The sequence below is a fragment of the Porphyromonas sp. C0041D3 genome (genome assembly GCF_056590575.1).
Window position 1 is genome coordinate 1 of sequence record NZ_JBWPWJ010000003.1, and the last position, 115,343, is coordinate 115,343.

The 115,343-nt window shown below is 59.4% G+C and carries 95 protein-coding genes, 2 tRNA genes, 2 pseudogenes and 2 riboswitches (1 of these 101 running past the window's edge); of the genes and pseudogenes, 63 read left to right on the plus strand and 36 right to left on the minus strand.

Going from position 1 to position 115,343, the window contains the following annotated elements; all coding sequences use genetic code 11:
* The 3 genes and pseudogenes from AC1EKE_RS02515 to AC1EKE_RS02525 all read right to left on the minus strand — a co-directional run.
* Positions 1-436 (minus strand): annotated as a pseudogene (locus AC1EKE_RS02515) (heavy metal translocating P-type ATPase); the annotation flags it as partial.
* A gap of 302 nt (positions 437-738) precedes the next feature.
* Entirely contained in the window at positions 739-1,770 is a 1,032-nt protein-coding gene (locus tag AC1EKE_RS02520; protein WP_480308006.1) for an ISL3 family transposase, read from the minus strand.
* The gene (locus tag AC1EKE_RS02525) at positions 1,739-2,128 is read right to left on the minus strand and encodes an ISAon1 family transposase N-terminal region protein (RefSeq protein WP_480308008.1); all 390 of its coding nucleotides are present in this window, start codon (positions 2,126-2,128) and stop codon (positions 1,739-1,741) included. Before AC1EKE_RS02525 ends, AC1EKE_RS02520 begins: the two co-directional genes overlap by 32 nt.
* 424 nt (positions 2,129-2,552) lie before the next feature.
* Here AC1EKE_RS02525 and AC1EKE_RS02530 point away from each other — a divergent pair, with 424 nt between their 5' ends.
* Genes AC1EKE_RS02530 through AC1EKE_RS02560 form a run of 7 tightly spaced genes read left to right on the plus strand, consistent with a single transcriptional unit; the run spans position 2,553 to position 9,232 of the window.
* Positions 2,553-4,301, plus strand: a complete 1,749-nt coding sequence (locus AC1EKE_RS02530; RefSeq protein WP_480308009.1) for a tetratricopeptide repeat protein — start codon at positions 2,553-2,555, stop codon at positions 4,299-4,301.
* A gap of 39 nt (positions 4,302-4,340) precedes the next feature.
* Complete coding sequence (locus AC1EKE_RS02535; RefSeq protein ID WP_480308011.1) at positions 4,341-5,147, plus strand: hypothetical protein; 807 nt, start codon at positions 4,341-4,343, stop codon at positions 5,145-5,147.
* Positions 5,144-6,436, plus strand: coding sequence for a murein hydrolase activator EnvC family protein (locus tag AC1EKE_RS02540; RefSeq protein ID WP_480308012.1), 1,293 nt, complete (start codon positions 5,144-5,146; stop codon positions 6,434-6,436). The genes AC1EKE_RS02535 and AC1EKE_RS02540 overlap by 4 nt, the downstream gene beginning before the upstream one ends.
* Positions 6,421-7,386, plus strand: coding sequence for a riboflavin biosynthesis protein RibF (ribF, locus tag AC1EKE_RS02545; RefSeq protein WP_480308013.1), 966 nt, complete (start codon positions 6,421-6,423; stop codon positions 7,384-7,386). The genes AC1EKE_RS02540 and ribF overlap by 16 nt, the downstream gene beginning before the upstream one ends.
* 29 nt (positions 7,387-7,415) lie before the next feature.
* Positions 7,416-7,925 carry an SPOR domain-containing protein gene (locus AC1EKE_RS02550; RefSeq protein ID WP_480308014.1) on the plus strand — a complete coding sequence of 170 codons (510 nt, stop codon included), beginning with the start codon at positions 7,416-7,418 and terminating at the stop codon, positions 7,923-7,925.
* Positions 7,926-7,941: 16 nt separating this feature from the next.
* Positions 7,942-8,574 carry a GTP cyclohydrolase I FolE gene (gene folE / locus AC1EKE_RS02555; protein WP_296158779.1) on the plus strand — a complete coding sequence of 211 codons (633 nt, stop codon included), beginning with the start codon at positions 7,942-7,944 and terminating at the stop codon, positions 8,572-8,574.
* A gap of 25 nt (positions 8,575-8,599) precedes the next feature.
* Entirely contained in the window at positions 8,600-9,232 is a 633-nt protein-coding gene (locus AC1EKE_RS02560; RefSeq protein WP_480308017.1) for an outer membrane beta-barrel protein, read from the plus strand.
* A 65-nt stretch (positions 9,233-9,297) separates the two neighbouring features.
* Here AC1EKE_RS02560 and AC1EKE_RS02565 read toward each other — a convergent pair whose 3' ends face one another.
* Together AC1EKE_RS02565 and mfd are read right to left on the minus strand one after the other, a co-directional pair.
* Positions 9,298-9,663: a fluoride efflux transporter FluC gene (locus AC1EKE_RS02565; protein ID WP_480308019.1), complete on the minus strand. Its 366-nt coding sequence runs from the start codon at positions 9,661-9,663 to the stop codon at positions 9,298-9,300.
* A gap of 8 nt (positions 9,664-9,671) precedes the next feature.
* On the minus strand, positions 9,672-13,121 hold the full coding sequence (gene mfd / locus AC1EKE_RS02570) for a transcription-repair coupling factor (protein WP_480308021.1): 3,450 nt from the start codon (positions 13,119-13,121) through the stop codon (positions 9,672-9,674).
* Positions 13,122-13,905: 784 nt separating this feature from the next.
* On the opposite strand from mfd, the gene AC1EKE_RS02575 reads away from it, so the two are divergent.
* From AC1EKE_RS02575 to msrB, 13 genes are all read left to right on the plus strand, one after another.
* Entirely contained in the window at positions 13,906-14,163 is a 258-nt protein-coding gene (locus tag AC1EKE_RS02575; RefSeq protein ID WP_296158774.1) for a type II toxin-antitoxin system Phd/YefM family antitoxin, read from the plus strand.
* Positions 14,163-14,435: a Txe/YoeB family addiction module toxin gene (locus AC1EKE_RS02580; RefSeq protein ID WP_480308023.1), complete on the plus strand. Its 273-nt coding sequence runs from the start codon at positions 14,163-14,165 to the stop codon at positions 14,433-14,435. The genes AC1EKE_RS02575 and AC1EKE_RS02580 overlap by 1 nt, the downstream gene beginning before the upstream one ends.
* 84 nt (positions 14,436-14,519) lie before the next feature.
* Entirely contained in the window at positions 14,520-15,437 is a 918-nt protein-coding gene (locus AC1EKE_RS02585; protein WP_480308025.1) for a YitT family protein, read from the plus strand.
* A gap of 6 nt (positions 15,438-15,443) precedes the next feature.
* Positions 15,444-15,887 (plus strand): DUF695 domain-containing protein, encoded by a 444-nt coding sequence (locus tag AC1EKE_RS02590; RefSeq protein ID WP_480308027.1) that lies wholly within the window; start codon positions 15,444-15,446, stop codon positions 15,885-15,887.
* 185 nt (positions 15,888-16,072) lie between these two features.
* Positions 16,073-16,771, plus strand: a complete 699-nt coding sequence (locus tag AC1EKE_RS02595) for an ABC transporter ATP-binding protein (RefSeq protein WP_018107015.1) — start codon at positions 16,073-16,075, stop codon at positions 16,769-16,771.
* Positions 16,768-18,054, plus strand: coding sequence for an ABC transporter permease (locus AC1EKE_RS02600; RefSeq protein WP_480308030.1), 1,287 nt, complete (start codon positions 16,768-16,770; stop codon positions 18,052-18,054). The genes AC1EKE_RS02595 and AC1EKE_RS02600 overlap by 4 nt, the downstream gene beginning before the upstream one ends.
* Before the next feature lie 4 nt (positions 18,055-18,058).
* The gene (locus AC1EKE_RS02605; RefSeq protein WP_480308031.1) at positions 18,059-19,336 is read left to right on the plus strand and encodes an ABC transporter permease; all 1,278 of its coding nucleotides are present in this window, start codon (positions 18,059-18,061) and stop codon (positions 19,334-19,336) included.
* Positions 19,337-19,387: 51 nt separating this feature from the next.
* Positions 19,388-20,539, plus strand: coding sequence for an efflux RND transporter periplasmic adaptor subunit (locus tag AC1EKE_RS02610; RefSeq protein WP_480308033.1), 1,152 nt, complete (start codon positions 19,388-19,390; stop codon positions 20,537-20,539).
* Between the two features lie 6 nt (positions 20,540-20,545).
* Positions 20,546-21,904: a TolC family protein gene (locus AC1EKE_RS02615; RefSeq protein WP_480308035.1), complete on the plus strand. Its 1,359-nt coding sequence runs from the start codon at positions 20,546-20,548 to the stop codon at positions 21,902-21,904.
* Positions 21,905-21,928: 24 nt separating this feature from the next.
* Entirely contained in the window at positions 21,929-22,726 is a 798-nt protein-coding gene (locus tag AC1EKE_RS02620; protein ID WP_480308037.1) for a GIN domain-containing protein, read from the plus strand.
* Positions 22,727-22,823: 97 nt separating this feature from the next.
* A riboswitch (cobalamin riboswitch) is annotated at positions 22,824-23,020 on the plus strand.
* 101 nt (positions 23,021-23,121) lie between these two features.
* Positions 23,122-24,801 (plus strand): putative transporter, encoded by a 1,680-nt coding sequence (locus AC1EKE_RS02625; protein ID WP_480308038.1) that lies wholly within the window; start codon positions 23,122-23,124, stop codon positions 24,799-24,801.
* Positions 24,802-24,888: 87 nt separating this feature from the next.
* The gene (locus AC1EKE_RS02630; RefSeq protein WP_480308040.1) at positions 24,889-25,503 is read left to right on the plus strand and encodes a lipocalin family protein; all 615 of its coding nucleotides are present in this window, start codon (positions 24,889-24,891) and stop codon (positions 25,501-25,503) included.
* Positions 25,484-26,596, plus strand: a complete 1,113-nt coding sequence (gene msrB / locus AC1EKE_RS02635; RefSeq protein WP_480308041.1) for a peptide-methionine (R)-S-oxide reductase MsrB — start codon at positions 25,484-25,486, stop codon at positions 26,594-26,596. Before AC1EKE_RS02630 ends, msrB begins: the two co-directional genes overlap by 20 nt.
* 105 nt (positions 26,597-26,701) lie before the next feature.
* Here msrB and AC1EKE_RS02640 read toward each other — a convergent pair whose 3' ends face one another.
* Positions 26,702-26,953 (minus strand): hypothetical protein, encoded by a 252-nt coding sequence (locus tag AC1EKE_RS02640; RefSeq protein WP_296164695.1) that lies wholly within the window; start codon positions 26,951-26,953, stop codon positions 26,702-26,704.
* A 283-nt stretch (positions 26,954-27,236) separates the two neighbouring features.
* On the opposite strand from AC1EKE_RS02640, the gene AC1EKE_RS02645 reads away from it, so the two are divergent.
* Positions 27,237-27,692 (plus strand): hypothetical protein, encoded by a 456-nt coding sequence (locus AC1EKE_RS02645; protein ID WP_480308043.1) that lies wholly within the window; start codon positions 27,237-27,239, stop codon positions 27,690-27,692.
* Positions 27,693-27,763: 71 nt separating this feature from the next.
* A complete protein-coding gene (locus AC1EKE_RS02650) occupies positions 27,764-28,468 on the plus strand; it encodes a murein L,D-transpeptidase catalytic domain family protein (RefSeq protein WP_480308044.1) in 705 nt (234 codons plus the stop codon).
* Between the two features lie 214 nt (positions 28,469-28,682).
* Here the strand turns inward: AC1EKE_RS02650 and AC1EKE_RS02655 are convergent, their stop codons facing one another.
* Positions 28,683-29,714 carry a L,D-transpeptidase gene (locus AC1EKE_RS02655; RefSeq protein ID WP_480308045.1) on the minus strand — a complete coding sequence of 344 codons (1,032 nt, stop codon included), beginning with the start codon at positions 29,712-29,714 and terminating at the stop codon, positions 28,683-28,685.
* Positions 29,715-29,770: 56 nt separating this feature from the next.
* On the opposite strand from AC1EKE_RS02655, the gene AC1EKE_RS02660 reads away from it, so the two are divergent.
* The 10 genes from AC1EKE_RS02660 to AC1EKE_RS02705 all read left to right on the plus strand — a co-directional run bounded on the left by AC1EKE_RS02660 (position 29,771) and on the right by AC1EKE_RS02705 (position 43,259).
* Positions 29,771-30,328 carry an RNA methyltransferase gene (locus tag AC1EKE_RS02660; protein WP_480308047.1) on the plus strand — a complete coding sequence of 186 codons (558 nt, stop codon included), beginning with the start codon at positions 29,771-29,773 and terminating at the stop codon, positions 30,326-30,328.
* Positions 30,325-31,011, plus strand: coding sequence for a 2-C-methyl-D-erythritol 4-phosphate cytidylyltransferase (ispD, locus tag AC1EKE_RS02665; RefSeq protein ID WP_480308048.1), 687 nt, complete (start codon positions 30,325-30,327; stop codon positions 31,009-31,011). The genes AC1EKE_RS02660 and ispD overlap by 4 nt, the downstream gene beginning before the upstream one ends.
* A 63-nt stretch (positions 31,012-31,074) precedes the next feature.
* Positions 31,075-31,302 carry a hypothetical protein gene (locus AC1EKE_RS02670; RefSeq protein ID WP_018107432.1) on the plus strand — a complete coding sequence of 76 codons (228 nt, stop codon included), beginning with the start codon at positions 31,075-31,077 and terminating at the stop codon, positions 31,300-31,302.
* A gap of 4 nt (positions 31,303-31,306) precedes the next feature.
* Positions 31,307-31,723, plus strand: coding sequence for a protein-export chaperone SecB (locus AC1EKE_RS02675; protein ID WP_480308049.1), 417 nt, complete (start codon positions 31,307-31,309; stop codon positions 31,721-31,723).
* A 143-nt stretch (positions 31,724-31,866) separates the two neighbouring features.
* Positions 31,867-32,337, plus strand: a complete 471-nt coding sequence (locus tag AC1EKE_RS02680) for a hypothetical protein (protein ID WP_297890712.1) — start codon at positions 31,867-31,869, stop codon at positions 32,335-32,337.
* An 11-nt stretch (positions 32,338-32,348) separates the two neighbouring features.
* Positions 32,349-34,463, plus strand: a complete 2,115-nt coding sequence (recG, locus tag AC1EKE_RS02685) for an ATP-dependent DNA helicase RecG (RefSeq protein ID WP_480308050.1) — start codon at positions 32,349-32,351, stop codon at positions 34,461-34,463.
* 224 nt (positions 34,464-34,687) lie between these two features.
* Entirely contained in the window at positions 34,688-38,242 is a 3,555-nt protein-coding gene (locus AC1EKE_RS02690) for a SusC/RagA family TonB-linked outer membrane protein (RefSeq protein WP_480308051.1), read from the plus strand.
* Between the two features lie 30 nt (positions 38,243-38,272).
* Entirely contained in the window at positions 38,273-39,757 is a 1,485-nt protein-coding gene (locus AC1EKE_RS02695) for a RagB/SusD family nutrient uptake outer membrane protein (RefSeq protein WP_296158770.1), read from the plus strand.
* Positions 39,758-39,784: 27 nt separating this feature from the next.
* Complete coding sequence (locus AC1EKE_RS02700; RefSeq protein ID WP_296158771.1) at positions 39,785-40,747, plus strand: hypothetical protein; 963 nt, start codon at positions 39,785-39,787, stop codon at positions 40,745-40,747.
* Positions 40,748-40,772: 25 nt separating this feature from the next.
* Positions 40,773-43,259 (plus strand): zinc-dependent metalloprotease, encoded by a 2,487-nt coding sequence (locus AC1EKE_RS02705; protein ID WP_480308052.1) that lies wholly within the window; start codon positions 40,773-40,775, stop codon positions 43,257-43,259.
* 104 nt (positions 43,260-43,363) lie between these two features.
* Here the strand turns inward: AC1EKE_RS02705 and AC1EKE_RS02710 are convergent, their stop codons facing one another.
* From AC1EKE_RS02710 to AC1EKE_RS02820, 23 genes and pseudogenes are all read right to left on the minus strand, one after another.
* The gene (locus tag AC1EKE_RS02710) at positions 43,364-43,888 is read right to left on the minus strand and encodes a PIN domain-containing protein (RefSeq protein WP_296162960.1); all 525 of its coding nucleotides are present in this window, start codon (positions 43,886-43,888) and stop codon (positions 43,364-43,366) included.
* A 5-nt stretch (positions 43,889-43,893) separates the two neighbouring features.
* Positions 43,894-44,685: an ImmA/IrrE family metallo-endopeptidase gene (locus AC1EKE_RS02715; RefSeq protein WP_480308262.1), complete on the minus strand. Its 792-nt coding sequence runs from the start codon at positions 44,683-44,685 to the stop codon at positions 43,894-43,896.
* Positions 44,686-44,784: 99 nt separating this feature from the next.
* Positions 44,785-44,958: pseudogene (locus AC1EKE_RS02720) on the minus strand (helix-turn-helix domain-containing protein); the annotation flags it as partial.
* 717 nt (positions 44,959-45,675) lie between these two features.
* Positions 45,676-45,864, minus strand: coding sequence for a hypothetical protein (locus AC1EKE_RS02725; RefSeq protein WP_480308053.1), 189 nt, complete (start codon positions 45,862-45,864; stop codon positions 45,676-45,678).
* A 29-nt stretch (positions 45,865-45,893) separates the two neighbouring features.
* On the minus strand, positions 45,894-47,801 hold the full coding sequence (yidC, locus tag AC1EKE_RS02730) for a membrane protein insertase YidC (RefSeq protein ID WP_296162996.1): 1,908 nt from the start codon (positions 47,799-47,801) through the stop codon (positions 45,894-45,896).
* 76 nt (positions 47,802-47,877) lie between these two features.
* Positions 47,878-49,521, minus strand: a complete 1,644-nt coding sequence (locus AC1EKE_RS02735; RefSeq protein WP_297127787.1) for a CTP synthase — start codon at positions 49,519-49,521, stop codon at positions 47,878-47,880.
* Positions 49,522-49,665: 144 nt separating this feature from the next.
* Entirely contained in the window at positions 49,666-50,697 is a 1,032-nt protein-coding gene (locus AC1EKE_RS02740) for a sirohydrochlorin cobaltochelatase (protein WP_480308054.1), read from the minus strand.
* 45 nt (positions 50,698-50,742) lie between these two features.
* On the minus strand, positions 50,743-52,875 hold the full coding sequence (locus AC1EKE_RS02745; RefSeq protein ID WP_480308055.1) for a TonB-dependent receptor plug domain-containing protein: 2,133 nt from the start codon (positions 52,873-52,875) through the stop codon (positions 50,743-50,745).
* 12 nt (positions 52,876-52,887) lie between these two features.
* Entirely contained in the window at positions 52,888-54,183 is a 1,296-nt protein-coding gene (locus AC1EKE_RS02750; RefSeq protein WP_480308057.1) for a cobyrinic acid a,c-diamide synthase CobB, read from the minus strand.
* An 8-nt stretch (positions 54,184-54,191) separates the two neighbouring features.
* Complete coding sequence (gene cbiD, locus AC1EKE_RS02755) at positions 54,192-56,024, minus strand: cobalt-precorrin-5B (C(1))-methyltransferase CbiD (protein ID WP_480308058.1); 1,833 nt, start codon at positions 56,022-56,024, stop codon at positions 54,192-54,194.
* Positions 56,017-57,030, minus strand: coding sequence for an ABC transporter ATP-binding protein (locus AC1EKE_RS02760; protein ID WP_480308059.1), 1,014 nt, complete (start codon positions 57,028-57,030; stop codon positions 56,017-56,019). Before AC1EKE_RS02760 ends, cbiD begins: the two co-directional genes overlap by 8 nt.
* Positions 57,027-58,067, minus strand: a complete 1,041-nt coding sequence (locus tag AC1EKE_RS02765) for an iron chelate uptake ABC transporter family permease subunit (RefSeq protein ID WP_480308060.1) — start codon at positions 58,065-58,067, stop codon at positions 57,027-57,029. Before AC1EKE_RS02765 ends, AC1EKE_RS02760 begins: the two co-directional genes overlap by 4 nt.
* Before the next feature lie 6 nt (positions 58,068-58,073).
* Positions 58,074-59,222, minus strand: a complete 1,149-nt coding sequence (locus AC1EKE_RS02770) for an ABC transporter substrate-binding protein (RefSeq protein WP_480308061.1) — start codon at positions 59,220-59,222, stop codon at positions 58,074-58,076.
* On the minus strand, positions 59,219-59,911 hold the full coding sequence (locus AC1EKE_RS02775; RefSeq protein ID WP_480308062.1) for a precorrin-2 C(20)-methyltransferase: 693 nt from the start codon (positions 59,909-59,911) through the stop codon (positions 59,219-59,221). Before AC1EKE_RS02775 ends, AC1EKE_RS02770 begins: the two co-directional genes overlap by 4 nt.
* On the minus strand, positions 59,908-61,731 hold the full coding sequence (gene cobM / locus AC1EKE_RS02780; protein ID WP_480308063.1) for a precorrin-4 C(11)-methyltransferase: 1,824 nt from the start codon (positions 61,729-61,731) through the stop codon (positions 59,908-59,910). Before cobM ends, AC1EKE_RS02775 begins: the two co-directional genes overlap by 4 nt.
* Positions 61,728-62,912 carry a precorrin-6y C5,15-methyltransferase (decarboxylating) subunit CbiE gene (cbiE, locus tag AC1EKE_RS02785; protein WP_480308064.1) on the minus strand — a complete coding sequence of 395 codons (1,185 nt, stop codon included), beginning with the start codon at positions 62,910-62,912 and terminating at the stop codon, positions 61,728-61,730. The genes cobM and cbiE overlap by 4 nt, the downstream gene beginning before the upstream one ends.
* A complete protein-coding gene (gene cobJ / locus AC1EKE_RS02790) occupies positions 62,909-64,315 on the minus strand; it encodes a precorrin-3B C(17)-methyltransferase (RefSeq protein WP_480308065.1) in 1,407 nt (468 codons plus the stop codon). The genes cbiE and cobJ overlap by 4 nt, the downstream gene beginning before the upstream one ends.
* A 281-nt stretch (positions 64,316-64,596) precedes the next feature.
* Entirely contained in the window at positions 64,597-66,039 is a 1,443-nt protein-coding gene (locus AC1EKE_RS02795; RefSeq protein WP_480308066.1) for a PepSY domain-containing protein, read from the minus strand.
* Between the two features lie 14 nt (positions 66,040-66,053).
* Positions 66,054-67,352 (minus strand): hypothetical protein, encoded by a 1,299-nt coding sequence (locus tag AC1EKE_RS02800; protein ID WP_480308067.1) that lies wholly within the window; start codon positions 67,350-67,352, stop codon positions 66,054-66,056.
* Between the two features lie 14 nt (positions 67,353-67,366).
* Entirely contained in the window at positions 67,367-68,290 is a 924-nt protein-coding gene (locus tag AC1EKE_RS02805; RefSeq protein WP_480308068.1) for a hypothetical protein, read from the minus strand.
* A gap of 213 nt (positions 68,291-68,503) precedes the next feature.
* The gene (locus AC1EKE_RS02810) at positions 68,504-68,662 is read right to left on the minus strand and encodes a hypothetical protein (RefSeq protein WP_480308070.1); all 159 of its coding nucleotides are present in this window, start codon (positions 68,660-68,662) and stop codon (positions 68,504-68,506) included.
* Positions 68,663-68,672: 10 nt separating this feature from the next.
* A complete protein-coding gene (locus AC1EKE_RS02815) occupies positions 68,673-71,045 on the minus strand; it encodes a carboxypeptidase regulatory-like domain-containing protein (RefSeq protein WP_480308071.1) in 2,373 nt (790 codons plus the stop codon).
* On the minus strand, positions 71,038-71,994 hold the full coding sequence (locus tag AC1EKE_RS02820; RefSeq protein ID WP_480308073.1) for a sirohydrochlorin cobaltochelatase: 957 nt from the start codon (positions 71,992-71,994) through the stop codon (positions 71,038-71,040). Before AC1EKE_RS02820 ends, AC1EKE_RS02815 begins: the two co-directional genes overlap by 8 nt.
* 49 nt (positions 71,995-72,043) lie before the next feature.
* Positions 72,044-72,261: riboswitch (cobalamin riboswitch) on the minus strand.
* 176 nt (positions 72,262-72,437) lie between these two features.
* Here AC1EKE_RS02820 and AC1EKE_RS02825 point away from each other — a divergent pair.
* The 8 genes from AC1EKE_RS02825 to dprA all read left to right on the plus strand — a co-directional run bounded on the left by AC1EKE_RS02825 (position 72,438) and on the right by dprA (position 80,883).
* A tRNA-Thr gene (locus AC1EKE_RS02825) sits at positions 72,438-72,510 on the plus strand.
* A 145-nt stretch (positions 72,511-72,655) separates the two neighbouring features.
* Entirely contained in the window at positions 72,656-73,711 is a 1,056-nt protein-coding gene (locus tag AC1EKE_RS02830) for a hypothetical protein (protein WP_480308074.1), read from the plus strand.
* On the plus strand, positions 73,708-75,939 hold the full coding sequence (locus tag AC1EKE_RS02835) for a GH92 family glycosyl hydrolase (RefSeq protein WP_480308076.1): 2,232 nt from the start codon (positions 73,708-73,710) through the stop codon (positions 75,937-75,939). The genes AC1EKE_RS02830 and AC1EKE_RS02835 overlap by 4 nt, the downstream gene beginning before the upstream one ends.
* A gap of 12 nt (positions 75,940-75,951) precedes the next feature.
* Positions 75,952-76,659 (plus strand): NAD-dependent deacylase, encoded by a 708-nt coding sequence (locus AC1EKE_RS02840; protein WP_480308077.1) that lies wholly within the window; start codon positions 75,952-75,954, stop codon positions 76,657-76,659.
* Positions 76,660-76,688: 29 nt separating this feature from the next.
* Positions 76,689-78,020: a dGTP triphosphohydrolase gene (gene dgt / locus AC1EKE_RS02845; RefSeq protein WP_480308263.1), complete on the plus strand. Its 1,332-nt coding sequence runs from the start codon at positions 76,689-76,691 to the stop codon at positions 78,018-78,020.
* A gap of 14 nt (positions 78,021-78,034) precedes the next feature.
* Positions 78,035-79,309, plus strand: a complete 1,275-nt coding sequence (locus AC1EKE_RS02850; RefSeq protein WP_480308078.1) for a peptidase U32 family protein — start codon at positions 78,035-78,037, stop codon at positions 79,307-79,309.
* Between the two features lie 3 nt (positions 79,310-79,312).
* On the plus strand, positions 79,313-79,762 hold the full coding sequence (locus AC1EKE_RS02855; protein ID WP_480308079.1) for an acyl-CoA thioesterase: 450 nt from the start codon (positions 79,313-79,315) through the stop codon (positions 79,760-79,762).
* A complete protein-coding gene (gene dprA / locus AC1EKE_RS02860; RefSeq protein ID WP_480308081.1) occupies positions 79,747-80,883 on the plus strand; it encodes a DNA-processing protein DprA in 1,137 nt (378 codons plus the stop codon). The genes AC1EKE_RS02855 and dprA overlap by 16 nt, the downstream gene beginning before the upstream one ends.
* A gap of 290 nt (positions 80,884-81,173) precedes the next feature.
* Here the strand turns inward: dprA and AC1EKE_RS02865 are convergent, their stop codons facing one another.
* From AC1EKE_RS02865 to AC1EKE_RS02875, 3 genes are all read right to left on the minus strand, one after another.
* On the minus strand, positions 81,174-82,277 hold the full coding sequence (locus tag AC1EKE_RS02865) for a BPL-N domain-containing protein (protein WP_480308083.1): 1,104 nt from the start codon (positions 82,275-82,277) through the stop codon (positions 81,174-81,176).
* Positions 82,278-82,394: 117 nt separating this feature from the next.
* Positions 82,395-84,416: a protein-disulfide reductase DsbD family protein gene (locus AC1EKE_RS02870; protein ID WP_480308084.1), complete on the minus strand. Its 2,022-nt coding sequence runs from the start codon at positions 84,414-84,416 to the stop codon at positions 82,395-82,397.
* A gap of 63 nt (positions 84,417-84,479) precedes the next feature.
* Complete coding sequence (locus AC1EKE_RS02875; protein ID WP_480308085.1) at positions 84,480-85,499, minus strand: pseudouridine synthase; 1,020 nt, start codon at positions 85,497-85,499, stop codon at positions 84,480-84,482.
* 207 nt (positions 85,500-85,706) lie between these two features.
* Between AC1EKE_RS02875 and AC1EKE_RS02880 the strand changes: the two genes are divergently transcribed.
* The 3 genes from AC1EKE_RS02880 (at position 85,707) to AC1EKE_RS02890 (ending at position 89,866) form a co-directional block, all read left to right on the plus strand.
* Positions 85,707-86,519, plus strand: a complete 813-nt coding sequence (locus AC1EKE_RS02880; RefSeq protein ID WP_480308086.1) for an enoyl-ACP reductase FabI — start codon at positions 85,707-85,709, stop codon at positions 86,517-86,519.
* A 78-nt stretch (positions 86,520-86,597) separates the two neighbouring features.
* Positions 86,598-87,965 carry a PhoH family protein gene (locus AC1EKE_RS02885; protein ID WP_296165142.1) on the plus strand — a complete coding sequence of 456 codons (1,368 nt, stop codon included), beginning with the start codon at positions 86,598-86,600 and terminating at the stop codon, positions 87,963-87,965.
* Positions 87,966-87,982: 17 nt separating this feature from the next.
* Positions 87,983-89,866 carry an oxaloacetate decarboxylase gene (locus AC1EKE_RS02890; RefSeq protein ID WP_480308087.1) on the plus strand — a complete coding sequence of 628 codons (1,884 nt, stop codon included), beginning with the start codon at positions 87,983-87,985 and terminating at the stop codon, positions 89,864-89,866.
* Between the two features lie 73 nt (positions 89,867-89,939).
* Here AC1EKE_RS02890 and AC1EKE_RS02895 read toward each other — a convergent pair.
* Positions 89,940-90,014, minus strand: a tRNA-Pro gene (locus AC1EKE_RS02895).
* 463 nt (positions 90,015-90,477) lie between these two features.
* Between AC1EKE_RS02895 and AC1EKE_RS02900 the strand changes: the two genes are divergently transcribed.
* From AC1EKE_RS02900 to AC1EKE_RS02930, 7 genes are all read left to right on the plus strand, one after another.
* Positions 90,478-92,214 carry an alkaline phosphatase gene (locus AC1EKE_RS02900; RefSeq protein WP_480308089.1) on the plus strand — a complete coding sequence of 579 codons (1,737 nt, stop codon included), beginning with the start codon at positions 90,478-90,480 and terminating at the stop codon, positions 92,212-92,214.
* A 167-nt stretch (positions 92,215-92,381) separates the two neighbouring features.
* The gene (locus AC1EKE_RS02905; protein ID WP_070463825.1) at positions 92,382-93,122 is read left to right on the plus strand and encodes a hypothetical protein; all 741 of its coding nucleotides are present in this window, start codon (positions 92,382-92,384) and stop codon (positions 93,120-93,122) included.
* Positions 93,115-93,795, plus strand: coding sequence for a hypothetical protein (locus tag AC1EKE_RS02910; RefSeq protein ID WP_480308090.1), 681 nt, complete (start codon positions 93,115-93,117; stop codon positions 93,793-93,795). Before AC1EKE_RS02905 ends, AC1EKE_RS02910 begins: the two co-directional genes overlap by 8 nt.
* Complete coding sequence (locus tag AC1EKE_RS02915) at positions 93,792-94,301, plus strand: FHA domain-containing protein (protein ID WP_296159691.1); 510 nt, start codon at positions 93,792-93,794, stop codon at positions 94,299-94,301. Before AC1EKE_RS02910 ends, AC1EKE_RS02915 begins: the two co-directional genes overlap by 4 nt.
* A 91-nt stretch (positions 94,302-94,392) precedes the next feature.
* Positions 94,393-95,511 (plus strand): mannose-1-phosphate guanylyltransferase, encoded by a 1,119-nt coding sequence (locus AC1EKE_RS02920; RefSeq protein WP_296159687.1) that lies wholly within the window; start codon positions 94,393-94,395, stop codon positions 95,509-95,511.
* Complete coding sequence (locus AC1EKE_RS02925) at positions 95,508-96,386, plus strand: JAB domain-containing protein (RefSeq protein ID WP_480308092.1); 879 nt, start codon at positions 95,508-95,510, stop codon at positions 96,384-96,386. The genes AC1EKE_RS02920 and AC1EKE_RS02925 overlap by 4 nt, the downstream gene beginning before the upstream one ends.
* A gap of 83 nt (positions 96,387-96,469) precedes the next feature.
* Positions 96,470-98,341: a heavy metal translocating P-type ATPase gene (locus AC1EKE_RS02930; protein ID WP_480308094.1), complete on the plus strand. Its 1,872-nt coding sequence runs from the start codon at positions 96,470-96,472 to the stop codon at positions 98,339-98,341.
* Positions 98,342-98,590: 249 nt separating this feature from the next.
* On the opposite strand, the gene AC1EKE_RS02935 is transcribed toward AC1EKE_RS02930, so the two are convergent.
* Complete coding sequence (locus AC1EKE_RS02935) at positions 98,591-98,827, minus strand: hypothetical protein (protein WP_296121895.1); 237 nt, start codon at positions 98,825-98,827, stop codon at positions 98,591-98,593.
* Positions 98,828-99,066: 239 nt separating this feature from the next.
* On the opposite strand from AC1EKE_RS02935, the gene AC1EKE_RS02940 reads away from it, so the two are divergent.
* The 11 genes from AC1EKE_RS02940 (at position 99,067) to AC1EKE_RS02990 (ending at position 111,121) form a co-directional block, all read left to right on the plus strand.
* Positions 99,067-99,390 (plus strand): hypothetical protein, encoded by a 324-nt coding sequence (locus AC1EKE_RS02940; protein ID WP_296121897.1) that lies wholly within the window; start codon positions 99,067-99,069, stop codon positions 99,388-99,390.
* A gap of 661 nt (positions 99,391-100,051) precedes the next feature.
* Entirely contained in the window at positions 100,052-101,527 is a 1,476-nt protein-coding gene (locus AC1EKE_RS02945; RefSeq protein ID WP_480308095.1) for a cell division protein FtsA, read from the plus strand.
* Positions 101,528-101,563: 36 nt separating this feature from the next.
* Positions 101,564-103,027: a cell division protein FtsZ gene (gene ftsZ, locus AC1EKE_RS02950; RefSeq protein WP_480308097.1), complete on the plus strand. Its 1,464-nt coding sequence runs from the start codon at positions 101,564-101,566 to the stop codon at positions 103,025-103,027.
* Between the two features lie 15 nt (positions 103,028-103,042).
* Positions 103,043-103,501 (plus strand): GatB/YqeY domain-containing protein, encoded by a 459-nt coding sequence (locus tag AC1EKE_RS02955; protein WP_480308098.1) that lies wholly within the window; start codon positions 103,043-103,045, stop codon positions 103,499-103,501.
* A 5-nt stretch (positions 103,502-103,506) separates the two neighbouring features.
* Complete coding sequence (locus tag AC1EKE_RS02960) at positions 103,507-104,718, plus strand: aminotransferase class V-fold PLP-dependent enzyme (RefSeq protein ID WP_480308099.1); 1,212 nt, start codon at positions 103,507-103,509, stop codon at positions 104,716-104,718.
* A gap of 145 nt (positions 104,719-104,863) precedes the next feature.
* Positions 104,864-106,001, plus strand: a protein-coding gene (gene prfB, locus AC1EKE_RS02965; protein ID WP_480308101.1) for a peptide chain release factor 2 whose coding sequence is annotated in 2 segments (ribosomal slippage) — positions 104,864-104,926 and positions 104,928-106,001 — 1,137 coding nt in all. Because the reading frame shifts where the segments join, the coding sequence is not laid out codon by codon here.
* Between the two features lie 27 nt (positions 106,002-106,028).
* The gene (gene efp / locus AC1EKE_RS02970) at positions 106,029-106,595 is read left to right on the plus strand and encodes an elongation factor P (RefSeq protein WP_480308103.1); all 567 of its coding nucleotides are present in this window, start codon (positions 106,029-106,031) and stop codon (positions 106,593-106,595) included.
* Positions 106,596-106,765: 170 nt separating this feature from the next.
* A complete protein-coding gene (locus tag AC1EKE_RS02975) occupies positions 106,766-108,466 on the plus strand; it encodes a tetratricopeptide repeat protein (protein ID WP_480308105.1) in 1,701 nt (566 codons plus the stop codon).
* 752 nt (positions 108,467-109,218) lie between these two features.
* The gene (gene pnuC / locus AC1EKE_RS02980; RefSeq protein WP_480308107.1) at positions 109,219-109,806 is read left to right on the plus strand and encodes a nicotinamide riboside transporter PnuC; all 588 of its coding nucleotides are present in this window, start codon (positions 109,219-109,221) and stop codon (positions 109,804-109,806) included.
* A complete protein-coding gene (locus tag AC1EKE_RS02985) occupies positions 109,803-110,468 on the plus strand; it encodes a thiamine diphosphokinase (protein WP_480308109.1) in 666 nt (221 codons plus the stop codon). Before pnuC ends, AC1EKE_RS02985 begins: the two co-directional genes overlap by 4 nt.
* Positions 110,465-111,121, plus strand: a complete 657-nt coding sequence (locus AC1EKE_RS02990) for a ribonuclease H1 domain-containing protein (RefSeq protein ID WP_480308110.1) — start codon at positions 110,465-110,467, stop codon at positions 111,119-111,121. The genes AC1EKE_RS02985 and AC1EKE_RS02990 overlap by 4 nt, the downstream gene beginning before the upstream one ends.
* Positions 111,122-111,189: 68 nt before the next feature.
* Here the strand turns inward: AC1EKE_RS02990 and AC1EKE_RS02995 are convergent, their stop codons facing one another.
* Positions 111,190-113,013: a Na/Pi cotransporter family protein gene (locus AC1EKE_RS02995; RefSeq protein ID WP_480308112.1), complete on the minus strand. Its 1,824-nt coding sequence runs from the start codon at positions 113,011-113,013 to the stop codon at positions 111,190-111,192.
* Positions 113,014-113,867: 854 nt separating this feature from the next.
* Here AC1EKE_RS02995 and serS point away from each other — a divergent pair.
* Both serS and AC1EKE_RS03005 read left to right on the plus strand, forming a co-directional pair.
* Positions 113,868-115,160, plus strand: coding sequence for a serine--tRNA ligase (serS, locus tag AC1EKE_RS03000; RefSeq protein ID WP_480308113.1), 1,293 nt, complete (start codon positions 113,868-113,870; stop codon positions 115,158-115,160).
* Positions 115,161-115,173: 13 nt separating this feature from the next.
* Positions 115,174-115,343: the 5' end (the start) of a DUF3108 domain-containing protein gene (locus AC1EKE_RS03005; protein WP_480308115.1), read on the plus strand. Its footprint extends 637 nt past the window's final position; 170 of the gene's 807 nt are visible here — the first part of the coding sequence; its start codon is at positions 115,174-115,176; the stop codon falls past the right edge of the window.

Sequence of the window (115,343 nt, forward strand, 5' to 3'; positions counted from 1 at the left end):
AAATACTATATAAATATGAAACACTTAAACCTAAAGAAACGAGAGCCATCATTCCAGGTTCTTTTTGTTTAAATTCGTCAACTGCCCCTTGATAGAATGGACGTCCACCATAAATAATTAATATAGTAGATAAAATAGCTACTACAATATCAGAATATGGAAAAGTAAACTGGAATGGTAGGTCAAACCCAGCCATAGGGGATAAGAGCATAATAATGATTCCTAGTGGTAATGACTTTAAGAAAAGTTCCTTAAAGTTACCGTGATGATGGTGGTCATGCCCTCCGTGCCCACTGTGGTCATGACCAGCATGATGGTCGTGATGTTGATTCTTATGGTCTCTATGTTCTTCCGAGCTTACGTACTCATGTTTTGAATGATCCATGTCGCCATGATTATGGTGACTGTGGGATGAATGTTTGTTGTTATTGTTCATTTTAAATTCCTCCTTATTCTTAATGATGATGTAAATGACATTTGCATTGTCTATGCGATTCCTGAAAAAAGTACACAGTTGATTGAATATTACTGGGACTGTATACCGGTCATTGGATTAAGACTGAGAGTGTACACACCCGAAACGGGTTAGGTGCCAACTCATATACAAATATACGCATTTATTACTAATGAGTACACACTTATTTTGCCAGTCCTCCACGGTCGTAGGACTGGCTAATTCGCATTTTGATGTGCTGGGAGCGGGAGGATGGTGAAAGGGGGTTTGTTGAGGAGAGGGATTCAGGAAAAGTGGAGGGCAACTCGGTAGAGAAAGAAGTCGGTGTTTCTAGCTCCGTAGTTGACGCTGATGAAGCGCTGGAGGTTTTGGTTGAGAGCCTCCGCCTTGGCATTGTACTCTCTGCGGTAGAAGTACCTCAGAATGGGGGTGGAGTTTGATCTGAGGAAGTTGGCGATATTGCGTATCTCCTCCACCTCACTCTCCATCCCTTCCTTGGTGACGAGCATAAGATCCGCCTCCTTTATCTTGTACTTCCGATCGCTGTACCGCGGTCGGATCGGCTCGTACCACTTCCGGATCCTATGGCAGTATTTGTAGGCTTCTTCGATCTCAGGGAATTGCTTGAAGAGTATCTTCGCACGCTCCTTTTGGTCGTCGGTCCACTCTGTTTTGCGCTTGAAAAGGAGACCCCTCGAGCGGTGTAGGAGTTGCTTGAGGGTCTCTTCGTTGGAGATTTTTTCCTGCAGGATCAGCTTCTCTTTTACCGTCTTATTCTTCTTCCGCTCAAGGGCAAGGATCGCTTGTCGGTGGCGGATTCGGACACTCTGGAGCTGCTCAAGTATTTCGCGGAGGACGTGAAACTTGTCCGCCACCTGATAGGCATTGGGAAAGGTCGTCCTCGCCAGCCAATCATAATTCGGAGCCATGTCCCGAGTCACACTCCGGACCTTCATCTTGGTCTTTACCGGAAACTTTGATAGGACCTGCCGAAGCTCTGAGGTCCTGAGCGTGTCGGCCATCAATGCGATCTTGCTCGTCTCCCGGTTGCTGATGATCGTGTAGCAGACACCATCGATCGTCTTCTCATCGATCGCCATATAGGAGCCTACGTTTGACTCCTTGAGGATCGGCACCCTGATCTTTTTTTGACCTCCCTCTCGCCGGACCTCTATGTCGTCTTGGCAGAGCCTGCCGTCCCGCTCTGCCTCGCGGAAGCCACTCAGATAATCCTTGTACCACCGGTCAAGACGCTTCGCATCCGTCCCGAGGACATAGGCGATATTACCAATGCTTATCGGCTTCCCCTCGACCAATTTCTTTTAAAAAAGCACCGAACTTCGGTGTGCATTTGATCCCTTCGATCGTGTATTTGTAGGTGTTGAAATAGGACTCTCGACCGCCCTTCTCCTTCCACCGACGCCGTCGTATATAGATGAAAGCCTCGCGACCGGCTATGGGAAAAGACTGGATCTCGCAGGGGTTCATGTAGCCACATCGAACCACCTCCTTCACCCCCGACAGCTCAGGGGGATAATGGCTCTCATCGTCCTTCTCGTCCATATAGAGTCGGTAGACCCCGCACTCCTTTTTCACTTCCTTCAGCTCAAAGTCGCGAAGGATCTCCTCCGGAACAAATGCCGATATCAACTCCCTTATCTCTGCTGTTTCCATACGCTAAAACTACTGTCTGGTCCCTTATCTATTGTCTCCTCAACAAAGGTAATCTCTTTTTCCCTCCCCTCCCAGCACATCAAAATGCGAATTAGCCGATCAGCGCACATTCTTTTACCGATATTAGAGTTCACTAATACCGATATTAGTCGCGCCTAATATCGGTATTAGTAAATCCTCTGATCCAGGACCTGATTTTTCCCCACTCTGGGTGCGAGTCACACACATTAATATATAGCTGGGAAAAAGGCATCAGCATCTGCGCAAGGTGCTTGACGAATACCCCGAGCCCCCGGCATAAAGTGTATGGATAGATCCCGATGGAGATCGTCCCGATCGGTCCGACCTCATCGGATCGTCCGACGCGGCATTTTTGGTACCTTTACCTGCCCAATCATATAGGCCAATCAATCCAGTTTTAGCTTTGCAGAAATCGACTTTCCTCACCCTACTCCTGTCAGCGCTGGCGCTCTGCTCTCCGCTCGGGGCTCAGACCCCGAGGGACGATAGTCCGGAGCTGCTATTCAGTGACTTCTACAGTCGGGCGCTCTGCCTTGAGCCGATCGACGTGGAGAGCGACCTCTCGCCCTACATTTCCCACCTCTGGCTGGCAAACCTTGCCGACTCGGTCCAGCCCTCAGCGCTCTCCGACATCGGCTTCCTCCTCACCCAGCTGGGTCAGCCGGAGCGCGCCCAGGCGTATCTTATGCGCGCCTACCGCGCGTCACATGGGGATCACCTGATCGGTGAGCCTCTCGCTCGACTGGCGCTCGCCAATCAGGACTACGGCACCGCAGAGGAGGTGATCACGGAGCTCCTGGCCAAGGTGCCGGATGACCACTTACTCCTCATCCTCCTGCAGCAGGCATACCGATCGGAGGAGAAGTGGGATAAGGCGATCGAGGTGGGGAAAAAGATCGTCGAGCTGAGCAACGATGACCCGCGTCAGGTGTCGGGACTCTCGGGCCTCTACATACAGGCGGGGCGTCAGGCTGAGGCGCTGAAGCTGCTGGAGCAGTATGGCAAGACCCACCCGGGCGAGCCGACGACACAGACGGTACTCTTCTACCTCTACCTCTCTGATGGCGACTACGACCGCGCCGGGCAGGCTCTGGAGCAGCTGCGAAAGCAGGGCACCGATAGCGACGCTCTACGGGTAGCCGAGGTGACCTACTTCGCTCGCCGTGAGCGGTATCGCGAGGGGGCGAAGTACATACTCCGTCAGTCGCGGAGCGAGGGGATCGACCCGGAGCAGGTAGAGTCGCTGATCCAGACCTTATATAAGGAGTCCCCCAGTGCCACCGAGGCGCGGCGTGAGATGGTGAGGGTGCGGCCCGACATTGCCAAGCTCTTTCCCCACACCCCGCAGCTCCTCCTTGGGCTCTCGCAGGATCATCTGCTGCTGGGCGACACGGTCGCCGCGGAGGCGATACTGGATAGGCTGGTGGATGACCGCGCCGAGCTGGTGTCGCCATACGTCTACTTCACCGACCGCTATGCTGCCGCTGAGGATACGACACACCTCAGGCACTATGCCGAGGCGGGTCACGAGGCTCTGCCGGAGGAGGGAGTCTTCCGCCTTTACTTAGCCCTCCTCGCGGTCAATGCGGGCGACACGACCGGCTATCGCAAGCAGCTGGACGATGCCCTGACTGTGGTCTCGACTGAGGATCGATTTTATCCTCAACTGGCGCTCCTGCGGGCAGATGACCTGAGTGGCGGGGGAGACTTTGAGGCGGCAAGGCCCTACTACGAGGCAGCCGTGAGCCAGCCACTGCCCCCGGCGTACAATAACTACGCCTACTTCCTCACGGAGAAGTCCGGCACCCCGGCCGACCTCGACAAGGCGGAGAAGCTGGCCCGGCAGGCGATCAAGCTAGAGCCGGACAATGGGACCTACCTCGACACCTATGCATGGGTGCTCTACCGCAAGGGTTCGTCGATGCTCGCCCTGATCTATATCAAGAAGGCGATCGAGGCGACAGAGACACCCGACCCGACGCTCTACGAGCACCTCGCCGAGATCCTCACCGCCGAGGGTCAGTACGACGAGGCGATAGAGGCGTGGCGACACTGCCTCGAGAGCGGGGGCGACACGAAGAGGGTGGCACAAAAGGTAGAGGCCATCACGGAGATGAAAAAGAGTAAAAAAGCCGAGCCGGTGACAGACTGACTCGGAGATGATTAGTCACTTAGATCAAGGAAAAGCACCATGAGACAGACCATACACAGACCTGCATCCCTCCTTTTACTCCCCTTACTGGGGCTGCTCCTGCTCGTTGCCACCTCGTGTGGCTCACGGAGAAGCTCCGTCGGTGGCTCGGGAGCCATGGGGACCCTCTCCAAGAGCGAAGTGATCCGAGGCTATGCTGCACTTCCCTCCTACCCCCTCGCCGATGTACGCGGCATGCTCTCCGTCTCAGCGGGCGACAGGGGCGATCTCTCGAGTGGCTACCGGATGTCGATCTACCCAGGGGAGGCGATGGTGATCTCGGCAAGGCCGATGGGACTCTTCGAGGCCGGTCGTGTGACGCTGCTCCCCGACCGAGTGGTGCTGCTGGATAAGATGGACCGCTATGGCATAGATGAGGCACTTGATGTCACACCGGCGCTACCGGTCAGCATCCTTGACCTCTTCGGCTCCGTCAGCACAGCGCGCCTGGAGGAGATGAGTATGACCCGGGAGCCGGGAGGGTACCGCTTCACCGACCGGGATAGCGGGAGCGAGCTCTTCATGGACCTGGACCTCAATCTCACCGGCATGTCGATCGACCTGCCGAGACGAGCGGGAGGGGTGACCGTCTCTTTCTCCCACTTCACCACCATATCCGGCTACCGTCCTCTCCCGCAGCGGATGAGCGCTGAGCTGCGTATGCCCTCGATGGGCGACCCAGCCACGCTGGCACTGACGATCACTGACTACGACACCAAGCCGTCGATGAAGCCCGATAAGGCACTTCCCGACGACTATACCCGACTCAGCCTCTTCCGGCTGATCTCTGTAATCCTCGGCAAATGAAGCACCTCAAGACCCCCCTCCTGCTCCTCCTGCTCTTCTCCCTCTCCCTGACACCGCTCACGGAGGGGGCGGCACAGACGACGAAGAAGTCGGATGTGGTACGACAGCTGGAGAACCAGCGGAAGAAGATCCAGGAGGAGATCAAGCGGATCTCCGCACTCCTGACCCAGACTACCTCTTCGTCCAAGAACACCCTACAGCGCATATCCCTCCTCGACCAGCAGATCCGCGCTCGTAAGGAGGCGATAGCGACGATGCAGAGCGAGGTGACTGCGCTCAATGGTCAGATCGATGAGTTGGAGGTGCAGCTGGACTCGCTGCAGGTGCAATTTGACCGCAAGCAGGTGAGCTACATCAAGTCGATCCGCGCTCTCCAGACCCACCACTCGACGGAGGATATGATGATGTTTGTCCTCAGCGCCAAGGACTTCGCCGAGGGGATGCGCCGGGCGGAGTACCTGGGGCAGTATGCCAAGTGGCAACGCAATCAGGCGGAGAAGCTGAAGGCTCTCCGCGCTGAGATAGAGGCTCAGAGGGCTGAGCTGGAGCGGGCGCGCGATAAGCAGCAGCAGCTCCTCAATGACAAGACCGCCGAGCAGACCAAGCTACAGGCGGATCAGGACGCTGCCCGTCAGGAGGCCACCCGACTGAAGGGGAAGGAGAAGGAGCTACGGCAGCAGATCAAGAAGCAACAGCAGCAGGCCGCCGCCCTCGACCGGAAGATCCAGGAGCAGATCCGCAAGGAGGTGGAGGAGGCTCGGCGAAAGGCTGAGCTGGAGGCTCAGAAGGCCCAAAAGGGGAGCAAGGTCAGCCGCCGTCGCGCTGCCACCAAGGGCGGCTATGCAATGACGGAGAAGGAGATCAAGCTGTCGAAAAACTTTGCCGACAACCGAGGGAAGCTCCCCAGCCCGATCTCCGGTCCGAGCCGGGTGGTCTCCCGCTTCGGTCGACAGAAGATTGCCGGCATGCAGTATGTCGAGCTGAATAATAACGGCATCGACCTGCAGGGTGCCGCAGGAGCACGGGCACTCTCCGTCTTTGATGGCGTGGTGACGCGCATCTTCACCCTCGAGGGCTTCAATAACAGCATCATCATCCGCCATGGTAATTACCTCACCGTCTACAGCAACCTGACGGAGGTCTTTGTCAAGACGGGCGACAAGGTCACTACCGGGCAGGCACTCGGTAAGGTCTACTCCGATCCCGACGTGGGCGGTGCGACGAAGCTCCACTTCCAGCTCTGGAAGGAGACCACCAAGCTCGACCCCTCTGTATGGATCAGGCACTGACCCCTACCCTCCTCTCGCTCCGTGAGCTGAGTGAGACGTTGGAGGGACGTCCTTTCGTCGCCACGGTCGGCTCCTTCGACGGAGTCCACGTGGGACATCGAGCGGTGATCGAGAGGACCGTCCACGAGGCAGAGAGAGGGGGTGTCGCCTCCGTGGTGATCACCTTTGACGGACATCCCTCCGAGGTGCTCCACAAAAGTGCTCCGCCTCTGATCACCGGCACGACCGAGAAGATCCGCTACCTCGCCCCCCTCGGGGCGGATGCGATCTTGCTCCTTCCCTTTACCCCTGAGCTGGCCGCCCTCTCGATGAGCGACTTCATCGGGGCGCTCCGGGAGATCGGACTGACTCGGATGGTACTGGGGTACGACAGCCGATTTGGGTGCGACACATCAGGGATCCCCTTTGACCTCTTTGACAAGAAGATGGCAGCGCTCGGCGTGCCTGTGGAGCGCGTGGCACCGGTGAGCCCGGGTGGCGAGGAGGTGAGCAGCAGCCGCATTCGGGAGCTGCTCGCTGAGGGACATATCCCGGAGGCGGAGGCGCTACTGGGGCACCCCTACAGCCTCTGTGGCTACGTCGCGGGGGGACGGCAGATCGGGCGACAGATGGGCTTCCCCACAGCGAATATCGTCCCCGAGGGAGCGGCTCCGCTGATCCCGAGGGATGCAGTGCTGGCAGCGGAGGTACTGCTGGACGGAGTCACCTACCCGGCGATGGCCTACTACGGCACCGCACCGACGATCAGCACCGACGACAGAGACTACAGGATCGAGGCCTTCCTCCTCGACTTTAGCGGTGACCTCTACGGGGATCGTGTGGAGATCTCTTTCCTCCTCTACCTCAGGGGCGACAAGCGCTTCGACAGCCTCGAGGAGCTGAGGGCGCAACTACTCGAGGACGAGGAGGCGACCCGAGACTTCTTCCGAAAGAGAGGTCGCAGCGTATAGAGCCAAAAATTGCTACCTTTGTAACCACTATGAGACTAAGATCTTACCATACCATTGGGCTGGCGACCATCACCCTACTGATGACCGCATCGTCCCTACGTGCGCAGGAGTCGGTGACCGACTCGCTCACGGTGCGCAGTATCTTTGACGAGCTGGCGCTCATCAAGGAGGGCGAGGGGACGGTCTTCATCACGCAGTCGCCCGACATTGCAGCGCTGGTGCACAATCGCCCCTCGCTGATCACTAAGGACGACCTCCAGGCAGGCTACACCTACAGGAGCGGCTACCGGATCCAGGTATTCAGTAGCAACGACACCAACGCCCGCAGCACAGCCTCCTACCGAGCACGACAGCTCAAGGATGCCTACCCGGAGATCGAAACCGATGTGCTCTACAAGGCACCCTTCTGGAGCGTCCGGACCGGTAGCTTCGTCACTCGCGAGGAGGCGAGAGACTTCATAGCTCGGCTCAAGGGGCGATTCCCTGCCTTTGCCCGAGAGATGCATGTGGTGCCGTCTAAGATCAAAGTACCACTCTAACGACTGACCCATCACTATGACCTCACGTCACGACAACCCCTACTTCACCGAGGAGGTCGATCCGCAGGAGATACAGGAGCGGACCGACCGACTGGCTGAGCTCTCCCGTCAGATCCTTACCGAGCTGGGTGAGGATGCCGGTCGCGATGGCCTCCAGGAGACGCCGGTACGCGTCGCCAAGGCACTCCAGGCACTCACCCGAGGCTACCATCAGGATCCCAAGGCGGTGCTCCGTGCTGCCACCTTTGAGGACGACTACAGCCAGATGGTGATCGTGAAGGACATCGAGTTTTACTCCCTCTGCGAGCATCATATGCTCCCATTCTTCGGCAAGGTACACATCGCCTACATACCCAACGGCCACATCACCGGGCTGAGCAAGCTGGCCCGCATCGTGGACATCTTCTCCCGTCGTCTGCAGGTGCAGGAGCGGCTCACAAGGCAGATCAAGGACTGCATCGAGGAGGCGCTACACCCCCTCGGCGTGATGGTGGTCATCGAGGCGCGGCACCTCTGTATGCAGATGCGGGGCGTGCAGAAGCAGAATGCGATCACGACGACGAGCGACTTCTGCGGCGCCTTTGAGCGGCAGAGCACCCGGTCTGAGTTCCTCGAGCTGATCCACCACGAGGGTAAGGGATACGTTTAATCTTAATAGAAAAAGGAAAATCATCATGAGCAATATCAAGCACACGCTGATCCTCTGCCTGGGAATCCTCCTTGGCATGACCGCCTTCGGCAGCGCTGAGGCACAGTTTCACTGGGGACTCCGCGCCGGAGCCGACTTCTCCAAGTTCCCCACCACGGCGGAGCAATTCAAGTCCGACTACTACACCGGTTTCCACGTCGGACCGACGGTCGAGATGCAGCTGCCCCTCCGCTTCTCCGTCGATGCCTCACTGCTCTTCTCTCAAAAGAAGGTGGGGATGACTATGGAGGAGACAAAGGCGAAGGACATCCTGAAGACCAATTACATCGTTGTGCCGGTGAATGCGAAGTTTGACCTCGCCAGCCTCCCCGGTGCGGACGTGATGGTCATCGCGGGACCGCAATTCAATTTTATGCTCAGCAACAACCTCGAGGACCTGAAGGACCTGAATGCCCTGCGGGAGACCGAGGCCAAGAAAGCGTCTGTCGGAGTCAATGTCGGTCTCGGCGTGCGGGTGCTGAAGATGCTGCAGATCTCTGCGCTCTACAATGCCACGCTGTCAGACGACTACAAGTTTACGAGCCTCAACCAGACGACGAAGGATGTCTTCAATGCCAAGACCAATAGCTTCGTCATCCAAGCCGCTGTCCTCTTCTGATAGAGTCAGCTGCCGTTATATAAGGAGAGACGCACCATCCTCGCCGGATGGTGCGTCTCTCTTTTTTACTTGATCACCGCGCGACCGGCGTAGACGGCAGCGATGCCGAGACCGACGCTGAGGAGGATGTAGAGTGCCATCAGGCTATAGGCGCCGCTCTCCTTGAGCATCAGGCACTCCTTGGAGAAGGTGGAGAAAGAAGTAAAGCCGCCACAGAGCCCCACGGTGAGCCCCCGAGCGATCGCCGTATCGAGCGAAGTGGTCTCCGCAAGGGCAGTCAGTAGTCCGATGAGGAAGCAGCCGAGGAGGTTGATCACAAGCGTCCAGAGCGGGAAACCGTGTACGAGAGTGGGCAGAGGGAGCAGCCCGATGCCGTAGCGGAGGATGCCGCCCAGCATACTGCCCAGTCCGACGAAGAGTATAGTTCTCATTATATATTCTAAGCTGTGAGTCCGGAGAGTCGCTCGAGGATCGTCGTCGCCTGCCTGAGCGTCTCCACACCACGGACGGAGATACTGCGGTCGCCCTTCTCCTCCTTAAATCGCAACTCCTCGCCCCATTGAGCCGCAGCCTGCAGGATGTGGGAGAAAAGCGGACTCCTGTAGTAGGGGCTGTGGAGGTCGCGGACGAGGGTCAGCTTGAGCAGTCCGCGCTTCAGCAGCACCCGCTCCACGCCACACCGCATCGCCAGGAGGCGCAGCTCCACCACATGGAGCAGCTCCTCACCCTCGCGCGGCATCGGACCGAAGCGGTCCACCATGCGGTCGTAGAAGTCGAGGAGATCCCTCTTCCGCTGGATGCCGTCCAGCTCGCGATAGAGGCGCATCCGCTCCTCGTCTCCCGGGACATAGGTCTGGGGGAAGTAGGCAGCCACATCGGTGTCGATGGAGGTATCGGTGACATAGGACCGGCGGTGACCCTTCTTGTCAGAGGGAGAGGGGCTCTCTGCCTGCTCCGCAGGCTCCTCCTCCGCCGGGAAGAGATCGGCAAACTCCTCATCCTTAAGCTCCCTGACTGCCTCCTCCAGCACCTGCTTATAGGTCTCGTAGCCGAGGTCGGCGATGAAGCCGGACTGCTCCGAGCCGAGGAGGTTTCCCGCGCCCCGTATGTCGAGGTCCTGCATGGCGATCTGGATACCGCTCCCCAGCTCCGCAAAGGAGACGATGCTCTCGAGCCGACGCTTCGCTGTATCGGTCAGCGCATCCGCCGGGGGCGTCAGGAGGATGCAGTACGCCTGCCGATCCCCACGCCCCACCCGACCGCGGAGCTGGTGGAGGTCGCTGAGACCGAAGCGCTGCGCCTCATTGACGATGATGGTATTGGCATTGGGTACATCGATCCCATTCTCCACCACGGAGGTGGCGAGGAGCACGTCGTACTCCTGATTGACAAAGCCGGTCAGCACCTTCTCCAGCTCCTTAGGCGGCATCTGTCCGTGACCGACACCTATGCGGACGCCCGGCACCGCCTTACGGATATCCTCCTCCACGCTCTCCATGGTTCGGATCCGGTTATTGATCACAAAGACCTGCCCATCGCGCGCCAGCTCAGCATTGATCGCATCGGCGAGCACCTCGGGGCTGTAGGTGGTGTGGTCGGTTCGCACGGGGTGACGATTGGGCGGCGGGGTGAGGATATTGGAGAGGTCGCGGGCGCCCATGAGGGAGAATTGGAGCGTCCTCGGGATCGGCGTGGCGGTCATCGTCAGCGTGTCCACCTCGGCGCGCATCTTCCGGATCTTCTCTTTCACCGCGACGCCAAACTTCTGCTCCTCGTCGATGATCAGCAGCCCCAGGTCCTTAAATTTCACTCCCTTCCCCGCCAGCGAGTGGGTGCCGATCAGTATGTCGATCTTCCCCTCCGCGAGATCCTTCAGCAGCTGCGTCCGCTCTTTCCCCTGCCGTGCTGCATTGAGGTAATCAACCCGCACGGGGAAGTCCTTGAGCCTTTTCTTAAAGGTGTGGTAGTGCTGGTAAGCAAGCACGGTCGTCGGCACCATCACCGCCACCTGCTTGCTGTCGGCGCACGCCTTAAATGCAGCCCTCACGGCGATCTCCGTCTTGCCGAAGCCGACATCCCCACATACCAGGCGGTCCATCGGCACGGGCGACTCCATATCCGCCTTCACCTCCTCCGTAGCCCGCTCCTGATCGGGCGTATCCTCGTACATGAAGGAGGCCTCCAGCTCCTGCTGCAGGTAGGTGTCGGGGCTAAAGGCGAAGCCCTTCATCTTCAGCCGCTGAGCGTAGAGCTTGATCAGGTCGCGGGCAATCTCCTTGACCTTCTTCTTCGTCTTATCCTTCAGCCGATCCCAGGCACCGCTGCCCAGCTTATTGAGCTGCGGAGACTCCTCCACATCCTTGCTCTTGTACTTGGAGATGCGGCTGAGGGCGTTGATGCTGACGTAGAGGCTGTCGCCGCCCTTAAAGTTGAGGCGCACCGCCTCCCTTTCCTCCCCATTTTGCTCGATCTGGCAGAGCCCGCCAAACTGTGCCACACCGTAGTCGGAGTGGACGACGTAGTCCCCGTACTCAAATCCCCGGATGTCCTGCAACGTCAGCGCCGAACTCCGCTTGCGGATGCGGTCACTCTTGAGCCTGTAGCCGTGGTACCGCTCGAAGATGGAGTGGTCCGTCAGCAGGCAGAGCTTGATCTCGTGGTCGATGAAGCCGCCGTGCAGCGTCGGTCGCAACGGGACGAAGTGGACCGGCTGCTCCCTCTCGGCGAGGAGCCTGTGAAGTCGCCCCAGCTGGCTCTCCTGGTCACTCATGATCATCGTCGCAAAGGACTGATGCTGGTAGTCGGAGAGCGTCTCAGCGAGGAGATCCATTTTCTTATGAAAGAGGGGCTCCGGCTGCTCTCGGAAGGCGATCTCCCGCCACTGCGACTGCTCCCTCAGGTCGACGCCCCCGGTGAGGAGCGAGAAGTGCTCCAGCTGCGCCATCACCGTCTCCGGCTCGATCAGCCGCGCCTGCATCTCCTCGAGGGTGTGGAAGATATTGTCCTCCGGATGGACCGGGGGCATCTCGTAGACCGTGCGGAGGGTGGAGGGGAAGAAGGAGTGGCTCGGCAGGTAGACCACCGCCTCCGCCGGCAGCAGCTCGAGGAGCGAGGTACCCTTGCTCTCACTCTTGCTATCGACCGGTGCCAGGATCCGCACCCGCTCCATCGTCTCGCCGGAGAGCTGGCTCTCGGGGTCAAAGAAGCTGATCGTCTCCACCTCATCGCCGATGAAGTCGATCCGCACCGGCAGGTCCTGCGCGTAGGAGTAGATGTCGATCAGACTACCGCGGACGGCAAATTGTCCCGGCATATAGACGTAGTCCGTCTCCTCGAAGCCCAGCGACCAGAGCCGCTCGCGGAGAGACTTCCGCTCATACTCCTCCCCGAGCGCGATGTCGATATGCCCCGCCTCATACTCCGCCTGGTCGGCAAAGCCCTCCGGCAGCGCCGCCGCATAGGTGACGATGATCCGTGATGGCACCCCACCACCCCTCAGCCGATCAGCGATCTCGCTCCGCAGCACCTCATTGGCCGCATCGGGCTGTCCGTAGCGGATGCCACGACGATAGAGCGAGGGGAGGAAAAAGACCTGCTCCTCGCCCCCCATCAGGGCGACCAGGTCACTCTGCAGGTAGCCCGCACTCTCCTCATCGTCACAGACGAGGAGGAAGGTCGGCACCTGTGTGAGCCGATCCGCCAGCTCGGCAAAGAGGAGCGCCGGGGCGGAGCCGGCAAGACCGGAGAGGAAGAGCCGGGCGGGACTCTTCCGCTCCTGGGCGAGGGAGCGGACGATCGTCTGCAGAGCGGGATGCTTCCCGTAGAGGCCCCGCAGCGTACTTAGGCCGACAGTCTTGGCTGTCGTTTCTTCAGGATCTTTGTTCTTCATCTACGGGGACAAAGGTACCGCTTTTCCCTCACCCCGAGTGGACTAAAAGCCGTAGCTCACAGGGGTGACGCATTTGGATTTGCTCAAGGTCTCCCCTAGGTAAAAGGCGAGCACGCCTGTCGGGGTGCTCGCCCTGCCGACCTCCTTAGGGTCATCGGACAAGGGCGTATGTGAAGACCGCTACATAGGAGACTCTCCCCGCACCCGAAGGGTGCTCGCTCCATAGGCATCGGTCGAGGCACGAAGTGCCGATGACCGATGTATAAGCGTACACATCATCCCTCGACCCCTTGCGGGTCGCCGGCATTGGAGATGTCTGCTCGACGACCCACAAGGGGTCGAGGTGGTAGGCTGGGGCTCTGTACATCGGTCACCGCTTCGCGGATGACCGATGCCTATGGAGCGAGCACCCCTGTCGGGGTGCTTCGTTCGGCACTCTTCACGATGAGTTGAGTGGCTTCTGTAACGCTCAAATGCGTCAGCCCTGCCGTAGCTCAGTCCCGGTGCCGGCCCGGGACTGACCCTGCTCTTTGAGAGCAGTCCCCCGCTGAGGGCCGTCTTTATTCACCTCGAGTATACGCCTGAGGATCAGTAGCGAGGAGCGCCCTCCCTCCAGCGTATTTCTAATACCGATATTAGAGTTTACTAATACCGATATTAGAGTTCACTAATACCGGTATTAGAGATCACTAATATCGGTATTGGTTTTGACCTTTCTCACTAAAACAAGTACATTTGCAACGTGTACCATATTGGTACACATAAGAGCAAAGCAAGAAGGATTATGATCATAGTCACGGCAAGAGACTTTAGGGGCGAGCAAGGGAAGTACTTCCGGATGGTAGAGAGGGGCGAGGACGTGGTCATCAAGTCGAGAGACCACGGCTCCTTCAAGCTTGTTCCGATCACAGACGATGATACCCTGCTCTCTAAGAAGGAATTCTTTGATAAGATCAGGCAGGCAGAGGAGGAGATAGAGGCTGGAGAGGGCAAGGACTTTGCCACCGCTGAGGAGGCAGCGACCTATTTCCGCTCCTTATAGTGTATCACATCAAGGCCTCAAAGACCTTTGAGGAGGACCTCAAGAAGCTCAAGAAGCGTGAGGGCAAAGTCTTCCAGAAAGCCCTTAGGCTCATTGAGGAGGTCGCCGAGCATCCCGAGTCAGGGACCGGCAAGCCGGAGCCACTAAGGGGACTGCCACCGGGGAGGTGGTCACGGAGACTGACCCAGAAGCACCGACTAGTATACCGGATAGTAGAGGAGGCGAAGGAGGTCCACCTGCTATCCGCCTATGGACACTACGACGACAAGTAGCACCGGATGCAGGGTATATGGGAAGCGAAAAAATGGCTAACTTCGCATCAGAATCAACCACGGCAACTTGATACAATTCCTACAATGACTGACCCGGCTGTCCCCTCCGCTGAGACGACAGCGACTCACCGAGCCGGACCGATGGCCAAGGAGATCCTCCTGATCGTCATCGGATCCTTCCTCGAGGCGCTGGCGTATGGTGGCTTCATCGCCCCCAACGATATCATCCCCGGTGGGGTCTATGGTATCACCATCGCCCTCCATGAGCTGACGAAGGGGGTATTTGCTTTCGCTCCCGACGGACTGCCGATCGGGACGACGGCGCTCTTCTTCAACGTCCCCCTCCTCCTCCTTGCGATGCATAAGCTGGGGCTGAAGTCGGGACCCAAGACGGTGCTCACCTTTATCCTCATCTCGCTCTTCACCGACGGGATCACCCTCTTCCTCGACCACAAGCCGATCATCGACGATATGATCCTCGCCTCCTGCTACGGCGGGGCGATCCTCGGTGTGGGGGTCTTCCTCGTCTTCCGTGCCGAGAGCACGAGCGCCGGGACGGACGTGCTGGGGCGGATCATCGCGAAGGGACGAAATATCAAGCTCGGCACCTGCATCATCATCATCGACTCGATCGTGGTCGTCTTCGGCCTGCTGGTCTTCCGGGACATCAAGGTGCCGCTTTACTCGTGGCTGACGATATTTATATATGGTCGGGTGGTCGAGTTCCTCTCGCCCGAGAACCCCAAGAAGGCGGTCTTCATCGTCTCCACTCAGGTAGAGCCGATCCGTCAGTGTCTCTCCGCCCTCGGCGTGCGGGGATCGATCCTCCACGGACGGGGCATGTACGAGGGTGTGGAGCGCGAGGTGCTCTTCATCGTCGCCGAGCGGAAGACACTCCGCCGCATACGAAGCGAAGTCAGAGCCCTGGACCCCAAGGCCTTTATCTCCACCATGGATGCCGGCGAGGATCCGCTGCCGATCCCCAAGGCTCCTCATCAGTAATCTCTTATGTCTAAGCTAAGTCCAGAAATGTGTACCGTCCCCGTGGACGGCGAGTATGACCCCACCGTGATGCGCTTCCTCCACATACGCACCCACCTGCGGGCGGAGCTGGCTACCGGCAAGTACCCGTATCGGGTCGATATCACCTGGCCCTACGATGGGGACGAGAAGGGGCTCCCCGACCCTGAGACCGCCGATGCGATGAAGGGCTTCCGCGAGCGGGTGATCGACGAAGCGCTCGAGCGGGATAAGCTTGCCCTGCTCGCCTACGAGGTGGTGGGCGAGGATCGCTGCCTCTGGTGCATCTACACGCGGAATATCCCAGCCTTCCAGGAGATGCTCAACGAAGCCTCCGCAGAGCTGCCGGACTACCCGCTGGAGATCTATGCCGAGGAGGATCGGGAGGGTCTCGCCTTTGGCGAAGTGGAGCCGCTGATCGCGGCTGAGTAGCCTGCCCGTAAATGCAAAGCGGGGACGCACTTCTATCTCAAGTGCGTCCCCGCTCTGTATCAGGACCTTTGGTGGATGAGGTGAAAGAAATATCAATTTTTCTTCAAGAATAGCTACTGTAAATTTGTAAGGTACCGAGATTATACATATCTTTGCTTCGTCAACCAATCAAAGTAAGTAACGCAATGGAGACAGACAGCAGAGAGCGCACCCCGGTAGTCGACGTCCGGGAGCTGCACAAGACATATCCGGGAGCTCAGCCGCTCCACGTCCTTAAGGGCGTCTCCCTCCGAGTCGAGGAGGGAGAGATGGTGTCTCTGATGGGAGCGAGTGGCTCCGGCAAGAGTACCCTACTCAATGTCCTCGGCATCCTCGACACCTACGACGCCGGCTCATACTACCTGGACGGGCAGCTGATCACCCGTCCGGGGGAGAACGAGGCAGCGGAGCTCCGGGGGCATAAGATCGGATTTGTCTTCCAGTCCTTCAACCTCATCTCCTTCAAGACTGCGCTGGAGAATGTCGCCCTGCCGCTTTACTATCAGGGTGTCAGCACCCGCAAGCGGATGAAGCTCGCCGAGGAGTACCTCGATCGCGTGGGACTGCTCCCCTGGAGGGATCACCTGCCTAATGAGATGTCCGGCGGACAGAAGCAGCGCGTCTCCATCGCCCGGGCTCTCATCACCCGCCCCCGCCTGCTCCTTGCCGACGAGCCGACCGGCGCACTCGACAGTACCACGGCCGATGACGTGATGCGGCTCCTCAGGGAGATCAATGAGGAGGACCACATGACCGAGCTCATCGTCACCCACGCTAAGGAGGTGGCAGAGCTGACCGACAGGATCATCCACATTAAGGACGGCCTCATCACCGACGAGCCATGAAAGAGCTATTTGCCGAGATCCTCGCCTCTATGCGGACGAGCAAGCTCCGCACCTTCCTCACCTCCTTCACCATCGCCTGGGGGATCATTATCCTCGTCGTGCTGCTGGGCATCGGGACGGGGATCCGCAATGGCGCGACCCGCATGTCCGAGGATATGGGGATGAGCCACTTCGGCACCCAAGTCACTCTCCAGGAGACCGACCTGCCCTATGCGGGGTACCAGAAGGGACGGAAGCCCCGGCTGACCGCAGACCAGATCGACCGCCTCAGGAGCACCTTTGCCGACGATCTCTACGGCATCGATCCGGCACCGGGCTTCTCCTTCCTCACCTTCACCACCGACTTCGGCTCCGCCAGCACCCAACTGGATACAGCCACGCCACTGAGTGAGCGCTTCCGCACCCTCCGCGTGATACAGGGTCGCACTTTCTCCCCCCGCGAACTGGCTACGGGGGAGCGGGTGGCGCTACTCTGCAAGAGTACCATCTCGAAGCTCTTCGAGGCAGGCACCGACCCCATCGGGCAGGTGATCACCGCCGGAGGAGTAAGCTACCGCATCATCGGCGTGACGGAGGACGTCAATCCCTTCTTCGCCGTGACTGAGATACCGCTCACCACCTACCAGGGTCTCTACCCCAATCAGATGATCGAGGTGAGCAACCTCAAGCTCTACCCAAAAGGATCCAAGGCAGAAGAGATGAAGAGCTTCGAGGAGCGACTTAAGGGCGAGCTGTCGAGTATGCTGAAGTTTGACCCCAACGATGCCTACGTCTTCCGACTCCAGAGCTCCACGGATGTGAAAAACTCAATGGACAAGGCCTTCAACGGTCTCGATATGCTCCTCTGGATCATGGGGCTCGGCAGCCTCGCCGTCGGCTCCATCGGCGTCTCCACCATCATGACCGTCACCGTGCGGGAGCGGATGCGCGAGATCGGCATCCGCAAGGCGCTCGGCGCCCGACCGAGAGATATACTTAAGATGATCCTCGGTGAGAGCGTCGCCCTCTCCGTCGTCTCCGGTCTCGTCGGGCTGCTCCTCGGCGCCGGCATCGTCCGGCTCATCGGCTACTCTGCCGAGCACGACAGCTGGGCGATCCAGGAGATAAGCAATGGAAATGGTGCCGAGGCAGCCTACTACCACATCGTCAGCGACCCGAGTGTCAACCTCAGCATCGCCATCGGAGCGCTGATCGTACTGGTGCTCGTCGGCATCATCGCCGGCATCCGTCCGGCACGCCACGCCCTCCATGTCCCTGCCGTCATCGCCATGAGAGATAAGTAAGAGTATGAGTAAGCTATTCTCCACAGAGCTCTGGAGCGAGGTCTTCTACTCGCTGAGACGCAACCGCCGCCGCACCCTCGTCACGTCACTGGGGGTCTTCTTCGGGATGTTTTTCTTCGTCCTCCTCGACGGGCTGGGCACCGGCATCGGTAACAGCATCAACGAGGGTTTCTCCACCCTCTCCAAGCGTATGGTCGCAGTCTTTGGGAGTCGAACCACCAAGCCCTACCGGGGCTATAAGGCCAACCGCTACATCGAGCTCACCTACCGGGACTACCTCTGGATGAGCGACCATGCCAAGAGCCTCGATAAGGCAGGCTGCTTCCTCGGCTTCAATAAGGAAAACATGTGGTCGGACTCCCAGATCACTGCCAACGGCAAGTCGGCAAAGGACTTTGTCGTCGGCGTCACTCACGAGTACCCCTACGACATCCGCCCGGTGATCGTCACTTACGGGCGCTATATGACTCGCGAGGAGATCAAGCGGGGTGACCCGGTCTGTGTCATGGGACTGAGGACGACAGAGAACTTCTTTGACAAGCCGGAGGACGCAGTGGGGAAGTACCTCTCCGTCGGAGGGATTGCCTTCCGTATCGTTGGGGTGATCGAGACTATGAACGACAACTTCAATCTTGGATATAATGCCAAGTGGTGTGTCGAGGTGCCGATAGACTTCGCCGTCGGCGGCAATCTAGACCGGGAGGTGATGATCTCCGGACTGCTTAAGGAGGGCAGCTCAGCCGACGACCTCCGGAGCGAACTCAGTGGCTACATCGCTCGCGTCCACCACGTGGACCCGACCGACACCGGCGCACTCGGTATGGTGGACGTCGAGTCACAGCTCCGGATCTTTGACCTGATGGCCAACCTCCTGAATGCCCTCGTATGGATCATCGGTCTCGGCACCCTCCTCACCGGCGTCATCTCGGTCAGCAACATCCTCCTCGTGACCGTCAAGGAGCGGCAGCGGGAGATCGGTGTCCGCCGCGCCCTCGGAGCCAAGCCGATCGACATTGTGATCCAATTTATGCTCGAGTCGATGGCGATGATCCTCGTCGCCGGACTCCTCGGGCTGCTCGTCGGACTGCTCCTTCTCCTCGGCATCGGCGCCTTAGCGGAGAGCTCCAGTCAGATCGGAGATTATCTCCTGCGGCCCTACCCGACCCCCGGGATCCTCCTCTTCTCCCTCATCATCATGATCCTTGCAGGTGCTTTTGCCGGGCTGTTGCCGGTGCAGAAGGCTCTCGACATCAAGGCGATCGACGCCATACGCGACGAGTAATCCCCATTTCCTGATAGACAAAAAACAATAACTACCTATCATATCTCCATTATGATCCAAGATCCATCACAGTCCGGCACCGTCCCGGTGCAGAAGAAGCGTGCGAAGAAGTGGCCCAAGATCCTCCTCTGGGTCGTCATCGGCCTCGCCATCATCGGTGTCATCGCCACCGCGATCGTCAAATCGCAGGGTAAGACGAAGGAGCTCTACGAAGAGGTCACCCCGACCGCCAATGACTCGATCGTCAAGTCGACCGTCCTCACCGGCTCCATCGAGCCGCGCGACGAGATCCTCGTGAAGCCCAATATGAACGGCATCATCTCTGAGCTCAATCACCTCCCCGGCGACTTCGTCCAGGAGGGCGAGCTGATCGCCAAGATCCAGATGGTCCCCGATGTCGCCATGGTCCAGAGTGCCGCCTCTCGCGTTGATGCCGCCCGCGTCGACCTGAAGCGCACCGAGGAGGTCTACAAGCGCGACAAGTCCCTCTACGACCAGCAGATCCTCGCCAAGGAGGCCTACGAGACCTCGCTCGCCAACTACCGCCGCGCCAAGATCGAGTACAGCTCCGCCGTCGAGCAGCTCGACATCACCCGCACCGGCTCCTCCGCCTCTACCTCCAAGCGCAATAACACCCTCGTCTTTGCCACCGTCACCGGGACGATCCTCGAGCAGCCGGTCAAGGTCGGCTCACGCGTCACGATGGCGAATAACTTCAGCGAGGGTACTACTGTCGTCAGCATCGCCGACCTCACCGACCTCCTCTTCATCGGTAATGTCAATGAGAGCGACGTCAATAACGTCACCGTCGGCTCCCCCGTCACGATCCACGTCGGGGCGCTTAAGGACAAGACCTACCACGCTGTCGTGGAGTACGTCTCCCCCAAGGGCAAGGACACCAGCGGGACGATCCTCTTCGAGGTGAAGGCGGCGATCTCGGGCGACGACCTCTCGGCACTCAAGGCTGGTTTCTCCAGCAATGCCGAGGTAGAGATGGCACACAAGACCGGTGTCCTCACCATCCCCGAGGCGACCGTCACCTACGAGGGCGACAAGAGCTTCGTCTTCGTCAAGGGCAGCAAGGGGCAGTATGAGAAGAAGGAGGTGACCCTCGGTCTCTCCGACGGCATCAAGGTGGAGGTACTCTCCGGACTCACCGGTGACGAGACCCTCCGCGGTAATCTCATGAAGAAGAAGAACTAATCCACCATGATCGCTCACAGACTTTTCGTCCCCACTCTTCTCCTCCCGCTCCTCGCCCTCACGGCTACGGCGCAGGTGCCGGAGGCGGAGCCTACTCTCAGCAGCGAGATGACCCTCTCGCAGTGCATCGTCTACGCACAGAGGCACAGCCCCGAGCTGATCCCCGCCCGGGTGCAGATGGAGCAGCTCGAGGTGCAGGAGGAGTCGGCTAAGATGGCCTTCCTCCCCGACCTCAATGCCGGTGTGGGGCAAAACTTCTCCTTTGGCTACACCCAGGGACACGACAAGGTGCTGAGGAAGAACAACGGATCCTCCACCGGGCTCAATGTCTCCACTTCGCTCTCCCTCTTTGAGGGCGGCGCCCGCTGGTGGGCACTCAAGAGCAGCCAAGAGGCGCTCGAGAGCAAGGACTACATCCTCGACGAGGTGGAGGACCGGATCGCCCTCACCGTCGCCTCTAGCTACGTCGGCGTCCTCCTCGCTCAGCAGATCGTCGAGGTGGCGGAGGAGAATCTCTCCCTCTCCCTTATGCAGCAGAAGCGGGTCGATGCTCAGGTGGCAGCGGGCAAGCTCGCTCCCTCGGAGCAGCTCAAGATGCGCACCCAGGTGGGTCAGGATCGCCTGGCGCTCAATGAGGCAAAGTCCGACCTCGACCGTGCCATGCGCGTCCTTCGACTCGATATGGGCATCACGGAGGAGGGCGGGACCTTTACCGTCCCGAGAGAGGATCCTGAGAGCGTCATCGCCCGACTGGAGCGAGAGTCGCCCTACCATGCCACCCCGGAGTGGACCAATCCCTCCCTCCGCCTCGCTCAGCTGAGATACGACCTCTCCTCTTACGATGTCAAGCGCGCCAAGGCTGGCTACCTGCCTCGCCTAAGCCTCTCCGGCGGCTACTCCAATGGCTACTTCTACTACTTCGGTGACGAGATCCCCAATAAGTCCTTCGGTGACCAGCTCAAGTCAAATGGTCAGTACACCATCGGTCTCTCGCTCTCCATCCCGATCTTCAATCGCGGTCAGGTCCGCGCCTCCGTCCGTCAGGCGGAGCTGCAGCGGGAGAGCGCTCTCGGACAGCTCATCCAGCAGCAGTTTAGCGAGCAGCGAAATATCACCCTCGCCACCGCTGATCTCCGCAAGGCAGAGGAGTCCTACCGTCTCTCTAAGGACAATGTCGAGGTGGCGCAGGAGTCCCTCGACATGACCGAGAAGGAGTACAATGCCGGTCGCATCACCGCCTACGAGTGGGAGCAGTCCAAGAATAAGCTCATCGGAGCCAAGTCGCAGTACCTCCAGAGCGTCTACACCCGCCTCCTCCGCTCGATCAACCTCACCTACTACCTCACCGGCACACTGCCCAGATAACCCTTTTATAACATACCAAACACTATGCATACCCTCAGATACCTACTCGTCTCCCTCGCCCTGCTCGCCGGACTGGCCACTGCAGAGGCGCAGAAGCCCGGCCAGCAGCCGGACAAGACCATCACCCTTGACTACTGCCCCACCGACATAACCGCCTCCACAGGCTTTGAGGTGGTGCTCCGTCCCGGCACGGAGAATAAGGTGGACCTCTACGTCTACAACCTCGACAAGGTCAAGTGCTCCACCGATGCCTCGGAGAAGTCGCTCCGGATCTCGATGAAGCCCTCCTTTGGGACCATCAAAGACGACGACCACACCTATCTCGCCGTCGTCACACTCACCGATCTCAATAGTCTCACTGCTCTGAAGGCGGAGACCGGTGCTGAGCTGCATATCGACAAGAACTATCGCCCCACTAAGATCGCCCGACTGGAGCTGAAGAGCTTCACCGGGGGCGAACTGCTCTTCACCGGTGATGCGCAAGAAGTGATCGCCACTGCCGCCACCGGGGCTGAGCTCTACCTCTCCGGCAAGCAGAGGACGCTGAAGCTCAAGTCCACCACCGGGGGTGAGATCGAGTACAGCGGCTCCTTCCGCCTCGCTGACATACACGCCGGCACCGGGAGTGACATCACCCTCTCCGGCACCGGCGAGACCGTGAGCATCTCCGCCTCCTCAGGCGCTGAGGTGGATGGTAGTGATCTCACGGTGAATGGTGGCACCCTCGATGCCGACCTCTCCTCCGACATCACCATCCGCTGCACCGACCGCCGCAACATCACCCGCGACGGCAAGGGCGACATCGAGATACTGACGAAGTAAGGACGAGCAAAAGGATCATCCGGCGAGAGCCTGCTCTCCCTTGAGTAAAAAGGGGGAGCGGGCTCTCCTTTTATTTCTTATCTTTGCACCGCCAAGGGGGTCACCCCGTGCTGCAAGTAAACACCTCCACTGTAGGAGGTGGGGAAACCGGTGAGAGTCCGGTACAGTACCCGCTGCTGTAAGTCTCACGCAATAGCCGATCGGCCTCGACAAGCCACTGGGAGCAACGCTCCTCGGGAAGGCGCTGATGCGGCAGAGATAAGTCAGAAGACCGACTTGCGACCCGGGATGCGCCCCGATGATAAGCCCTTATTAGTCACACAATTTCTTTCGGGAGTTAAAGTTATGAACAGACAATCAGGCGTTACTCGATCATCCCTCAGCAGCACAAGCTTATGGTCGAGATAGTACGCAACCTCCTCTGGGCCGGGGACATCGCCTCCTCGGTATTCATCCTCGCCCTGGTGCTCACCATCGGCGTCTTACTCAGCAAGATCCGCCTCGGAGGCTTCTCCCTCGGCGTCTCCTGGGTCCTCTTCACCGGTATCTTCCTCGGGCATCTGGGGCTTCGGCTCGATCCTCAGGTGCTCTCCTTTGTCCGCGAGACGGGGATGATCCTCTTCATCTTCGGCATCGGCATGACTGTGGGACCGGGATTCTTTGCCACCTTCCGTCAGGGAGGCGTGCGGCTGAACCTCCTCTCTCTCCTCTCGATCCTCCTCTCCCTCATCGTCTCCTACGTCCTCTACCGAGTGACGCAGACGCCTATGGCGACGCTGATGGGCATCCTCTCCGGTGCGGTGACGAATACACCCGCCCTCGCAGCGACGCAGGAGAGCGCCCGCGCCGTCGGCAGCGCCGCCCTCGGGGATGTCGGCATCGGCTACGCCCTCGGCTACCCTGTGGCGATCCTCGGGATGATCCTGACGATGTCGCTGCTGAAGTGGGTGTTCCGGATCGATGTCCCTCGTGAGGAGAAGGAGATAGAGGAGCGGGAGCGTGCCGCCCACAGGGATGCTGTGGTCTACACCCTCGAGGTGAGCAACCCCTGGATGGACAGCAAGAGCGTCTACGAGTCAAAGTCGGTGCTGGAGAAGTACGACGTCGTGATCTCCCGCATCATGCACCACGACACCGGAGAGGTGGAGATGGCGGGACCGAAGTCGATCATCCGCCTCAGCGACCGCCTGATGGTGATCTCCGACGAGAGCGACAAGGAGACGATCTGCGCCTTCCTCGGCAGGGAGGTGCCGCTCGTGGAGCCGGAGTGGATCACACGAGGGGCGACCGACGTGGTCTCACACCGCTGCCTCGTCACCCGAGATAGGATTAATGGGAAGAGCATCGGCAGCCTGAAGCTCCGCTCCCTCTACAATGCCTCGATCACGCGAGTCTACCGCGCCGGTGTCTACCTGATGGCGCGACCGGAGCTGCTGCTCCAGGTAGGTGACACGGTGATCGTCGTCGGGCACGAGGAGGACGTGAAGCATGTGGAGCAGGTGCTGGGCAACTCACGCAAGACCCTCCGCCAGCCCAATCTCTTCATCGTCGCCCTGACGATCCTGATCGGTGTCATCGTTGGTAGTCTCCAGATCCACCTGCCCTCGATGTCGATGCCGGTCAAGCTCGGCTTTGCCGGCGGGACTCTCGTGACAGCGATCCTGCTGAGCAACTTTGGCACCCACTTTCGCCTCAATACCCACAATACCGAGAGCGCCAATCACATGCTGCGCGAGCTGGGCATTGCACTCTTCCTTGCTTGCGTCGGGCTGAGCGTGGGCGAGAGCTTTGTGGAGAAAATCGCAAGCGGCGGACTGGTCTGGATGGGCTATGCGGCGCTGATGATGATGATCCCGCTCTGGGTCACGCTGATCATCGGGCGGCTCTGCCTCCGGCTGGACTACTTCTCCCTCCTCGGCTACGTGGCGGGGAGCATGACCTTTGCCCCGGCGCTCTCACTCACCCCTGACGCGACGAAGAATAACATCCCCTCCGTCGGCTACGCCACCATCTACCCCCTCACCCTCTTCGTCCGCGTCATGGCGGCCCAGTGGATGGTCCTGCTGCTGAGCTGAGGGTAGGCGTGGGGATCTCTCTGTTTCTGCTGCATTCTTGGTACCTTTGGGTGACAAGGATAAGATAACTATATCACCAATAGGACAATGAAAGCAAAGAATCTACTTATAGCCCTTACGGGCACCGCTGCCGCAGCCGGCGCTGCTGCTTACTACTACATCTGGAAAAAGATGGGGCTGCCCCGGGGAGCCTGGCCGGTGAGAGGCTTTGACCTGGAGCGCTATCTCGGCAAGTGGTACGAGATCGCCCGCCTCGACTCACGCTTCGAGAAAGATCTCGACAACACTACCGCCGAGTACTCCCTCAATGACGACGGCACCATCCGGGTCGTCAATAGTGGCTACGACTGCAAGAGGGAGCGCTGGAGCGACTCCATCGGCAGGGCTAAGCCGATCGAGGATCCTGACGTGGCGCGGCTGATGGTCTCCTTCTTCGGTCCCTTCTACAGCTCCTACAACGTCGTCGAGCTCGACCCGGACTATCGCTATGCGCTCGTCGTCGGCCGCAATACCGACTACGTATGGTTCCTCTCCCGCACCATGGAGATGCCGGAGGAGGTGAAGGAGCTCTTCGTCTCCAAGGCCAAGGCGCTCGGCTACGACACCGACCGGCTCGTCTGGGTCGAGCAGGGCACCCGCGAGCGTCCCGTGGAGCCGGAGGAAGATCCGGAGGACGAGGAGGATGAGGAGACGGACGACTGAGAGACTACTCCCCCTCCGGTCAGTGAGGACGTCAAGGCTCCTCACTGTCCCATTTCTCCTACTCTCCCTGCTGACCGGCAGCTGTCTATCAGCCCGAGGGAGCGGAGAGGAGGGGGCTATGACAGAGCAAGCGATGAGCGATAGCGTAAGAGAGATCTACCTCGCCGGCGGATGCTTCTGGGGGACGGAGCACTTCCTCCGCCAGATCCGCGGTGTGGTGGAGACGGAGGTGGGGTATGCCAATGGCGATACCCCAGACCCCACCTATGAGATCGTCTGTGGCGACAAGTCGGGATACGCCGAGACGGTTCGGGTGGTCTACGACCCGGAGGTGCTGTCGACGGCAAAGCTGTTGGAGACCTTCTTCCTCGCCATTGACCCGACGGCGGTCAATCGTCAGGGCAACGACCGCGGCACGCAGTACCGCACCGGTATCTACTACAGCGACCCCGCCGACGAGCCGGTGGTGACCTCTGCACTGGATCAGCTCCGCACGCAGTACAGCAAGCCGATAGCGGTGGAGGGGATGCCGCTCCGGAGCTTCTACCGCGCCGAGGAGTACCACCAGGATTACTTGGAGAAAAACCCCTCCGGCTACTGCCACATCTCCTCTGCCCTCTTCCGGAAAGCACGCGAGGCAAATCAGCCCCGCTTTAGCCGTAAGAGCAAGAAAGAGCTGCAGCAGAGCCTCACCGACCTGCAGTACGAGGTGACGCAGGAGGGCGGCACGGAGCGTGCCTTCAGCCACCCATACGACCGGGAGTTTAGGGAGGGGATCTACGTCGATGTCACCACGGGGGAGCCGCTCTTCCTCTCCTCAGACAAGTACGATAGCGGCTGCGGGTGGCCCGCCTTCAGCCGACCGATCAGCGACAGCCTCCTCGTGGAGCGGACTGACCTACGCTACGGCATGCGCCGCACGGAGGTGAGGAGCAAGCTGGGCGAGGCACACCTGGGACACGTCTTTGACGACGGTCCTCGCGAGCGTGGCGGTCTACGCTACTGCATCAATGGCGCTGCCCTCCGCTTCGTCCCCAAGGAGGAGATGGAGCGCGAGGGCTACGGCGACTACCTGCACCTACTCGAGAGATAGCCCACCCGGCGTATACCGATAGAGAGAGCCCCGCACTGACACTTGGTCCGTGCGGGGCTCTCCTTGTATTATGGTCGGCTATGTACCGACGACAGGGGGTGTTAATTACTTAACAGCCTGCTCTGCCTCCTTAGCAGTCTGAGCTGCAGCGAGACTGTCAGCCTTGTCAGCTGCCTCATCGACAACCTCCTTAGCCTGCTCAGCCTTCTGGTCAACCTGCTCCTTGAGGGCGTCAGCCTTCTGGTCGATCTGCTCCTTAGCCTGGTCGGCGTTCTGCTGGTTCTCAGTCTTGTTGCAAGAAGCAAGACCCATCATCATACATACAGCGGCAGCGCTGATAGCGATAATCTTCTTCATAATTCTAAATCTATCTTTTAAGTGTGTAAAATATTGCCTATACTCGGGGACAAAGTTACATCTAATTTTCAATTGAGCAAACACTTCCCCGAGAAAATCTCGCAATCCCTGTCTGGATCAGCCTTTCGAGCATCGCACGATAGGGTAAACAAGGGGGGCTAAAGGGTCCCTACCCCTCCATAGGGGGTATAGTGCCCGGCAACAAATGATAACACTCTACCGGGGAAGCCGATCAAACCTATGTCCCTACATCCCATCATAGTAGTATAAGAGAATCAGCATTATGAAACAGCTTATCACCTACATCAGAGTCCACATCCTCCTCCCGCTCCTTATTATAGGGGCTGTACCGACCGTCCTGCAGGCGCAGGATCTGAGCGGATCCACGTGGAGGTCCACCTTTGACCACACGGGGGCAAAGGGGTACATCTCCTATCACTTCACCTCGGCACAGGCAGGGTACTACGAGTACAGCGTGAAGTCGATCTTCAAGGACTACAAGGGTCGGGGAGACTTCACCTATCGTACCGATGATGGGCGACGCTACATCATCTCCGATGTAGAGCACCCCGATGATCCCGACTACAAGACTCAGGTGCAGATCAGCGGACAGCTACTGACTCTGTCGATGCCCCCTCGGGTGGAGCAGATGGTGGAGGGCTCCCCAGGATTTGTCCGGAAGATCCTGGACGAGTACCTCAGCGATATGCTGGCGCTACAGCGTCAAGTGACGCCATAAGTGAGAGTTAAGATAGATTAGCTCTCCGGGGAGTGATCCCGAGAGAAGAATGTGGTACCTTTGTCCCCGTGATGAAGAAGGGAGAGAAAACAATATCGGTACTGACTATGACCCTGCTGTGCGGAGCGCTGCTGTTCCTCATGGCAGGTTCGCCTCACGATAGCGAGGAGGAGAGTCAGGTCCCGACCGCCGACACCATACTGGTCGCACATACAGATAGCTGCCAGGTGATCTATGACCAGCTGGGGCTGAGTGCCTGGGTGGATGAGGCAGCATTTCGCAAGGCCTACGACGGCTACTGCCGGATCAAGGACCGGAAGAAGGAGATCCTCACACTGATCGACTTTACGAAGCCGTCCAATGAGGAGCGGCTCCTTGTGCTGGACATGGCGGAGGGGAAGCTCCTCTTCCACTCCCTCGTCGCCCATGGGCGTAATAGTGGCGACCTCTACGCCACCCGATTCTCCAATCGCCCCGAGAGCCATCAGAGCTCGCTGGGGCTCTACCTCACCGAGGGGACCTACACCGGCAAGAATGGCTACTCACTTCGGCTCAATGGGCTGGAGAAGGGAGTCAACGACAATGCCCTCGCCCGGGCGATCGTGATCCACGGTGCCGCCTACGCCGACCCATCGGTCTGCCGTGGCGGGCGACGACTGGGGCGCAGCTGGGGCTGCCCCGCCCTGCCACCGGCTCTCAATCGTCCGATCATCGACACCATCAAGGGTGGCAGCGTGCTCTACATCTACGGCGAGAGTCGCAATCAGCGCTCCTAACCGCCCTCGACCCCGCCTAAGGAAGCCACCCTACTCTATCTCAACACTATACGCCCACCCTTGACCAGCCCTGGGACAACTATAGGTGTGAGCGAATACTAATACCGGTAAAAGAATTCACTAATACCGGTAAAAGAAAACACTAATACCGATATTAGACGCGTCTAATATCGGTATTAGTGTATGCGCTCAGGCGGGAGCTTTTTTCCCCGTGTCACTCGATCACGACGACGAGCGAATTGCGGAGCGGTGCCCAGTCGTAGACAAACTTGGCGTGGCTAGAGGCATTGCGGACACACATATGGGAGCGCGGCGTGGTGCCGAGGCTGGGGCTCCACTCGCGTATCTTACCGTGAGGGTTATTGACCGGCACGCCATGGATATAGGCTCCGCAGCAGAAGCGACTGGCATAGGGTGCAAAGCCGGCAATCGTCGAGCTGCCGTCCCCGGTGTAGTACATCTTGGGCTTCTTCTCCTGCAGGAGGTAGATCCCCAGTGGCGTGGCACGCGCGTAGGGCGGTCGCTTACGGCCGGTGGTGGCAGGGTTGACACTCCTAACGAGCCACTGCCCGCGAGACTCGCGCTCCACGGTGAGGATATTCTGATTATTTCGGTCGACGAAGATGACGTGATCGAAGAAGACGCTGTCCGGTAGCAGCTCGAGATACTTCCGCTTCACCATATACTCTCCCTCATCGTGCCGGGCGAGGAAGATGTGGTAGAAGGAGCCGACAGAGTCAATGACGTGGACGAGGGAGCCGTCCTGAGTATAACGGACCGGCTGGAGCGTGTCACTCAGCTCGTAGAGTGCTGCCGACTGATAGCGCTCGACCCCATACTTGTCGGTCACGTGCTTGTACTCGTTGCGGTGAAAGTCCTTGATCGTCGGTGACTCACCATTCTTATTCTGACGATTGGCGACCACCGCCCAGCGGTTCGCCTCCTCGTAGAGGCTCTCGATGTAGGCGAGTCGCTCCCGTACCTGATCATACTGCACCACACGGAAGGTATCCCGGTAGTCGTAGACGGAGTCGAGGTGGTACTCCTCGAAGAGAAGCTCCTCCCGCAGGCTTATGTCTGCCGCCGTGAGGGGCTGCTGCTCCTCCGGCTCCGGAGCAGAGATGATGCTGTCTGTGATCGGCACGCTATCGGTCACCGTCTCAGCACTCATTCCACCCCTTCCACACGAGAGGAGGAGCAGCAGCAGGAGCGACAGAGAGGGCAGAGTAAGGGGTCGTCTATTCATTTTTATGGATGATACGATTGGGAATGGTGAGACAAGATAATCAAAATCCATCGTCTATGGGTACCTTTGTCCTGACTATGGGACAGAAACTGACTATGGAGGAGATGGGAAGGCTCTCGCCGGAGGAGTACTCCGCAGCGCCTAAGTGCCCCATCCTCGTAATACTGGACAACGTGCGGAGTCTGCTCAATGTGGGGGCGGTCTTCAGGACCGCTGATGCGCTGAGGCTGCGGGGGATCATCCTCTGTGGCATCACCGGTCGGCCAGGTCACGCCGACCTGCACAAGAGCGCCCTCGGCGCGGAGGAGACGGTCGACTGGAGCTACTGCTCCGACACCCTCGAAGCGGTGCGACAGGCACGCGAGGAGGGCTACCTGATCCTCTCCGTGGAGCAGGCGCACGACAGCATCTTGCTCCCTGATGTGGCAAAGGTGATCGATACCGACCGCCCCACCGCCCTCATCCTCGGGCATGAGGTCCACGGCGTGCAGCAGGCGGTAGTCGATGCCTCGGATCACTGCATCGAGATCCCGCAGTACGGCACCAAGCACTCGCTCAATGTCTCTGTCGCTGCCGGCATCGTCCTCTACACCATATCACAGCTCTACCGATGAGACGCACAGCCCTTATCATCGTCGCCGCCGGTCGGGGGGTCCGCATGGGTGCCCCGCTGCCCAAGCAGTACCTCCCTCTGGAGGGGCGACCGATCCTCGCCCATACGGTGCACGCCGCATCCGCCCTCCTCACCCCGGGCGATCAGCTGATCTTGGTGATCCCTCCCGATGACGACGAGAGGGTCCGTACGCTACTGGAGGAGTACTGCCCGGACGTCTCCCTGACGCTGGTGCATGGCGGTACGACACGTGGGGAGAGTGTGCTCCACGGGCTGAGAGAGGTGTCGAAGGAGATCGAGCTGGTGGCGATCCACGACGGGGTACGTCCGATCCTCAGGCGGGAGATGTGGGACCGGCTACTCGCTGCGATGGAGGGCACCGAGGCAGCCATCCCGGTGACTCACCCCACGGACAGCCTCCGGATGATCACGCCGGACGGGGGCAGCACCGTCCTCGACCGAAGCCTCGTCCGCTGCGTGCAGACACCGCAGTTCTTCACTCGCGAGGCGATCCTCTCCGCCTACGAGGCGGAGGGCGACACGGCCCAGACGGATGATGCCGGGCTCTACAGCCTCCACACCGGGCGCAGTCCGCTCCTCGTCGAGGGTGACCCGGACAACCTCAAGATCACCACCCCCCGCGACCTCGCCCTCGCCTCCCTGATCCTTCGAGACGAGCTATAGCCTCTTATTGATTTTGTGACTATATTTGCTGATAGTAGGTAACACCATCAATGCCTGTGAACTATGGGACATGTATTCGAAAGCCTGAAGGAGTATCTCAAGACAGCCTCCGAGAAAGAACTGCAAGAGGACTGGAGTGCGCTGGACCACCTCAATGAGGTGGGGACAGATGCCCTTGCATATGCCAATCAGATCCGGCTGACACAGGGTCTCGACCTAAGCGAACCGGATCGTCAAGAGGAAAAGGGACACTCTTTTTCCTCCAACGACATGAATTACTTAGCAGCATAAAGCAATGGCAGGACAAGGCAAGGCCGCAACATTCACACTCAAGTCGTATCGGTTTCTCCAAGTCTCAATGGACATGGAGACTCAGGAGGCTGCGACATTGAGCGTCTCTTTTGACCCCTGTGGAGAATACTCCAAATCCACCGGTGAGTACAAGTTGCGACTGATTACAAGAGTTTCATCGGAGGAAAAAGAATTTATCTCCACAACACTCCAAGTGGTATTTGGATTTATTGAGCCCATAGAGTTATCCGAGATACCGGGCTACTTTTATCCCAATTGTATGGCAATCGTATTCCCCTACGTCCGGTCATTCCTAAGCACATTGTCTCTTCAGGCTAACGTTCCACCAATCATCCTTCCGATCATTAATTTCTCTGACCTTCAGGGAATCCTCAAGCGCAACACCAAAGAGGTGGAGTAAGTCGTCTACGGACTAAGATGACACCTATATACCAGACTCTGGAGGACAGAGGGAATAGAGAAGAGGTTGCTATCCACGGGCCCTACTTATGCCGATCTGTGGGCGATAACGGGGAGAAGAAGAGTGGAACCAGAGAGCCATGGATGGGCGAGGGGTACTACTTCTGGGATACGCGTATAGAGGATGCTAAGTGGTGGGGCGATGAGATCTATGGGGACTCTCGATACATCATAGGCAGGACAAGCTTTGACGAGCAGTCAGAGCTACTCTTTGATACAGTGGGGCGTATGGCTGACCTAGACGACTTCCTTAAGTGCATTCGCCTGCTCCGTGACACCTTTCACCCCGATAGATTGACTATCCCTTTTGTCATAGCGTTCTTGAGGAGAGCAACAGACTTCCCATACAAGGCGATCAGAATGTGCCCCAGCCCGAGGAGATCTTCTCCCAATCCAGATGAAGCCATAGAGTACCCGGGAGAAAAAGCAACGCTGCTCATACTAAGGAGGGTCCAGATCTGCTTTTTTGACAAAACACTCCTCACAGAGCCTTTCGTCATAGTCTACCCGGATGAGACCAATCTATCCGGTAATACAAGCGACGAGAAGATGTAGTCTTAACCCCTATGGCGCGACCCGGAGACGGCACCTTGCTCGGCAGCGACCTCACCTACCTGACCGGGGTCGGGGAGCGGCGCGCCCACCTGCTGTCTAGCGAGCTATCCCTCCGGACACTAGAGGACCTAATCCTCTACTTCCCCTACAAGTACCTCGACCGGACGCAGATCTACCCCATCAGCCAGCTCTCCACCGGGCTGGCATACGTTCAGCTGAGAGGGCGCATCGTCAGCCTTGAGGAGGAGGGGCAGGGACACCGCAAGCGACTGAGGGGCTACTTCAGCGACGGCACCGGGATGGTGGAGCTGGTATGGTTCAATAGCATCTCCTACTGGACCCGCACCCTTCGTCAGGACACGGACTACATCCTCTTCGGTCAGCCCAAGGTCTACAAGGGAGTGATCAGCATCACCCACCCCGACATCGAGGTGGCGAGCAAGGCGGGGGAGAGCGTTGGGAGCTTTTTCCCCCTCTACCACACGTCAGACCGGATGAAGCGCTCCGGGCTCGACAGCAAGGCGCTCTCGAGTGCCGTCCGAAGGGCATTTGACCGGGTGCAGGGGCAGATCCCCGAGACCTTCCCCGACTACTTCCTCAGCCGGTATGGGCTGATGCCGAGGGCTCAGGCGCTCTACGCCATGCACTTCCCCACCGACCCGGCACAGCTGGAGGCGGCACAGCGGCGGCTCAAGCTGGAGGAGCTCTTCTACCTCCGCCTCCGGATGCGTCTGATCCACGCTGAGCGGCAGGCAGAGAGTGGCGGCTTCATCCTCGGACCCCTGGGGGACCACTTCATGACCTTTTATGAGCAAGGGCTCACCTTTGAGCTCACGGGGGCGCAGAAGCGCGTCCTCAGGGAGATCCGCGAGGACGTCACCTCGGGGCATCAGATGAACCGCCTCCTACAGGGCGATGTGGGCTCAGGGAAGACGGTCGTGGCGCTCCTCGCGATGCTCCAAGCGGTGGACAGCGGCATGCAGGCCTGCATGATGGCGCCGACGGAGATCCTCGCACAGCAGCACTACAATACCCTCACAAGGATGCTCCGGGGACAGAAGACCTCCGTCGCCCTCCTCACCGGGTCGATGCGGAAGCGGGAGAAGGAGCGGATCACCGCCCGCGTGGAGGCGGGCGAGGTGGACATCCTCGTCGGCACCCACATCCTGATCGAGGACTACGTCCACTTCCACGCCCTCGGCATGGCGGTGATCGATGAGCAGCACCGCTTCGGTGTCTATCAGAGGAGCCGGCTCTGGGAGAAAAACCCCGCCCTTCACCCCCACATCCTCATCATGAGCGCCACACCGATCCCCCGCACGCTCGCCATGACGATGTACGGCGACCTTGATGTCTCCGTCCTCGATGAGCTCCCCCCGGGGCGCACGCCCATAAAGACCAGCTTTGCCCTCGAGAAGGACGTGGTGGAGGTGCGGAAGTTCCTCCATATGCAGCTCCGCGAGGGTCGGCAGGTCTACATCGTCTATCCGCTCATCGAGGAGAGCGAGAAGAGCGACCTGAAGTCGCTTGAGGAGGGGTACGATGAGACGAGAAGCATCTTCCCCTCCTATCAAGTGGGGATGGTGCATGGGAAGATGAAGGCAGCGGACAAGGAGGAGGAGATGCGGAAGTTTGCCGCCGGCGAGACGCAGATCCTCGTTGCCACGACGGTGATTGAAGTGGGTGTGGATGTGCCCAATGCCACCGTGATGGTGATCACGGCGGCGGAGCGATTCGGTCTCTCGCAGCTGCACCAGCTCCGCGGGCGTGTCGGGCGGGGCGATAAGCAGAGCTACTGCATCCTCCGTGTGGGACCTAAGGCGGGCGCCACCTCGATGAAGCGGATCCAGGTGATGTGCGACAGCACGGACGGCTTCTACATTGCCGAGCAGGATATGGCTCTGAGGGGCTATGGCGAGCTGGAGGGGACGCAGCAGAGCGGTACGGTGATGAACCTCCGTGTGGCGGATCTCAGCCGAGATGTGACCACCGTCACCTTCGCCGCCCGGCTGGTCGACTGGCTCCTCAAGGACGACCCCACGCTCTCCAAGGAGATCAACGCGCCCATCCGCACCACCCTCGCTGAGCTGATGACCGACGCCCCCGACTGGGGCCAGATCAGCTGACCCTCCACTCACGTCTCTGAGGTCTTTTCTCAGGACCTCATATGGGCCGTCATTGGATAAAATTTTCCAAAACCAGAAGTGAATTTGAAATAAATTCATATCTTTGTCAAAAGATGAGGCGGGGACTACACTTCGACTCCTTCTTATCATTTAGCCCCCACCACTGCCACAATTAGGGGGGGCGCTTTACCCGAATACTTTTCATCAAAACTATCGGTAGCATTATGGACACCACTATCCGACGCATTACCGCCATTGCCGCCTTACTCATAGGTCTGTGCCTGCAAGCCTTCGCCCAGTCACCGGAGGCTGTGACGCTCGACCTGAGTCAGGCGACCCTGCAGGAGGCCCTTGACCGGGTGCAAAAGCAGACAGGCGTGACTATTACCTTCTCTCCGCAGAGCCTCTCCAAGGAAGCGAGCCGGAAGGTCTCACTTAAGGTGAGTAACGTATCTCTCAAGGCAGCCATGGACCGCCTCCTCGAGGGGACCGGGATGACCTACACCATCACCGGCAAGCAGGTGGTGATCACAAAGTCCGGACCGGTCAAGGGAGGTCCGGTCACCATCCACGGTACTGTGGTGGATGAGGAGGGAGAGCCTCTCCCCGGTGTCACGATCCGGCTGAAGGGGAGCAACAGAGGCACGACCGCCAATGTCGATGGCTCCTACAAGCTCGATGTGCCCAATATCAAGACCGCCGTCCTCGTCTTCTCCCTCATCGGCATGAAGACGGAGGAGGTAAAGCCCTCGAGTGCTACCGTCAATATGACCCTCCGCGAGGCAGCTGAGCTGCTGGGCGAGGTGCTGGTGGAGAGTACCGGATACCAAGATACGGAGAAGCGCCTCTCCACCTCCTCCGTCGTCACCATCGACGCCTCTGACGTGCTGACGGCTGATGCCGGCTCCGTCGATCAGATGCTCTCCGGTAAGATCCCGGGACTGACCGTCCTCGGTGATGTCTCCACGCCGGGTGCCGCGGCCAAGATCCGCGTGCGTGGTGTCTCCACACTCTCCGGCAGTCGCGACCCGCTCTGGGTGGTCGATGGTATCATCCTCGACGACCCGGTACCGCTATCGGCTGAGGAGATCAACTCGCTCGATAATGTCAATCTCATCGGTAACGCCATCTCGGGACTTAACCCGATGGACATCGAGAAGATCGATGTGCTGAAGGATGCCGCCGCCACCGCAATCTACGGTGTGCGCGCTGCCAATGGCGTCATCGTCGTCACGACGAAGAAGGGCTCAGGCGGGCGCTTTGCTGTCAACTATAGCGGCTCCGTCACCTACAATCAGCGACCCAACTACGGACAGATGGCGCTGATGAACTCCAAGGAGCGCATCGAGGTCTCCAAGGAGATCGAGGAGCGGGGCCTTCCCTTCCGATTCCAGGTCTCACGCGTAGGCTACGAGGGACTGCTGATGGACCTCTACGACAGGAAGCTGACGGAGGACCAGTTCCTCCAGGGTGTGAAGACACTGGAGGAGAATAACACCGACTGGTTTGACCTCCTCTTCCGTGACACCGCCTCTCAGCGGCACAACCTCAGCCTCAGCGGTGGCAACGACAAGGCGACCTACTACGCCTCCGGAAGCGTTGCCCTCCAGCCCGACCTCGTGAAGGGGAAAGGGGTGAATAACTACAATGGGATGCTGAAGATCAACTTCCGTCCCTCCAAGCAGGTGACCGCTCAGGTGCAATTCCGCGTCAATGGCAGCGATAAGAACTACACCTACATGAGCGTCTCGCCCTACACCTACGCCCTCCGCACCTCCCGCGCCATCGCCGCCTATGACGACGCCGGGGAGCGACTCTTCTACAATAACTCTATGGGTTTCCAGGAGGAGCTTCGCTTCAACATGATGCACGAGATGGAGCACACCGGCAATACGGTGAAGGGGAATGGCTACAATGCCATTGCCTTCCTCGAGTACCGCCCCATCCTCGACCTGAAGCTCAATACCACCTTTGGTCTCAATATGAGCAATACGCAGAGTGAGTCGTGGTTTGACGAGCAGTCCTACGAGGCGGCAAAGATGCGCCGGCTCAATTACGGCACCCCGCTACCCGATGGTACTAACTTCCGTGAGAAAATCTGCTCGCTGCCCTACGGTGGTATGATGAGCACCAATAATATGCGCAACCTCAGCTGGCAGTGGCGTGCGCAGCTGATCTACAACCTCCGCCGCGGACCGCACGTCCTCTCGATCAATACCGGTCCCGAGCTCCGCTCCGTGCACTACACCGGTATCTCCTCCAAGGAGTACGGCTACCTGCCGGAGCGCGGCCAGACTTTTATGTACATAGACCCGACAGTCTGGCTCGCCTACAAGAAGATGGCAGAGTACTCGAGAGACCGGATGACCAACACCCTCTCCAACTTCGTCTCCCTCTTTGCCAACCTCACCTACACCTACGACAGGCGCTACATCGCCACCTTCAACGTCCGCGCTGAGGGGTCCAATAAGTTTGGGCAAGACCCCAAGGCCCGCTTCCTCCCGATCTGGTCGCTCTCCGCACGCTGGAACGCCCACGAGGAGGACTTCCTGAAGGATGTCAGCTGGCTCAATCTCCTTAGCTTCAAGGGCTCCTATGGCATCCAGGGTAATGTCTCCGACGACCAGACTCCGAGCCTGATTATGCGATTCGGAGAGTATGAGAGCCTGAGCGGGCAATTCCAGAGCCACGTCTCCAAGCTCCCCAACCCCAACCTCCGTTGGGAGAAGAATACATCGTGGAATGCCGGCTTCGAGACCGCCCTCTTCGACAACCGACTGACCTTCTCCGTCGACTACTACCAGCGTATCGGTACCGACCAGCTGATCAATAAGGTGGTTTCTCATACCCTCGGACGTACCAATATCCAACTCAATGCCGGTACGCTCGTCAATAAGGGACTCGATTTCATGGCCACGGTGACCCCGATCCGCACGAAGGACTGGACCTGGACCCTCAATGTCAATGGCTCCCACAATGAGAATATCGTCACCGACGGCGGCATCAATACCGACTACACCTACCTCCAGCTCCTCAATGGTAGCGTGATCCGGAATGGCGAGTCGGTCAACACCTTCTACTCCTACCGCTTCAAGGGGCTGACAGAGAAGGGCCTGCCTGACTTCTACGGCATCGAGCCGCCCAAGGAGGGCGAGACGAGAGAGGACTTCTTTGCCCGCGCCTTCGTCAACTCCGGCTCCCGCATCCCGATCGCGCAAGGAGGTATGGGGACCTCACTGAGGTGGAAGGATCTGACGCTTAATCTCTTCTTTAGTTACAGCGTCGGCAATAAGGTCCGTCTGAATGACCTCTACAACGACGGTGGTCAGACCACACCGAAGCCTCAGGAGAACCTCTCCTCAGAGCTGGTGGATCGCTGGCGCCAGCCGGGCGATGAGACGAAGACGAATATCCCCGCCATCTCATCAAATCCTCTGGATGATGTAAAGTCCGGCACGACTGGGCTGACCGGCGAGGAGAGCCTATATAAGTACGAGTTTGCCCAAAATCGCTGGCAGATGTACAATAAGAGCGACCTCCGCGTCGTCAGCGGATCACACATACGCCTCCGCTCCGCATCGCTCGTCTACCGCTTCCGTCCTGAGCTGCTGGAGAAGACCGGCTTCGTCCGCTCTGCCAATGTGAGACTGGAGGGCTACAACCTCCTCCTCTTCGCCTCCAAGGACCTCCACGGGCAGGATCCGTCTCAGGTCACCCTTGGATCTCGTACGACCCCTCCGTTGCCCTCCTTCGCCGTGACGGTCAACCTGGGATTCTAATCGCTCACTACAGAACGGACACTTCATATTATGAAACAATATACTACCACCACAGCAGTCATTGCACTCTTGGCGACCTTGATGCTCTCGGGATGCAAGGGGTTCCTGGACGAATTCTCGCAGGACACCATCGTCCCGACGACCACCAAGGACTACTCTGAGATCCTCTACGGGGATGCGTACTTCAAGGAGGTTGCCCTCCCCTACAGATACCTCGACCTCCTCACCGACGATGTGGTGACTATGGTGAATGCCAACTCTACCCAGGGGGACGATCAGCGCCGCACCGGTTATGGATACTATACCTGGCAGGAAAATCCGGAGCTCTCCCCCACGAATGTGCTCAATACTGACCTCACCTGGCTGACGCTCTACCAGCATATACTCTCAGCCAATATCATCCTCGATGCCCTTGATGATATGGAGGGGACTATGGAGGAGAAAGCACAGCTCGAGGGCGAGGCTCATGCGATACGACTCTTTGCCTACTTTATGCTGACCAATATCTATGGTGAGCCATATGATCCCGCCACAGCCTCGACCGCGGTAGGTGTACCTCTCAACTACCACCACTATGCCGAGGACGTAAGCTTCCCCCGCGCCACCGTGGCGGAGGACTATGCCGAGATGGAGAAGGACATACAGGGCGCTCATGAGGCCTTTGCCAAGGTCGGTGACGAGCGAAATGTATTCCGCTGGAATCACGCCGCCACCGCCGTACTTGCCTCTCGCGTCTATCTCCATATGCAGAAGTGGGACAAGGTGATAGAGTATGCCGACCTAGCTCTCTCACTCAATGGCGCACTCAGGGATCTCAATACACTCCCTGCGCCGGGCAGTGACGAGGCGAAAAACTTTATCTGCAAGGACAATAAGGAGATCAATTACTCCTATGGCTTCGGGATCATCTCGGAGCTAAGCAACGTCCATCCCTACTACTTTGGTCCCTCAGACGACCTTATGTCTTCTTTCGGCAAGGGAGACCTCCGGTACAATGGAGAGAATGGCTACTTCATCAATACCACTAAGGAGAATGTGGGTGGATGGCTTTTCCCCAAGTGGGTGACCACGATCAAGATCGTCAAGACCGATATGAGTGAAATCACCGGCACCTATGGCTTTGCCATCCGCTCCGCCGAGGCGTACCTCAATCGCGCCGAGGCCTACGCCATGAAGGGTGACCTCTCACGCGCCATGAAGGACCTGAATACCCTACGCCGTGCTCGCGTCACTCCCGAGTACGCTGTATTAGAGACTCCCGGGACACAGGAGGAGGTGATCCGCCTCATCTGGCAGGAGCGCCGCAGGGAGTTCTGCTTTGAGCAGCTCCGCTGGTTTGACCTCCGTCGCCAAGGGATGCCGGAGTTGCACCATACCTACATCACCGGTACAGATAAGGAGACAGGGACCGAGGAGTACACCCTCCCCGCCAAGTCCCCTAAGTACGTCCTCCCTGTGCCGCACACCGTCCGTATCTCTGATGCCGTCCTCGGCGGAGGGAAAGCGACGAAGTAATCCTCACTATAGAGACCAGTATAGGATATGAAACGCCATACAACATCGACACTCACCACGCTCGCAGGGCTGGTACTGCTCACTACCATCGCCTGCCATCGGGAGGCGCCCGTTGTCTCGGAGCTGGGCAAGCCACAATACGAGATCAAGGACGGCTCCGACTACGTATCTCACACCATCTACGACATCTACAAGCGGACCGGTCTCGAGATCGTCTACAACTTTGACCCCAAGCATGCCAGGTGGAATCTCGGCAGCCCTCAGGTCACCGGTCCACGATACACCGCCATTGATCCATCCAGCCCGGAGGATATGAAGATGGTGGAGGACAACCTTCACTTCTTCGCAGAGGAGTTCCTCCCCGGCTACTCTGATGACTTCATCAAGCAGTACTTCCCTCTGCGCTGCTTCATGGCAGACACGATATCCAAGTACAAAAAGGGGTCCAATGAAATCTTTGCCACCTCACTCCGCGACCACATAGCCTTCAATATGTACCGCGAGGGAGAGATCATCACCGGTACGCCGCAGTACAAGACGCGCGAGGAGATACGTACAGAGATGATCCCCCAACTGCACTCGACGCTCTGGGCCTTCATCTTTGCCCACCGCATCAGCGCCCCTACAGCATTCAAGGCACTCTCTCAGGACTTCTACAATCAGAATATCGGGAAGAAAATGAAGGTGGACAACAAGGAGGACCTCGACCACAAGAGGGACGTCCTGATGGGTCACGGTTTCTGGGACTACGACGAGTTCAATAGCTTTGCCTACTATAGATCCTACAAGGATCCCTCACTCGACATTGCCGACTACATTTACCGTATGACGACGATGTCGGAGGCGGAGATCCAGGAGGCGATGGGCGACTACACGATCATGCACGAGAAGTACGATGCCCTCCGCTCCTTCATCAAGGACAAGACCGGCATGGACCTCCAGACCATCGGCAACGCTGCCGCCAAGAAGCGCCAGACCCCCGGCGATTAATCACTCAGACATCACTACATAACACATGAGACACTACTACAGACTCCTCCTCACCCTACTGCTGCTACTTCCGACCGGCGCCACCCGCCTTCAGGCCCAGGACTTCGGCGACCTGATCGGAGCAGTCGTGGACAAAGAGAACGAGCCCAAGGACGACAAGGGGAAGGAGGATAAGGACGATAAGGGGAAAAAGTACTCCGACGTCATCAAGAATCCCTCCAAGACCGTGCGAGGATTTATCGACCTGCATCTCCAGAAGGGGAAGGTCTACATGGAGATCCCGGTCGCCCTCCTCGACCGACCGATGCTATTCACCGGTCGTGTCGATGCCATCAGCGACAATACCGATGTCATCGCCGGCGAGATGCCGGCGGAGCCCCTGATGGTCTCTTGGTCAAAGGACGACGAGCGCGTCTACCTCCACCAGCTCAATACCGCCATCACCGCTGACCCCGAGTCCTCGATCTATAAGAGGGTGCAGGACAATCACCTGATGCCGGTGCTGAGTGCCTTCAAGATCGCCACCTGGCGCCCCGACTCCACCGCTGTGGTCATCGACGCCACGTCGCTCTTCCTCACCGACAAGGCCCCGATCACGCCCTTCCTCCCCAAGTCCCCCTTTGACTCCTTCTTCGGATCCAATAAGCTGAGCGGGAGCTTCAAGAAGGACCTCTCCTCCGTCACCGACATCAGCGCCTTCCCGCGCAATCTCAACGTGACCGTTCGCGCCGTCTACACCGTGGACAAGGAGCCCTTCACCGCGGTGATCAATGCCTCCCTCGGTCTGCTGCCGGACGACAAGGATATGATGCGTCCCCGCCTGCACGACTACCGCATAGGCTACTTCACCAATGGGACCACCAAGATCACCACCGACGCCCTGTCGATGGAGAAGGTGAAGTACATCAATCGCTGGCGCCTGGAGCCAAAGCCCGAGGACATCGAGCGGCATAAGCGAGGCGAACTCGTCGTCCCCGCCAAGCCAATCGTCTACTACGTCGATGATGCATTCCCCGACGAGTGGTACCCCTACCTCAAGCAAGGCATCGAGGACTGGCAGAAGGCATTTGAGGCCATAGGCTTCAAGGACGCCATCGTCGCGAAGCGCTATCCGAAGGATGACCCGAGCTTTAACCCCAACGACATCCGCTACACCTGCCTCATCTACTCCTCCTCTCAGCAGGCCAATGCGATGGGACCCTCCTGGACCGACCCCCGCACAGGTGAGATCCTCCAGGCCTCGGTATACTTCTACCACAACGTGCTGGAGCTGATCCACGACTGGCGATTCTGCCAGACGGCAGCTGCCGATCCCTCCGCTCGCGGTCTCCACTACGAGATCTCCGTCCTCGGTCCGATGCTGCGCTACATCGTGGCACACGAGGTGGGGCACACCCTTGGCCTGATGCACAATATGGGTGCCTCCTCTTCCTACAAGGTGGAGGACCTCCGCTCCCCCGACTTCACCGCCAAGTACGGCACCACCCCATCCATCATGGACTACGCGCGCTACAATTACGTCGCACAGCCCGGTGATGGCGTAACCAACTTCCTCCCACCCCTCATCGGTATGTACGATATGTACGCCATCGCCTGGGGCTACAAGCCGATCTACGAGGCTGCCACCCCAGAGGAGGAGCGTCCGATCCTCAATCGCTGGATCACCGAGAAACAGGGTGACCGTCGCTTCGCCTACGGGCCTCAACAGATCCTCTCCAATGCCGACTACACCGCTCAGACCGAGGACCTTGGCGATGATCCGGTGCTGGCAAGCTACTACGGGATCGAGAATCTAAAGCGCACAGTGGATCATCTCTTTGACTGGACTCCTCAGGAAGACGGCAAGACCTACAAGGCTCAGGAGCGCCTGCTCAGCTCGCTGGCAGGGCAATTCCGCCTCTACATCGGCCACGCCACCTCCGTCATCGGAGGCTTTAGGAGAAATCTCCCCGTGCACGGTGACGGACAGACCAAGTACTCCGTGCCCTCCCGGAAGGAGCAGCAACGCGCACTTCGCTTTGTCCTCGACCAGTCAATTGACTTCCCCCGCTGGATGTCCACGAAGGAGGTGACGGAGAAGCTTGGCAAGCAGCCCAATAGCTTCTCCGACCAGATCTTCTCCACCATGAGCATGCTGACCGGCACCTCCGTCCTGAGCCGTCTCTCCAATACGGCTCTCTACTCCGAGGAGCGAAACCCCTACACGCCCGATGCCTACCTCGCCGACCTGCACGACTATGTGTGGCAAAATGGCGGAGCACTCACCCCCGTGGAGCGCAATATGCAGTATGCCTACGTCACTCAGCTGCTCAGCGGGCTCGGACTCGATGGGAAGAAGAGCAACGACAAGCAGAAGCTCAAGACTCAGGCGATCAACGTCCGTGGACCGCTCTACAAGAGCCTCCTCGGTGCCCGCTCAGTCATCTCCTCACGGATGGGCAACCACCCCGAGGCCGGTCACTACGCCGATCTCTACTACATGATCGATCGCGCCCTCAGCGGTAGGAACTGACCCCCCCCCACCCATCAAGCGGGGCATGTCGACCACCCGGTCGGCATGCCCCGCTTCTTTTGGTATCATTGCTGTCCGATAAAAGTTTGTCGGACAGCAATGATTTAGAGGAAACTACGACTTGCCAGCTCTGACCAATTCCTTATCCTGAGCTCAATTTCGTCATATGGGAGCCGGGGGTTAAGCTCAAATAAGTGGCGTATTTTTATTACGGCTTCGGCAGGAGGCAGCAGACCTCGTCGGACCATTTCATCAAGTATAAATAGTATTCCATGGACGTCAATGTCCTTCTCCTTTGCCATCTTGATCATCTTCTTATCCCCCGTGAGGACCACCGCTTTGTGCCGAATACCCTGGTAGAGAACCGCACAGTCCGTAAAAGACAATCCCCGGCGTGTCCTTTTCTCAAAGAATTGGAAGATTTCCTCTACAAATCCCTCCTCCTCAAATTGCTCAATATATAGCCCATCAGTGCTCTCTACAATGGCTCTCTGCTCAGGATCCTCGAGTTCATTGACAACGAAAATATTGGTATAGATCTTATAGCCCAGACTCAAGAAACACTCATATAACTCAATTGAGATCAAGTCTATAAAGATGTTTGTGTCACTGATAACGATTAGCCTCATAGCACTCATAAACTGGAGTTGAGTAAGTGATCGGACATCTCGGCACTTATGCCCGCATCGCTGAGGTAAACCTTAGCCTTAGACATTGTGATCAAGGACTTGTCCAGCGCTCGTATCACTAAGCGGACAAATCGCTGACTTAATGGCTCCTCATATCTACTCTTCTCAATTTCGCTCTTCAGTTCAGGAGACGCGTTCTTCTTCATCCAGTAGCTTTTATACTTTGACTCAGAGATAAAGAGCAGCGCTTTGAGTCGATATATGATGGCATCTATTGAGATACCATAAGTCGACTGAAGCTCCTCGAGGTCAGTCATCGAGAGGGTCTTCACTCGTCCCCAGAAATAACTCTTCAGGATCTGATCGGGGAGTAGTAAGTGGCTTGCAAAGGAGGTACAGATATCCTCGATCTCTTTCTTTGACCTAGCACGTAGCTTGTCGTTTAGCAAGAGGTGACCCAGCTCATGCAAGAGGGTCATCCTCACCCTCTCAGCCTGGCTAATCTCAGTATTATAGGTGATTACAGGTATGTGGTCATCTACAAGTAAGCTCACTCCATCAAAGCCCTTCTCGCCCTTAATACCTACTACTATGATGCCCATCTCCTCAAGGAGTGCCGAGGCTGAGGCAATGGGTGAGCGACCCAGTGCAAAGTGGTCTCGCACGCGACAAGCTATATCATCTATATCCTCCGGCTCTATCGACTCTATATCACTCAGATACTCCGATGTAAAATTATGGCGAATGGCAAGGATCTCCTCAATCTCCAAGTAATTCTCCACCTGAAGCTCAATCATTTGCCAGATCATACTCTGTTTCTTTTCGGATAGGGCCTTTATTTTTCTATAGCTAACCTCTCTCGATCTAAAGGTCTCCTCTCGCACAAAGTAGTCCACGGGCAGATCAAGTGCCTTAGCGATCAAGAGCAAGGTAGGGCCATTCAGACTCCTTTGACCTTTCTCGATGTATCTAATCTGAGTATGAGACAAGCCGGTACTATCAGCCAACTTGCGGAGAGAGAAGCCTCTCAACATTCTGGCCTTTTCGATTCGGGTTCCTATTGCAGACATAGTTTAGGGACTTTATGGGATGTATGAGTTGCCTTTTTGTTTACAAATTTACGATTTTCCTTTAATACTGTAAACAACATCCGGGTGCCACTCCAGGGGTGACGCATCTGAGTGGCACAGAAGCCACTCAACTCATTGTGAAGAGTGGGGAACGAAGCACCCCTTGTGGGTGCCCGTTTCTTAGCCACGTGGTCGAGGGGCGTAGCCTCGAAGACCCGTGGACCAGACATAGCAAGCAATCGCGACCCCGCCAGGGTGTCGCACTTACCAGTCAGGCAATCAGTGCGACACCTTGGCGGGGTCGATGGGAAAGAGGATTTCTGCTCGGCGACCCGCAAGGGGTCGAGGGTGTAGGCTCTGTACATCGGTCACCGCTTCGCGGATGACAGATGCCTATGGAGCGAGCACCCTTCGGGTGCCTCAGGGATGAGCCCCCTTGATATATGATTACTTTAATGCTCAAATGGGTCACCCCTGTCCCCTCAATCGACCTTAGGATCACCCCTAAATCTAATATCGGTATTAGAGTTTCGCAAGAAGGATAGGAGGTAGACGGGCTATAGACCGGGGGGTCGAGAGGGTGCGGAAGTGCGGCAATAAAAAAGCCCGCTCTCTGAGCCGAGGCGACAGGTGTCGGATCGGCTGAGAGAGCGGGCTATCTGTGTGGGGTGACGACGGATCGAGGGAGTGCCTCGGTGGCGTCAGCATAGAGAGACCTTAGCTCTGCGGGTCGTCGGTGGCGTTTCTCTTGATGAAGAGCCAGATCACCAGAGCGATGATCACGAGCACGAGGAGAGAGATCCCGGCGAAGGCGAGGAGGTGGACGGCACCCTTGACGGCGTAGTAGATCCCTACGCAGAGGAGGAAGATGATCGCAAGGGTAATGAGGATTATCTTGAAGTTCATATACTTAACTGCTTATATGGGTTGGCGTATTAGCGTCCGTTTTTCTGCTGCTGCTCGCGGAGCTTCTTCATCTGCTCCTTCTGAGCTCTCTCAAGCCGCTCCATGAAGCCTGACTGCTTCTTTTTCTTGGGCTTCTTGGCATTCTCCTGCAGCTGGGCGAAGAGCTTCTTCTCATCGATGGCCCACTGGAAGGCCTTGGTCTGCAGGATACTGATGAGGAGGGAGGCGAAGTAGTAGAGCGAGAGTCCGGAGGCGTTGTTATTGAGGAAGAAGAAGAGGAAGACCGACATGAAGATCGGCATCGCCTTCATCATACAGGCAGACTGCTGATCACCGCCTGCCGTGCCGGACTGCGTGAGCCGCATGTAGATGATCTGCGTCACGGTCATCAGGAGGCAGAAGAGCGAGATGTGGTCTCCGATCATCGGGATGTCGGCACCCCAGCGGATCACGTCGTCGTAGGTACTGAGGTCCTGCGCCCAGAGGAAGCTCTCACCGCGGAGGTTGAGGCTGGTGGGGAAGTACTGGTACATGGCGATGAGGATCGGCATCTGGAGGAGCATCGGCAGGCAGCCACCCATGACGTTGACACCGGCATTCTGGTAGAGCTGCATCGTCGCCTTATTGCGCTCCATCATCTTGTCCTCGCCGGGGTACTTCGCATTGATCTCATCGACGAGCGGCTTGATGACCCGCATCTTGGCCTGACTCTTGAAGGACTTGTAGGTAAAGGGAGCGAGTATCAGCTTGATGATCAGCGTCAGGAGGATGATGATGAGCCCGTAATTGGTGATGTACTTCTCGAGGAAATTGAAGACCGGCAGTACGACCCAGACGGTGATAAAGCGGAACCACTTCCCCATATCAATCACCTCGGTCAGGTGGGTCTTGTCGCCGAGGTCCTTGTCGAGGCTCTTCAGGAGGGAGTGGTCGTTGGGACCATTGTAGATCTGGAGCGAGATGGGCTGTGTGCCATCAAAGGGGAGGACAAACTTTGCCTCCATCTCCTTGAGCTTCTGCGGATCTCCCTTGATCACCTCCTGGCTTGCCGCCAGTGTGCCGAGGCGATTGCGGGAGTAGACGATCGTGGAGAAGAACATATCTCGGAAGGCGACCCACTTCACCTCGTTCGTCAGCTCCTTATCCTCCGACTTGCCGGTATTGAGCTTATCGACGTCACCGTCGGTGAATTCGTAGGCTATGCCGGAGTAGCGCTGCTCGGCCTGCTCGCTCTTCTCATTCTTATAGATAGAGAGGGACATATCCGCGTCGAGGAAGGGGGAGTTGGGGGCCATCACGCTCTTGAAGTCTCCCGTGCCGGCGATGGTGACATCGATGAGGTACTTGGGGAGAAGGGTGTAGACGAGCGTAAGGCTGGAGCCATTGGTCGCCATGGCAGACATCTTGACCTGCGTGGGGCTCACCTGCTCACCGACGAAGTAGAGGTCCTCGGTGCGGACGACGCGGTTTCCGCTCGTGAAGAGGGTGAGATTGAAGTGACTGTCGTCCGGTCGGATGAGGCGGATGGGGGCTCCCTGGTAGTCCTTATACCCCAGTACCTCCGAGGAGATCGGCTTACCGCCCTTCGTGGAGAGGGTGACGGAGAGGGAGTCATTGGCGATCGTGAAGGTCTGCTCCCTACCGTGTGCAGCTGGAGCGAAGGGACCAAATGCCTCCGCTGCCTGAGCCGTCAGGATGGAGTCGCGCTCGGCGGGGGTGTACTGTGCGAGGGTGGCACTCCTACGGAGGGAGTCCTCTGTCGCGATCCGGTCTATGGAGTCGGCCATGGCGCGCTCCTCGGCCTGAGCGGCGAGCGCCACGGAGTCGGCGTAGCGCTGCCGGAGCTCCAGCTCCTCCTTGGAGGGGCGCCCGAGGAGGGAGAATACCACGAGGACTACGCCCATAAGGACGAGACCGATGATCGTATTTTTATCCATTACTTATCTGTCTGAGGACAGCTCAGCAGGGTGAGCCGTCGAGATGATCGTCTGTACTTAAGTGTGTAGATCTGCTTTACTTGGTCTCTCCCTCACGAGCAGCCTTATGCCGGAGGGCCGCCTCGACGAGAGACATAAAGAGCGGGTGGGTGTGCTGGAGGGTGCTGGAGTACTCGGGGTGATACTGCACACCGATGAACCACTGCTTGTCGGGCAGCTCCACCACCTCCACGAGACCGGTCTCGGGGTTGCGACCAGCGATCAGCACGCCCGCCTCCTCAAAGGCCTGCTCGTACTTGCTATTAAACTCATACCGGTGGCGGTGACGCTCACGGATGGTCTCCGTGCCGTAGATCTGTGCCACCTTGCTACCCTTAGTCAGCTCGCAATCGTAGCCACCGAGGCGCATGGTGCCACCCAGCATGGTCACCTCCTTCTGCTCCTCCATCAGGTCGATGACGGGGTCGGGGGTCTGGGAGTCAAATTCGGTACTATTTGCCTGCTCCAGCCCGAGCATATCGCGGGCTATCTCGATGCAGATGCACTGCATGCCGAGGCAGATGCCGAGGGTCGGCAGGTCGTGCTCACGGCAGTAGCGGATCGCGGTCAGCTTGCCGGGGATGCCACGCGAGCCGAAGCCCGGTGCGATCACCACCGCATCGCAGGGAGCGAGTAGCTCAGCGACATTCTCATCCGTGATCTTCTCGCTCGAGATGCGGACGAGATCGACCAAGCGACCATTATAGACACCGCTCTGCTGGATCGCCTCGTCGATCGACTTGTAGGCGTCCTGGAGAGAGACGTACTTGCCGACGAGACCGATCTTGACCGGCTCTTTCTTCTTCGCCTCCTCGCCCAGCTCGAGGTAGTGGCGCCACTCCTTCAGCTCGGGAGCGGGACCGACGGGGAGCTTGAGCTGCCGCAGCACCGCCTCGTCCATTTTCTGCTCCTGGAGGAGTAGCGGCACACGGTAGATGGAGGGGCAGTCGTAGGACTGGATCACCGCATCCTTGGGGACGTTGCAGAAGAGTGCCACCTTGCGCAGCAGGTCATCCTCGAGCCTCATCTCGCTCCTCAGGACCAGCATATCCGGCTGGATACCCTCCTCCTGGAGTGACTTGACAGAGTGCTGAGTAGGCTTCGTCTTAAGCTCCTTAGCCGCATGGAGATAGGGGACATAGGTGAGGTGGATCACCATACAATTGTCGTCACCCAGCTCCCACTTGAGCTGTCGTACCGCCTCGAGGAAGGGGAGTGACTCGATGTCGCCCACCGTACCACCGATCTCGGTGATGATGATATCGTAGTCGTCGTCCTTAGAGAGGCGCTTGACACAGCGCTTGATCTCGTCCGTGATGTGGGGGACCACCTGTACCGTCTTGCCGAGGAAGTCTCCCCGGCGCTCCCGCTGGATCACGTTTTGATAGACGCGCCCTGTGGTGACGTTGCTATTGCGGGAGGTCTTGATATCGAGGAAGCGCTCATAGTGCCCCAGGTCGAGGTCAGCCTCATAGCCGTCATCGGTGACGAAGCACTCGCCATGCTCATAGGGATTGAGCGTCCCTGGGTCGATATTGATGTAGGGATCAAACTTCTGGATCGTGCACTTCAGCCCGCGGCTGATCAGCAGTCGACCGAGAGAGGAGGCGATGATGCCCTTACCGAGGGAGGAGACCACCCCGCCGGTGACGAATATATACTTGGTGTCCTTTGTTTTCATGGCGCTACAATGACTGGATAATAACAGCATAGACCCACCTACACTGTGTCGCAAAGATACCATTTTTACCCCGAAAGCCTCACAAGGAGCGTCCCCTGCCGTGTGATGCACGACAGGGGACGCTGAGGCTGAGAGAGGGGGAGATTAGTCCTCCTTCTCAGGATACATAGGTGCCCCCTTCAGGGTCTGCTCCATGTGGCTGATCCAGACGTTGGCGATGGCGGGATAGTCGGCAAGTCCCTTCATGATGCAATTCTCGAGCGTGCAGGTGTAGCCTGCCTTGACCATCTCGGCGCGCCAGCTGCCCTCCTCGGCCGGGGTCCCTACTCCGCCCTTGAGGTCGTTATTGGCGTGGTCACCGGCGATGGACATCAGCGGGTGGAGGATCACCTCGCCGGAGGTAAAGCCGGCGGCCTTCATCCGCGCGATCATATCACCGACGTAGTTGCCCTCCATATCGACTGTGGCGACGAAGTAGTGCTTGTCGAGCTTCTGGAGCGCCTTCTCGATCATGACGTAACGGCTGTTACCATTGCGGTAGTTCATATCAACTGGGTTGCCGTGACCCATGAAGCATACGAGCTTACCGGCCTTGACCTTCTCGCCGAAGACCTTGTGCAGCTCGGCAGCCACCTTATCGCAGTCGACCCCCTCGTGGAGGAGCGGACCAGCGAGGTAGACGGTCACATCGGCAAAGGGGGTCTTTCCCCCCTCTACGCTGTGGTTGTGGAAGTCCTTGAGGCAATTCTGCACCCGGAGATACTCCTCACCGGGGATGACGTGGAGGGACTGCACGGCGATGTCCTTGTAGCCGGCATTGCCGAGCGCCTCCATATAGAATTGCGGGGCATAGTAGTTCCACCCCTTCTGCGCGCAACGAGTCATGCAGATCTCGGAGGTGAAGGAGAAGTAGACGTCCCGGTCGGGGAACTTTGCCTTGAAGCTCTTGACCAGCTCCTTGAAGGACTGCTGTGGAGCATCCCAGGTGCTGCCGAAGGAGACGAGGAGGAGTGCCTTATCGGTGCTCTTCGTCGTCTTGACCTCCTGAGTCACGGCGGTCATCTTCTTGTCGTAATTGGACTTGAGGACCGGCTTGTTGTCGCTCTCACAGCCACTGAGGGCTGTAGCGAGCATGCCCATCAGTAGGAGGGGCATCAGTTTCATTAGCTTACGCATAGTAAAGTGATGATAAAAAAGGTGAGTAAAAAACTATAGGTGCGATCACTCCTCAGAGTCATCGTCTGTAGACTGTCGGTGAGACCGACCGGAGGCAGACTTAAGTTCCTTGCCGAAGTTGATCGTGCAGGAGAGGTAGAAGGTGCGCCCCGGAGTGTAGGTCCCGTAGTGGAGCCCATGGTAGGTGGTCTCGTAGTAATTGAAGATATTGTCGACCCCGGCATCGATAGCGAGGCGCCAGGAGTTGCTGAGAGTAAGGTCGTGGCGGGTATTGATCCGCCAGAGGTTGTAGGGCTTGCCATTGCCGTCGTCCTGGTAGTAGCGCGTGCTCTGCATCCTGCCGTAGAGCCCCACGCCGAGGTGGTAGCGGTCGGGGAGCAGCTCGCGCGACCAGTCGAGGCCTATGGTGCCACGGTGGTGTGCCATTCCGTCGATGATCACCCGCTTCATCGTCTCCTCCTCGAGGTCGTAGAGCAGGGCATCGGTATCGAGGTAGCTGTAGCCCGCTGAGAGGGCAAGCGAGGGCAGCACCTGCCACTTCCCCTGGAAGTCCACCCCGAGGGTGCGGGCGCTGTCCATATTCTTATACATCCGCACGCGCGCCGGGTCGTAGGTGAGGAGCAACTCCGACGGAGCCTCAGAGCGCGGCACGGTGACGAGAGTGATCATATTGCGGAGCCAATTGGCATACCCTGTGACGTGGAGGGAGAGGGATCCCTCCCGATACTCGATGTCCCCCGACAGGTAGCGGCTCGACTGGGCATCCAGCCCCTCATTGCCGAGGTAGAGTGCCAGCATCCCCATCTGGCGGACATAGCGGTAGTGGAGCTGCTTATTGGAGGGCGTCTTGAAGCCCTCCGAGTAAGTCCCGCGGAGATTGACCGGCCCCACCTTATACCTGAGGGAGAGCTTTGGCGAGAGCTTTAGTCCAAAGGCAGGATGATAGGTGAGTCGTGCGCCGGCAGTGACATTGAGCCGGTCGACCGGGTCCCACTCGTCCTGCAGATAGAGCCCGAGGAGATAGTCCTGCACCCGCTCGCGGTCAAGCCGGTAAGGGGCGATGAGCCAATTGTACTGCAGGTCCAGTCCGGTGCTGAGGCGATTGTGTGCCGGCAGCTCGAGGACTCCCTTCAGGTGTCCGATCAGTCTCTGCTGATCGCTCTGCAGGGCAACGTCGCCGGGGTAGTAGGGGTAGCTATTCTCCTTCCCCTTATCATCCCACTCCTTGATCCAGGTAAGCCCGGTGTAGACGTAGTAGTAGGCGTGCCGGTCGTAGAGGAGGTCCGCCGTGAGCAGGTGCCCCTCCGGGAGCTGCCAGCGGATGCCGGTGGCAGCGGAGGCGTTGCGGTAGCGGAAGTCGTAGGTCTTGTAGTCCGGGATGCCGGTGGGGCGGTGGATGTCCTTGCGGTAGACGCTTCCCTCGAGGTAGGCGGAGAGGAGCTTGGAGGGGCGCCAGTCGAGCCGCTCACCGAGGGTATAGTCGAGGTAAGGGTTGCTGGTGTTATTGACGGAGTTGGTCACCGGGTGCTCGTACCTATTGGGGTCCTCGTAGGTGGTGTTTTGCCAGCCGGCGGAGTGCTTGAGGTGAAAGTCCGTCCGCGAGGTGACCCTGCCGATCGTCGCCTGTGCGGAGGTCGACTGGATCACCGAGCCGTAGGAGCCGATGCGGGTGGTATTGACAAGCGAGAGGTCGCGCGTACTCTTGCGGGTGATGATATTGATCACGCCGGCTATGGCATCACTGCCGTAGAGGGCGGACGAGGCACCGCGGATCACCTCGATGCGGTCGATCCGCGTCGGGTCGATGACATCGAGATTGACCTGCCCACCGAGGTCGCCCATCAGCCGCTTGCCGTCTACGAGGATCAGGACGTACCCACCCGAGAGCCCGCCCATCTGCATCGAGGTGCCCATATCGCTCCGGCTGAAGTCTATCGACGGGATCAGCCCGGAGAGGATCTGCGAGAGCGGTGCGTGACCAAAGCTCCGAAGCGTCTTTCGGTCGATCACCTCGGTCTGCACCGGGGCATCCTTGATCAGTCGGAGCGTCCCGGTGCCGGTGACGACAAATTCGTCGAGGCTGTAGTCCCGCACCGAGTCGCCCGGTAGCGTCTGCGCCGTGGCGACGGTGCCGAGGAGTAGCCCCGCAGCGAGGAGAGGAAGAAAGTGATGTGACATATAGATAAGGTGTTACTTGATTTCCATTCCGATCAGGCGAGCCACCAGCTCGTCCGTAAGGGCAAGGTGGGTGTAACTTGCCAGTAGCCGCCCCCGCCGCCAGAGAGCCGCAGGCACCGCCTCCCCACGAGCATCGTACTGCTGCAGGGAGGAGGGAAGGGGATCGATGATATGGGAGTAGTGAAACTCGTGTCCCCTCACCGCCACGCCGTCGAGCGTGAAGCTCCGGTACCCGAGCGTCAGCCGCTTCCCCTCCATCGTCGCCACCTGGTCAAGCACCCCGGCGAGGTCGTACGCCCGACCGCTCTCATCGATGATCTGCCGGCAGAGGAGCATCATCCCCCCACACTCGGCGAGGAGCGGGCGGCCGCTGTCAGCGTACTCCCGGAGACTGCGGAGCATCGACCGATTGTGCGCCAGTTGCTCCAAGTACAGCTCCGGGTACCCACCCGGGAGGTAGAGAGAGTCGCACTCCGGCACACGCTTATCCCGTAGCGGACTGAAGAATGTGACCTCGCCAAAGCGGGCGAGCACCCTCAGGCTCTCCTCGTAGACGAAGCTGCACGCCTCGTCACGGGCGACGGCGATACGGAGGTCAGCCCTCCGCTCCGCCGACTCCCGTGGGGCGGTGATCCCCTCGCACGCCGTCTGCTCCAGCAGGTGGTCGAGGTCGATGCTCTCCTCCACCAGATCCGCTGCTGCCTCGGCATACTGCTCGGCGACATCCCGCTCCTCAGTCTGCAGACCGAGGTAGCGCTCGGGGATCACAAGGGCATCGCACTTGGGAAGCACGCCGAGGACCGGCAGCCCCGCCGCCTCCACCGCCTCGGTGAGGAAGTGTCGGTGCCGGGGGGAGCTCACCTTATTGAGGATCACGCCGGCTATCGACACTCGTGGGTCGAAGTGGCGGTAGCCGTAGAGTAGAGGTGCCAGACTATATGCCATCGCCCCCGGTGTCACCACCAGCACCACCGGCAGGCGGAGCAGGCGCGCCACCTCGGCGGACGAACCGCGATCCCGGTCGTAGCCATCGAAGAGTCCCATCACGCCCTCAGCCACCGTCACCTCAGTCTCGGCGGCATATCGGCGATAGATCTCCTCCACACCATCCTCGCCATAGAGGAAGGTGTCGAGATTGATCGACGGCCGACCGGTCGCTGTGGCGTGGAGCTTCGGGTCGAGGTAGTCCGGACCGCACTTGAAGGACTGCACCCGCAGTCCCCGCCGGACAAGCGCCCGCAGGAGTCCCATGGTGACGATGCTCTTTCCACTGCCTGAGCGGGGTGCGCCGATGAGGAAGCTATTCATACGTGGTTTCACTTATTCTTATCCTCCACATTTCGCTCTATCAGTCCGCCCTCCTTGTCGATCAGGATCAGGTCGAGCCGGATCCCCGGGACGAGAGGCTTGCAGACGGCGTAGCAGCGGTCGAGGAGGATGTGGTAGAAGGGGTGTGCGTGGTCGGGGAGGATCTCCCAGATCTCGCCCGCCATGGTGATGCCGTCAATGCGGTCGAGTGTTGCCTCGTCGAGACCGCTCTCCCGACCGAGGCTGCGGATGAATGGCTTGCTCATCACCGACTTCTTGCTGTGGGTGTCGAGCTGTCCCTCCGCCAGCTTGACCGCCTTACCGATCATGATGCCGAGGGTGATGTGGGCAAAGTCCATTGCCCGCGCCATCTCGAGGCAGCGACCGATGAAGTTGCCGTACTGGACGAAGGCGTTGGGCGGGAGGTCGGGGAAGTGCGCTCGGAGCCACCTCTCGCTCTTGCCGCCGGAGTTGATCACCAGGTGCTCCCCGAAGACCGACCGCGAGACGCCCATCTCCCGGCGGATCGAGTCGACCCACGCCTCGGTGGAGAAGGGACGAAGCACACCGGTGGTGCCGAGGATCGAGATTCCATCGACGACGCCGAGGCGGGGATTGAAGGTGTGCGGTGCCAGCGTCTCGCCCTCCGGGACGGTGATGGTGATGTCGATGCCGACCCGACTGAGGTCGACGAGTCGCCCCACAGCCTCTGTCATCATCTGACGGGGTCCGGGGTTGATGGCGGGGTCACCGATCGGCAGTCCGATGCCGGGGAGGGTGATTCGCCCCACCCCTTTGCCCCCATAGAAGGTGACGCCAGTGTGACTGTCGGTAAGGCGGACGGTGGAGAGGATAGCGGTGCCGCTCGTCACGTCGGGGTCGTCCCCGGAGTACTTGATCGCCGTGGCGGTGGCGCACTCCTCGCTCTCTATGCAGGTCTCGCTGATCGGGAAGCGGATCTCCTCACCGGTGAGTAGCCGAACCGGCACCTCGGTGTAGGTCTCGTCATTGAGGAGCGCCAGCAGAGCCGCCGTGGTGGCAGCGGTGGCGGTGGTGCCGGTGGTGAAGCCGATGCGGAGGGGGAAGAAGTCGGGATCCAGTCGCTCAAGCGCCCTGCGCAGTCCCACGGGACCGAGGACGGTCTCCGTCGGTCGGTAGCCGAGGGTCGGTCGGCGGATGACGAGTATCGGGATGCCGAGATCGGTGGCGGCTTTCACTTTTCCCTCAAAGCCACTGCTTTCGCCACTCTCCTTGAGGAGCAGCAGGTCGGGTCGCAGTCGCTCCATGAGCGCCCGGTCATCCTGCGCCCGGTCGTAGTAGATGAGGCGGTTGCGGGGGAAGTCGCTCTCGCTGACGATCCGCTCCGTCTCGGGTATCGGCATCACCCTCAGCCAGACCTCGTGCCGCAGCGGGTAGTCCCCCATGGCGGCGATGCTCTTGACCCCGGTGAGGGCAAGGAGTCGGCGGGGGCTGAGCCGCTCCAGTTCCTTCATCGCCTCGGGGAAGGAGCTGACGGAGAGCGCCCCCTCGGGGAGCGGAGGGAAGGCTCGCTCATACCGAATCGTCGGCAGGGCGACTTCGCTTGCCGCCTTGGCGACATTCCGGTGAACGATGGTGGCAAAGGGGTGAGCCGCATCGACGAGGACACTCACCTCCTCCCGCCGGCAGAGTGCCGTCATCGCATCGGCATCCAAGGGACCCTCCAGCCGGGTGCCATGATGTAGGGCGACCTCCTGCGAGGTGCCAAGGGTGGAGTAGAGGAAGGGCTTGCCCGCCTCCTCGCACACCTCCACCGCAGCCCTGCCTTCGGTAGTACCGCCGATGATAAGGATCTTACCCATGGTGCTCGTCGTTTGTTAGTAGGTCGAGGAGTTCCTCAATCGTGGTGGGGTGATGGCTCCTTCCGTCAGCGGTCCTGAGGAGCAACCCCTCATCAGAGAGCTCGATCGCATCGGCACTCTCCGCCTCAGGGGTGGCGAGGATGGCATTGCGCCTCAGCGCCTTCACGACCATATGGTAGAGCGGGAGGAGCCGGTGTGTAGGGGCGCTGATGCGGATGGTGCGGGTGTGGGGGTTCTCGATGCGGAAGAGCCCTCTGAGCCGGTCAAAGACGATATCCCTCCGCTCAAAGAAGTCACTCAGTGTCCCATCAAGGGAGAGATCCTCCGGGGTGCCGATGTGTAGTCGCTTCTCATCATCGAGGAGCCAGATCTTGTCTGCGATCTGGAGCGCCATCTCGAGGTCGTGGATGGAGAGGAAGATGGTCTTGTGCGTCTCTCGGGAGAGCCGGTGGAGGAGTTGCATCATGTCCACCTTGGAGGGGAAGTCAAGGAAGGAGGTGGGCTCATCGAGGAGGATGATCGGGGTCTCCTGGGCGAGTGCCTTTGCGATCATCACCTTCTGTCGCTCTCCGTCGCTGAGCGTCCCGACGTCGCGGGGAGCGAAGCGCTCCATGCCCACGAGACGGAGGGCGTCGAGGGCTTTCCGCTCATTGGCAGCATCCACCTTTCCCCAAAATCCGGTGTATAGGCTGCGCCCGAGGGAGACGAGGTCGAGCACGGTCATGTGTCCCACCTCTATCCGCTCCGTCAGCACGACACTGATGAGCCGCGCCAACTCCCGGCTCTTGTAGCCGCCTATCTCGCCCCCGCGGACGAGGATGGAGCCGCCGAGCTTGGGCTGGAAGGCGGCAATCGTGCGGAGGAGGGTTGACTTGCCCACGCCATTGGACCCGATGAGGCAGGTGAGCTCACCGGAGTAGACGGTGGCGGAGAGCCCCTCGGCGACCACCCTGTGCGGGTAGCCGATGGCGAGGTTGCGCAGCTCTATGGTGATCTCCTTACTCATAGTCTCTCGCCCCGACGGCGACTGAAGAGGACCCAGATGACTATCGGGGCACCGATGAGGGCAGTGACCGAATTGATCGGCAGCGCCCCCTCGAAGCCCGGCATCCGTGCGATGACGCTGCAGATCAGGGCGAGCAACGCCCCGACGAGCGTCACCGCCGGCATCAGGATCCGATGATTGGAGGTGGCGAAAATGGTGCGGCAGAGGTGCGGCACCGCCAGACCGATGAAGACGATCGGGCCGCAGTAGGCGGTGACGATGGCGGTGAGGAGGCAGGAGCAGAAGATCACCCGGTGGCGGGCGCGCTTGTAGTTGAGCCCGAGGCTGCGGGCATAGTTCTCTCCGAGCAGCAGGAGGTTAAGCGTCTTGATGAGGGGAAAGGAGAGGGGGATCAGCACCAGCATCAGGAGGACGAAGGTGGTGACGCGGTCGCCGCTCACCTTGGAGAAGCTCCCCAGTCCCCAGACGACATAGCTGCGTACATCCTCATCGTTGCTAAAGAACTTCAGCACCCCGATGATCGCATTGGCAATGTAGCCGATCATCACGCCCATGATGAGGAGGACGACATTCCCCTTCACCTTCTCCGACATGATCATGATGATCCCCATCACCGCCAGTGCCCCGAGGAGTGCCGCCACCGAGACCGCCATCTCCCCGACGAAGCCCATGCGGATCAGTGCCCTCTGGCTGATGCTCCCCGAGAGGAGCACAAGAGTCGCCACGCCGAGGCTGGCACCGGAGCTGATGCCGAGCTCCGAGGGACCGGCGAGGGGATTTCGGAAGACCGTCTGCATGAGCAGTCCGCTGATGGAGAGCCCCGCACCGGCGACGAGGGCGGTGATGGTCTGCGGGTAGCGGCTCTTCCAGACGATGTTACGCCAGATCTCACTCCCTCCGGTGTCGCGCCCGAAGAGGATATCCACCACGTCGCGGAAGGGGATCGCGATCGTTCCGAGAGAGAGGTTGAGGACGAAGGCGACGACGATCAGGATCGCAACGATGCCGAAGGCTATGGCGTTACGGGAGCGGGGCATAGTATATCACTTCTCCCTCGTCAGGAGGTCGTAGTAGACGGGTGTATGGTCGGGGAGCAGCTCGGGGTGGAAGGCGTGGATCAGGTCGGCAAGGACCACCTCCGGCTCCACCGGTGAGCCCTCGTAGAAGGGGCGCTCCGAGAGATTGCAGTAGAGCACTTTCCGCTCCTTGTACGCCCGGAAGTCTCTGTACCGAGCGTCTGTGCGTGCGAGCACATCGTAGGAGTAGTCGCCCTTGTAGTTATTGGTGATCCGCCAGAAGTCCGCATCCGCCGCCTGGCTGTAGACGGTCTCAAAGTCGAGGTAAAAACCCCCGGACTCCTTATTGTCCCTCAGGAAATAGTCCCCACCGGCATCGCGGAAGAGGTGCGCGAGGTAGCTCTCCCCGCCGACGACATACCAGTTGCCCCCATGCAGCTCACCGCTGAGGATCTTCGGGCGGGGCAGGTTGGGCGTGATGAGACTCTGGAGCTGGTGATAGCGCTGCTCTATCTGGTCAAAGGTCTGCTCCGCCTGATCCTCCTTCCCGAGGAGGAGGGCGGTGAGCTTGATCCACTCCGCCTGACCGAGCGGGGAGGTCTCCTTGTACCCGAGGAAGGTGAGGAGCGGGATGTCGAGCTCCTTGAGGGCATCATACCCTCCGCGCTTGAAGGGGGAGACGAGGATCAGGTCCGGCTCCAGTGCCATGATCAGCTCGGAGTCAAAGTTTCCCTCTATCCCGATCCGCCGCGCCTTGCCCTCCGCCAGGCGGTCGAGCATCTTCTGATTGAAGAGGAAGTGGGTACTCGGCATACCGACGACCCGGTCGACGGCATCGAGCTTGATGAAGTTGGAGAGTTGCAGCGTCGTCATCACGATCACCCGCCTCACCGGCACCTCTATCGGCGTGTAGCCCTCGGGGATCTCCCCGCCGGCATCTGTCCCTCGGGGGACTAAGGCGTAGCGATAGACTTCGCTCTCCGGCTTCGTCGGGTCGGAGATGTCGACCAGCGTTACGCCCTCACTGCGGGTGATCCTCAGCCCCTCGGCATAGCGGATGAGCGAGTCACCGGCGATCATCGTCTCCTCCCTGCCCTGCGTCTCCTTTCCCCCGCAGGAGGAGAGGAGAAGGAGGAGAAGGGAGAGAGCACCATATAGATAGGTCTGCATTTTCATCTCGTGCTTGGCTTAATGATAAGGAGGGAGAAGTAGGGGAAAGGGGTCTCGGGGAGGGACCTCAGGCTGTCGGTGACCAGCTCCCGCTCCTCGTCGCCGATGTACTCACCATAGAGGATGGAGACCGGAGGATCGGTCCGGAGGAAGTCCCGTACCGCCTCCTCCGAGCGGGAGAGCTTCATCACGACCACCACCCGGCCCCTGTCGATCGCCTCCCGGAGCTGCTCCGCACTCTCGACCCGACTGAGCACGAGGAGCGACTGCTCCCCCAGGACCAGCGGTCTGCTGAGGCACGCCGGCAGCGTCATGTAGTAAGGGATGCCGGGGAGGATGAAGTGGGGCATATCCCTCTCCCTGAGGAGCCGGCAGACATAGCCCGCACTGGAGTAGGTCCCTGCGTCACCGATGGTGACGAGAGCGGTGGAGATGTCGGCGAGACAGTCCGCCTCGAGCTGACCAGCGAGTGCCTCGTAGGCTGAGGCGGCTGCTCTCCGGTCACTCTGCATCGGGACGGAGAGTATGGTCACCTTCTTCTCCAGCACCGGTCCTGAGGGAAGTGCCCGGATGATCTCTACTGCCGCCTCACCTATAGCGTAGATGCGCTCCACATCCTGCAGAGCCCAGTATGCGCGGAGGGTGATATCCTCCGGCTCCCCGCTGCCGAGAGAGACGATCATGATGGGTGTCATGGGCGAAAGAGATGCTTAAAGTCCTTGTGGTACAGGCGAGACAGCCCCTCACGATTGCCTATCGCCTCACCCACGACGATCATGGTAGTGAGCTTAAGCCCCTGCTCGCGGACGATCCTTGCGAGATCCCTGAGCTCCCCGCGGTAGATCCGCTGCTCGGGGTGGGTCAGCTTATAGCAGACCGCCACAGGGGTGGTCGGTGGGTAGTGGGTGAGCAGCTCCCTCTCCACCTCCTCAGCGATCGAGGCACTGAGGTAGATGCACATCGTGCTCTGTGAGGCGGCGAGCCGGGAGAGTTGCTCCCGCTCCGGCACCGGTGTGCGCCCGCTGCCTCGGGTCAGGATAATGGTCTGCACCCGCTCCGGGATGGTGAATTCGCTCTGCAGCTCTGCCGCTGCCGCCTGGAAGGAGGAGATCCCCGGCGTGATGTGGTACTCCATGCCCTCCTCGTCGAGGATCGCCATCTGCTCCTCGATGGCGCCATAGATGCATGGGTCACCGGTGTGGAGTCGCACGACGAGCGCCCCCCGGTCGTAGAAGCTCTTCATCAGGGCTATCTGCTCCCCGAGTGCCATCCCCGCCGAGCTACGGACGACCGCTCCCTCCTTGGCGCACTCCGTCAGAGCCACCGGGACGAGGCTTCCGGCGTAGAGGATCAGGTCAGCCGCCTCGAGGAAGTGTCTCCCTCGCACAGAGATCAAGTCCGGGTCTCCGGGTCCTGCGCCGACAAATTCGATGTGCCCTCTCATCACTCCATTGCGCTCTATGGCGAGGGCAAAGGTAAAGTCACTCCCCTCGCTCAGCTTCCCCTTCTGCTTCTCGATCACCAGCTCGCCCCCTCCCGAGGAAGTGAGGGCAGACGCCTCGGAGACGCTGGCAGAGCCGGTCGCCTCACCGACCCGCTCCGAGGGATGCGGCACGCTCACCCCATCGAGCGTCTCGCTGTCGTAGTAGCGGATCGGCACCCCCAGTCGCTCTGCCAGCGCCTCGAGGATCGGTTCGCCACGCTTCAGCTCTATACTGGAGAGGTCCGCTATGGAGAGAGGGGAGAAGCCCCCTGCCCTCACCTCCGAGAGGATGTGGTCGGTCACCCCCGTCGGGTCGGCCATGCGCCGGCAGCCGACACCGAGATGAAGGAGGGGCGGGCGGTAGCAGAGCTGTGGCAAATCGAGCTTGTCGTGGTACCGGCACCCCACGGTGATCAGGAGGTCAAAGTCCCGGGGGCGGATCTCCTCCGCCTTATGGAAAAGAGTGACCCACTCCGGCCTCGTCCGCTCGAGGAGTGCCGTCCCCGCCGAGCGTGTCTCTATGAGAAGTGCCACCCGGTGACGCTCCACGAAGAGGGCGATGGCGTGATTCATCGTCGTGCCGAGCAGCTCTGTCCGCCAGCCCTGCTCCTCGCCCAGCGTATCGAGAGCCCACAGCCCCCGGCGGTCGCTCTGCGTCGTGACGACAGCCTCACCACCGAGGATATGGGCGATGCGACGGGCGAGGTCGTTGGCTCCGCCGACATGCCCCGAGGCGACGGGGATCACGTAGTGACCCGTCGTGTCGATGCAGAGGATGGCGGGGTCGATGTGCTTATCCTGCAGGAGATCGCCCACGGTCCGGACACAGATCCCGAGGGCGGAGCAGAAGATCAGCGCAGAGTACTCCCCGATCAGCTCCCGGCACCCCTCCCGCAGGGACGCTATGGTGCGGAAACCCTCCGCCTCCACCGTGCTGTAGAGAGTGACACCCGGGAGCTCATCCCTGAGCAGCAGGGCAATCTCTCTCCCCTCGCGGGAGATGGTGAGTATGGCTACATTCTTCTCTTTCATTTCGTTGCTTGCATCACATGGATGGGATTGAAGTGGTCGACAGCCATCAGCGTCTCCTCCGACAGTCCGGTGCCGACATCGGCAAGGCTGCTGAGGAAGAGCTGTCGGCTCTCGTCACTGACAGAATTGAAGACGATCCGCCCGCCCACAGGCAGCAGCGGATAGATCCGCCGGATCATCTCAGGGAGTCGTCCGCCGTGCCCCCCGATGAAGACCGCATCCGGAGTCGGGAGGTCTGAGAGATCAGCGTCCAGGAAGTCCCCCGGGACGAAGTCGATCCCCGGGGCATGGAGCCTCCGGGCATTGGTCTCCAGGAGTGCTCCGCCCTCCGGACGGACCTCAAAGGCGACCACAGAGAGGTGGGGAAACTGCAGCTTAGCCTCTATCGAGACAGAGCCGGTGCAGGAGCCCACATCCCAGAGCGTCTGCGCCTGATGCAGCCCGAGGAGCGACAGGCTCTGCAGCCGTATCGGTGACTTGGTGATCATCCGGGGGCGTCCCTCCAGCGGGACAAAGGACTCATCCGGGATCCCAAAGGGACGCTCCAGAGTCCTCGTGCGGAGGAGGATCAGGTTATTGGGATAGCTGAAGTCCCTCTCCCTCATCTCCTCGATCGACAGCCGCGTCACCCTCTGCTCCGCCCGATTGCCGAGATGCTCGCCAACGTAAGCGACGTAATTGTCATAGCCATAGGCGATCATCCGCTCCGCTATCGTGCGAGGTGTGTGGTGCCTCAGGTCGGTCAGGATGCCGATCATCCGCTCCCCGCAGATCAGAGCCTCGTCAAGCGCCCTCCAGGGACGACCGGTCAGTGAGACCACATGCATATCCTGATAGGGAAGCAGTGCTGCATGAGCCAGCATCTGGAGCGAGTGGAAGTGGGGGAAGAGAGTGATCTCCGCCTCGGGGTGCAGCTCCATAATCCGCTGACCGATGCCATTGAATATCGGGTCACAGGAGGCTACCACCACCATATCCTCATACCTTCCGTAGCTGCGGATCTGATCATCTATCGGAGGGATGATGTCGATCCAGTCGTGCTCCGTCGGGAGGAAGGGGCGCATGATCTCGTGGTGCCGTCGCCCGCCGGAGAAGTGCCGGTGCGAGCGGATCACCTCCCGCACCTCCTCCGAGAGCGTCTGCTCCCGACTGTCGCTGATACCGATGAGGAAGACCTTCATACGTCTCTGCCGGGGCGTATCGCCGCCGCATCGTCATAGCTCAGGATCGCATTGCAGAGCGTGGCAGCGAGGTTGCTCCCGCCCTTGCGCCCCTCGATGATCAGCTTGGGGATCTCCCGGAAGGGCTTGATCATATGCTTAGACTCACAGACGTGGACAAAGCCCACCGGTGCGGCGATGATGCCTGCCGGCTCAGCCTTCCCCTGATGGATCAGGTCGGCGAGCTCCATCAGCGCCGTGGGGGCGTTGCCAAAGGCGAAGAGCGCACGGGGGTGATCCTTCACCGCCAGACGGATCCCCGCCTGCGTGCGGGTGAGCTTACCGCCCGCCGTCATCTCCGCGATGCGAGGGTCGTGGAGGTAGCACTTGGCCTCCAGCCCATACCGCTCGAGGGCCTTTTTCCTTATCCCGGAGACCACCATCGTCACATCGGTCACGATGGTGTCGACTGCGCCGGAGCTTATCCGCTCATAGATCCGCCGCACAGCCTCGGGATCGGTGTGGAGCAGCTCCTCCATCTCAAAGTCTGCCGTCGTGTGGATCGCATGGAGCAGCGCCCAGAGGTGTCCGGTATCGTATCGGTCAGCGTGCTTGAGGAGCGGGAGGATGGTGTGGAAGCTCTCGCTCATGATCATGGCACCGACAGAGCCCTCTCGCTCCTCCTCGCGGTAGTAGCCTCTCGGCGTGACGATATGGTCACCGGAGACGTAGCTCTGACTATTGCCGATCAGGATCATCGTCAGCATATCCACCTCCGCCTCGTCGAGGTGATCCAGCGTGGTGATCTGCACCCTCTGCTCCGGTCGGCCGGCCTGATAGACGATGCCGACAGGGGTATCCCCCTTGCGGTGTAGGAGAAAGAGCTCCACGAGGCGGGTCAGTTGCCAGTACCTCTGCCGGCTGCGGGGATTGAAGACAGCGGTGACGAAGTCGCCCTCCGCTGCCGCCACGATCCTCCGCTCGATCACCGCCCAGGGGGTCATCAGGTCAGAGAGAGAGACGGAGCAGAAGTCGTGACCGAGCGGGGCACCAAGGAGTGCCGCCGCCATCTGGAAGGAGGAGATCCCCGGGAGGGTCTCCAGCTCCACCTCACTCCCCCGCTCATCCCGCATCTCATAGAGCAGCGGGGCCATCCCGTAGATGCCTGCGTCACCGGAGCTGATCATGCAGACGGTGGCACCCGCCTCCGCCCGCTCAAAGGCGAGCTCTCCCCGCTCACGCTCCTGACGCATGCCGGTATCGATGCACTCAGCCCCCTCGTGGAGCAGCGGCTCTACGAAGCGGAAGTAGTACTTGTACCCCACCACCACGTCGGCCTGACGAAGCACCTGCTCCACGGCAGGCGTCACCTGCTCCGGACTGCCGGGACCGATCCCGACGACATATATCTTTCCTCTCTTCATACGATCATATCTCATTCATTCAGGTATCTACCGCGATCGGCAGAACTCGTGATCCGGGTCCATCTGTCACCCGCCCCGGGAGGACTGGCCCTCAGCAGGAAGTGGACCCCTAATTCTTTTACCGATATTAGATTTGTCTAATACCGATATTAGTCTTCTCTAATACCGGTATTAGACAAATCTAATATCGGTATTAGTCTGAGGGCATCTCCACCTGCTCTCCGAGCAGCAGTTCCGGTATCGGTAGCATAACTAAGCATAGGTCACAGATTATGAGAGCCTTACTTTCGTCGAGTCAGCCGCCTCAGGTAGCGCCACCCCATCACCACTCCGGTCACGGAGACCACCAGTCCGCCCAGCACGAGCGTCAGCATCGCCACGAGGCGGACCGTGCTGTGCTCGGAGAAGAACTTTGACCTCAGGTTGTGGCAGAAGGGGTAGAGCCACTTCTGCAGCCGGTCGTTGCGACTGAAGTAGCGCGAGTAGCCACCGGTGGGGCTGACATAGAGCCGGCTCCCATCTGCGTCGTCGACGCTCACCCGATAGATCGGCAGCTCGTAGTCTCCCCGATTGTAGGCGTAGTAATTGTCATACTCATCGATCAGCTCGATCCTCATCGGACTGCCAAAGACCGGCTCCAGCTTGCTCCGTAGATCACTCTCCGTGAGCCACAGCGGTGCCAGGCTCGGATCACTCCCGTCGAGGGTCTCACTCCTCTCTCCGTAGGTCACCTCGTAGTAGGGCTTGGTGCCGTACTGACGCCAGGCAATCCCCGTGACCCCACCCCGTGCAGCGAGCAGACGATAGTCGGTGGCAAAGAGGGAGAGGTCGACCGGACCCTCCGCCCGCGACCGCTTGGCGAGACTCTTGTCGTGCCTCGGTGTCGGGAAGTCCGACAGGTCAATGAGCGAGGAGGCTCCACTGAGTGCGAAGAGCATCAGGGAGAGACCGAAGAGGCAACCGGCGATATGATGCCAGCGGAAGGTCCCACGGTATGGACTGCCGAGACGGTGCCGGCGCTTGTAGTGACGGATCAGCATATGGATCCCCACCACCAGCCCGCTGAGGCACATCACCCCTCCCAGCGCACCGAGGAGGCTGACCACCCAGACCCAGAGCGATCTATTGCTCCGCAGTCCGGGGTAGTAGAACATATGGGGGACAGTCCCCAGCGAGGAGACGATCCGCTCTCGCTTGGTGCAGCACTGGAGCGCCCTCCCACTCTTTCCCGAGAGGTAGAGCCACGTCCCCTCCGGGTCATCGAAGACGAAGCGGTAGATCGGCAGCTCCTTCTTATTCCGCTCATAGGCGGTCCAGGTGTCGATGCTCCGGAGCGTGTCGATGTGCGCTATCGGGTAGCTACTGAAGCGAGCCGCATAGCTCCGGCACCACTCCTCGGGCATCGCCTTGGGATCCACCGGGGCGAGCGTACTATCGGCTCGCAGCGTCAGCCTCGTCCCCGAGTCGGTCTCGATGGTAAAGGTGGGGACGCCATAGGTGGTGCCAAGCGCAAGCGCCGTACAGCGCTCCCCCTCCGGCAGGCGACTCCTCACGCTGTCTAAGGGTGGCAGCAGCTCCGGGATGGTGTCGGCGACCCTTTCAGCCGCATCCCCCAGCCGGGGATAGCTGCTGAAGATCATCACCGACCCGGAGATGAGCCAGAGGACAAAGAGCGGCGCGAGGATCGTCCCGAGGATCCGATGCAGTTGCTTCCAGTGCTTCATTGCGGGGGATTGGATTACTTCACCGACATGACCCGGCTGATCTCGTAGCCGGAGGCGAGGTCGGCTCCCTTCGTCACCTTACCACTCTTGATGTCGTAGACGTAGAATCGGGCACTGGGGTCTGCATTCACATTGGCACCGATATAGGCCTTACCGCCTCTCACGTCAGCTCCCTGAGCAAAGGATCCTCTGCAGAGCGGGATGTCCGTCAGACGCTTCACCGTGTGGGTGCGGAAGTTGAGCACCTGCCAGAAGAAGACGTAGGGATTGGTCTTTGAGTTCCAGGTGGGATTGTCGGGCGTGGCCTGCTTCGGATCCTGGACGTAGAGGAGGAGCTCTTTGTCATTGAGCAGAGCCATGTCCACGATCTTACCGCGCTCCTGACCATAGCCCTCATAGGTCTTGTCGATGGCGGTCTCGCCACTCTTGACACGGAAGAGCTTACTTGCCTGACGGGTCGAGGATGAGGAGCCGGGCTTGACGCCATCCTCCATCAGGATGTCGCAGGCGATGTAGTAGAAGTTGCCCTCTGCGTCGGTGAAGGTGTGGCGTGTCTGCGTGTCGCCATAGGAAGTGGAGCCGATAAAGCCGGCACGGCTGTCGCTCTCGACCTTCTTGACCTTCATCGTAGATGCGTCGATGAATGCCACATAGTACTCGCCGCGACGCTCCCGGAGGAGCTTGGACTTCTTGCTCTTGGGCATGTAGACATAGACGTAGATAAGGGTATTATCCGACTTGCGGTAGCCGAGGAGACCACTGGTGTTGAATTGCTCATTCTCCCGCGGAGCCTCCAGCTCGAGCTGTCCCTCCTTCTCCACCCGCATCTCGTCGGTATTGATGAGCACCCAATTGACCGCCCGCTTATCGCCGGCCGATCCCATCAGCACGATGTGGCTGTCATTGATCCAGGCGTGAGCAAAGCGACGATCTTGCACCTGCTTCGTAGGAAACTCCTTGATCACCTCGACCGTGGTGCCGGTGATCCTGAACTTCCCGAAGTTGCCCGCTCTCGAGACACTGTAGTAGTAGCCGTTGCGGTAGACCACATTGGACGTGAGGGATGTGCCGCTGATGTCGGCCCCCTTGCCCTCCACGCTGAGGGTCCCCTTGGAGAGGTCGTCCGCCTTCAGGATGACGTAAGCATCCTTGCCATTCATGGAGCCATTGAGATCATTGAGGGGGATCCAGAGGTCGATCGATCCGATCTCCTCGGCAGGGTTGGGAGTATCCTTACCCGATTCCTCGCAGGAGGAGAGGGAGAGAGTCGCGAGAGCGACGATGAGGGTAAGGAGTATATTCTTGAGTTTCATAATGATATTGTGAGTTACTTAATGGATGTACGATAGACCGGGACTATACGCTCGATCTCAAAGCCGGCCTCCAGCTCAGCGCCCTTGGACACCTTGCCACTCTTGAGGTCGTAGATGTAGATGCAGCTATTGCCGCTCGCCACATTAGCACCGAGGTAGACCTTGCCTGCCGAGGGTGCGGCGAAGTGGCTGAAGTTGCCGACAGAGAGGGGCACTCCCTCGATGCGGCGTACCTTATGGGTGCGGAGGTTCATGATCTGCCAGAAGAAGACGTACCTATTCTTTACCGAGTCCCAGATGGGATTGTCGGGCGTAGCCTGCTTGGGATCCTGGACGTAGAGCATCACCTCATCGTCGCTGACCGGAGTAAGGTCGATGATCTTGCCCCGAGGCTGATCGTACGCGTCGTAGGACTTGTCTGTCTCCATGGCACCGCTATTGACGCGGAGGATAAGGCTCCGCTGTGCTGTGGTGCTCGGTTTCGTCGTCTCCTTGAGGATCTTGGCGGCCACGAAGTAGAAGTTTCCCGCCTTGTCGGTAAAAGTGCTGCAGGTCCTATTGTCCCCAAAGGACATAGACCCGAGCCAGTCCGCCCGCTTATCGGTGTCGACAGACTTTACCTGCATCGTCGCCGCGTCGATGAAGGCGACGTAGATCTCTCCGCGGAGCATCTTTGCTCGGTCACTGCGCTTCTTGGCGATGTAGATGTGGGGGAAGATGAGTGTATTATCCGACCGGCGATAGCCGAGGAGACCACTGGCACAGAAGATCTCATCCACAGCCGGAACCTTCAGGTCCAGTGTGCCGGAGTCGAGGAGCTTCATCTCCTGCGTATCGATCCTCGCCCAGGAGACCTCCTTTTGCTTACCGGTGGAGCCGACCAGCACGAGCGTCTTCCGATCGAGCCAGGCGTGGGAGAACTGCCGATCCTTGATCATCGGCAGTGGAAACTCCTTGATCGCCCGGACCGTGGCACCGACCTCAAACTTCCCGAAGTTGCCCTCCCTCGAGACACCGTAGTAGTAGCCGTCCCTATAGATGATGTGCGGAGTGAGTGCCGTGCCACCCGTATCGGCGCCTTTCCCGGTGATGGAGATCGTCCCCTTCGTGAGATCCTTGGCACGGACGATGATATTCTGGTCATACTCCTTCTAAGTCTTGCCGGTGGCTCCATTGACCGGTATCCAGAGGTCGAAGCCCTCCGCCTCTACAGGCGTAGGCGTGGGATTGGGCGTGTCCTCCCCGCAGGAGGAGAGGAGACCGAGGGTCAGGAGTGAGGAGATAAGGAGTGTTGCGAAGTTTTTCTTCATGATGTCGTGATTAATTGAGGAATAGACGGAGCTTGCAGTAGACGGAGCGTCCCGGCTTCTGCAGCATATAGTTGTCGTAGAGCGGACGATCCAGGAGGTTGTCGCCCTGCAGTGAGATGGAGTATCTATTGTGCCGGAAGGACCACGTGACCCCTCCGGAGAGATTGTACTGGCTGGGGATGATCGCCTTAGACTCACGGGAGCCAAAAGCTGCCCAGGTGAGGTAAAACCACTTGATGTACCCGAGGGAGAGATTGAGCCGGATCTTGCTCATATTGATCCCAAAAGGCTCCCTCATGGTCAGCCCGGTGATCAGATTGCCGTAGAGCCAGGGGCGATTGGGGATCCGGTAGCCGTAGGTGGCATTGGTCTTACCGTAGCGATCCTGCCTTGTCCGGTCCCGCTCATCGGTGTAGGTGCCATTGAGCGTGATGTCCAGGAGGGAGTCATAGGTGTACCTCAGCTCCCCCTCCAGACCGACGATCCGGGAGGTGCCGATATTCTCATACTGGCTCTCCACATCGCTATGGACCACCCGGTGGATGAAGTCGTGCACATCGCGGTAGAAGAGCGTCGCCTCGTAATTGAGGAAGTGACTCTGCGCCGGGGAGGTCTGACCATAGAGCACAAGGTTGAGGTTGTAGGCCCTTTCGGGGCGGAGCTTGAAATTGGGATAAATGGTGATCCCATTGCCCATCAGCTCGCGGGCAGAGGGGAGCTGCGTGGCGTACTCAAAGGAGCCCTTCACCGACAGCGCCTCCAGCGGGGCATACCGCAGCCCGAGGCCATAGCCGATGTTATTCTTCGTAAAGTGGGAGGGCACATCGGTCGAGCCGGTGAGCCACTCGAGGTCAGACTGACCGATGGAGACGGTGTAGAGGTAGTCCTTGACGAAGGTGAGCGCATGGAGCCTGCCGTCGAGGAGATAGCCACCGTAGGAGAGGCCGAGGATGTGCCGTGCCATCCGGTCCTTCGTTTCGTCAAAAGAGGTGTCGTAGTCGTCGTACCGATGGTTCTCGACCGCAGAGAGCTGGTAATTGAAGTTGAGCTTCCCCCATTTCCTCAGGTCATAGGAGAGATTGACCCGCGCCGAGAGACCGGGACGGAGCGTGTGACGGAGTGCCTTCCCCCGGCGGGTCACCTCACTGTAATTGGTCTCTACGGAGGTGCCGTCCCAGGCATACTTCCTGTAGGTGGTGTCGGCGAGCAGCATGTGATCTCTCGCGACTGCGGCATCGATCTGAGCCGACAGTCCCGGGGTCAGCAGATCCTTCTTGGCATACCTGCCAGTGAGGCTCAGGTCGGACCGTCGCCTAGTCGCCTCGCCTATCACGAGGGTCTGCATAAACCCGGTCTGGATCTCCTTGTCACTCCCGGTGTACTGTACCCCGAGGAGCGCCTCGTCGGCCCACCGCACCTGAGTCACCCCGAGCTGCACCCCGGCGGTGAGGGTGCGGTACCCATCGTGGAAGCGCGGGAGGTCCCTCCGGACGAAGTCGTACGCCTCCTCATCCCAGACCGACACCCCCTTCATCGTATAGTTATTCCGACTGGAGAGACAGCTCAGCGTGGGGCGAAGCGTAAGCCCGCTCGCTGCATGGCGGTATTGTCCGTGCAGATCTGCACCGATGGTGCCGAAGGAGCCAAATCTCAGGGAGGCATCCAAGAAGTTCGTCCGGCTCTTCTTAGTGATGATATTCACCGCACCCCCGAGCGCATCCATCCCCAGCTCCGGGGGGACCACGCCCTTGTAGATCTCTATTCGGTCGACAATATTGGCCGGCAGCGTCTCGAGGCTAAGGCCACTCCCGCGGGAGGAGAGCGGAACCCCATCGATGAAGTAGCGGATCGCCTGACCACCGAGACCATTGATCGACAGCTCCACGCCTGAGCCCAGCCCTCCCTGACCACGGACATTGACCCCGGAGGACTGCCCCACCAGGTCGCTGAGACTGCTGAGGGAGGAGATCACGGAGCTGACGTCGAGACTCATGGCGGAGAGCGCCTGATGCTGTAAGGCGCGCTCGTGCGAGGGGGCGAGCACCACCACCTCGCCGAGCAGCTTTGGATCCTCCTTGAGGACAAAGTCTACCGTCTCTCTCATCGGGAGGGACACCGACCTCGTCTCCTCCCTGTAGCCCATCAGCCCGGCAGTCACCCGATAGTCGCCGGGGGCAAGAGAAAAGCTGTACCTCCCCTCCTTATTGGTCATCATCGCCACGATGACATTGCTCTCCCGCATAGGCCGTACCCTGATCGTGACACCCGGCATCGGCTTCCCCTCCATGTCTGTCACGCGTCCCCGCAGCACCTCCGTCGCCTCAGCACCGAGGGAGCAGAGGAGCAACAGGAGACCGATCGCCCAACTCATTAATCTACTCATCCTCAGCACTCAGCTTCACACCGGTTTTCTCGTAGATCTTTTTCTTCTCCCCGATCAGGAGACGGCGATAGTGAGCAAAGAAGCGTGCCCGCTCCACCACCATCTCCTGCACCTCGGGCAGCTCTCCCAGCCCTCGGGCATCCACCGTCACCTCATAGCCCGCGTCACGCAGCGCGGTGGCCCACTCATCGGAGATGTCGTGCTTGGCATGCTCGCCCGCCACCATCATCAGCGGCATAAGGCAGACCCTCCGGAGTCCGGTGGCTCGGAGACGCCTGAGCGCCTGATCGTAGTAGGGGTAGCCCTCGATACAGCCGACAATGATCTGCGAGAGTCCTCGATCCATCAGGTAGTGGTCCAGCATCGCATACTGCGCCGTGGAGCTGTCGTAAGTGCCGTGCCCCACCAGGAGGTATGCGGTATCCCTATCCTTCGCCAATGGTGCCAGCACCTGGTCTATCAGCTCTCGGTAGTCCTTCTCGTAGAAGAGGAGTGGCGTCGTCAGGCGAATCTCCCGGAAGTCGCCACGTCGCTGCTCCACCTCCTGTTCTAAGGCTTTCATCTCCAGCCCATAGACCACCTGAGACGGGACGATCAGCAGATGGGTCACCCCCTCCGCCCGGAGCTTATCCATCGCCTCCATCGGCGAGAGCTTCTCGATCCCTCTGTCACGGAGCCGCTTACAGACAATCCTCGAGGAGTAGGCCTCACTTAGCTCTATGCCGGGGAAAGCCGCTCCGACCGCGTGATTGAGTGCGTCAAGCGTCCGCACACGAGTGTCGTCGTGTGTGGTGCCGAAGTGGACCATCAGTATCGCCCCTCTCTCTCCCTCACCGAGGGAGTCAAAGAGCGGACTCTCCACAAATATCTTCTCCTCACCCCTAACAAGTACATTAGAGAATAGCATACAGAGTACACCGAAGAGGATAAGACGATATGTCTTACTCATACGTGTATGAAAACCATCCGACCCACCTGCCCCCGAGCGGGATCCGAAAAATTATCTTACAGCCATGGCAGGTCTCCTGACTCACCTCCGGCCTGGCTTGCGTACCTTCCCATCGACTCAGTCGACAGTGGTAATAAAGAATGGCAAGCAGCCTAATGGAGGAATACAGTAGCGGGCACTGTGCCGGACTCGCACCGGACTTCCCTCTTGTGATGGGATGCGCAGCTCAGGCTGAGAGCGCATCACACCATAGCTCACAGCAAAGGTACACTAAAAAATCCCCCTCGCCAACTAATGTTAAGACCTCACCGCCGTCGCCCACGCGCTGGCTAATTCGCATAGCGATGTGGAAGTGGTACATTGCCGGAGAGAGATAATTTCGTACCTTTGCGGAGCCTTACCCCCAGTGAGAGGTGGGGCGGGTGGCGAAGAGGCCGACCCTTGCCGAAATAGCTCAGTTGGTAGAGCGACGCATTCGTAATGCGTAGGTCACGAGTTCGAGTCTCGTTTTCGGCTCTCCCTCCCCCGAGAGCGTCTGCGGATGATTTTTATCCGTGGGCGCTCTCACTTTTTTGGAGGTGGCGGGTAGTAAGGGTATATTTGCGAGAAGGACCGCATCGGCAGTCCTACTCAGACCATCACACTACACAGCCCCCACTCAATGGCAAATGTCCTCCAAGTGCTCTCTCCGGAGATGAGGAAGACCCTCCGATCGCAAAACATCTGGCCCGATCAGGTACTCTACCTGACCCGCCCGGATCAGCGGCTTGATATGTTTGCCCTCGGGCAGCGCCGCTTCGAGATCCTCATGCAGACCGAGGAGTACTTTCGTCAATTGGTCTCCATGGCAGACCGCAAGGAGCGGAGTGCAGGCTACAGTGTGCTTCCCCGCAAGTTCCGCGCGGTCCTCTATGAGTCCGATGACACCGCCGAGCCACGTCGGCTGCTCCTATCTCTGCCACAGTCCGACATCCCCGGGCTGCGGGATCTCTACCCCATGCTGATATGGACCACGGATGAGGAGCAGAGCCTGCTGGAGAGCCTGGGGGATGACATCGCCCTTCAGGCCTACCGAGACGGCTATATGGATGGCATGCCTATCGTCGCTCTGATGACCGGTGAGGTGCTCGCAGATGAGGACCCCCGTGGGGAGGAGAAGGAGAGACGCCGGTCCGAAGCGATCCCGGAGGAGCTCTTCGCCATCATTGATGACCGGTCGGACGTGGGCGAGGCGACGCAGATGGAGATGAAGGAGAAGGGCATCCTCCCGGAGGATCTGCTGATGATCCGGGTCGGTGATGAGACGATGGAGAGTCTCTCAGGGCGGAGGATCCCCGGCATACTCCTGCGCTACGATGACGAGAATATGGATCAGCTCTACCGGCAAGCCGCCTCAGACAGCCCACTCGATGCGGACACCCGCACACCCAGGCCCTTCAAGGCTTGCCTACTGAGAGACAGTCGCGGGACAGAGAAGCTCTACAGGCTGGAGGCTCCGCCCAAGTTAGATCCGGACGAACCGGAGCGACCACTCTTCTTCCCCCACCCGTCGATGCACGAGGGGATGGAGGAGGCAATCCCCTTCCTCTCTATTATGGCCACGGTGGATGCCGAGTACCTCTGCAGCCTTGGGCTGACGGAGGAGGACGCCTACATTTTTATCCCCCTACGCCTCTCAGAGGCAAGTGACGACACCCAAGATTTATTTCACCTATGAACTATAAGAAAATCCTCACCCTCCCGGCGGTAATGACCCTACTGCTGACACTTAGCTGCAGCAAGACCGTAGAAGAGGGGGCACCCGACTACCCGACCAAGCTAACCGACCTTGTGGATCCCTGGATCGGGACAGGGGGTCACGGGCACGTCTTCCTCGGGGCGAGTGTCCCGCTCGGGATGGTGCAGCTCGGTCCCACCTCCGTCACGGAGGGCTGGGACTGGTGCAGCGGCTACCACATCTCTGACAGCACGATCATAGGTTTCTCTCACACCCACATGAGCGGGACGGGCATCGGGGATCTCCTCGACCTGACGGTGATGCCGGTAACGGGCGAGGTGACTCCGGGGCGAGGGACGGCGGACGATCCGGCGAGCGGGCAGTGGAGCTACTCCGACCGGAGCCGTGAGGTGGTCCGCCCGGGCTACTATGCCACCCGGCTCACCCGATACGGCATCGACGTAGAGCTGACGGCGACAAGCAGGGTGGGACTACATCGGTACTCCTTCCCCGAGGGAGCAGAGCAGCCGGCGATTATTTGGGACCTTGCCAATGGAGGAAACTGGGACCGCCTCACCAAGGGCGAGGTAAAGCAAGTGAGCGAGACGAGAGTGGAGGGCTACCGCTACTCCACCGGCTGGGCAAAGGATCAGCGGGTCTACTTCGCTGCTGAGCTCTCCACCCCGATCCGCTCCATCGACTACGGCACGAGCCCCACGCCGGGAAAGGAGAGCGACGTGCCTTACAACTACGCCTACATCCACCTGGCTCAGCCGACGGAGCCGGTCCTCCTGAAGGTCGCCCTCTCTCCTACCTCCACCGAGGATGCGTGGGCCAATATGGCAGCCGAGTGCCCCGGGTGGGACTTCGACGGCATCCGCAAGGCCGCTGACGAGGCGTGGGAGAAGGAGCTGGGTCGGATGCGTATGGCAGCGAGCGACTCTGCCACCCTCGTCACCCTCTACACCGCCCTGTACCACACCCTCTTCACCCCCTCCGACTACAGCAACACAGACGGGTCATACCTCGGTGCCGACTTGGCGAAGCACGCCGACCCGGGCTACACGACCCGATCGACCTTCTCCCTATGGGACACCTACCGAGCCTATCACCCGCTCTTTACGCTGACACAGACCGACCGAATGAGGGACATCGTCGGCACAATGACAGCGATCTCGCGCGAGGGGGGCAAGGTGCCGGTCTGGCACTTCTATGCCAATGAGACGAATACTATGGTGGGCGATCCCGGCATCTGTGTGCTCTCGGATGCGATCGTGAAGGGTCTCTGCGACGAGCCCGACTCGGTCTACCAAGAACTGAAGAGGACCGCCCTCCTCGATGAGCGGGGGAAGGATCTCCGTCGCAAGTACGGCTACATCCCCTACGACAAGATGGGCGAGAGCGTCGCCTACGACATGGAGTACGCCATCGCCGATGCCGCCCTTGCTGAGGCAGCAAAGCACCTTGGGCACGAGGAGGACTACACCTATTTCCTCAAGATGAGCAAGTCCTACCACCACCTCTTCGACCCGGTCACCGGCTTTATGAGGGGCAAGGGCAGCGATGGCGAGTGGCACACCCCCTTTGACCCCACTGCCTCCAAGCACCGCGACGATGACTACTGCGAGGGCAATGCGTGGCAGTACACCTTCCTTGTCCCGCAGGATGTGGAGGGGCTGGCGGGCTGCTTCGGCGGAGAGGAGCGGCTGATCGCCAAGCTGGACAGCCTCTTCTCCATCTCATCCGACCTCACCGGTGCCGATGCGTCGCCCGACATATCCGGCCTGATCGGTCAGTATGCGCACGGCAATGAGCCGAGCCACCACACCATTTACCTCTACAGTGTCCTCGGCAGGCAGTCCAAGGCGGCACCACTCCTCCGCCAAGTGATGACGGAGCTGTACCATGCGGCACCGGACGGGCTGTCGGGTAATGAGGATGCAGGGCAGATGAGCGCCTGGTACCTCCTCACCGCCCTCGGGCTCTACCAGGTGGAGCCGGCGGGCGGGCGCTACTACTTCGGTAGCCCGATCATCGATGCGGCAGAGCTGAGCGTGCGAGACGGGCACTTCACCATCCGCGTGCACGACAATAGTGCGGAGAATATCTACATCCAGAGGATCCGGCTCAATGGTGGCGACTACACCAAGCGCTACCTCGACTATGAGGACATCGCTTGCGGGGGGATCCTCGACATCTATATGGGGAGCGAGCCCCGAGACTTCTGAGAGACAAGGACTATGAGTCAAGGAAAGAAAAAAAGATTAGTGGTGCTGACCGGTGCCGGCATGAGTGCCGAGAGTGGGCTCAGCACCTTCCGCGACGCGGACGGGCTGTGGGAAAATGAGCCTGTCGCCGAGGTGGCGACCCATGAAGCGATCCTGCGCGACCCGGCACGCTGCATCCGCTTCGCCAATAAGCTCCGCCTCGGCTGCGCTGCCGCTCAGCCCAATGCCGGACACAAGCTCCTCGCAGAGCTGGAGCAGGACTACGATGTCACCATCGTGACGCAGAATATCGACGATCTCCACGAGCGGGCAGGGAGCAGCCACGTGATCCACCTCCATGGCGAGCTGATGAAGTGCTGCACCATGGACGACCCCGAGACGCCGCTCCCTCTCCCGGACGGCAAGCTGGAGATGGCTATTGATGCCACCGACCGCAGTGGGCGACGACTGCGTCCTTTCATCGTCTACTTCGGTGAGGGGGTCCCCCGCATGAGCGATGCGATCCGCGCCACCGCTGCAGCAGACATTTTCCTCATCATCGGCACCAGCCTCGTCGTCTATCCCGCCGCCGGTCTCTCCACCTGCGCCCCGAGCGGGATCCCGAAGTTCCTCATCGACCCCAAGCCGGTGCCAGTGCCGGGCGACTTTGAGCAGATCCACGAGGGCGCCTCAGCCGGTGTGCGCCACTTTGTCGACCTCCTGAGGGAGCGAAATCTCTGAGCACCATGACAGAGGATAAGAGAAAGCGGATGGACTGGGCGCGACTCATGGCGAGTGAGCGCTTCGGGCAGGAGGAGTCGGCAGCCGAGCAACCCGGGCGAACCGACTACCAGCGGGACTACGACCGACTGATCTTCAGTGCCCCCTTCCGCCGGCTGCAAAATAAGACGCAGGTCTTCCCCCTCCCCGGGCAGATCTTTGTCCACAACCGCCTCACCCACACGCTCGAGGTATCCTGCGTCGGTCGCTCGCTCGGCAATGCCATCGGTCGTGCTGTCAAGGCTGAGGAGCCGGAGCTGCCCTTCGACTTCTCCGACGTCGGCACCGTCGTCTCCGCTGCCTGCCTGGCGCACGACATGGGCAATCCCCCCTTTGGTCACGCCGGTGAGCGGGCCATCCACGCCTACTTCACCGAGGGTGCCGGCACCCGCTGGCGGGAGAGCCTCGAGACGGAGGGCGGCCGCTGGACAGACATTGTCCACTACGATGGCAATGCCAATGGTCTCCGCCTACTGACCCACACCTTCTGCGGCAGACGCCCCGGCGGCTACGGTCTCACCTACGCCACGATAGGCTCCTTCATCAAGTACCCGTACACCTCCGCCAAGGAGTGTGAGACGGGGAAGTTTGGTTGCTTTGCCAGCGAGGAGGAGACACTACACCGCGTGGCGCGGAAGCTCGGGCTGCCGGCTCTCAGCGAGGAGAGCGAGCACCCTGAGTACGCCCGTCACCCACTGGTCTACTTGGTCGAGGCGGCGGACGACATCTGCTACCAGATCATGGATCTCGAGGATGCATACAAGCTTAAGATCCTCTCGCAGGAGGAGTGCACCGAGCTGCTCTACCCCTTCCTCACCGACACGGAGCGGGAGGAGGCCGGCAGGGTGATCAGTCGGCTCTCGGACGACAACGAGCAGATCGCCTACCTCCGCGGCAAGGTGGTCAATCGTCTCACCCTCTCCGCCATCGACACCTTCCTCGATCACCGGGAGGAGATCCTGAGCGGCACCTTCCACGGCAGCCTGATCGGTGCCATGGAGGAGCGACAGCGGGAGGCGTACAGGGAGGCGCGGGAGGTTGCCTTTGACCGCATCTACTACGCCAGCGAGGTGCTCGACATTGAGCTGGCGGGATTTCGGATCTTCTCTTCACTCCTGGACAACCTGATCGAGGCACAGCGTCATCCGGAGAGAGCCTACTCCAAGCTCTGGTTTAATCGCATCCCCTCCCAGTACGACATGTCGTCGCCAACGCTCTACGGCAAGATCCAGTCCGCCCTCGACTACATCAGCGGCATGACCGATGTCTACGCCCTCGACCTCTACCGCAAGTTTACCGGCATGAGCCTGCCTGCCATTTAAGCAAAAGGATAGTAATGGAAAGAAAAGACTTCGAGATCATGGCACCGGCCGGCAGCCGGGAGTCGCTCATGGCAGCGATCCAGGGTGGTGCCGATGCCGCCTACTTCGGCATCGAGGGGCTCAATATGCGGGCCCACTCCTCCAAGAGCTTCACGCTCGAGGACCTGCCTGAGGTGGCAGCCCTGCTCCGTGACCACGGGATGAAGAGCTACCTCACCGTCAATACCATCATCTACCCCGAGGATATGGTGCGGATGCACGAGATCATCGACGCCGCTAAGGCCGCCGGCATCTCAGCCATCATCGCCACCGACATAGCCACCATGGCCTACGCCTACGAGCAGGGGGTGGAGGTCCACCTCAGCACTCAGCTCAATATCTCTAATGTCGAGGCACTCCGCTTCTACGCCCGCTACGCTGATGTCGTGGTGCTTGCCCGCGAGCTCACGCTGGACCAGGTGGAGCTGATCCACCGTGCGATAGAGGAGGAGCATATCTGTGGTCCCAAGGGGGAGCCGATTCGCATCGAGATGTTTGCCCACGGGGCGCTCTGCATGGCGGTGAGTGGCAAGTGCTACCTCAGCCTCGGGGAGATGAATAAGTCTGCCAATCGGGGCGAGTGCAATCAGATCTGTCGCCGACGCTACCTCGTCACGGACGATGCCACAGGCGACCAGCTCACGGTCGACGGCAAGTACATTATGTCGCCCAAGGACCTCAAGACGATCCACTTCCTCAATAAGATGATCGATGCCGGCGTGCGGGTCTTCAAGATCGAGGGCCGTGCACGCGGACCGGAGTATGTCCGCACGGTCTCCGAGTGCTACGATGAGGCGATACGAGCCTACTTAGACGGCAGCTACGGAGCGGAGAAGATAACCGGCTGGGACGAGCGACTGGCTACGGTATTCAACCGAGGCTTCTGGGACGGCTACTACCTCGGTCAGCGGCTCGGTGAGTGGACCGACCACTATGGCTCCAACACGACTGAGGTGAAGGTGGGCATCGGCCGCGTCTCCCACTACTATACGAAGATCGGTGTGGCGGAGCTGGTGCTGGAGACCGGCTATGTCGAGGAGGGAGAGCGACTCTTGGTGACCGGCCCGACGACCGGGGCGGTCTTCTTCGAGGCGAAGCAGATGCTGCTCGGGGACAAGTCTGAGCGAAGGAGCCGCATCGACGAGATCGGCATCCCCTTTAGCATAAAAGTGCCCGAGGAGCTGCGCCCGGGGGATCGCCTCTTCGTGATGAGGAAGCGGAAGAAGGAGAGGGGGAGCAAGTACTTCTGAGCCATGGCACCCAAGAGCTATCTCTACATCAGTCCCACCCTGATCGTCCGCGACTATGAGTGCGACATCCAGGGCGTGGTAAACCATGCCAATTACCTCCACTACATGGAGCACGCGAGGCACCAATTTCTCCGCATCATCGGTGACAGCTTCTCGAGCAAGCACGGCGAGGGATTTGACATGTTTGTCACCCATGCGGAGCTGGACTATCACCGACCACTCCGGTCAGACGACACCTTCGTCATCGGCATTACAATCGGTCGGAAGGGACCCCTCCTCGTGGTCGATGAGGATGTGATCCGCGAGAGCGATGGCGTGGTGGTCTGCTCCGGTCGGGTCCACGTCGCCGGCGTGCAGGATGGCCGGCTGACGCGGGGGGAGTACTTCGACATCCTCATGGACTACTGCGACAAGCACCTCAAGCCCCTCCCCTTCCCGTGTCCCTCTCACTGACCCCTGCCGAGCTTGCCCTCCTGCGACTGACGATGCTCCCGGGTGTCGGCTCCACGATCAGCCACGCCCTCCTCGAGGACTTTGACAACCATCCGGAGCGGATCTTTGAGGCGACGGCAGACGAGTTGGCGCAAAACCCCAACATCCGCCCCTCCTTAGCTCGGCTCATCCGCTCCGAGGACTCCCTCCACAAGGCTGAGGAGGAGCTCCGGACGCTGAGCGAGAGAGCAGCGGCAGGCGAGACGATCACCCCACTCTTCTATGGAGAAGAAGGCTACCCCGACTACCTGCTCAACTGTGCCGACTCGCCCCTCGTCCTCTACGTCAAGGGGACCCTCCCGATCGACAGCCCGATGATCGCCATCGTCGGCACCCGTCGATGCACCACCTACGCAGCGGATGTGATCGAGCGGATGATAGGGCGCTGGGCGGAGCTGAGAACCGACCTGGTCATCGTCAGCGGCCTAGCCTATGGGGTCGACGCCCTGGCGCACCGAGCAGCAGTCAAGCATGGGCTACGCTCCGTCGGCGTGGTGGCGCACGGGCACTACACGCTCTACCCCTCCCGCCACAGAGACCTCGCCGCAGAGATGATCCATAGCGGTGGGGGTGTGGTGACGGAGTACAGCTACCATACCCGAGCCTTCCCGCAGCACTTCGTCCTCCGCAATCGCATCGTCGCCGGGATGACTCGTGCCACGGTGGTCGTGGAGAGTGCCCGACGAGGCGGAGCGCTCATCACAGCCGGTCTCGCCCTTGACTACGGGCGATCGGTCTTTGCCGTGCCGGGGCGGATCTTTGACTCCACCTCCGAGGGATGCAATAGGCTTCTCACCGACCAGCGCGCCACCTGCCTCACCGACCCGGAGACACTCCTCGAGGAGCTAAGCCTCCTACCTGAGGTTAGTACCAAGCGGCAGCTCCCCTTTGCCCAGGAGGGAGAGGGGGACGAGGATCCCATCCTTGCGACACTGCAGGAGGCAGGGGCGCTCACGCTCAACGACCTCTCCATGAGGCTGGGCGAGTCACCCGGCATACTCTCTGGACGGCTCTTCGAGCTGGAGCTGTCCGGCAAGGTCCGCTCCCTCCCCGGTGCCCGCTACGAGCGCACCTCCCGCTGATCCCACCCCCACCTGATGCTTCGATTTCTCTAATACCGATATTAGAGAATTCTTTTACCGATATTAGGCTCACCTAATATCGGTATTAGTCACGGCCGGATAAATCCGGCTCAAATGGGGTCTAAAGCAGCGGATCTCCCTCCGGAGAGCGAGGGTCCTCTTCATCCGCGGTGTCCGTCAGCACACCTCCCGCTAGTCACCACCCTTATCCCTATGCCGTAAGGAGGGATCGACTTACATTTCACAGGAAGGGGTATATGTCGCCCTCAGCCGGTCTGCTCTGCTGAGGCTTACGGCTGGATGCGCTGTAGGGCGTCATCCAGCGCACGGAGGACGGTGGGGTCGGTCTCGCAGGAGCGAAGGGCTCTGAGGTCATCCCGGTAGCGGAGGTAGGTGGTCTCTCCCAGCCAGCGGACAGCCGCGGCCCGCACGAGAGGGGACTCGTCGTAGAGGAGTCCCTGGATCCAGCCCTTGGCACTCCAGGAATTCATCTTCATCAGCGTGTCCAGCACCTCCACCTTCTTCTCCGGTGCGGCATAGAGGAGCAGGTCATAGGCGTCACTCTCGTAGCGGCGTCGCTCCTCATTTATCTTGATCTCCCTACCGAAGTGATCCGGGTCGATAAACTTACGATCGATCTGCTCTGGGATCTCCGAGGAGGCGACAAGGTGAGCCATCCGGGGGATCATCCACTGCATGCCGGCAGTATTCTCGGGGTGGCCGATGACGGAGAGGGTCTTTCCCGCTCCATAGGAGCCGGTGATGATGAAGGGCTTACCATTGGTCATCCCACCGGGGACGCCATACTCGTGGACATCGCTCTCCATGGTGGCAAGTGAGGTGTAGGTGATCTCGCCCTTGTCGTCGGGGACCAGGACCGGTCCCTCGTAGTACATTATATATAGCGTATCCTGTGCGGCCAGCTCCGGAAAGGCTGTCTTTCCCTCAGGGGTGAGCGTCACCATAGAGACAGCGAGCCCGCGGGTGTCATGCTCGATGTCGATCGCCTTGGCGCCACTCATCCTCAGACAGGCATAGTCAGGCGTATCGGTGAGCTCGTAAGCTCCGGCGCAGATACCGACGATGCCACCTCCCTGACGGACAAAGCGACGTATCCGCTCGGCACCGAGACTGCCGAAATTGAGGTACTCCGTGGAGCCGCCCCCACCCGGGAGGATCAGCACATCGAGGCGATCCAGCGCCCCAGTGGCTATATCCCGGCTGTAGATGTAATGAGGCGTGACGGAGCGGTCCATCAGGAGTGCCGCATAGGTCTCCTCGACACAGGTCTCGGCACCTCCGTGCCCGGCAAAGACGCCCACCTCGAGTCGCTTCTGCGCCGAGAGGGGGAGTGCCATCACGATGATGGCAAGTGCAAAAAAGAGTTTCTTCATTTCTCTCTCTTAATGGTTAAGATGATTTCTATGATAAAGATACACAAAAGGGATAAAAAAAAGCCCCCTCCCCGAAATCTCGGAGAGGGGGCTTCTGTAACTCACTCTATGTGAGGCTCACTGACGACTCTTGTAGGTCTGCAGTCCGCTACGTAGCCAGGTAATGTACTTGTCGACATCCTCATCGAAGCCATAGCTGGCAGCGAGGGGGTGACCGGTATTGTCAAGCATAACGTAGAAGGGCTGAGCATTGGAGCCAAACTTTGTCCTCTGGAAGAAGCTCCACCGCTCGCCGACCGTCTTGAGCGTGCGGTGGTCACCATTGGTCTCCGTCACCTCAAGGGGCTGAGTGAGGCGGGTCTTGTCGTCGACGATGAGCGTGATCAGCACAAAGTCATTATCCAGGATATCCTTCACCGTGGGATCGGTCCATACGGAGGCCTCCATCTTACGGCAATTGACGCACCCATAGCCGGAGAAGTCGATGATCACCGGCTTGCCCTCACGCTTGGCATAGGCCATACCTGCCTCATAGTCGTCAAACTTGGCATGCACCTCGCTGTCGTAGAGATTGAAGTCCTGCGTCGTGAGTGGTGGAGCAAAGGCACTGATAGCCTTGAGCGGAGCGCCCCAGAGCCCGGGCACCATGTAGATGCCGAAAGCGAAGACGATCGTCGCCAAGAGGGTGCCAAACCATGAGACCGACTCCTTTTTGTCGTCTGCCGGGAAGCGGATGATCCCGAGCAGATAGAGCCCGAGGAGGAAGGAGATGGCGATCCATAGGGAGACAAAAGTCTCTCGGTCAAGAATGTGCCAGCCGTATGCGAGGTCGGCCACGGAGAGGAACTTGAGCGACAGTGCCAGCTCGATAAAGGCGAGGACCACCTTGACACTATTGAGCCAGCCACCGCTCTTCGGCATACTCTGGAGCCAATTGGGGAAAATGGCAAAGAGGGTGAAGGGCAGGGCGAGAGCCAGCGCAAAGCCGAGCATGCCGAGTGTCGGACCGAGGATATTTCCCTCAGCTGCCGCCTGCACGAGAAGAGTACCAATGATCGGTCCCGTGCAGGAGAAAGAGACCAGCACAAGGGTGAAGGCCATGAAGAAGATACTCAGCAGACCGGATGAGGTGGAGGCATTGGTACTCACCCTATTGGTCCACGAAGAGGGCAGCGTGATCTCGAAGGCGCCGAAGAAGCTGATCGAGAAAACCACCAGGAGGAGGAAGAGGAAGATATTGAATATCGCATTGGTAGAGAGCTCATTCAGCGCACTGGCACCGAAGATACCGGTGACGAGCAGCCCGAGAGCGACATAGATCACCACGATCGAGAGACCATAGATGATCGCATCGCGGAGCGCACTCTTCTTACTCTTAGAGCGGTGCATGAAGAAGCTCACAGTCATCGGGATGATCGGCCATACACAAGGCGTGAAGAGCGCCACGAGGCCACCGAGGAAGCCGAGGAGGAAGATCTTCAGGAGCGATGTGTCGGGGCTGGTGAAGTTCTTGTCCCCATATGCCCTCAGCTCGCTCTCTACAGACTCATAGAGCGCACCGTCGTCAGCCGCGGAGACGGCAGAGACAGCCTCAGGAGCAGGCTCCTCAGTCGGCTGCACCTCACCCTCCTCGATATCGGTAGCAGGCACCGAGGTGACGGCAGTCTTCAGGTCCTTGGGCCCGTAAGTAAAGGAGTGGCGGTCCGGAGGGGTGCAGGTCTCGTCATTGCAGGCCTGCCAGATCAGATCGCCCTTGATGACAAAATTCGTCGGGTCGAGGATCTGCACCTTCTGGGTAAAGGTCACCTTGCCATCGAAGGTAGTGAGGTCCATGGCAAAGTTGGGGTCATACGTGGTGGCGGGCTTCCGGTCGGGAGTGAGACCGGTAAGCGCCTTGATCCCCCTACTCTCGGAGAAGTCGGCAGTGGTGACGGTGGGGCCATCCTTGGGGAGGTCCACACCATATATGTGCCAGCCGGACTGGATCGTCGCCGTGTAGGTCAGCGTGACGATGCCATTGGCATCATTACTCTGTGAGGTCTCCCAGCGCACAATGTTCTCAAACATCTGAGCACTCGCCCCGAGGGAGAGTGTGCTCGCCAGCAGTAGCGCCAAGAGTGTGACTAAATGCTTACGCATGTCTGTAAGTCGCAATTTTGATATTTGTATTAAAGGTCTATCGAGAGGGGGTAGTCAGGAGCGTCACTCCTCAGGCTGCCCCTTATCCTGTGCTAATAAAGTCCTAAAGTGGGAGGGGATCGGGCGCCTCAGACGTAGCGTCTCCCCGGTGTGGGGCATCGTCAGCTCCAGCTCCGTCTGAGCCAGAGCGATCTGATCCTTGGCATAGAAGTGCGAGTGGTATCGGATGTCCCCGAAGATGCGAAGCTTATTGTCCCCAAAGATCTTACGCATCGAGTAGATACGCACGCCGACCACGTCCGCCTCCACGAGGTGGAGGTTCCCTCCCGCTGAGCTGGTAAGGGGCTGCACCTCAGCCCTCACGGCAGTCTCGGTCCGGGCAGCCGTGCGTCCCTTACGCTCGTCCTCGCTCGGGGTCGATACCGAGGTGAGCTCAAAGGGCTCCGTCGTCGGCAGGGTCCCCTCCACTACGAGGGCATAGCGCTGATGATGGACGGCGCTGCTCCAGCGGCGAGAGAGTAGTTCCTTGGCCTCTGTGGTCTTTGCAAAGACGACAAAGCCGGCAGAGCTCTTATCGAGGCGGCTAAGCATGAAGAGCTTAGCCGCGGGATTGCTCTTCTTGTAGTGTCGGCTCAGGATATGGAGCACAGTATTGCGCGGATCCTTATGAGCGGTATTGACTGTAGGGATGCCGGTTTTCTTATAGACCACCACATACGAGTCATCCTCCCACTCGACCGAGATAAGGGGGTGGGCAAAGGGGGCTACCGGCGCCAGCCGGTGGACCGTCACAGCGGTGCCGGGCTCCAGCATTTGCGTCGCCATGGTCGTCGGGGTCTCCGCCACCGACACCCTCCCCGAGCTGATGAGACGCTTAGCAGCGGTGCGAGATCGACCAGACTTTGTGATGATCAGGTCGAGCAGGGACTGCTGCTCCTCAGCGCTGTATGACTCCTGGGTGGGAGAGGTATTGACAGAGGAGGGGAGGCGACGGGCTGACCTACCAGTCGGCCGAGCCTTGCTCCGCCCACGACTATCTGAGGACGATCTCCCGGGAGATCGGTATGATTTGCTTTTAGCCAAGTTGTAATGATCTAAATGTACCGAGGACAAAGGTATGTAAAATGCCCCATTTCTCTTAGTGCTGTCAGCGGATAGCCACAGCGTTAATAGATTTTTTCCATCCTTATAAGTAGACTTCCTTGGTGCGGACTTTTGCGGACAGAGTGTCTTGTAGCGCTTTATCCTTAACTTTGTTGAGTCGTTTTACGAAAGCTATAGAAACAAAGTATGTCGTACGGATTGCTAAAGGGGAAGAGGGGGATCATCTTTGGAGCGCTCAATGAGAAGTCCATCGCTTGGAAAGTGGCACAGCGCTGCCATGAGGAGGGTGCCACACTCGCCCTCTCAAATACTGCCGCAGCGCTACGCTTCGGCACGCTTGATAAGCTGGCGGAGGAGACCGGTAGCATCGTCACCCCGGCGGATGCCACCTCGGTCGAGGAGCTGGAGCGGGTCTTCACGGAGGCGATGGAGCAGCTGGGCGGGACGATCGACTTTGTGCTCCACTCGATAGGTATGAGTCCCAATATCCGCAAGCGGATCCCCTACGAGGAGCTTAGCTACAAGAATTACGAGAAGACCCTCGACATCTCTGCGGTGTCCTTCCACAAGATGCTCTCGGTCGCCAAGCGGCTCGACGCGATCAGCGAGTGGGGCTCGGTGGTGGCGCTTACCTACATCGCGGCGCAGCGCTCCTTTGTCGACTACAGCGACATGGCGGATGCCAAGGCGATGCTCGAGTCGATCACTCGGAGCTTTGGCCTGATCTATGGCGAAGCGCGCCACGTGCGTATCAATACCATCTCCCAGTCGCCCACTGCGACCACTGCCGGTGAGGGGATCGAGGGGATGGAGCAGCTACGCCTCTTTGCCGACCGGATGTCGCCCCTCGGCAATGCCGATGCGGACGACTGTGCAGACTACTGCGTCGCGCTCTTCTCCGACCTGACACGCAAGGTGACGATGCAGAATCTCTACCACGACGGTGGCTTCTCCTCCGTCGGCATCACCCGCTCCGCCCTCGAGCAATTCTTCTCTTAAGCCACGGTGGGCGAAGATACATTTGTATCTCTTTCGCTACATTTGTGCCAAAGGAAACACTAACTCAACCGAACTACCATGGCTAAGAAGAACTTTGTACTCGATACCAACGTGATCCTCCACGACTACCAGTGCGTGAAGAATTTCCAGGAAAACAACGTCTACATCCCCATCGCCGTCCTCGAGGAGGTGGATAAATTCAAGAAAGGCTACGAGCAGATCAACTACAATGCTCGCGCCTTTACCCGCATCATCGACAAGGCGATCGAGAAGGAGACGGAGAAGGATACGAAGGACAAGGGGAGCAAGCTCCACGACTTCATCACCAAGGGCATCGAGGTCAATGACGACGGCGGGCGCGTCTATATCCTCACCGAGGGACAGCACCACCCCAAGGTGCAGGCAGCCTTCGGGGAAGACATCAAGGATCACCGCATTCTCTCCACCGCGCTGACGCTGATGGACGAGCGTCACGGTGAGGAGACGGTGCTCGTGAGCAAGGACGTCAATATGCGGCTCAAGGCACTCTCCCTCGGGCTCGAGGCGGAGGACTACACGACCGACAAGATCCGGCAGGAGGACCCCAATCGGCCCGAGCAGCACGAGATAGAGATCGCTGATGATAGCGCCGTGGACAGCCTCTACGTCGCCGGTGGCAAGGGCGTCCCCGTGGAGGAGCTCTCCTTGCCGGTCACCGTGGTGCCCAATCAGACCTTTGTCCTCAAGGCTCCCAACTCCTCCGCACTCTGTCGCGTGGACAACGAGGCGAAGACCATCCGCACGGTGGAGAAGAAGAGCTACTACGGCATCACCCCACGCAATGCGGAGCAGGCGCTCGCCTTCGATGTGCTGATGGACCAGTCACTCTCCCTCGTTGCTCTCACCGGTACCGCCGGTACGGGTAAGACGCTCCTCGCCCTCGCCGCCGCCCTTGCCCAGGCCGAGGACTACCGCCAGATCCTCCTCGCCCGGCCGATCGTCTCCCTTGCCGACAAGGACATCGGCTTCCTCCCGGGAGACTATAAGCAGAAGATCATGCCCTACATGCAGCCGCTCTTCGACAATCTCAATGTGATCAAGTCACAGCTCGGCACCGGGTCCGCCGCTGCACAGGAGATCGATGCCATGCTGGGCGATGAGCGCTTAGTGGTCGAGGCACTTGCCTACATCCGTGGTCGAAGCCTCGGTGATGTGATCTTCATCGTCGACGAGGCGCAGAACCTTACCCCCCAGGAGATCAAGACCATCATCACCCGCGCCGGCGACCACGCCCGTATGATCTTCACCGGAGACGTGCAGCAGATCGACTCCCCCTACCTCGACAGCAGGAGCAACGGCCTCGCCTATATGATCGAGCGGATGCGCGGTGAGGACTGCTTTGCACACGTCAACCTCATCCACGGCGAGCGGTCCCACCTGAGCGACCTCGCCGCACGCAAGCTGTAGGAACTCCACCTCTTTTTATGACAAAAAAAAGGAAACCGATACAATTCAGTCTCGTCTACCGAGACATGTTCCAGAGCTCGGGGAAGTATCAGCCTCTCGCCCACCAGCTGGAGCGGGTCGCCCCGGCGATCATCGACATGGGCTGCTTCTCCCGAGTGGAGACGAATGGAGGTGCCTTTGAGCAGGTACAGCTGCTCGCCGGGGAAAACCCCAACCAAGCTGTCCGGACCTTTACCAAGCCCTTCCGTGAGGCGGGGATCAAGACCCATATGCTTGACCGGGCACTCAACGCCCTCCGGATGTACCCCTGTCCGTCGGACGTGCGGCGGCTGATGTACAAGGTGAAGCACGCCCAGGGAGTCGACATTACCCGCATCTTCGACGGGCTCAATGACCCCCGCAACGTCATCCCCTCGATCCGGTACGCCAAGGAGGCGGGGATGACCCCACAGGCTACGCTCTGCATCACCCACTCGCCCGTCCACACGGTCGACTACTACGCCACTCTCGCTGACACGCTCATCGAGGCGGGGGCGGAGGAGATCTGTCTCAAGGATATGGCCGGCATCGGTCGACCGACAGTCATCGGTCAGATCGTCCGGCGGATCAAGGAGGCACACCCCGACATCGTGATCGAGTACCACGGCCACATCGGTCCCGGCTTCTCCGTCGCATCAATGCTCGAGGCGGCACGCGCCGGTGTGGATATCCTCGACACCGCTGTGGAGCCACTGTCGTGGGGCAAGATCCACCCCGACGTGATCACCATCCGGGAGATGCTGAGGGCGGACGGCTTCGAGGTCCCGGAGATCAATATGAAGGCCTATATGCAGGTCCGCACGCTCACGCAGGAGTTTGTGGACGACTTCCTCGGCTACTACATCAATGAGCAAAACCTCCAGTGCTCCTCGCTCCTCATCGGCTGCGGGCTCCCCGGAGGGATGATGGGCTCGATGATGTCCGACCTGCAGGGCATCCACGAGGCGATCAATATGTTTCATCGGCAGAAGGGCGAGCCGGAGATCTCCATCGACGATCTGATGGTGAAGCTCTTCGACGAGGTGGCGCACATCTGGCCAAAGCTCGGCTATCCGCCCCTCGTCACCCCCTACAGCCAGTACACCAAGAATATTGCCCTCATGAATGTCTTCAATATGGAGCGTGGCGGCGATCGGTGGCAGGCGATCGATGAGAAGGCGTGGGGGATGATCCTCGGGAAGAATGGCCGCGTCCCCGGTCCCGTGGCTGAGGAGCTGCGCACGCTTGCGGAGGAGAAGGGGCTGGCCTTTACCGACGCTGACCCGCAGACCAATTATCCCGACGACCTCGACCGCTTCCGCCGGATGATGGACGAGGAGGGCTGGGACTACGGCGAGGACGACGAGGAGCTCTTTGAACTCGCCATGCACGAGCCGCAGTACCGCGACTACCGCTCCGGTGTTGCCAAGGAGCGATTCCTCGAGGATCTGGAGCAGAAGCGTGCCGAGCGCGCCGCCCTCCGCGGCACCACCCCTGAGGAGGTTCGGGCGCTGAAGCGTGCCGCTTGGACGGTCGTCACCGCCCCCACGAGTGGTCAGATCCTCTGGGAGATCAATCTCGAGGAGGGATCCGCTGCACCACAGGTCGGCACCGCCTACCGTCGCGGGAGCTGCCTCTGCGAGATCTGTCCCTCAGGCGGCTACCGCGAGCCGGTGACTGCCCTTGTCGGCGGGCGTATCCGCGAGGTGGTCGCTAACCAGGGCGCCATGGTCCGCAAGGGCGATGTCATCTGCTATATGGACGATGACGAGGAGAGCCTGCCGGCGGAGGAGAAGCCTGCCGGCACCGCCCTCCACCGCCCTGAGGAGCAGCCCTACAGCCACCACGAGGTGCTCAACCCCTCCACCCGTATGGGCAGGTAGGAGTCACCTCCAAGATAAAGCAAGAGAGCGATGAAGAGAAAAAGATCTCCTCATCGCTCTCTTTTTGGTCTTGTCGGGGTGGCGAGATTCGAACTCGCGACCCTCTGCTCCCAAAGCAGATACGCTAACCGGACTGCGCTACACCCCGATGACCTCTCGGTCTTATGTGAGGGCAAAGGTAGCCATTTTATCCTGATTACGAAACGCCCCCATGTCGGTGCCCGCTTCTATCCCGTAAAACTCAAATGCGTCACCCCTGTCCAAAGTAGCCCACTCCTCAGAGAAATCTCTAATACCGATATTAGTGACGCCTAATACCGATATTAGACTTCACTAATATCGGTATTAGATAGAGCGCCTATCCATCGGGTATTGGGCACCCCTCCTTTATGGCCCACAGCAAAGGCTACCTTTTTTTCCTTTCCCTCCAGGCCCATCAAAACGCGGGCTAGCCATATTATGCTCTCGCCAAACATTATCTCTGGCAGACATAGTTTTTCTTGGGATTAAATTATTTATTGACAGAGGTGACGCACAGCGATCCACCTTCCCTCAGTGTGGGGCAAAAGAGCTACATTTGTGCCCGTAGAAGAATTAGCAAACGTAATCCTATGAGATCATTTCACCTCTCTGTCGTGCGCAGCCTCGTCCTGGCTGTGACGCTACTTGTGACGCTGCCCGGTCAGGCGGTCGTCCATGAGACCCCCAAGCCGGTCAAGAACGTCATCCTCTGCATCTCCGACGGGACCTCCCTCGCCACCCTCTCGCTGGCACGCTGGTACCAGCGCCTCACGGATGCGGAGAAGCAAAACCTCCTCATCGATCCCTATCTCTGTGGGACCATCCTCACCTACTGCTCCGACTCGCCCATCGGCGACTCCGCCCCCACCACCAGCACCTATATGAATGGTGTGCCGGGCATTGCCGGTCAGGTGAGCACCTATCCTGTCCTCCACGGTGAGGCGGACCTCCTCCCCTACGACTCGCTGTGGCAGAGACGCCCCCTCGTGCCGCTCTGGCAGGCACTCCGTATGGAGCAGGGGCGTAAGACCGGCATCGTGGTGACATGTGAGTTTCCTCACGCCACCCCGGCCGACTGCACCTCCTCCTCATACAAGAGGAGCAAGTACTCGTGGATCGTCCCCCAGATGGTGCACAATCAGATCGACGTCCTCTACGGTGGCGGTGCCTCCCTCATAAAGCCGGAGTACCGCAAGTACCTCGAGGAGCGTGGCTGGAGCGTCTTCACGGACCCGGGCAAGGCGGCGCTTGACTATCAGGGCGAGAGAGTCTGGGGACTTTTTGCTCCGATGGATATGCCCTTTGACCTCGACCGAGACACCACTATGATGCCATCGCTGGAGGAGATGACGAAGAGTGCTCTCCGGGTCTTGGACACGAATAACGACAAGGGCTTCGTGCTGATGATCGAGGGATCCAAGGTGGACTGGGCAGCCCATGCCAATGACCCTGTCGGCATGGCGACCGAGTTCCTCGGCTTTGATCGTGCAGTCAAGGCTGCGATCGACTTTGCCAAGAAGGATGGCAACACAGTCGTCCTGATGACCGCCGACCACGGCAATAGCGGCATCTCCCTCGGGACCGACAACCTCGGTCACACGTACGCAGAGACACCTGCATCCAAGCTCTTCGGTCCCATCACGGACATCAAGCTCACCGCATCCGGTCTGGCCGAGTGCCTGATCGCCAATCCGGAGGAGAATATTGAGCAGATCTGGGAGGAGGTGACCACTCGCGAGCTCCCCGCAGACCAGCTGCCGATCGTCCGCGCACTTCGTCAGTACGAGGTGGACAGCCGTAGCGCAGCCACCCAGCCGGCTGAGGTGAGGAAGAAGGTACAGCTCTCCGACTACCTCTCCGCCGACCTCATCGACCACCTCAAGTCGCTCTACGCCTCCTCGCTCGCAGGCTACATCTGCCGCGCCTACACCGATATGACCTACATCGTCTTCACCACCCACGGGCATACCGGTGAGGAGGTCTTCCTCGGCTGCTACCACCCCGACTTTGAGAAGCGTCTCATCGGCTTCAATACCAACCTCCAGCTCCACGACTACCTCCGCACGCTGACGGCGATGCCACAGACGATGAAGGAGCTGTCGGATAAGTACTTCGCACCCCATACGGAGGTCTTTGCGGGGTGCAAGATGACCCTCAAGGGCGACCGCGCCGAGGATATGGTGCTGACGGTGAAGAAGGGCGGTCACACCTACGTGATCCCCGCCTTCTCGACCCTATACACCGTGGATGGCAAGCAGAGGGAGCTGCCCATTGCCACAGTCTACAACGACGAGACCAAGACCCTCTACCTCCCCCGCACGCTCTGACGAGAGGAGGAAGAGAAACGGTAAAGCGTCCCGGGTGCTACGGCTACTCGGGACGCTTTCTTTGACCCTGAGCCACCGGCACACCGGGTCTCGTACGGCAACGTAGCGGAGAGATGGCAGGGTATTTGCGGTGTTCTTGGTAGATTTGAGTGTAAGAAAGAGACAATATGGAGGAAAATAGCATAGACGACAAGGCTTCGGCAAAGCAGTATCTGCAGATGACGATCGGCGGGATGGGCAATCTGAGTGCCAATCCGTCCATCCTCGTGATGCTGCTGATCCCCCAGAGCGAGACGGGCAAGCCGATCCGAGAGGTGACCGAGCAGCTATTCCCCGTGCCCCTTCAGCCACCGCTGGGGCAGCTTTACTTCCCTCGTCTGGTAAGTACACTGCACCGAGGACCCGAGCCTGAGAGCCTATTCAGGTCATACCTTGTCTCCTCCGGTACGAGCCTGCTCTCCCTCAAGGTCACCTCGGAGGGGGATCACCTCACCACGATGGTGACGCTGAGGGATAGGGAGGGACTGACGAAGAGCTTCTCCGTCCCTATGGTGGATGCGCTGATCCACGCAGTCTTGCATGGGGTGCCGATCTATGTGGACCGAGACATCCTGCTGAGCATTGGCTCGCAGGTATCCTTCCACTTCATTTCCGACCCGACAGAGACGCCGACGATCCGGCCGGAGCGGGTGATGCCCCCCTACGAGAGGATCACCGACTTTATCCGCTCCGGGAGTAAGCCCGAGGAGATGGACGAGGAGATGAGGAAAAATGTGCAGGTGATGCTCCCTCGACAGTGGGAGGAGCTGGGAGAGATCGCCGTAGAGACAGAGAATTATGAGTGGGCCTCCTATCTGCAGGAGCTGGAGAGCACTCATCCATCCGATACGATGACAGACCATGAGTGAGAGCAGCACAAAGATCGTACAGATAGCCTTCAGCGGACTGGAGATGGGACGGGTGCCCGGCAGCGAGTCGGACTTGCGTCTGGTGCTTAAGACTGTTGAGGAGAGTCCCCGACGGGAGTATTTACTGCCGGTACCCCCCTCGCTTGACGCGGAGTGTACCGGCATCATCCGTCTCTATCTGTCGGGCAAGGACCAGATACGGAGCGCTGACTCCTTTTTCCGCAATGTACAGGATGCTGTGGGCTGCCACGTCAGCCGCATAGTGATCCGGGGCGACGGGGAGGGAGGTCAGCCACGTGCGGAGGTAAAGGCGGTGACTGAGGAGGGCGACATCTCCTTTGACGTGCAGGTGTCCGAGGGGGTACTCCACGCAACGTTCAATAGCCTGCCCTTACTGATCGAGGAGCAGCTCCTTAGCCCCTCTCACCGGCACAATGAGGAGGAGTGGGAGGGGACGATGCGTCGGCTCTCCCCGGAGGCTGAGTATGAGCTTCTCAGCCATCACCTAAGACAGGGACGGATGCCGGAGGACTATGAGGCTGATCGGTTAGTCGCTTCCTTCAACACGATCAGCAAGGTGCATGCGGGAGACCTGCTGCATCAGGCGATAGAGGCGGAGCAGTACGAGTGGGCCGAGTGGATTAGTAATTACTTAGAGAGCGAAGAGCCATGAAAGCGAAGTGTCCTTACTGTAGTAGAGAGATCAATGTCACCTGCCCTGCCCCCACCATGAAGGACGGGGTACGGGAGGTCTGCCCCCTCTGTCGCCACCCATTCCTTGTCTTCCGCAGCGAGACCCATCGCCTTATGCAGCAGACTCCGGAGATGCTCTCGATCTCGCTCGAGGAGCCCGGCAGCTGCTACATTGAGGTGGTGGACAGTCAGCTCTCCGATGAGCGAAAGTTTGCCCTTCCCCGTGGCTGTGAGCGCTCCTTTGGGCGCTTCCAGACCGACTCCGACGTCGACCTTCAGCTACCGACGCACGATGCCGACCTCGATCGGCGCCATGCCATTTTCACTCACGACAAGAGGGGAAACCTGACCGTGCGGGATGCCGGCAGCAGCAAGGGGACCTATGTCAATGGGGAACCTCTGCAGCCGGGAGAGCGACGCCGGCTGGAGGATGGAGACGTGATCACGATGGGGCACACCTCCGTGATCGTCTCTGCCGGGGAGTGATGGGCGACGCTCCGCTTGACGGAATTTAGGTACCTTTGTGCCACTCAAAGAGGTGGACGAACTTCCTCTAATACTATAAGCTTCTTCCCTTATGGTCCTTGACCCTACACATCATCAGTACTGTGTGATCCTTGCCGGTGGCACCGGCAGCCGTTTTTGGCCCTACAGCCGGGAGAGTCACCCGAAGCAATTCATCGACTTCCTCGACACCGGCAAGAGCCTCCTCCAGCTATCCTATCATAGATACCTCAAGCACTTCGCCAAGGAACGCCTCTTCGTGGTGAGCAACGTGGACTACCGCACCCAGCTGAGTGAGCAGTTGCCGGAGCTGCCGGAGGAGTGCCTCCTCCTCGAGCCAACCCACCGCAATACCGCACCGGCGATCGCCTACGCCGTCCGCCACATCTACGCCCTCGACCCCGAGGCGGTGGTGACCATAGCACCATGTGACCACTTAATCGTCGCCCCGGAGGAGTTTGTCGAGCTGGTGGCTGGTGGCTGCCGTCTGGCAGAGAAGGCGGGCGAGATCGTCACCATAGGCATCCGCCCCACCTACCCTGAGACCAATTACGGATACATCCAGGCGGTCAGCCGTGACGAGAAGCAGACTGAGGGAGCCGGAGCTCAGCCGTATGAGGTGAAGACCTTTACGGAGAAGCCCAATGCCGAGATGGCACAGGTGCTGATGGACAGCGGGGAGTTTTTCTGGAATTCGGGCCTCTTCATCGCCCGCGCCGACACCTTCATCACCGAGCTCAAGACTCACCTCCCGGAGCTGACCGAGAGACTCTATGCTCGCGATGAGGTGTGGGGGACGACCGAGGAGGAGAGCTTCGTAAGTGCCGTCCTGCCCTACAGCCCCAATATCTCCTTTGACTACGCTGTGATGGAGAAGGCTGAGCATGTCACTATGCTGCTCTCCGACGCCGGGTGGGTCGACCTCGGCACCTGGTCGGCGATCCACTCGATGGCGGACAAGGATGAGCAGGGCAATGCGGTACTGGGGAAGGGACCAAAGATCTGTAACTCCTGCCGCAATACCCTTGTCGTCTCCGAGGATCCCAATCGACTGATCGCTCTCGAGGGGATGGAGGATGTCGTGGTGATCGACCATAAGGATGTGCTGCTGGTCTGCAAGATCAATGATCTCGACAAGATCAAGCAGCTGATATTTGATGCAGGGAGCATAGACCGAAAGTTTGTCGAGTGAGTAAGGCGACAGACAAGAAGAAGAGCCAAGAGGGCAAGTCGGGGATCCACGGGATACCTCTCGAGGATCGTCCCCGAGAGAGGGGCTTGAGGGATGGCGTGCGCGAGCTCTCTGACGCTGAGCTCCTGGCGATACTGATCCGCGGAGGGACCAGTAAGCAAAGCGCAATAGAGCTGGCGAAGTCGCTCTTAGCCGAGTACCTCGGTCACCTCGACCTCCTCTACAAAGACTTTATAGACAATATATACCCCTCCATCCATGGTATGGGCGACGTGAAGTTAGTCACGATCGCCGCCGCCATGGAGCTGGGTATGCGCGCCACCAGAGGTCTCTGCGACCCCAAGTATGGCACGGACATGTCGCAGGCGAGCAACAGCCTCAAGATCTACGACTACATGGCCGACCGGCTGACCGGTCTCTCGGAGGAGCAGATGTGGCTACTCTGCTTCAATAGTCAGAATATGGTGATCCACAGCAACCGGATCCTTAGCCGAAGCGAGTTGCTCGGTGACGACGAGGTGCGGATCGAGCGAAAGCAGCGAGCCGAGACCGACAGCCGAGCTGTGGCTGAAGAGGAGACAAGGCTGAGGCTCACCACGCCTATCCGCCGGGTGATCTCTGCCGGTGGGTATCAGGAGACCTCTGCCGATGTGCGGGTGATCCTCCGAGAGGCACTGCGTCACCGGTCGCTCGGTATCGCCGTGGTCCACAATCACCCGGGAGGGTCGCTCACCCCAAGCACCGACGACGACAGCTTTACCTGGCGACTCTACGAGGCGTGCCGCGTGGTGGGCGTGACGCTGCTCGACCACCTCATCTACACAGACAGAGGCTACTACAGCTACTTCGATCACGACCGGCTGACGGGCAGGTAGCCGGTCTCTCTCGACCTTTGCAATCAGGTTGCGAGAAAGGACTCCTACCTTTGCATCATAAGTAACAGTTATGAGTACCTATTATGAATAAAAAATTAGCACGCATTATCGCTGCCGCCCTACTCCTAGCGGTGTCCATTGTCATTGAGCACAATGTGGCTCTGCCTCTCTGGCAGCTGCTCCTCATCTACCTCGTCCCCTACCTCATCGTTGGGTACGACACGCTGTGGGAGGCCGCGGAGGGAATAGCGGAGGGGGAGCTGCTGGACGAGGACTTCCTGATGAGTATCGCCACTCTCGGGGCGCTGGGGATAGGCTTCCTGCCCGGGGCGGAGAGCCAGCTCCCCGAGGCGGTCTTCGTGATGCTCTTCTTCCAGCTCGGGGAGCTCTTCCAGGAGTATGCCGAGGGACGCAGCCGTCGGGCGATCTCCCACCTGATGGAGATCCGGCCCGACACCACCCATATCCGCCGAGGTGGAGAGGTGGTGGAGGTCCCGTCGGAGGAGGTCTCCGTCGGTGATACCATGGTGATACGACCGGGAGAGCGAGTGCCCCTCGACGGCATCATCACCGAGGGGCGCTCCAGCCTCAATACCGTCGCCCTCACCGGTGAGAGCATCCCGCGAGATGTGGCCGAGGAGGACGAGATCCTCTCGGGATGCGTCAATGTCTCCGGGCTGCTTGAGGCACGCGTGACGAAGAGCTTCGGCGACTCCACCGCCTCACGGATCATCGAGCTGGTGGAGGAGTCCGCCGAGCACAAGTCTCAGAGCGAGACCTACATCACCCGCTTCGCACGTGTCTACACCCCGATAGTCGTGGGTGTAGCGGTGCTGCTTGCCATTGTCCCGCCGCTCCTCTCGGGCGACTTCAGCGATCACTTCGCCACCTGGCTCTACCGCGCCCTCACCTTCCTCGTCGTCTCCTGCCCCTGCGCACTCGTCATCTCCATTCCGCTCACCTTCTTCGCCGGCATCGGTGGCGCCTCGAGGGAGGGGATATTGATAAAGGGGGCCAACTACATTGATCGGCTCGCCAAGACCGGCATCGTCGTGCTGGATAAGACCGGCACGCTGACGAAGGGCGTCTTCGAGGTCAATGCCGTCCACCCCGTGGCGCAGGATGAGCGCCACCTACTTCACCTCGCCGCCCACGTGGAGCGCTTCTCCACCCACCCCATCGCCGCATCACTCCGCGAGGCCTACCCCGGGGAGCAGGACGACTGCAGCGTTGAGCAGATCGAGGAGATCGCCGGTGAGGGCGTCACGGCGGTGGTGAATGGACAAAAGGTGGCGGTCGGCAACAGCACCCTCATGGAGCGCATCGGAGCCAAGTGGCACCCCTGCGACCACGTCGGGACGATTGTCCACGTCTCCGTCGATGGCGTCTATGCCGGGCACATCGTTGTCTCGGACGCTATCAAGCCCGACGCCCGCGAGGCGATGGACGCACTGCGTCAGGCGGGGATCGCCCGCAGCGTGATGCTGACCGGAGACCACCGAGACGTGGCTGCCCATATCGCTGAGGAGACCGGCGTAACGGCATTTCACGCTGAGCTCCTCCCTGAGGATAAGGTAAAGAGACTGGAGGAGGAGCTGAATGCAGCCGAAGGGATGGTCGCCTTCGTCGGGGATGGGATCAATGACGCCCCCGCTCTCGCACGAGCCGACATCGGGATCGCCATGGGCGGTCTCGGCTCCGATGCCGCCATCGAGGCGGCAGACGTGGTGCTGATGGACGATAAGCCCTCCAAGATCGCCCTCGCCATCCGTATCTCTCGCAGGATCCTCCGCATCGCCCGAGAGAACGCCGTCTTCGCCATCGGGGTGAAGCTGCTGGTGCTCCTCCTCGCCGCCCTCGGCCTCGCCACGATGGGCATGGCGGTCTTCGCCGACGTCGGCGTGATGGTCCTTGCGATCCTCAACGCCATGCGCGCCCTCCGCACCCCGAGATAGCAGGAGGCGTACCTCTTCGCTGACCTGATCAGCAGGCGCGTCTGCTTCACGTTGACCACAAGACAAAGGGTTAGCACCCCCCTCCACTGATACCGAAAGGATCCCCGGCAGAGCAGTCTGTCGGGGATCCTTGTTTCAGGGAAAGGACTGGAGCTACACCCCCTCCTACCCTCCTTGTCTCTTATCTGCACATACGATCCATTGCGACCAACTCTTGTCGTATCCTGACTTTATCGATGATCATCAGCCTCACTCTATCATCGCCTCTATGATCCCGGTCACGAAGGCGACGGCAACTATGATCCCTAAGACTCCGAGGATAAGCATGATGATGCAGCTACAGCCACCCTCGACGATATTTCCTGTCAGGATCTCCTTGGCACTGCCGAAGAGACCTGAGAAATAGCCACCAATAATCCGAAATATCAGTACAACGAAACAAACAATCGCCACAAAGATGATGATACCGATAATCAAGTGCTCCATGATCAGTAAGAGTTATCCACAGTTTAAGGTCCTCGCTACGGCTGCACCCTCAGACCCCGACTTGCCCCTGTTGACGCTTCGGTGAACTAACAAAGATAGACTAATCAGTCCCCTTCGCAATCCAAAGCTACACAATAAACTTGTCACCATTCAAAAACCTGCCAGGGACTTTGTTAAATGGACGGAAGAGAGACTGGAATTTCGTATCTTGTGCATAGTGTCATACAGGAGAGATGTTTATGGAGAAAGAGAAGAACTACAGCCCGAGCGGGGATGGTCAAGGCGACCTCCCATCACCTGCCGAGCAGCTTGCGATCGAACGGCTTCAGAGACTGAAGGCAGAGAGTGAGCGCCTGAAAAAAGAGCTTTCCAAGAAGCAGACCGAGTTTGCCAAGAAGCAGGCCGAGCTTGCCAAGTCAAGAGAGGAAGCCCGTCAGGCTGAGCTCAGGGCTTATGCGCTCGATACGCTCATTGATGTGGCGGACGAGACCTACGGTCTGGGTCTACGAAAGGTCCTGGGAGAAAGCGACCAGGAGGACCCCCATCGCTATCCAAAGCGATAGCATCCCTCAGACAACGACTCCTCCCGCGTATGCGTCGCTCGGAGAGAGATCCTCTCCGAAAATACCAATGCCATCTTGAGTGAATGAACAAGCAACAAAACTACTCTGCGAACCTCCTATTTGCTACTTTTTTTGTCCTCGGAGGTCTTCTATTAGTACTGAACTACTATCTATTCCGGAGCCATTTGCTGTCCCTTGTTGGCGCTTTTGTGATCTACGGAATAGCACCGATCCTGACGATATATCTCAAGAGGAAAGGATCACTCCAAATCAGCACGAGAGCTTTTTGGGGAAGAGTGATTCTTGTGATACTCTCCGGTGCTCTCTTGTTTGAGTTTCTTCGAGTATGATTTTACCACGGCATACGCGGTGTAACGGAGAGACGGAGGCTCATTCCTCAAGCCCTTCATAGCGTCGCAGTGGTATCTTGGCTCCCTAAAAAGTGCAGCACCCTGGCGGGGGCGTGTATCGTACCCGAGGCCTTCTTTCCCGGGGGTTATCTGCACTTCGTGTCTCGGCCGATGGCCATCCCACAGGCATCCGCACTTACCGGCCGGTTGCTTTTTCTTTTGTCGGGGAGATAAGTTATCTTTGTGGGAAGGGGGAGAGGGTGGAGCGATCCACCCGATACTGAGACACGTACACTATCCGGACTTACTTCATGCGAGAAGACGATACCATCACTGCCGCGTTCCTCGACTTTGGCAGCCACACGATCAAGGCAGCCCTGGCGGACTGCAAGGCGGACGGCACCTTTACATTCCGTCAGCAGAGCACGGTCGAGTCGGAGGGACAGATCCGTCGCGGCATCATTTATAACCTCAAGGAGGTGGCGGCGAAGACCGACGAGCTCCTCCGACAGCTCTCTCAGCTCGCCGACTGCCCCATAGACCGAGTCTACGCCGGGGTCAATGGGCAGAGTCTCCACTCCGACATGCACGAGGCGGAGCTGACACTCGGTGAGCCGCGCGAGATCACGGAGAAGGATATGGACACGCTGCGACTGCAGACGGCGGACGAGGACTTCGACAGCCGCTACATATCGATCGCCGACGATGTCACCCCCGCCTACTATGTGGACGGCAGCTGGACAAATAATCCCGTCGGAGTCCAGGGATCCAATCTCAAGGTGAGCTACCAGCTGCTCCTCGCCCGTGAGGAGCTGGACCGCAATATCCGGCGCGTGCTGGAGGAGAAGCTGGCACGAGAGACGGAGTACCTGATCCCGGCAACGATCATGAGCGACCTCTTCCTCACCACGGAGCAGAAGCGCTTCGGCTGCGCCCTGATCGACTTCGGCGCCGAGTGTACGACCGTCTCGGTGTACAATAGAGGGCAGATGGTCGGGCTGCGCGTGATCCCGCTCGGCGGCGATGCGATCACCACCGACCTGACCGACATGCACATCTCGCTCATGGAGGCGGAGCGGATCAAGACGAAGAATGGCTCCACTCTCTCTGCCTCCGAGGAGGAGGCTAAGGGCGAGGTGGTGGTACAGACCGCCAATGGTATGACGTCAAAGAGCCTGCCGCTCCGCGAGGTCAATCGGTACATCCGTGCCCGCTCCTCAGAGATCGTCCGCAATATCTCGACCTACATCAATACCCTCCTCCCCGAGCACAGCCTCTCCGGCATCGTGATCACCGGCGGAGCCTCCCGCATGAACGGGCTGAGGGATCTGCTGACGAAGGAGTTTAATGTAAAGGTGGACTACGCCGCCTCCATCCTTGGCCGCTATGGACGAGACAATAGCTACTACATCGAAAACCCTGAGTGGCACTCCGTCTACAGCATGGTCTACTACGTGGCTCAGGACCTCGCCGCCACCTATGTCCGCCCCGAGCCGGCAGCGCAGCAGCAGGCACCGACCGCCCCCACCGAGCAGCCGGTGTCGCGGACGAGCGAGCAGGCTACCTCGACCGGCAGCGACTACCCGGAGGACCAGCTGCCCGATGATGCCTTTGCCGGCACGACGCAGACGCTCATCAATGTGGAGGAGATAGAGACGAAGGCGCAGGAGCCGCCCAAGAAAGTGACCCGCGGTAGCGGCACGAAGCACAGGAACAAGGGCAATGGATTCTTTTCCAAGCTATTCAGTGGCGGCCTCATCTTCCCCGAGGATGACGTCGACGAGTGATCTCTACCCTTTTTATCATAGATACGTATCGGACTTATGAGCGAATTACTCAATATCAGCAGCAAAAAAAAGGATGAGATCCCGACGATCATCAAGGTGATCGGCGTCGGTGGCGGTGGTGGCAACGCCGTCAACTATATGTATGGTCAGGATGTCGACCACGTCTCCTACCTCCTCTGCAATACCGACCGACAGCACCTCCTGGAGTGCAACGTCCCCGACACGATCGTGCTGGGACAGAAGACGACCAAGGGGCTCGGCGCCGGCAACCGTCCGGAGGTGGCTCATGCCGCCGCCGAGGAGTCGGCGGAGGAGATCCGCGAGGCGCTCAACGATGGGACCGAGATGGTCTTCATCACCGCCGGTATGGGTGGTGGCACCGGCACAGGTGCCGCCCCGGTGATCGCCCGCATCGCCAAGGACATGGGCAAGCTGACGGTAGGCGTCGTGACGATCCCCTTCGTCTTTGAGGGACGGGTGAAGATCCTCCAGGCGATCCAGGGCGTGGAGGAGCTGGCGAAGAATGTCGATGCCCTCCTTGTGATCAAGAATGAGCTGCTCTACCGCGTCTACCCCGACCTGACGATCACCGAGGCCTTTAAGAAAGCGGATGACGTCGTCACCACCTCCACGCGGGCCATCGCGGAGATGATCACGATCAAGGGTGCGATCAACCTCGACTTTGCCGACGTCCGCACGACGCTGCAGAATGGTGGTGTCTCGATCATCACCATGGGCTTTGCGAGCGAGGAGGAGGGCGTCAGCGTCGCTATGGATCGGGCGCTGAAGTCACCGCTCGTCAATACGACCAACTTCGACAAGGCCTCACGCGTCCTCCTGCTGCTGACCTTCCTCAAGGGACACGACCCCAAGGCAGCAATCGCACAGGACTTCCAGCGCGAGCTGGAGAAGATCCAGAATAACTACTCTCTCATCTGGGGTATCAGCGAGCGGGAGGATATGGAGAATGAGATCGGCGTCACGCTCCTCGCCTCCGGCTTCAGCGAGGGTGACCTCCGCTACGACGAGTATGGCAAGGAGCTGAGCGACGCGATCAGCAAGGAGATCGGTGAGACCGCCGAGAAGCGACACGAGAACGATCGCAAGATCAGCCTCTTCTATGGCGATGTACTCGACACAGGTCCCTATGCGACCGTGATCTTCAGCGAGGACGAGCTGGACAACGACGACTTCATTTCCGCCGTCCTCGCCACCCCGACGCTGAAGCGCAAGGACGAGGACCTGAAGAAACTCCGGCAGCACCTCCGCACCTCAGGCGGGACGGAGGGGAAGCCTACCCCCGTCACCACACGACGGGAGCCGGTCTCAGGAGTGGATGACCTCGGCTCACTGGAGTCTCACGCACCGGAGGGCGCCTCCGTCGCTCCGGAGATCCCGACTGCCGAGGAGGAGCCGGTGATCTCGCCCGCACCGGAGCCGCAGGAGAGCCTCTCCGACGATGAGGAGCAGGAGGAGATCATCCGGTTTGGTAACGACTAATAGCGAAGAATACCTATGAGCAATCTATTTGACCAAGTAAGCAACGATATACAGAAAGCGATGCTGGCGCACGACCACGTGCGGACAGAGACCCTGAGGGGGATCAAGAAAGAGTTCCTCGAGGCGAAGACCGCCAAGGGCGCTGAGGGCGAGCTCACAGACAGCCACGCGATAGAGATCCTGCAGAAGATGAAGAAGCAGCGTCTCGATGCGGCACAGATCTACCGCGACAATGGTCGCCCGGAGCTGGACGAGGGCGAGGAGGCAGAGGCTAAGATACTTGAGGAGTACCTCCCTAAGCAGATGGACGAGGGCGAGCTCACCGAGTATATCCGTGCTCTGATCGAGAAGCTCGGGGTCACGGACATGAAGGGGATGGGACGCATCATGGGCACCGCCACGAAGGAGCTGGCAGGCAAGGCTCAGGGTGGCGACATCTCCCGTATCGTCAAGCAGCTCCTCACGGGCAAGTGATCCAGATGGCTATGGATGTAGAGCGACTGAGGGAGGACTTCCCCGCCCTGCGGGATACCATATATAAGGAGGTGCCACTGACTTACCTCGACAACGCTGCCACGACACAGCGTCCCCAGTGCGTTATCGACCGGCTCGCCGAGGGCTACCTCCACGCCAATGCGAATATCCACCGTGGCGTCCACTACCTCAGTCGCGTGGCGACGGAGGCGCACGAGGCGGCACGGGAGACCGTTGCCCACTTCATCCACGCCCGGGAGGCTGCCGAGGTGGTCTTCACCCGAGGCACCACCGACGGCATCAATACCGTGGCGGACACCTACTGCCGAGCCTTTATGCAGCCGGGTGACGAGGTGATCGTCTCCACGATGGAGCACCACTCCAATATCGTCCCCTGGCAGCTCCAGGGGGCCAAGCTCCGCGTGATCCCGATCAGCGATGAGGGAGAGCTCGATATGGAGGCGTACGAGAGGCTCTTCACCCCACGGACGAGGATGGTGGCTGTCACCGCCCTCTCCAATGTCCTCGGCACCGTCAATCCGGTGCGCGAGATCGTCGACATAGCTCACGCACACGGCGTCCCCTGTCTCATCGATGCTGCACAGGCCATCGCCCATCGACCGGTGGATGTGCAGGCGTGGGACTGCGACTTCCTCACCTTCAGCGGACACAAGATCTACGGACCGACCGGCATCGGCGTCCTCTACGGCAAGCGGGAGTGGCTGGAGCGGATACCGCCCTATCAGGGCGGCGGGGAGATGATCGACCACGTCTCCTTTGACCACACCACCTACGCCGACCTGCCCTATAAGTTTGAGGCCGGGACGCCCAACTTCATCGGCAGTCTCGGACTGGAGACAGCACTCAAGTACGTGAGCGAGATCGGCATCGACGAGATACAGTCTCACGAGCGGGAGCTGATCGACTACTGCACGAGCGAGATGGAGCAGATCGAGGGGATGAGGATCTACGGCACCGCACCGGGCAAGGAGAGTGTCATCTCCTTCCTCGTCGACGGCGTCCACCCCTACGACCTCGGCACGCTGCTTGACCACCTCGGCATCGCCCTCCGCACCGGGCACCACTGCGCCCAGCCACTGATGGAGCAGTATGGCATCACCGGCACGGCGAGGGTCAGCTTTGCCCTCTACACCACACGCAAGGAGGTGGACACCTTCATCGCCGGCCTCAGGCGCGTACTGCCTATGCTCCGCTGAGCGTGAGCAGGTAAGGGAGGGTTGCCCGCATTTTTGTACCTTTGCACATAGAGCGAAGAGGTGGAGAGCTTAGGCGAGCCCTCCCCCTCCTTCACTCACTCACCTATTTGTATCACCAACTATCACACTAATCGACTCGATTATTATGATGACATCAGACCAACTTGCTTCGGTGTTGGAGCGCCGCGATGCGCTGAGGGGGTACCTTTGACATCGATAACAAGAGAATACAACTAAAAGAAGAGGAGCTCCGGACTCAGGACCCGCACTTCTGGGACGACCCCGCCAAGGCGCAGGACAAGATGCGCGAGGTGGGCGACCTTAAGCGCTGGATTGAGGACTACGATAAGATCGACACGATGGCGGAGGAGCTCTCCCTCGCCCTCGAGTACGCCAAGGAGGACCCGGAGCTGATCTCCGAGGAGGAGACCGACAAGATATACGCCTCTACCCTGGAGGCGCTTGACAACCTCGAGCTGCGCAATATGCTGCGGAGCGAGGAGGATCAGCTGGGCGCCCTACTCCAGATCAACTCCGGTGCCGGCGGTACCGAGAGTCAGGACTGGGCCTCCATGCTGGCGCGCATGTACCAGCGGTGGGCCGAGGCGCACGGGTACAAGGTGACGATCACCAATTGGCAGGACGGCGACGAGGCCGGGATCAAGACCTGCACCTTTGAGATCGAGGGCGACTACGCCTACGGCTATCTCAAGAGCGAGAATGGCGTCCACCGTCTCGTCCGCGTCTCGCCCTACAATGCCCAGGGCAAGCGTATGACCTCCTTTGCCTCCGTCTTCGTCGTCCCCCTCGTGGACGACCGGATCGAGGTGACGGTAGACCCCGCCAAGATCAGCTGGGACACCTTCCGCTCCGGTGGCGCCGGCGGGCAGAACGTCAATAAGGTCGAGACCGGAGTCCGACTACGCTACCAGTACACCGACCCCGACACCGGCGAGACGGAGGAGATCCTGATCGAGAACACGGAGACCCGTAAGCAGCAGGAAAATCGCGCCAACGCCATGCGACACCTCAAGTCAGAGCTCTACGACCGAGAGCTCAAGCGTCGCCACAAGATGACCGAGGAGATCGAGGGTAGTAAGATGAAGATCGAGTGGGGCTCCCAGATACGCAGCTACGTCTTTGACGACCGGCGTGTCAAGGACCACCGCACCGACTACCAGACCTCCGACGTCGACGGCGTCATGGACGGTGACCTGGATGGCTTCATCAAGGCCTACCTGATGCAATTTGGTGCCTCCCCCAAGGACATTTCCGGACACTGATAATACATTAAAACAAAATATACCAAGATGATTACTACAGCAGAATTCAAGAACGGCGTCTGCATCGAGCTCGACACCCAGCTCTACGAGATCGTGGAGTTTCTCCACGTAAAGCCCGGCAAGGGTCCCGCCTTTGTCCGCACCAAGCTGCGCAACCTCCGCGACGGCCGCGTACTCGATAAGACCTGGAGCTCAGGCGTCAAGGTAAAGGACGTCCGTATCGAGCGTCGCCCCTACCAGTACCTCTACAAGGACGAGATGGGTCTCGTCTTCATGCACCCGGAGAGCTTTGAGCAGATCACCATCCCCGAGGAGGCGATCGTCGGCGTGCAGTTCCTCAAGGAGGGCGATATGGTCGAGGCGATGATCAATGCAGAGAATGAGGAGATCCTCACCTGCGAGCTCCCCGCCCACGTCACGCTCGAGGTGACCTACACCGAGCCTGCCGTCAAGGGCAACACCGCCACCAACGCCTCCAAGGCTGCCACCGTGGAGACCGGCGCCGAGGTGATGGTCCCGCTCTTCATCACCACCGGTGAGCGCATCGAGATCGACACCCGCGACGGCTCCTACGTTGGTCGAGCCAAGGAGTAACCGATCCGAGACATCCACACGAGAGAGTGCCACATCCTCCACCGAGGGTGTGGCACTCTCTCTTCGTAGGGAGGGGGGAGAGGAAAAAATAATAGGAGAGACACGCCACATACCTGCTTTATTTCGTTATCTTTGTAGGTGAGTAACAATAGTATTAAAGACTTAGAAGAATGAAGACCATCAAGATTGCGACACTTGCCGCTCTGGTACTAACTGTAGGGCTCGCTGGCTGTAGCACCCTCAAGCCTCTGGATCCTCAGCGCGTGAGCGTAGATCCACAGCCCCTTGTGCTCAAGGGCGGGAAGGTCCCGGCCACCATCACTGTCCGCTTCCCCAATAAGTGGTTCAATAAGAAGGCCGAGGTGCGTGTCACACCGATCCTCAAGTACCCCGGCGGAGAGAGCTGGGGGACCGCCTACGCCCTGCAGGGCGAGAAGGTACGCGGCAATGCCCAGACCGTCTCTTATGCCGGTCAGAGCGTGGTGCTGAATAGTGACTTCGACTGGAAGCCCGAGATGCGCAACGCAGGGCTCTACCTGAAGTTTAATGCCAAGGTCAATGGCAAAGAGGTGCGTCTCCCCGACCTCAAGATAGGTGAGGGAACCATCGCCACCGAGGCTCTGGCTGATGTCGCTTACGCCGTACCGGCTCTCGCTCCGGACAACTTCCAGCGGATCATCAAGAAGCAGTACGACGCCAATATCCAATTCCTCATCCAGCAGGCCAACCTCCGCGGCACCGAGCTCTCCAAGAGCGAGATCAGCAACTGGAAGGACCTGGTGCAAAACGCCTACCAGATCCCCAATCAGGATGTCGACGTCGAGGTGCAGGCCTACGCCTCTCCCGATGGTGGCGTGGAGCTGAATGATAAGCTGGCTCAGAGCCGTGAGAAGAATACCACCCAGTACCTGCAGCGTGAGCTCAATCGTCTCCGTGTGGAGAAGGATGTCGCCGCACACTACACCGCTCAGGACTGGGAGGGATTCCGTAAGCTGGTCGAGCAGAGCAACCTCCAGGACAAGGAGCTGGTACTCCGCGTCCTCGAGATGTACCCCGACCCCGAGGTACGCGAGCGTGAGATCAAGAATATCTCCTCCGTCTTCTCCGACCTCGCTGACGTCATCCTCCCGCAGCTGCGTCGCTCTCGACTTGTCGCCAATGTCACTATCGTCGGCAAGAGCGATGAGGACATCCTCCGCTACCTCCGCGAGCGCCCCGGTCGTCTCACCGTGGACGAGCTCCTCTATGCCGCCACCCTCTCTGACGACCCTGCTGTCAAGCTCAATGCCTACCAGCAGGCCTCCGGCATCTACCCGAGGGACTACCGCGCATGGAATAACCTCGGTCTCCTCCGCTACCTCGCGGGAGACATCGATGGTGCAGCCTCCTACTTCGACAAAGCCACCAACGCCGCCAACGCCGCCGGTGTGGAGGCTCCCGAGGTAGCACTCAATAAGGGCCTCATCGCCCTCAAGGACGGCAACGTGCGCAACGCTCAGACCCTGATCGGTCAGGCCACCAAGGTGCCCGAGTATGAGGGCGTGATGGGCCTGCTTGCGATCAGTGAGGGCCGCTATGCCGATGCTGCCAAGGCGCTCCGTGACGTGCCTACCAACAATGGTGTGCTGGCGCAGATCCTCAATAAGGACTACAATCGTGCCCTCGAGCTGCTCGGCAAGATCTCCACTCCTGACGCCACGACAGCCTACCTCAAGGCGATCATCGGTGCCCGCACGGCACAGGACAGTCTCGTACGTGAGGGTATCCGTGAGGCCGTCTCCCTCGATCCGTCGCTCAAGAGCACCATCGCTCAGGACAAAGAGCTGGGACGCTACACCACCAACGCTGACATTAAGTCTCTACTGATGTAAGAGACTGCTGACAAATACATTTTTCCATATTTTTGCTTCGAAGGGGTGCACTCGTGAGAGTGCGCCCCTTCTCTTTTTCCTCCTGTGTGAGGGGGTGTGAACTAATACCGATAAAAGAAAACTCTAATACCGATATTAGTCGCGCCTAATATCGGTATTAGAAGTGCGCCAAAGGGACAGGCGACAGACACCCGATGCAAAGACCCCTTGCGGGTCGCCAAAACACCCTCCCCCGGCGACCTACCAGATGCCACAAAGGAGGTCGCCAGGGAGGGCAGCCCGGTGGAAAATGCCAAGGGTGACGCATTTAGGCATTAGGGTAATCCTATACCAAGGGGGCTCATCCGGGAGGCACCTGAAGGGTGCTCGCTCCATAGGCATCGGTCATCCGCGAAGCGGTGACCGATGTACAGAAGCACACCCCAAACCCCACGACCCCTTGCGGGTCGCCGAATCTCCTCACTCGGCGACCCACAAGGGGTCGTGGCATATTGCATACGCTTGTACATCGGTCTTCGGCACTTCGTGCCTCGACCGATGCCTATTGAGCGGGCATCCTTCGGGTGCCGGTATACTGACAATCTCAATTCCCATTGGCGCTCCTGGCCGATGACCCTAAAGAGGTCAACGGGGAGGGCACCTCGGAGAGTTGCATGCTTCGTAGCTGTAAAGTTCAAATGCGTCAGCTCTGGGCACCCCGGTTAGGGATGCTCGGGAGGTGAGGGAGAATGGGTACCTTTGCTACCGAAATCATGAGCGAAACGATTATACAGATCATCAATGCCGTCCTCGGCATCGTCTACGTCCTACTGGAGGGCAGCGCCTCGATGTGGCTTTGGCCGCTGGGAGTGATACAGCCTGTCTTTGCCCTGATCGTCGGCTGGCAGAGCCAGACCTACAGCACGATCCTTGTGCAGCTCTACTACCTCATCACCTGCATCATCGGCTGGATCTCGTGGCAGAGACGGCGCCGGAGTGGCGGAGATGGCGAGACGGCTCATCCGCCGATCACCCGCATACCTCTCCGCGAACTGGCTATCTGCGCCCTGGCGACGGTGGCGGCCTTTGGGCTGATCTTGCTCTCGGTCGAGACCTTTAGCCCATACCCTGCGGTGGAGGCCGCCGGGACGGCCCTTTGCTTCCTCGGCATGTACCTGCTCATCAGGGCGTATCTTGAGTCGTGGTATGTCTGGATCGTCTCCAACCTCCTCTACACCGTCCTCTACGCCCTCATCCCGGGATACTTCTACACCGCTATCCTCTACGGCGTGATGACCCTCCTTGCCGTGCGGGGGCTGATCATCTGGAGGAGAAAGATGCACCACCGGAGCGACCTATGAGATACCTACCCCACCCCATCTCCACCGTGATCTTTGCCGACGGAGAGGCTCCCTCCGAGGAGCTTGCCTCCTCAGTCCTCAGTCGGGCGTCCCGCGTGATCGTCACCGATGGCGCCCTGAGTAATTACTACCGCCTCACGGAGCGCGATCCGGAGGTGGTGATCGGCGACGGGGACTCGGTCCCGACGGAGCTGCTGGAGCGACACCACCTCACCTTTACCCGCGTCGATGACCAGATGACCAACGACCTCACCAAGGCGGTCCACCATGCCCTCCGCAAGGGATGGCGATCGATCACGATCCTAGGCGGGACAGGGCTGAGGGAGGACCACACGATCGCCAATATCTTCCTCCTGATGGACTACTACGAGTCGGGGGCAGAGGTGCAGATGGTGAGCGACTACGGGACCTTTGTCCCCTTCTCCGGTGAGCGGTGCTTCGACGTGCCGCAGGGGCTGGAGGTGAGCTTTTTCTCCCAAGACCACCTGCCGATGAGTGCCGAGGGGGTGACCTACCCCTTCCACAAGGCGATCTACCCGAAGCATTGGCAGATGACGCTCAATAGCGTCACCGACTGCCCCATACGTCTCGAGGCGGAGGGGATTGCGCTGCTCTACGTGGCGAACGAGAGGTATGTCCCACGAGAAGAGGTCAAAGTATGAGGGGTAACGACGAGCCTAAGGTCTATGTCGTCTGGTCGGGTCGGGAGACGGGCGTCTTCGACAGCTGGGACGACTGCAAGCCCCTTGTGGTGGGGGTAAAGGGGGCGAAGTACAAGTCCTTCAAGGGCATCACGCATGCCGAGGCGGAGCGGATCCTCGCTGACGGACCGGAGCAGTACTATGGCACCGGGACGACAAAGAAGACAAAGGAGCCCGCACCGGACTACGAGCAGGCGAAGGCCTCCATCTCGCCCGATGCGATCGCTGTCGACGCCTCCTCGCAGGGCAATCCGGGACGGATGGAGTACAGAGGGGTCTACGTGGAGACGGGGGACGAGGTCTTCCACAGCCAGGTCTACCCGAGGGGGACGAATAACATCGGCGAATTCCTCGCTATCGTCCACGCCCTCGCCTGGGAGGAGCAGATGGGGTACTTCGTCCCGATCTACTCCGATAGCCGAAATGCGATCCGCTGGGTGCAGAATAAGGTCTGCAAGACGAAGCTCCCTCGCGATGAGCGCACGGAGCAGCTCTTCCGCCACATCGACCGGGCGATCCTGTGGCTGCAGCGACACGACCTATCGCGGTACGACCTGAGGAAGTGGCCTACGGAGGTGCTGGGCGAGATCCCGGCTGACTTCGGTCGCAAGTAAGTAAGCAAAGAGAACCCCGGGCGGAAAACAACCGCTCGGGGCCTCTCTTTTTTTATAGGTGGTCGCTCTTAGTGCTTCTTATTGGTCAGCGCCTCCACCACATTGATGGCGTAGTCGGCGAAGTGCTCGTACTCATCGATGTCATCGACGTAGTAGACGGAGGCCTCGTAGGGATACTTGAGCGCACTGACGTCCACGATATTTTGTTTCTCGAGAGCATCCCGTCGGTTGTTCATTTCATTCTCAAGGTTTTGCGCCTTGTAGAAGAAGGACTCATCCCTCGGGTAAGTGTCCACGGTGGCGACGGTATTGTCGAGGATCTGCTCGCAGAGGGTATGGAGCTCGAGGAGCGTAGAGACCAGCTCGGGAGCCATCTCGACGGAGTTGCTGCGCTGGCGACGTAGGGCGCGACCGATATTGAAGCAGGAGTCACCCATGCTCTCGATCTCGGTGGCACAGCGCATGTAGGCCTGGATGTCGTGGTGGGTCTCCTTGGAGAGGTCGTTGGTACTCAGGCGGGTGAGAAAGTCTACGATCTCGATCTCCACCCGATCGCAGATATTCTCATACTTCTCCAGTCGCGTGAAGGTCTGCGTGAAGCGCCCCGGATCCTCCTCTAAGTAGAGCTCCCGCACCATGGCGAGCATCGTGTGGATCCGTCCGAGGTAGATCCCCATCTCCCGCTGCACCTGCAGGAGGGAGAGCTCACCGGTGGAGAGCAGCGGTGCGGAGACGAACTGGAGGTGGCTGTACTCCTTGCTCCCCTTGTGCTTCTTCGCCGGGCGAATCACCTGCTCGCAGATCTTGGCATAGAGGGGGACGAACCAGATCATGAGCAGCATATTGGTGACATTGAAGCAGGTATGGAAGAGCGAGAGCCCGATGCTGACGGCACTGGTGTAGGAGGCTATCTGTGACTGAGCGGCTATCATTGCCGGGTCGGTCAGAGTCTCTCCGCTAGTCATGAGGCTGATCTGGTCGCTCGAGAAGCGACTCCCCAGCGAGCCAATGTAGTCATACAGATCCCTCGGGTCGGCTCCCCCACCGCTCACCACCATCGAGGCGACGAGGTTGGTGACGGGGAAGAAGAGGATCAGCACCCAGAGGACGCCGAAGACATTGAAAAGCAGGTGCGAGAAGGCAGCCCGCTTGGCGGTCGTATTGGCGCTCAGGGCAGCGAGGTTGGCTGTGATCGTGGTACCGATATTCTCTCCGAGGATCATCGCCGCACCGATGTGGAAGGGGATCCACCCCTGAGCACACATCACGAGCGTGATCGCCACCATCGCACTCGACGACTGGACGATCAGCGTCAGGACACTTCCGATAAGGAGGAAGATCAGGATCGACCCATAGCCCATCCCGGTGTACTTGGAGAGGAAGGCGAGCGCCTCAGGACTGCTCTGGAGGTCGGGCATAGAGTTCTTAAGAAACTCAAGACCCAAAAAAAGCAACGCAAAGCCGAAGATGAACTCTCCTATGGCATTGAGGTTGCTTTTCTTAGAGAATATGAGTGGGATGCCTATCGCCATCATCGGGATCGTGAAGGCACTTATCTCCACCTTAAATCCCAGTAGCGAGATGATCCACGCGGTCGCCGTGGTACCGATATTGGCACCCATAATGACGCCTATCGCCTGCGTGAGATTGAGGAGCCCGGCATTCACGAAGCTGACCACCATCACCGTCGTAGCCGAGGAGGACTGGATCATCGCGGTGATGAAGAGCCCAGTCAGCGCTCCGAGGAAGCGATTGGAGGTGATGGCGGAGAGCAGTGAGCGGAGACGATCTCCGGCAGCTTTCTGCAAACCCTCGCTCATGATCTTCATCCCGTAGAGGAAGAGACCGAGGGACCCAAGCAGGCTTAGGAAGTCAAGTAGACTGTAATTCATGACTTAATAGGCTTTCAGAGCAGAGAGGTATGCAAAACTTAAGGAGTACACCCTCTCCTATTAAATACCTTGACAAAGGTACCCACAAAATGGCAATAGCCGTAAGGAGGGAGCCCCACAATCGCCATCGATGGGGCATCGGTCTTACAGCTCCAGCGACTCAGGATTGAGCAAAAAGTCATAGATACTTATGGTCGTGATGCCACTCTCACTCCTAAGGACCGGTGTCTCCTCCCCGGAGCCTGTGACACTTTTTTCGAGTAGCGAAGAGGGTTGACGCCCTTGAGATTTAGAGTAATCGTATACCCAGTGAGGCTCTTCCGTGAGGCACCCGAAGGGTGCTCGCTCCATAGGCATCGGTCATCCGCAAAGCGGTGACCGATGTACAGAACCCCTTCCCTACCACCTCGACCCCTTGCGGGTCGCCGAGCAGCCCCCCTTTCTCGGCGACCCCGCAAGGGTGTCGCACCATCAGATCTTCTGTGGGCATAACGGGCGGTGTGGCACTCCCGGAGTAAGGCAGGGGGCGATAGGGGTGTGAGAGAAAAGCAGTACATTTGAGTTACTATACACCGACTGATATTTTTCAACACACACGGATATGAAAGACAAGCAACTATCATTTACTGAAGCAGTGGTGGCGATGATCACCATCCCGCTCGCACTCGTCATCGGGTCGATCCTCCTCAGCAAGAAAAAGAGGTAGACCGATGGGGATGACCTACTACCGATATTAGATCGATCCTCATTTCTGAGCCCTTTTTCTTTTATCCGGGTACTGAATTAATTCGGTACCTTTGTATGTTACATACTTCAAGCAATCACGAAACAATAAGATAGAGTACAGATCCGAGATGTTAACGACTGAATTCCTACTGGAGCATACCGATGAGGCGATCCGGAGACTGAAGATCAAGAATGTCGACCCGGAGCCGATCATCGACAAGGTGCGCGCCCTCGACGAGGAGCGCCGGCAGACCCAGAGCGAGCTCGACGAGACCAATGCCGAGATCAATACGCTCTCCCGCGAGATCGGGGGACTGATGCGCGATGGCAAGCGCGACGAGGCTGAGACGATCAAGGAGAGGGTGAGTAGCCTCAAGGACCGCTCCAGGGAGCTGACCGACCGCAAGCGAGAGCTGGAGCAGCAGCAGGTCGACACGATCGTGCTCCTGCCCAACGCTCCCTCGGAGACTGTCCCCGCCGGCAAGTCGGCCGACGACAATGTCATTGAGCGGCGAGGCGGTGAGATACCGGACCTCCACCCGGACCATAAGAAGCCTCACTGGGAGCTCGCCAAGGAGTATGGCCTGATCGACTTTGAGCTGGGCGTGAAGATCACCGGTGCGGGCTTCCCCGTCTACACCGGCTACGGCACAAGACTGCAGAGGGCGCTGATCTGCTTCTTTATGGACAGCGCGCGCGAGGCGGGTTATCTCGAGATCGAGCCCCCCTTTGTCGTCAATGAAGCATCCGGCTTCGGCACCGGGCAGATCCCCGATAAGGAGGGGCAGATGTACCACTGCGAGGTGGACGACTTTTACCTCATCCCGACGGCAGAGGTGCCGGTGACCAATATCTTCCGCGACGAGATCGTCGAGGAGAAGAGCCTGCCGATCCGCATGTGCGCCTACTCCGCCTGCTTCCGTCGCGAGGCAGGGAGCTACGGCAAGGACGTGAGGGGGCTCAACCGCCTGCACCAGTTTGACAAGGTGGAGCTAGTCCGCATCGAGCATCCCGACCGCTCCTACGAGGCACTGGATCAGATGGTCCGCTACGTGGAGACGCTGGTCAGCAAGCTGGAGCTACCGTACCGCATCGTCCGGCTCTGTGGTGGAGACATCAGCTTCACGTCAGCACTGACCTTTGACTTCGAGGTCTTCTCCGCTGCACAGGAGCGCTGGCTGGAGGTGAGCTCGGTATCGAATTTTGAGAGCTTCCAGGCCAACCGCCTGAAGTGTCGCTTCAAGGGCGAGGACGGCAAGATGCACCTCGTCCACACGCTCAATGGCAGCGCCCTCGCCCTGCCCCGCATCGTGGCCGCACTGCTGGAGAATAACCAGACGCCTGAGGGCATCGTCATCCCCGAGGCGCTGCGCCCCTACACCGGATTTGACATCATCCCGGCACCTGCTGCGGGCAAGTGAAGTAGAGCGACGGATGCGTCCCATACTATCATACACCCTCACCCTCACCCTGCTCCTTACGCTCCTCTCAGGGGTGGCGGTGGCGCAGGGTCCCACCGCACGTCTCAAGTCGTCGCCCATGCTGGCGGGGACAGAGACGCTCACCTTTGACCTCTCCTACTCCGTTGCCTTCATCAAGGGCAG

Excerpts from the sequence above, each read along its gene's own strand:
- cobM (WP_480308063.1), bottom strand. The coding sequence starts at position 61,731 with ATGAAAGAGAAGAATGTAGCCATACTCACCATCTCCCGCGAGGGGAGA.
- AC1EKE_RS02640 (WP_296164695.1), bottom strand. The coding sequence starts at position 26,953 with ATGAAGAAGATTATCGCTATCAGCGCTGCCGCTGTATGTATGATGATG.
- AC1EKE_RS02615 (WP_480308035.1), top strand. The coding sequence starts at position 20,546 with ATGATCGCTCACAGACTTTTCGTCCCCACTCTTCTCCTCCCGCTCCTC.
- AC1EKE_RS02750 (WP_480308057.1), bottom strand. The coding sequence starts at position 54,183 with ATGAATAGCTTCCTCATCGGCGCACCCCGCTCAGGCAGTGGAAAGAGC.
- AC1EKE_RS02590 (WP_480308027.1), top strand. The coding sequence starts at position 15,444 with ATGTCTAAGCTAAGTCCAGAAATGTGTACCGTCCCCGTGGACGGCGAG.
- AC1EKE_RS02855 (WP_480308079.1), top strand. The coding sequence starts at position 79,313 with ATGGCACCCAAGAGCTATCTCTACATCAGTCCCACCCTGATCGTCCGC.
- ftsZ (WP_480308097.1), top strand. The coding sequence starts at position 101,564 with ATGAGCGAATTACTCAATATCAGCAGCAAAAAAAAGGATGAGATCCCG.
- AC1EKE_RS02610 (WP_480308033.1), top strand. The coding sequence starts at position 19,388 with ATGATCCAAGATCCATCACAGTCCGGCACCGTCCCGGTGCAGAAGAAG.
- AC1EKE_RS02655 (WP_480308045.1), bottom strand. The coding sequence starts at position 29,714 with ATGAATAGACGACCCCTTACTCTGCCCTCTCTGTCGCTCCTGCTGCTG.
- recG (WP_480308050.1), top strand. The coding sequence starts at position 32,349 with ATGGCGCGACCCGGAGACGGCACCTTGCTCGGCAGCGACCTCACCTAC.
- AC1EKE_RS02765 (WP_480308060.1), bottom strand. The coding sequence starts at position 58,067 with ATGCCCCGCTCCCGTAACGCCATAGCCTTCGGCATCGTTGCGATCCTG.
- AC1EKE_RS02560 (WP_480308017.1), top strand. The coding sequence starts at position 8,600 with ATGAGCAATATCAAGCACACGCTGATCCTCTGCCTGGGAATCCTCCTT.
- AC1EKE_RS02535 (WP_480308011.1), top strand. The coding sequence starts at position 4,341 with ATGAGACAGACCATACACAGACCTGCATCCCTCCTTTTACTCCCCTTA.
- AC1EKE_RS02815 (WP_480308071.1), bottom strand. The coding sequence starts at position 71,045 with ATGAGTAGATTAATGAGTTGGGCGATCGGTCTCCTGTTGCTCCTCTGC.
- AC1EKE_RS02905 (WP_070463825.1), top strand. The coding sequence starts at position 92,382 with ATGGAGGAAAATAGCATAGACGACAAGGCTTCGGCAAAGCAGTATCTG.
- AC1EKE_RS02915 (WP_296159691.1), top strand. The coding sequence starts at position 93,792 with ATGAAAGCGAAGTGTCCTTACTGTAGTAGAGAGATCAATGTCACCTGC.
- AC1EKE_RS02525 (WP_480308008.1), bottom strand. The coding sequence starts at position 2,128 with ATGGAAACAGCAGAGATAAGGGAGTTGATATCGGCATTTGTTCCGGAG.
- pnuC (WP_480308107.1), top strand. The coding sequence starts at position 109,219 with ATGAGCGAAACGATTATACAGATCATCAATGCCGTCCTCGGCATCGTC.
- AC1EKE_RS02975 (WP_480308105.1), top strand. The coding sequence starts at position 106,766 with ATGAAGACCATCAAGATTGCGACACTTGCCGCTCTGGTACTAACTGTA.
- cbiD (WP_480308058.1), bottom strand. The coding sequence starts at position 56,024 with ATGGGTAAGATCCTTATCATCGGCGGTACTACCGAAGGCAGGGCTGCG.
- AC1EKE_RS02920 (WP_296159687.1), top strand. The coding sequence starts at position 94,393 with ATGGTCCTTGACCCTACACATCATCAGTACTGTGTGATCCTTGCCGGT.
- AC1EKE_RS02935 (WP_296121895.1), bottom strand. The coding sequence starts at position 98,827 with ATGGAGCACTTGATTATCGGTATCATCATCTTTGTGGCGATTGTTTGT.
- AC1EKE_RS02540 (WP_480308012.1), top strand. The coding sequence starts at position 5,144 with ATGAAGCACCTCAAGACCCCCCTCCTGCTCCTCCTGCTCTTCTCCCTC.
- AC1EKE_RS02725 (WP_480308053.1), bottom strand. The coding sequence starts at position 45,864 with ATGAACTTCAAGATAATCCTCATTACCCTTGCGATCATCTTCCTCCTC.
- AC1EKE_RS02995 (WP_480308112.1), bottom strand. The coding sequence starts at position 113,013 with ATGAATTACAGTCTACTTGACTTCCTAAGCCTGCTTGGGTCCCTCGGT.
- AC1EKE_RS02835 (WP_480308076.1), top strand. The coding sequence starts at position 73,708 with ATGAACTATAAGAAAATCCTCACCCTCCCGGCGGTAATGACCCTACTG.
- AC1EKE_RS02820 (WP_480308073.1), bottom strand. The coding sequence starts at position 71,994 with ATGAGTAAGACATATCGTCTTATCCTCTTCGGTGTACTCTGTATGCTA.
- AC1EKE_RS02955 (WP_480308098.1), top strand. The coding sequence starts at position 103,043 with ATGAGCAATCTATTTGACCAAGTAAGCAACGATATACAGAAAGCGATG.
- efp (WP_480308103.1), top strand. The coding sequence starts at position 106,029 with ATGATTACTACAGCAGAATTCAAGAACGGCGTCTGCATCGAGCTCGAC.
- yidC (WP_296162996.1), bottom strand. The coding sequence starts at position 47,801 with ATGGATAAAAATACGATCATCGGTCTCGTCCTTATGGGCGTAGTCCTC.
- AC1EKE_RS02990 (WP_480308110.1), top strand. The coding sequence starts at position 110,465 with ATGAGGGGTAACGACGAGCCTAAGGTCTATGTCGTCTGGTCGGGTCGG.
- AC1EKE_RS02700 (WP_296158771.1), top strand. The coding sequence starts at position 39,785 with ATGAAACGCCATACAACATCGACACTCACCACGCTCGCAGGGCTGGTA.
- AC1EKE_RS02625 (WP_480308038.1), top strand. The coding sequence starts at position 23,122 with ATGGTCGAGATAGTACGCAACCTCCTCTGGGCCGGGGACATCGCCTCC.
- mfd (WP_480308021.1), bottom strand. The coding sequence starts at position 13,121 with ATGAAGAACAAAGATCCTGAAGAAACGACAGCCAAGACTGTCGGCCTA.
- AC1EKE_RS02945 (WP_480308095.1), top strand. The coding sequence starts at position 100,052 with ATGCGAGAAGACGATACCATCACTGCCGCGTTCCTCGACTTTGGCAGC.
- AC1EKE_RS02760 (WP_480308059.1), bottom strand. The coding sequence starts at position 57,030 with ATGAGTAAGGAGATCACCATAGAGCTGCGCAACCTCGCCATCGGCTAC.
- AC1EKE_RS02715 (WP_480308262.1), bottom strand. The coding sequence starts at position 44,685 with ATGATTGAGCTTCAGGTGGAGAATTACTTGGAGATTGAGGAGATCCTT.
- AC1EKE_RS02775 (WP_480308062.1), bottom strand. The coding sequence starts at position 59,911 with ATGACACCCATCATGATCGTCTCTCTCGGCAGCGGGGAGCCGGAGGAT.
- AC1EKE_RS02810 (WP_480308070.1), bottom strand. The coding sequence starts at position 68,662 with ATGAAGAAAAACTTCGCAACACTCCTTATCTCCTCACTCCTGACCCTC.
- AC1EKE_RS02575 (WP_296158774.1), top strand. The coding sequence starts at position 13,906 with ATGATCATAGTCACGGCAAGAGACTTTAGGGGCGAGCAAGGGAAGTAC.
- AC1EKE_RS02890 (WP_480308087.1), top strand. The coding sequence starts at position 87,983 with ATGACAAAAAAAAGGAAACCGATACAATTCAGTCTCGTCTACCGAGAC.
- ispD (WP_480308048.1), top strand. The coding sequence starts at position 30,325 with ATGAGACGCACAGCCCTTATCATCGTCGCCGCCGGTCGGGGGGTCCGC.
- AC1EKE_RS02880 (WP_480308086.1), top strand. The coding sequence starts at position 85,707 with ATGTCGTACGGATTGCTAAAGGGGAAGAGGGGGATCATCTTTGGAGCG.
- AC1EKE_RS02830 (WP_480308074.1), top strand. The coding sequence starts at position 72,656 with ATGGCAAATGTCCTCCAAGTGCTCTCTCCGGAGATGAGGAAGACCCTC.
- AC1EKE_RS02960 (WP_480308099.1), top strand. The coding sequence starts at position 103,507 with ATGGCTATGGATGTAGAGCGACTGAGGGAGGACTTCCCCGCCCTGCGG.
- AC1EKE_RS02740 (WP_480308054.1), bottom strand. The coding sequence starts at position 50,697 with ATGCGTAAGCTAATGAAACTGATGCCCCTCCTACTGATGGGCATGCTC.
- AC1EKE_RS02705 (WP_480308052.1), top strand. The coding sequence starts at position 40,773 with ATGAGACACTACTACAGACTCCTCCTCACCCTACTGCTGCTACTTCCG.
- AC1EKE_RS02565 (WP_480308019.1), bottom strand. The coding sequence starts at position 9,663 with ATGAGAACTATACTCTTCGTCGGACTGGGCAGTATGCTGGGCGGCATC.
- AC1EKE_RS02800 (WP_480308067.1), bottom strand. The coding sequence starts at position 67,352 with ATGAAACTCAAGAATATACTCCTTACCCTCATCGTCGCTCTCGCGACT.
- AC1EKE_RS02770 (WP_480308061.1), bottom strand. The coding sequence starts at position 59,222 with ATGAAAATGCAGACCTATCTATATGGTGCTCTCTCCCTTCTCCTCCTT.
- AC1EKE_RS02695 (WP_296158770.1), top strand. The coding sequence starts at position 38,273 with ATGAAACAATATACTACCACCACAGCAGTCATTGCACTCTTGGCGACC.
- msrB (WP_480308041.1), top strand. The coding sequence starts at position 25,484 with ATGAGGAGACGGACGACTGAGAGACTACTCCCCCTCCGGTCAGTGAGG.
- AC1EKE_RS02900 (WP_480308089.1), top strand. The coding sequence starts at position 90,478 with ATGAGATCATTTCACCTCTCTGTCGTGCGCAGCCTCGTCCTGGCTGTG.
- AC1EKE_RS02600 (WP_480308030.1), top strand. The coding sequence starts at position 16,768 with ATGAAAGAGCTATTTGCCGAGATCCTCGCCTCTATGCGGACGAGCAAG.
- AC1EKE_RS02930 (WP_480308094.1), top strand. The coding sequence starts at position 96,470 with ATGAATAAAAAATTAGCACGCATTATCGCTGCCGCCCTACTCCTAGCG.
- AC1EKE_RS02620 (WP_480308037.1), top strand. The coding sequence starts at position 21,929 with ATGCATACCCTCAGATACCTACTCGTCTCCCTCGCCCTGCTCGCCGGA.
- AC1EKE_RS02870 (WP_480308084.1), bottom strand. The coding sequence starts at position 84,416 with ATGCGTAAGCATTTAGTCACACTCTTGGCGCTACTGCTGGCGAGCACA.
- AC1EKE_RS02745 (WP_480308055.1), bottom strand. The coding sequence starts at position 52,875 with ATGTCACATCACTTTCTTCCTCTCCTCGCTGCGGGGCTACTCCTCGGC.
- ribF (WP_480308013.1), top strand. The coding sequence starts at position 6,421 with ATGGATCAGGCACTGACCCCTACCCTCCTCTCGCTCCGTGAGCTGAGT.
- AC1EKE_RS02735 (WP_297127787.1), bottom strand. The coding sequence starts at position 49,521 with ATGAAAACAAAGGACACCAAGTATATATTCGTCACCGGCGGGGTGGTC.
- AC1EKE_RS02865 (WP_480308083.1), bottom strand. The coding sequence starts at position 82,277 with ATGAAGAAACTCTTTTTTGCACTTGCCATCATCGTGATGGCACTCCCC.
- AC1EKE_RS02710 (WP_296162960.1), bottom strand. The coding sequence starts at position 43,888 with ATGAGGCTAATCGTTATCAGTGACACAAACATCTTTATAGACTTGATC.
- folE (WP_296158779.1), top strand. The coding sequence starts at position 7,942 with ATGACCTCACGTCACGACAACCCCTACTTCACCGAGGAGGTCGATCCG.
- AC1EKE_RS02660 (WP_480308047.1), top strand. The coding sequence starts at position 29,771 with ATGGGTACCTTTGTCCTGACTATGGGACAGAAACTGACTATGGAGGAG.
- AC1EKE_RS02885 (WP_296165142.1), top strand. The coding sequence starts at position 86,598 with ATGGCTAAGAAGAACTTTGTACTCGATACCAACGTGATCCTCCACGAC.
- AC1EKE_RS02940 (WP_296121897.1), top strand. The coding sequence starts at position 99,067 with ATGGAGAAAGAGAAGAACTACAGCCCGAGCGGGGATGGTCAAGGCGAC.
- AC1EKE_RS02605 (WP_480308031.1), top strand. The coding sequence starts at position 18,059 with ATGAGTAAGCTATTCTCCACAGAGCTCTGGAGCGAGGTCTTCTACTCG.
- AC1EKE_RS02650 (WP_480308044.1), top strand. The coding sequence starts at position 27,764 with ATGAAGAAGGGAGAGAAAACAATATCGGTACTGACTATGACCCTGCTG.
- AC1EKE_RS02645 (WP_480308043.1), top strand. The coding sequence starts at position 27,237 with ATGAAACAGCTTATCACCTACATCAGAGTCCACATCCTCCTCCCGCTC.
- AC1EKE_RS02690 (WP_480308051.1), top strand. The coding sequence starts at position 34,688 with ATGGACACCACTATCCGACGCATTACCGCCATTGCCGCCTTACTCATA.
- AC1EKE_RS02680 (WP_297890712.1), top strand. The coding sequence starts at position 31,867 with ATGGGCGAGGGGTACTACTTCTGGGATACGCGTATAGAGGATGCTAAG.
- AC1EKE_RS02795 (WP_480308066.1), bottom strand. The coding sequence starts at position 66,039 with ATGAAGCACTGGAAGCAACTGCATCGGATCCTCGGGACGATCCTCGCG.
- AC1EKE_RS02585 (WP_480308025.1), top strand. The coding sequence starts at position 14,520 with ATGACTGACCCGGCTGTCCCCTCCGCTGAGACGACAGCGACTCACCGA.
- AC1EKE_RS02840 (WP_480308077.1), top strand. The coding sequence starts at position 75,952 with ATGAGTCAAGGAAAGAAAAAAAGATTAGTGGTGCTGACCGGTGCCGGC.
- AC1EKE_RS02550 (WP_480308014.1), top strand. The coding sequence starts at position 7,416 with ATGAGACTAAGATCTTACCATACCATTGGGCTGGCGACCATCACCCTA.
- AC1EKE_RS02670 (WP_018107432.1), top strand. The coding sequence starts at position 31,075 with ATGGGACATGTATTCGAAAGCCTGAAGGAGTATCTCAAGACAGCCTCC.
- AC1EKE_RS02805 (WP_480308068.1), bottom strand. The coding sequence starts at position 68,290 with ATGATCAAGGATCGGCAGTTCTCCCACGCCTGGCTCGATCGGAAGACG.
- AC1EKE_RS02850 (WP_480308078.1), top strand. The coding sequence starts at position 78,035 with ATGGAAAGAAAAGACTTCGAGATCATGGCACCGGCCGGCAGCCGGGAG.
- AC1EKE_RS02985 (WP_480308109.1), top strand. The coding sequence starts at position 109,803 with ATGAGATACCTACCCCACCCCATCTCCACCGTGATCTTTGCCGACGGA.
- dgt (WP_480308263.1), top strand. The coding sequence starts at position 76,689 with ATGGACTGGGCGCGACTCATGGCGAGTGAGCGCTTCGGGCAGGAGGAG.
- serS (WP_480308113.1), top strand. The coding sequence starts at position 113,868 with ATGTTAACGACTGAATTCCTACTGGAGCATACCGATGAGGCGATCCGG.
- cobJ (WP_480308065.1), bottom strand. The coding sequence starts at position 64,315 with ATGAAGAGAGGAAAGATATATGTCGTCGGGATCGGTCCCGGCAGTCCG.
- AC1EKE_RS02910 (WP_480308090.1), top strand. The coding sequence starts at position 93,115 with ATGAGTGAGAGCAGCACAAAGATCGTACAGATAGCCTTCAGCGGACTG.
- AC1EKE_RS02595 (WP_018107015.1), top strand. The coding sequence starts at position 16,073 with ATGGAGACAGACAGCAGAGAGCGCACCCCGGTAGTCGACGTCCGGGAG.
- cbiE (WP_480308064.1), bottom strand. The coding sequence starts at position 62,912 with ATGAAGGTCTTCCTCATCGGTATCAGCGACAGTCGGGAGCAGACGCTC.
- AC1EKE_RS02675 (WP_480308049.1), top strand. The coding sequence starts at position 31,307 with ATGGCAGGACAAGGCAAGGCCGCAACATTCACACTCAAGTCGTATCGG.
- AC1EKE_RS02630 (WP_480308040.1), top strand. The coding sequence starts at position 24,889 with ATGAAAGCAAAGAATCTACTTATAGCCCTTACGGGCACCGCTGCCGCA.